Origin of the sequence: Streptomyces sp. NPDC060000 (assembly GCF_042737375.1) — a bacterium.
In the GTDB taxonomy this organism is placed as follows: domain Bacteria; phylum Actinomycetota; class Actinomycetes; order Streptomycetales; family Streptomycetaceae; genus Streptomyces.
This window is the reverse complement of the sequence record NZ_JBHWUU010000035.1, coordinates 1-83,078: the sequence shown is the minus strand read 5'-3', so window position 1 is coordinate 83,078 and position 83,078 is coordinate 1. Positions and strand designations below refer to the sequence as shown.

Annotated in this window: 71 protein-coding genes and 1 pseudogene; 28 read left to right on the top strand and 44 right to left on the bottom strand. The window is 71.1% G+C overall.

Annotation, left to right across the window (positions count from 1 at the left end):
* Positions 1-173: 173 nt before the first annotated feature.
* The 5 genes from ACFWBB_RS20090 to sigE all read right to left on the bottom strand — a co-directional run bounded on the left by ACFWBB_RS20090 (position 174) and on the right by sigE (position 5,959).
* A complete protein-coding gene (locus tag ACFWBB_RS20090) occupies positions 174-833 on the bottom strand; it encodes a hypothetical protein (RefSeq protein ID WP_385273883.1) in 660 nt (219 codons plus the stop codon).
* A 169-nt stretch (positions 834-1,002) separates the two neighbouring features.
* Positions 1,003-1,473: a sec-independent translocase gene (locus ACFWBB_RS20085; RefSeq protein WP_385273881.1), complete on the bottom strand. Its 471-nt coding sequence runs from the start codon at positions 1,471-1,473 to the stop codon at positions 1,003-1,005.
* 279 nt (positions 1,474-1,752) lie between these two features.
* A complete protein-coding gene (locus tag ACFWBB_RS20080; RefSeq protein ID WP_385273901.1) occupies positions 1,753-3,381 on the bottom strand; it encodes a trypsin-like peptidase domain-containing protein in 1,629 nt (542 codons plus the stop codon).
* A gap of 896 nt (positions 3,382-4,277) precedes the next feature.
* Complete coding sequence (locus tag ACFWBB_RS20075; RefSeq protein WP_385273878.1) at positions 4,278-5,246, bottom strand: zf-HC2 domain-containing protein; 969 nt, start codon at positions 5,244-5,246, stop codon at positions 4,278-4,280.
* Entirely contained in the window at positions 5,243-5,959 is a 717-nt protein-coding gene (gene sigE, locus ACFWBB_RS20070; RefSeq protein ID WP_385273898.1) for an RNA polymerase sigma factor SigE, read from the bottom strand. The genes ACFWBB_RS20075 and sigE overlap by 4 nt, the downstream gene beginning before the upstream one ends.
* A gap of 237 nt (positions 5,960-6,196) precedes the next feature.
* Here sigE and ACFWBB_RS20065 point away from each other — a divergent pair, with 237 nt between their 5' ends.
* A complete protein-coding gene (locus ACFWBB_RS20065; RefSeq protein ID WP_385273895.1) occupies positions 6,197-6,895 on the top strand; it encodes an O-methyltransferase in 699 nt (232 codons plus the stop codon).
* A gap of 191 nt (positions 6,896-7,086) precedes the next feature.
* On the opposite strand, the gene ACFWBB_RS20060 is transcribed toward ACFWBB_RS20065, so the two are convergent.
* Positions 7,087-7,254 carry a DUF3117 domain-containing protein gene (locus ACFWBB_RS20060; RefSeq protein WP_003966491.1) on the bottom strand — a complete coding sequence of 56 codons (168 nt, stop codon included), beginning with the start codon at positions 7,252-7,254 and terminating at the stop codon, positions 7,087-7,089.
* A 376-nt stretch (positions 7,255-7,630) separates the two neighbouring features.
* Between ACFWBB_RS20060 and ACFWBB_RS20055 the strand changes: the two genes are divergently transcribed.
* Positions 7,631-8,422 carry an enoyl-CoA hydratase/isomerase family protein gene (locus ACFWBB_RS20055; protein ID WP_385273875.1) on the top strand — a complete coding sequence of 264 codons (792 nt, stop codon included), beginning with the start codon at positions 7,631-7,633 and terminating at the stop codon, positions 8,420-8,422.
* Positions 8,423-8,643: 221 nt separating this feature from the next.
* Here the strand turns inward: ACFWBB_RS20055 and ACFWBB_RS20050 are convergent, their stop codons facing one another.
* Both ACFWBB_RS20050 and ACFWBB_RS20045 read right to left on the bottom strand, forming a co-directional pair.
* On the bottom strand, positions 8,644-9,228 hold the full coding sequence (locus tag ACFWBB_RS20050) for a DNA-3-methyladenine glycosylase I (RefSeq protein WP_385273873.1): 585 nt from the start codon (positions 9,226-9,228) through the stop codon (positions 8,644-8,646).
* Positions 9,225-9,581: a DivIVA domain-containing protein gene (locus ACFWBB_RS20045; protein WP_385273892.1), complete on the bottom strand. Its 357-nt coding sequence runs from the start codon at positions 9,579-9,581 to the stop codon at positions 9,225-9,227. The genes ACFWBB_RS20050 and ACFWBB_RS20045 overlap by 4 nt, the downstream gene beginning before the upstream one ends.
* A gap of 130 nt (positions 9,582-9,711) precedes the next feature.
* On the opposite strand from ACFWBB_RS20045, the gene folP reads away from it, so the two are divergent.
* A complete protein-coding gene (gene folP / locus ACFWBB_RS20040) occupies positions 9,712-10,572 on the top strand; it encodes a dihydropteroate synthase (RefSeq protein WP_385273870.1) in 861 nt (286 codons plus the stop codon).
* 128 nt (positions 10,573-10,700) lie between these two features.
* Here folP and ACFWBB_RS20035 read toward each other — a convergent pair whose 3' ends face one another.
* Together ACFWBB_RS20035 and dapE are read right to left on the bottom strand one after the other, a co-directional pair.
* A complete protein-coding gene (locus ACFWBB_RS20035; protein WP_385273867.1) occupies positions 10,701-11,459 on the bottom strand; it encodes a TIGR00730 family Rossman fold protein in 759 nt (252 codons plus the stop codon).
* Between the two features lie 149 nt (positions 11,460-11,608).
* On the bottom strand, positions 11,609-12,688 hold the full coding sequence (dapE, locus tag ACFWBB_RS20030; RefSeq protein ID WP_385273864.1) for a succinyl-diaminopimelate desuccinylase: 1,080 nt from the start codon (positions 12,686-12,688) through the stop codon (positions 11,609-11,611).
* A 94-nt stretch (positions 12,689-12,782) separates the two neighbouring features.
* Between dapE and ACFWBB_RS20025 the strand changes: the two genes are divergently transcribed.
* The 3 genes from ACFWBB_RS20025 to ACFWBB_RS20015 all read left to right on the top strand — a co-directional run bounded on the left by ACFWBB_RS20025 (position 12,783) and on the right by ACFWBB_RS20015 (position 17,250).
* The gene (locus tag ACFWBB_RS20025; RefSeq protein WP_385273861.1) at positions 12,783-13,829 is read left to right on the top strand and encodes a heavy metal transporter; all 1,047 of its coding nucleotides are present in this window, start codon (positions 12,783-12,785) and stop codon (positions 13,827-13,829) included.
* 389 nt (positions 13,830-14,218) lie between these two features.
* Complete coding sequence (locus ACFWBB_RS20020; protein WP_385273858.1) at positions 14,219-14,668, top strand: ATP-binding protein; 450 nt, start codon at positions 14,219-14,221, stop codon at positions 14,666-14,668.
* A gap of 941 nt (positions 14,669-15,609) precedes the next feature.
* Positions 15,610-17,250: a hypothetical protein gene (locus ACFWBB_RS20015; RefSeq protein WP_385273855.1), complete on the top strand. Its 1,641-nt coding sequence runs from the start codon at positions 15,610-15,612 to the stop codon at positions 17,248-17,250.
* A gap of 1,141 nt (positions 17,251-18,391) precedes the next feature.
* On the opposite strand, the gene ACFWBB_RS20010 is transcribed toward ACFWBB_RS20015, so the two are convergent.
* Positions 18,392-19,489, bottom strand: coding sequence for a bifunctional succinyldiaminopimelate transaminase/glutamate-prephenate aminotransferase (locus ACFWBB_RS20010; RefSeq protein WP_385273852.1), 1,098 nt, complete (start codon positions 19,487-19,489; stop codon positions 18,392-18,394).
* A gap of 116 nt (positions 19,490-19,605) precedes the next feature.
* Entirely contained in the window at positions 19,606-19,926 is a 321-nt protein-coding gene (gene fdxA, locus ACFWBB_RS20005; protein ID WP_003973842.1) for a ferredoxin, read from the bottom strand.
* Positions 19,927-20,064: 138 nt separating this feature from the next.
* On the opposite strand from fdxA, the gene ACFWBB_RS20000 reads away from it, so the two are divergent.
* Together ACFWBB_RS20000 and ACFWBB_RS19995 are read left to right on the top strand one after the other, a co-directional pair.
* A complete protein-coding gene (locus ACFWBB_RS20000) occupies positions 20,065-21,111 on the top strand; it encodes a GNAT family N-acetyltransferase (protein WP_385273848.1) in 1,047 nt (348 codons plus the stop codon).
* The gene (locus tag ACFWBB_RS19995) at positions 21,108-21,974 is read left to right on the top strand and encodes a tetratricopeptide repeat protein (RefSeq protein WP_385273845.1); all 867 of its coding nucleotides are present in this window, start codon (positions 21,108-21,110) and stop codon (positions 21,972-21,974) included. The genes ACFWBB_RS20000 and ACFWBB_RS19995 overlap by 4 nt, the downstream gene beginning before the upstream one ends.
* 466 nt (positions 21,975-22,440) lie before the next feature.
* Here the strand turns inward: ACFWBB_RS19995 and ACFWBB_RS19990 are convergent, their stop codons facing one another.
* From ACFWBB_RS19990 to ACFWBB_RS19950, 9 genes are all read right to left on the bottom strand, one after another.
* Positions 22,441-23,058, bottom strand: a complete 618-nt coding sequence (locus tag ACFWBB_RS19990; RefSeq protein ID WP_385273842.1) for a response regulator — start codon at positions 23,056-23,058, stop codon at positions 22,441-22,443.
* Positions 23,055-24,257, bottom strand: coding sequence for a sensor histidine kinase (locus ACFWBB_RS19985; protein ID WP_385273889.1), 1,203 nt, complete (start codon positions 24,255-24,257; stop codon positions 23,055-23,057). Before ACFWBB_RS19985 ends, ACFWBB_RS19990 begins: the two co-directional genes overlap by 4 nt.
* Before the next feature lie 5 nt (positions 24,258-24,262).
* Positions 24,263-25,003, bottom strand: a complete 741-nt coding sequence (locus ACFWBB_RS19980) for an ABC transporter permease (RefSeq protein WP_385273838.1) — start codon at positions 25,001-25,003, stop codon at positions 24,263-24,265.
* Complete coding sequence (locus ACFWBB_RS19975; RefSeq protein ID WP_385273835.1) at positions 25,000-25,935, bottom strand: ABC transporter ATP-binding protein; 936 nt, start codon at positions 25,933-25,935, stop codon at positions 25,000-25,002. The genes ACFWBB_RS19980 and ACFWBB_RS19975 overlap by 4 nt, the downstream gene beginning before the upstream one ends.
* Positions 25,936-26,026: 91 nt before the next feature.
* Positions 26,027-28,561: a hypothetical protein gene (locus tag ACFWBB_RS19970; RefSeq protein WP_385273832.1), complete on the bottom strand. Its 2,535-nt coding sequence runs from the start codon at positions 28,559-28,561 to the stop codon at positions 26,027-26,029.
* A 153-nt stretch (positions 28,562-28,714) separates the two neighbouring features.
* Positions 28,715-29,125, bottom strand: a complete 411-nt coding sequence (locus ACFWBB_RS19965; protein ID WP_385273829.1) for a DUF6113 family protein — start codon at positions 29,123-29,125, stop codon at positions 28,715-28,717.
* Positions 29,125-30,000 (bottom strand): N-acetyl-1-D-myo-inositol-2-amino-2-deoxy-alpha-D-glucopyranoside deacetylase, encoded by an 876-nt coding sequence (mshB, locus tag ACFWBB_RS19960; RefSeq protein ID WP_385273826.1) that lies wholly within the window; start codon positions 29,998-30,000, stop codon positions 29,125-29,127. The genes ACFWBB_RS19965 and mshB overlap by 1 nt, the downstream gene beginning before the upstream one ends.
* A gap of 151 nt (positions 30,001-30,151) precedes the next feature.
* Positions 30,152-31,036, bottom strand: coding sequence for a hypothetical protein (locus ACFWBB_RS19955; RefSeq protein ID WP_385273823.1), 885 nt, complete (start codon positions 31,034-31,036; stop codon positions 30,152-30,154).
* Between the two features lie 24 nt (positions 31,037-31,060).
* Positions 31,061-31,645, bottom strand: a complete 585-nt coding sequence (locus ACFWBB_RS19950; RefSeq protein ID WP_385273820.1) for an ATP-binding protein — start codon at positions 31,643-31,645, stop codon at positions 31,061-31,063.
* Between the two features lie 112 nt (positions 31,646-31,757).
* On the opposite strand from ACFWBB_RS19950, the gene ACFWBB_RS19945 reads away from it, so the two are divergent.
* Positions 31,758-32,636 (top strand): helix-turn-helix domain-containing protein, encoded by an 879-nt coding sequence (locus tag ACFWBB_RS19945; protein ID WP_385273817.1) that lies wholly within the window; start codon positions 31,758-31,760, stop codon positions 32,634-32,636.
* A complete protein-coding gene (locus ACFWBB_RS19940) occupies positions 32,633-32,845 on the top strand; it encodes a DUF397 domain-containing protein (protein WP_385273814.1) in 213 nt (70 codons plus the stop codon). Before ACFWBB_RS19945 ends, ACFWBB_RS19940 begins: the two co-directional genes overlap by 4 nt.
* Before the next feature lie 105 nt (positions 32,846-32,950).
* Here the strand turns inward: ACFWBB_RS19940 and ACFWBB_RS19935 are convergent, their stop codons facing one another.
* Positions 32,951-33,145, bottom strand: coding sequence for a hypothetical protein (locus ACFWBB_RS19935; protein WP_020127941.1), 195 nt, complete (start codon positions 33,143-33,145; stop codon positions 32,951-32,953).
* Positions 33,146-33,326: 181 nt separating this feature from the next.
* Between ACFWBB_RS19935 and ACFWBB_RS19930 the strand changes: the two genes are divergently transcribed.
* Complete coding sequence (locus tag ACFWBB_RS19930) at positions 33,327-35,453, top strand: prolyl oligopeptidase family serine peptidase (RefSeq protein ID WP_385273811.1); 2,127 nt, start codon at positions 33,327-33,329, stop codon at positions 35,451-35,453.
* A gap of 144 nt (positions 35,454-35,597) precedes the next feature.
* On the opposite strand, the gene ACFWBB_RS19925 is transcribed toward ACFWBB_RS19930, so the two are convergent.
* The 5 genes from ACFWBB_RS19925 to ACFWBB_RS19905 are packed head-to-tail and all read right to left on the bottom strand — an operon-like array spanning position 35,598 to position 41,282.
* The gene (locus tag ACFWBB_RS19925; protein WP_385273808.1) at positions 35,598-36,683 is read right to left on the bottom strand and encodes an ABC transporter ATP-binding protein; all 1,086 of its coding nucleotides are present in this window, start codon (positions 36,681-36,683) and stop codon (positions 35,598-35,600) included.
* Complete coding sequence (locus tag ACFWBB_RS19920; protein ID WP_385273805.1) at positions 36,676-37,704, bottom strand: ABC transporter ATP-binding protein; 1,029 nt, start codon at positions 37,702-37,704, stop codon at positions 36,676-36,678. The genes ACFWBB_RS19925 and ACFWBB_RS19920 overlap by 8 nt, the downstream gene beginning before the upstream one ends.
* 7 nt (positions 37,705-37,711) lie before the next feature.
* On the bottom strand, positions 37,712-38,725 hold the full coding sequence (locus tag ACFWBB_RS19915) for an ABC transporter permease (protein WP_385273802.1): 1,014 nt from the start codon (positions 38,723-38,725) through the stop codon (positions 37,712-37,714).
* Positions 38,718-39,641 (bottom strand): ABC transporter permease, encoded by a 924-nt coding sequence (locus ACFWBB_RS19910; protein ID WP_385273799.1) that lies wholly within the window; start codon positions 39,639-39,641, stop codon positions 38,718-38,720. Before ACFWBB_RS19910 ends, ACFWBB_RS19915 begins: the two co-directional genes overlap by 8 nt.
* Positions 39,642-39,647: 6 nt before the next feature.
* On the bottom strand, positions 39,648-41,282 hold the full coding sequence (locus ACFWBB_RS19905) for an ABC transporter substrate-binding protein (protein WP_385273796.1): 1,635 nt from the start codon (positions 41,280-41,282) through the stop codon (positions 39,648-39,650).
* 545 nt (positions 41,283-41,827) lie between these two features.
* Here ACFWBB_RS19905 and ACFWBB_RS19900 point away from each other — a divergent pair.
* From ACFWBB_RS19900 to ACFWBB_RS19875, 6 genes are all read left to right on the top strand, one after another.
* Positions 41,828-42,856 (top strand): ABC transporter permease, encoded by a 1,029-nt coding sequence (locus ACFWBB_RS19900; RefSeq protein WP_385273793.1) that lies wholly within the window; start codon positions 41,828-41,830, stop codon positions 42,854-42,856.
* An 82-nt stretch (positions 42,857-42,938) separates the two neighbouring features.
* Positions 42,939-44,723 (top strand): ABC transporter substrate-binding protein, encoded by a 1,785-nt coding sequence (locus tag ACFWBB_RS19895; RefSeq protein ID WP_385273790.1) that lies wholly within the window; start codon positions 42,939-42,941, stop codon positions 44,721-44,723.
* 228 nt (positions 44,724-44,951) lie between these two features.
* The gene (locus tag ACFWBB_RS19890) at positions 44,952-45,932 is read left to right on the top strand and encodes an ABC transporter permease (protein ID WP_385273786.1); all 981 of its coding nucleotides are present in this window, start codon (positions 44,952-44,954) and stop codon (positions 45,930-45,932) included.
* A 15-nt stretch (positions 45,933-45,947) separates the two neighbouring features.
* Positions 45,948-46,973, top strand: coding sequence for an ABC transporter ATP-binding protein (locus ACFWBB_RS19885; RefSeq protein ID WP_385273783.1), 1,026 nt, complete (start codon positions 45,948-45,950; stop codon positions 46,971-46,973).
* 26 nt (positions 46,974-46,999) lie between these two features.
* Entirely contained in the window at positions 47,000-48,061 is a 1,062-nt protein-coding gene (locus ACFWBB_RS19880; protein WP_385273780.1) for an ABC transporter ATP-binding protein, read from the top strand.
* Positions 48,062-48,402: 341 nt separating this feature from the next.
* Positions 48,403-49,188 (top strand): BTAD domain-containing putative transcriptional regulator, encoded by a 786-nt coding sequence (locus ACFWBB_RS19875; protein WP_385273777.1) that lies wholly within the window; start codon positions 48,403-48,405, stop codon positions 49,186-49,188.
* A 25-nt stretch (positions 49,189-49,213) separates the two neighbouring features.
* Here ACFWBB_RS19875 and ACFWBB_RS19870 read toward each other — a convergent pair whose 3' ends face one another.
* Positions 49,214-52,987 (bottom strand): BTAD domain-containing putative transcriptional regulator, encoded by a 3,774-nt coding sequence (locus ACFWBB_RS19870; RefSeq protein ID WP_385273774.1) that lies wholly within the window; start codon positions 52,985-52,987, stop codon positions 49,214-49,216.
* 331 nt (positions 52,988-53,318) lie between these two features.
* On the opposite strand from ACFWBB_RS19870, the gene ACFWBB_RS19865 reads away from it, so the two are divergent.
* Positions 53,319-54,119, top strand: coding sequence for a HEAT repeat domain-containing protein (locus ACFWBB_RS19865; protein WP_385273771.1), 801 nt, complete (start codon positions 53,319-53,321; stop codon positions 54,117-54,119).
* Between the two features lie 31 nt (positions 54,120-54,150).
* Here the strand turns inward: ACFWBB_RS19865 and ACFWBB_RS19860 are convergent, their stop codons facing one another.
* Positions 54,151-54,657, bottom strand: coding sequence for a DinB family protein (locus ACFWBB_RS19860; RefSeq protein WP_385273768.1), 507 nt, complete (start codon positions 54,655-54,657; stop codon positions 54,151-54,153).
* Between the two features lie 97 nt (positions 54,658-54,754).
* Between ACFWBB_RS19860 and ACFWBB_RS19855 the strand changes: the two genes are divergently transcribed.
* A complete protein-coding gene (locus ACFWBB_RS19855) occupies positions 54,755-55,495 on the top strand; it encodes a class I SAM-dependent methyltransferase (protein ID WP_385273765.1) in 741 nt (246 codons plus the stop codon).
* Positions 55,496-55,799: 304 nt separating this feature from the next.
* Here the strand turns inward: ACFWBB_RS19855 and typA are convergent, their stop codons facing one another.
* Both typA and ACFWBB_RS19845 read right to left on the bottom strand, forming a co-directional pair.
* Entirely contained in the window at positions 55,800-57,707 is a 1,908-nt protein-coding gene (typA, locus tag ACFWBB_RS19850) for a translational GTPase TypA (protein ID WP_385273762.1), read from the bottom strand.
* A 159-nt stretch (positions 57,708-57,866) separates the two neighbouring features.
* Entirely contained in the window at positions 57,867-60,122 is a 2,256-nt protein-coding gene (locus ACFWBB_RS19845; RefSeq protein WP_385273759.1) for an ABC transporter family substrate-binding protein, read from the bottom strand.
* 318 nt (positions 60,123-60,440) lie between these two features.
* Here ACFWBB_RS19845 and ACFWBB_RS19840 point away from each other — a divergent pair, with 318 nt between their 5' ends.
* Genes ACFWBB_RS19840 through ACFWBB_RS19825 form a run of 4 tightly spaced genes read left to right on the top strand, consistent with a single transcriptional unit; the run spans position 60,441 to position 64,341 of the window.
* Positions 60,441-60,731: a hypothetical protein gene (locus ACFWBB_RS19840; RefSeq protein ID WP_385273756.1), complete on the top strand. Its 291-nt coding sequence runs from the start codon at positions 60,441-60,443 to the stop codon at positions 60,729-60,731.
* Between the two features lie 18 nt (positions 60,732-60,749).
* Positions 60,750-61,583 (top strand): hypothetical protein, encoded by an 834-nt coding sequence (locus tag ACFWBB_RS19835; protein ID WP_385273753.1) that lies wholly within the window; start codon positions 60,750-60,752, stop codon positions 61,581-61,583.
* 17 nt (positions 61,584-61,600) lie between these two features.
* The gene (locus ACFWBB_RS19830; RefSeq protein WP_385273750.1) at positions 61,601-63,574 is read left to right on the top strand and encodes a fumarate reductase/succinate dehydrogenase flavoprotein subunit; all 1,974 of its coding nucleotides are present in this window, start codon (positions 61,601-61,603) and stop codon (positions 63,572-63,574) included.
* Complete coding sequence (locus tag ACFWBB_RS19825) at positions 63,571-64,341, top strand: succinate dehydrogenase/fumarate reductase iron-sulfur subunit (protein ID WP_385273747.1); 771 nt, start codon at positions 63,571-63,573, stop codon at positions 64,339-64,341. Before ACFWBB_RS19830 ends, ACFWBB_RS19825 begins: the two co-directional genes overlap by 4 nt.
* Here ACFWBB_RS19825 and ACFWBB_RS19820 read toward each other — a convergent pair.
* Both ACFWBB_RS19820 and ACFWBB_RS19815 read right to left on the bottom strand, forming a co-directional pair.
* Positions 64,322-64,654 carry a hypothetical protein gene (locus ACFWBB_RS19820; RefSeq protein ID WP_385273744.1) on the bottom strand — a complete coding sequence of 111 codons (333 nt, stop codon included), beginning with the start codon at positions 64,652-64,654 and terminating at the stop codon, positions 64,322-64,324. The two genes, ACFWBB_RS19825 and ACFWBB_RS19820, sit on opposite strands and share 20 nt — an antisense overlap.
* Before the next feature lie 128 nt (positions 64,655-64,782).
* Positions 64,783-65,931, bottom strand: a complete 1,149-nt coding sequence (locus tag ACFWBB_RS19815; protein ID WP_385273886.1) for a hypothetical protein — start codon at positions 65,929-65,931, stop codon at positions 64,783-64,785.
* 533 nt (positions 65,932-66,464) lie between these two features.
* On the opposite strand from ACFWBB_RS19815, the gene ACFWBB_RS19810 reads away from it, so the two are divergent.
* Positions 66,465-68,150 carry a hypothetical protein gene (locus tag ACFWBB_RS19810; RefSeq protein ID WP_385273741.1) on the top strand — a complete coding sequence of 562 codons (1,686 nt, stop codon included), beginning with the start codon at positions 66,465-66,467 and terminating at the stop codon, positions 68,148-68,150.
* A 214-nt stretch (positions 68,151-68,364) separates the two neighbouring features.
* Here the strand turns inward: ACFWBB_RS19810 and ACFWBB_RS19805 are convergent, their stop codons facing one another.
* From ACFWBB_RS19805 to ychF, 9 genes and pseudogenes are all read right to left on the bottom strand, one after another.
* The gene (locus ACFWBB_RS19805; protein ID WP_385273738.1) at positions 68,365-71,013 is read right to left on the bottom strand and encodes a SpoIIE family protein phosphatase; all 2,649 of its coding nucleotides are present in this window, start codon (positions 71,011-71,013) and stop codon (positions 68,365-68,367) included.
* A gap of 270 nt (positions 71,014-71,283) precedes the next feature.
* Positions 71,284-71,712 carry an ATP-binding protein gene (locus ACFWBB_RS19800; protein WP_385273735.1) on the bottom strand — a complete coding sequence of 143 codons (429 nt, stop codon included), beginning with the start codon at positions 71,710-71,712 and terminating at the stop codon, positions 71,284-71,286.
* 323 nt (positions 71,713-72,035) lie between these two features.
* Positions 72,036-72,446: a (deoxy)nucleoside triphosphate pyrophosphohydrolase gene (locus tag ACFWBB_RS19795; protein WP_385273732.1), complete on the bottom strand. Its 411-nt coding sequence runs from the start codon at positions 72,444-72,446 to the stop codon at positions 72,036-72,038.
* Between the two features lie 30 nt (positions 72,447-72,476).
* A complete protein-coding gene (locus ACFWBB_RS19790; protein ID WP_385273729.1) occupies positions 72,477-72,716 on the bottom strand; it encodes an SPOR domain-containing protein in 240 nt (79 codons plus the stop codon).
* 467 nt (positions 72,717-73,183) lie between these two features.
* On the bottom strand, positions 73,184-73,936 hold the full coding sequence (locus ACFWBB_RS19785; protein WP_385273726.1) for a GntR family transcriptional regulator: 753 nt from the start codon (positions 73,934-73,936) through the stop codon (positions 73,184-73,186).
* 147 nt (positions 73,937-74,083) lie between these two features.
* Positions 74,084-75,439: a DUF4190 domain-containing protein gene (locus ACFWBB_RS19780; protein ID WP_385273723.1), complete on the bottom strand. Its 1,356-nt coding sequence runs from the start codon at positions 75,437-75,439 to the stop codon at positions 74,084-74,086.
* A 315-nt stretch (positions 75,440-75,754) separates the two neighbouring features.
* The gene (locus ACFWBB_RS19775; protein WP_385273720.1) at positions 75,755-75,964 is read right to left on the bottom strand and encodes a hypothetical protein; all 210 of its coding nucleotides are present in this window, start codon (positions 75,962-75,964) and stop codon (positions 75,755-75,757) included.
* Positions 75,965-76,354: 390 nt separating this feature from the next.
* Positions 76,355-76,609 (bottom strand): annotated as a pseudogene (locus tag ACFWBB_RS19770) (Txe/YoeB family addiction module toxin).
* 110 nt (positions 76,610-76,719) lie between these two features.
* Complete coding sequence (ychF, locus tag ACFWBB_RS19765) at positions 76,720-77,808, bottom strand: redox-regulated ATPase YchF (protein ID WP_385273717.1); 1,089 nt, start codon at positions 77,806-77,808, stop codon at positions 76,720-76,722.
* A gap of 500 nt (positions 77,809-78,308) precedes the next feature.
* Between ychF and ACFWBB_RS19760 the strand changes: the two genes are divergently transcribed.
* Positions 78,309-78,698 (top strand): DUF6542 domain-containing protein, encoded by a 390-nt coding sequence (locus ACFWBB_RS19760; protein ID WP_385273714.1) that lies wholly within the window; start codon positions 78,309-78,311, stop codon positions 78,696-78,698.
* Here ACFWBB_RS19760 and ppgK read toward each other — a convergent pair.
* Both ppgK and ACFWBB_RS19750 read right to left on the bottom strand, forming a co-directional pair.
* Entirely contained in the window at positions 78,695-79,462 is a 768-nt protein-coding gene (gene ppgK, locus ACFWBB_RS19755; protein WP_385273711.1) for a polyphosphate--glucose phosphotransferase, read from the bottom strand. The genes ACFWBB_RS19760 and ppgK overlap by 4 nt on opposite strands.
* A gap of 48 nt (positions 79,463-79,510) precedes the next feature.
* Positions 79,511-80,575, bottom strand: coding sequence for a 4-hydroxy-3-methylbut-2-enyl diphosphate reductase (locus ACFWBB_RS19750; protein WP_385273708.1), 1,065 nt, complete (start codon positions 80,573-80,575; stop codon positions 79,511-79,513).
* A 196-nt stretch (positions 80,576-80,771) separates the two neighbouring features.
* Between ACFWBB_RS19750 and xseA the strand changes: the two genes are divergently transcribed.
* From xseA to ACFWBB_RS19735, 3 genes are all read left to right on the top strand, one after another.
* A complete protein-coding gene (xseA, locus tag ACFWBB_RS19745; protein WP_385273705.1) occupies positions 80,772-81,989 on the top strand; it encodes an exodeoxyribonuclease VII large subunit in 1,218 nt (405 codons plus the stop codon).
* A 25-nt stretch (positions 81,990-82,014) separates the two neighbouring features.
* Positions 82,015-82,239 (top strand): exodeoxyribonuclease VII small subunit, encoded by a 225-nt coding sequence (locus ACFWBB_RS19740; RefSeq protein WP_385273702.1) that lies wholly within the window; start codon positions 82,015-82,017, stop codon positions 82,237-82,239.
* A 218-nt stretch (positions 82,240-82,457) separates the two neighbouring features.
* On the top strand, positions 82,458-83,048 hold the full coding sequence (locus ACFWBB_RS19735; protein ID WP_385273699.1) for a malonic semialdehyde reductase: 591 nt from the start codon (positions 82,458-82,460) through the stop codon (positions 83,046-83,048).
* Positions 83,049-83,078: the final 30 nt, after the last annotated feature.

Genomic DNA, 83,078 nt, shown 5'->3' with positions numbered 1-83,078 from the left:
GGCCCCGGCCCCCCCGGGGGCCCCCGCCCCTATACCCCCGCACGACGGGGGGGCGGCCGTCTTTGGCCGGGCGGCCCCCCCCGCTGTCGTACGGATCCGGCGCACGGCCGACCAGGAGCACAGCCGGTCGGCGCGCGGCCGGTCAGGAGCACAGCCGGTCGGCGCGCGGCCGGTCAGGCGTACGTCTCGATGTCCTTGATCATGGCGAAACCGAGGCCGTACGCGCTCATGCCCCTCCCGTACGCCCCCACGTGCACTCCTTGCGAGGTCGAGCCGGCCAGCACCCAGCCGAATTCGGACTCGCGGTAGTGGAAGGGGGTCGGCACGCCGTCGACCGGCAGGGACAGCGTCGACCAGTCCTCCCCCGCGAGGTCGTCGGCGAGTACCCACGCCGTCTCGGTCTGCTGGTCCAGCCAGTCGTCGCGCAGGCTGTGGTCCATCTGGCCCGGCCAGGTGAAGGACAGCAGGCCCACCCCCGCGAGCCAGGCGGCCGAGGACACGGAGGTGGCCTCCAGCAGGCCCGTGCCGTCCGGGCTGCGCCGCACGGGGTTCGCGGCCACGGTCACGACGACCGCGAACTTCCCCCGGTCCTCACCGGCCGTCTCGTGCCGTACGGAGGGTTCGTCACCGTGTCCGATGGAACCGTGCTCGGCGACTCCGTCGGCCGCCGCACCCACCTGCATCAGCCAGCGGGGCCCCGTGAAGGCCTCGTCGAGGCCGTACCAGGGGAAGGGTGCCTCCAGGTAGCCGTCGACCGTACGCCGGGCGGAGGGGACCTGTTGTCCGTCCTCCGCGGCCGGCGTCTGCGCGACTGCGCGACTCGTCGTCTCCATGTGCCCGGACGCCTCCTCGTTCTCGACGGAACGACCGGCCCGCCCCCCTTCGGGCGTACTCGTCCGCTCCGCACAACAACCAGGCAGCATAGCCACCCCGCTCCGGGCTGCCGGGCAGCCGCCCGGCGCGTGCGGAGTGCGCCCCCTCACACCGGGCGGCGCGAGTGGCTCAGGTGGCGTCCGCGTCGAAGGGCGGACGGTCGTCCTTGCCGGGCTCCCCGGGCTTCTTGGTCATGTCGATACGGCCGTCCCCCGACGAACCCGACAGCGCCGACGGACCCGACGAGGAGGAGGGCCCCGAGGCGGAGGTGTCCGTGTCCCGGCTGTGGACCGCGTCCGTGACGTCGGCCATCTCCTTCTTCAGGTCGAAGCCGTTGCGGATCTCCTTCAGCCCCAGCTCGTCGTTGTCCAGCTGCTTGCGGATGAACGTCTTGGGGTTGAGGTCCTCGAACTCGAAGTCCTTGAACTCCGGACCCAGTTCGCTGCGGATGTCCGCCTTGGCGCTCTCCGAGAACTCGCGGATCTTCCGGACGGTGCGCATCACGTCCTGGATGACCTTCGGGAGCTTGTCCGGACCGAAGACGAGCACGGCCAGGACGACGATCGTCACCAGCTCGAGCGGTCCTATGTCATTGAACACCTGAAGCTCCTTGCGATGTCCGCGGTCCTCGGCCCTCGGCCCTCAGTGGTCAAGTTCGGGTCTTCCGTGGTCCGGGCCGGGTCCACGGTACCTGTCGCACCTGTCCGACCGGTACCGTCTCGGGGCCTCCGAGTACGTGTACGCGGCCGGTTTTTCGCGTTGTTTGCCTTGTGGGACCGGGTTCCGGGGCCCGACCTGTGACGTTTCTGTCAATGTCGGGAACGGACCGGGAGGGGGCGGGGACGGGCCGTTCCCGCCGCGGGGCGCGGGCGCGCCGTGTCAGCCACCGCCGGACGAACCGAGGACCAGGGTGAGAGTACGTTCCCGGCCGCCCCGTTCGACCGTCAGCGCCAGCCGGTCGCCGGGGCGGTGGGCGCGGGTCCTGACGATCAGTTCCTCGCCGGAGTGGACGGGCTTGCCGTCGACCTCCGTGATGACGTCACCCGCCCGGACGCCGGCCCGGTCGGCGGGCCCGCCCGCGGTGACCGGGGAGCCCGCGGCGCCTTCCTGCGTACCGACTCGGGCGCCGTCCCCCGCGTAGTCCATGTCGAGCGTGACACCGATGACCGGGTGGGTCGCCCTGCCGGTGTTGATCAGCTCCTCGGCGACGCGCTTGCCCTGGTTGATCGGGATGGCGAAACCCAGGCCGATCGAACCTGCCCCTGCGGTGTCCGAGTCGGTGCCGTCGTCGGCGGAACGGATCGCGGAGTTGATGCCGATGACGCGGCCCCGCGTGTCGAGGAGCGGCCCGCCGGAGTTCCCCGGGTTGATCGGCGCGTCGGTCTGCAGGGCGTCGACGTACGACACGTCGCTCCCGTCCCCGCTCCGGCCGCCGGCGGTGACGGGCCGTTCCCTGGCGCTGATGATGCCGGAGGTGACGGTGCCCTCGAGATCGAAGGGAGCGCCGATGGCGACGACCGGGTCACCGACCCGGACGTTGTCGGAGTTTCCGAGGGAGAGGGGTTTCAGGCCCTTCACCCCGCTCACCCTCACCACGGCGAGGTCGTAACCGCTGTCCCGGCCGACGACCTCGGCCGGGACGGTCTGGCCCCCGTTGAAGACGACCGATATCTTGCCGTCGCCCCCGGCGGGCTCCACGACGTGGTTGTTGGTGAGGATGTAGCCGAGCGCGTCGAGCACGAACCCGGTGCCGGTGCCGGACTCCGCGCTGCCGCTGACGTGCAGTGTGACGACGCCGGGCAGAGCCCGCGCGGCGATCCCGGCCACACTGTCCGCGGGCCGCCCGGTGGGCTCCGCGGAGGCCTGCGGCAGCCGTACGGGGTTGAGCCCGCCGTTGCGCTCCAGATAGGCGCCCACGGCTCCGCCGAGCCCGCCGGAGACCAGCGCGACGGCCAGCGCTCCCCCCAGCAGCCGCTTCCGCGTCCGGCGACGCCGCTCGCCCTCGGTGAGCGTTACCGCGTCGGGGTACTGGCCGAGCCCGCCCGCCCCGGTGTACTGGAGGGACCCGCCTCCGAGGGGAGCTCCGGAGCGTGAGGCCCCGGGGCCCGTGGCCCCGGCGGCGGGAATGGCGGACCAGGGGTCGTAGCGATGCCAGGGATCGACAGCAACCCCCGGCGCGGCGCCCGACCCGGCCAGCGGACCCGTCCCTGCGGCAGACGCGGAACCCGACGCCGGCACCGGACCTGTGCCGGCCCCAGGCGCGAGGCCCGACGCAGGCAGAGGATGCGTGCCGGTTCCAGGTACGGAACCCGGCACGGGCAGAGGACCCGAGCCAACGGCAGGCGCGGGACCTGACGCGGGCAGAGGACCGGTGCCGACCCCAGGCGCGAGGCCCGACGAGGGCACAGGACACGGGCCGACGGCAGGCGCGGGCGGCAGGCCCGGGCCGACGCCAGGTGCGGCGTCAGGGACGCTGCCGAGCGCGGGCGTCGTCGCCGCCGGGTGCAGGACAGGGGGTGCGGGCGCCCAGGGACCCGGTTCGCCGTAGGGCGGGGTGCTGTAGGGATCGGGGTCGTGCAGAGGCCTGGGCCGTTCGTCAGTCACCGGGCCCTCTGAGGGAGCCGCCCCGGCGGAGCGGACACCGCCGGCTCGGCTGCCCGGGTGGGCGGCGGGCCCAACAGCCTCCGGGCACTCCTGCCCTGCCTGGCCCACCCGGTCGGCCTCGGCCGCGTGGCCCGCCTGATCCACCTCGCCTGCGTAATCCGCCTGGCCCGCTTGGTCCACCTGGCCTGGGTACTCCGCCTGGCGCGCTTGATCCACCTGGCCCGGCTCGGCCGGGTGGGCCGCCCGGGCCACCCGGTCCGTCTTCGTCGGCGGGTCGGTCAGGTCGGCCGACGAAGCTCCGGCCGGTTGGAGTCCCGCCTGGCCCGTGGGGCGGCTCAGTTCGTAGTCGCCGTCGCCGTCGTCAGGAGCGGCGACGGGGTTGTCGGCGACGGCGTCGTCCGCGTCGAGGTCGGCCTTCGTGGCCGCAGTCGCATCGCTGGGGGCCGGTCCTGTGGGGCGGGCCAGTTCGAAGTCGCCGGGGTCTTCGGTCCTGGTCGACGGTGGGCGGCTCGTGGTCTCCTCGGGGGCCGGCTGCGCCGTCGGGTCCTCGACCGGGTCCGCGGGGCGTTGTCGCCCCACGGAGGCCTGCGGTCGAGGCCGGCTCCACCACTTCGCCCTCGTGGACTTCCCCTCGTCCATGCTCTCCCCCACTCGAGCCCCTCACCCCGGAGCCGCAGTACCGAACGGGCGGCACAGGCTCCGGCACCGGCCCGGCGAAATCCGCTTCGCGCCCGGCTGCCTGGCAGGACGCGGTCCTCCCAGGATTCAACCAGGTTCGCGCCGGGCGGCGCAGGGCCCCGTCAGCGGGTGTTCTGCGAGGAGGGCGAGGTGGTGCCGGCGGGAACGGGCGCGGCGAGCGGACCGGGCCCGGTTGCCCCGGGTGCGGTGGTGGTCAGGGCCGTCAGGGCGATCGGCGAGGTGGTGCCCAGCGGACGTATCAGCGGGGACATCACCGCGGCGCCGGCCACCATGGGCGAGGTGAGCCGGTGCAGGGCCTCTTCGACCGGACCACCGGCCGGAGAGGGCACGCCGGGCAGCAGCGGTGCGGACACCTCGGTCGGGGCGACCGGGGTGTCGCCGAGCTGGCCGCCCTGGGAGAGCAGGGGGCCGGCGGCTCGGCGGCGCAGGCTCTCCGAGGTCGTCGCGGAGCCCGTGCCCGGCGTGCGGGCCGGTGTCACATTGCTCCCGGAGCCCGCGCCCCCCCGGCTGTCGGCGGTGGTGTCGATCGGAGCGACGGTCGTCATACCGCCCAGTGCGATCGCGGCCAGCGACACCGCGCCGGCGGCGACGAACGCGAACCGCATACTGCGCGAACGCTCGGCGTCATGGCGGTCGCCACGGCCGACGGGATGGATACGGAAGCCCCGGTCCGAGGCAGGTGAGAGTACGGACCCGTGGTCGTGGGCGGGTACGTAGCCGAACTCGAACGACTCGTCCCGTCTCGTCCCTCTCACTCCGAAGGCTCCGTCGCCGAACCCTCCCCCGCCCAGCGGCGTACCACCGCTGTCCGGGTCACCTCCTGCGGGGAGTCCCTGAAGGCGGGCCAGGAAACTCTCGGAGGGAGCGGGCGGGGCGACTTCGGCGAAGACGTTCTTCAGCCGGCGCTGCGCGTCGACCTCCGACTTGCACCTGGGGCAGGTCGCCACGTGCGCGAGTACACGCTCACGGGTGTCATGTCCGAGCTCGCCGTCCACCAGGGCGGACAGCCGGTCTCCGAGATGCTGCTCCGCGAGGAGCCTCTCGGTGGCGTTGTGCCGGGATCCACTCACGCGGTCGCGCCCCTTCCTCCTCCCAGAGCGGGAACGCGGGGCACGAAGGAGCGGCGCTCGGCACGCGCTTCGGGTGAGCGGTGCGCGAGGGCCTTGCGCAGCTGCGAACGGCCGCGGTGGATACGCGAGCGGACCGTGCCCAGCTTGACGCCCAGGGTCGCGGCGATCTCCTCGTAGGACAGGCCTTCGATGTCGCAGAGGACGACCGCGGCGCGGAACTCCGGCGCCAGGGTGTCGAGGGCCTGCTGGACGTCCGCGTCGAAGTGGGCGTCGTTGAAGATCTGCTGCGGGTTGGGCTCCTTGCTGGGCAGCCGCTCGGCCGCGTCCTCGCCGAGCGCGTCGAAGCGGATGCGCTGCTTGCGACGGACCATGTCCAGGAAGAGGTTGGTGGTGATGCGGTGCAGCCAGCCCTCGAAGGTGCCCGGGGTGTACGTCGACAGGGAGCGGAAGACGCGCACGAAGACCTCCTGGGTGAGGTCCTCGGCGTCGTGCTGGTTGCCGGTCAGACGGTAGGCGAGCCGGTAGACCCGGCCGCTGTGCATGCTGACGATCTCCTCCCACGTGGGCGGAGTCCACGCCTGCCCGTCCGCGTCGGTGGAGAAGGTCGCGGTCTGGGCGGGGACGGCGGCGATGCCGGCGGCCTGGCTGTGGTCAGCAGCGGTGTCGTTCACGGATTCCGGCCTGCCCGCCGACCCGAGAAAGCGCCGCAGCACTCCTCCCCGATCCACATGCACGGCCGCACCTCCCCTGTCGGCTCTGGTGGTGATGTCCAGTGGAGCACCTACCATAGCCACCTCGCCCGTTAGCTCCGGATAAGCGGTTTTACGAGAAATTGATGTGCGCTGATACGGCTCATACGGCTGCGTCAGCACTTGCTCGGCACCCGGTCCTCCATCGTGATTCAACCGTGTCCCCCGTTGTCGTTCCCACCCCTTCAAACGTCCGGTCCCATCTGCGGGTTCCCGGCGCCAACGGATACAGTCACGCCGAGGCAACCACGGGGACAGGAGAGGGTCATTACCGGCAACCGGCAGGCAAGCTGGGCGTTCGCCGACGCCTATGCCGCCGAGGACGAAGCACTGCACTGGGCCCGTGACCGGGCACGTGAGGCAGGGCTGCGCTCGGTGTCGCCCAGCACGGGCGCCGCGCTGCGGATGCTCGCCGCCACCGTGGACGCGAAGGCGGTCGCGGAGATCGGTACCGGTACCGGCGTCTCCGGGATCCACCTGCTGCACGGGATGCGCCCGGACGGCGTCCTGACGACCGTCGACCCCGAGCCCGAGCACCAGCAGTTCGCCCGGCAGGCCTTCCGCGCCTGCGGCTTCGCCAGCAACCGGGCCCGGTTCATCCCCGGCCGCGCGCTCGACGTCCTGCCCCGCCTCGCGGACGTCGGCTACGACCTCGTCTTCTGCGACGGTGACCGGCTCGAACTCCTGGAGTATCTCGCCGAATCGTTGCGCCTGCTGAGACCGGGTGGCCTCGTCGTCTTCGAGGGCGTCTTCGCCAACGGCCGCACGGTCGATTCGGGGCCGCAGCCCACGGAGGTCATAAGAATCCGGGAGTTGCTGCGGTCGGTGCGCGAGAGCCAGGAGCTGGTGCCCTCCCTGCTGCCGGTGGGCGACGGACTGCTGTGCGCGGTCAAGCGCTGAGGCACTGAGGCGCGCGCTGAGGCGCTGAGCCCGGGGGTCCGCCGACGGCGTGCTCCACAGGCAATACTGCGGGCGGCCCTTGGGCCTTTCGGGCTAGGCGGACCCGGCGGACCGCGGGAAATCCGGCAAAACAACCGCTCCGGCACCCAGAAGGATGCCGGAGCGGTTGAAAGAGTAGGGTCGCTTGCGCGTCAGCCGACGACCTTCTTGAGGGCGTCGCCGAGCGCGTCGGCCTCGTCGGGGGTCAGCTCGACGACGAGTCGACCGCCGCCTTCGAGCGGAACGCGCATGACGATGCCCCGCCCCTCCTTGGTCACCTCGAGCGGGCCATCACCCGTTCGCGGCTTCATGGCCGCCATGCTCGTTCCCCTTCCTGAAACCAGCTCATCGCCAAAGCCGACGGCCCATGGAGGGCAGCCGCGACCCAGCGTGGGACTCGCGACACCGGCATCGAACACATTGCTTCCAGGCCATTATCCCGCATCTCAGGACCCGATGACCAACATCAGTCGGCATCGCTTGGGCAACGCGCGCGAGCAAAACCACTCAATTCGGCGATGTGACTGCGATACTGCACCGCCGCACGGACTTCCGCGCACCGGAAACCCTCCCGAATTCTTTGACGCAGGTCACACGTCGGGTCGGGCCCGCGGACGGTGATCTCCGCCATGCTGTCCTCGTACACCGGGTGTACTGACCAGTAGTACGCCCGAGCCGCGACGGAGGGGAAACGCCATGGCCGACACCGTGCTCTACGAAGTGAGCGACGGGCTCGCGACGATCACGCTGAACCGCCCGGAGGCGATGAACGCGCTGAACATCGCGACCAAGGCCGCCCTCCGGGAGGCGGTCCAGTCCGCGACCACCGACGACGCCGTACGGGCCGTACTGCTGACCGCCGCAGGCGAGCGGGCGTTCTGCGTGGGACAGGACCTCAAGGAGCACATCGCACTGCTGGCCGAGGGCTCGAAGGAGGTCATGAGCACGGTCGCGGAGCACTACAACCCGATCGTGCGGGCACTGACCGAGGCGCCGAAGCCGGTGATCGCCGCCGTGAACGGCGTCGCCGCCGGAGCCGGTTTCGGTTTCGCGCTGGCCGCGGACTACCGCCTGGTGGCCGACACGGCGTCCTTCAACACCTCGTTCGCGGGGGTCGCGCTCACCGCCGACTCAGGTGTCTCGTGGACCCTGCCCCGGGTGATCGGCCCGGGCCGCGCCGCCGACCTGCTGCTCTTCCCGCGCAGCATCACCGCCAAGGAGGCGTACGAGCTGGGCATCGCCAACCGGATCGTCCCGGCGGCCTCGCTGCGGACCGCGGCCGAGCAGCTGGCGCGGATGCTGGCCGAGGGGCCGACGGTGGCGTACGCGGCGATCAAGGAGTCCGTCGCGTACGGGTTCTCCCACTCGCTCGCCGAGACGCTGGTGAAGGAGGACGAGCTGCAGACCCGGGCGGGGGCGTCGGAGGACCACACGATCGCGGTGCGGGCGTTCGTCGAGAAGGGAACGCCGAAGTACCTGGGCCGCTGAGTCCGGGACGGCGAGCGGCGCCGCCGCGCGTCGGCGCTTACGCCGCGCCCCTCAGGCAGATCTGCCGGCCGGACGGTCCGCCCGGCCGGTTCCGCCCAGCCAAGTCCCCTCGGACAGCTCTGCTCGGACAGCTCTGCTCGGCCGGCACCGCTCGGCCGGCACCGCTCGGCCGGCACCGCTCAGGCAGCTCCGCTGGGACAGCCCTGCTCAGGCAGGTCCGCTCAGGCAGGTCTGCTCACGCAGGTTTCCAAATGGTCGTTCACCAGGCCGCACGCCTGCATCAGCGCGTACGCCGTCGTCGGGCCCACGAAGCGCAGGCCCCGCTTCTTCAGGGCCTTCGACAGGGCGGTCGACTCCTCCGTCACCGCCGGGACGTCGGCCAGGGTCTTGGGGACCGGACGGGCTGCCGGGTCGGGCGCGTGCGACCAGATCAGCTCGTCCAGGTCGCCGGGCGCCCAGTCGGCCAGCACGCGCGCGTTGGCGAGGGTGGCGTCGACCTTGGCACGGTTGCGGATGATGCCCGGGTCGGCGAGGAGGCGTTCGCGGTCCTCGTCGGTGAAGGCCGCGACCGAGGCGATCTTGAAGTCGGCGAAGGCCGTGCGGAAGCCGGGGCGGCGGCGCAGGATCGTGATCCAGGACAGGCCGGACTGGAAGGCCTCGAGGCTGAGGCGCTCGAACAGCGCGTCGTCGCCGTGGACCGGGCGGCCCCACTCCTCGTCGTGGTACGTCACGTAGTCCGGCGTGGACAGGGCCCAGGGGCAGCGCGGCGCGCCGTCCGCGCCGGCCAGGGCACTCCCGTCACTCACTGGTGGTCCTCCGGGGCCGGCTTCTCCATGGAGACCTGGCCGGCGCCGGCCGGGGTCCTGGCGCCGGCCAGGGCGGACTCCAGGTCGGCGATGCGGGCGTCGCGTTCGGCGAGTTCGGCGGCGACGCGGTTGAGGGCGTCGTCCACGTCGGCCATCCGGTAGCCGCGGACGGCCAGCGGGAAGCGGAGGTGGTCGAGGTCGGACCGGTCGACCGGGCGGTCCGCGGGCAACGGGTCGTGCAACCGCTCGGGGGCGACCTCCGGCAACGGGCCGGTGCCTTCGCCGCCGCCCACCACGGCGAGTGTCACCGCGGCGACCACGACGGCGAGCGCGATGACCAGGAACAAGAACATAACCATCGGTGGGTCCCCATGCTCGGAGTGCTCGAAGTGGATGTGCTTGGGTCCGATCGTGCCATGCGGGTCCGACGGTTAGGGTCGCAGGCGGTGGATGTGCGGGACGTACTAGGAGAGGTCACAGGGGATGCTCAGGCTGGGCAGGCGTGAATTCGGCGCGCACGAGCCGGTGATCATGGCGATCGTGAACCGGACTCCCGACTCCTTCTACGACCAGGGGGCGACCTTCCGTGACGAGCCGGCCCTCGCGCGCGTGGAGCAGGCGGTGGCGGAGGGCGCGGCCGTCATCGACGTCGGTGGCGTCAAGGCCGGTCCCGGTGAGGAGGTCACCGCGCAGGAGGAGGCCCGGCGGACCGTCGGCTTCGTGGCCGAGGTGCGACGGCGCTTCCCGGACGTGATCATCAGCGTGGACACCTGGCGGGCCGAGGTCGGGGAGGCGGTCTGCGAGGCGGGGGCCGACGTGCTCAACGACGCCTGGGGCGGCGTGGACCCACGGCTGGCGGAGGTCGCGGCGCGGTACGGGGCCGGGCTGGTGTGCACGCACGCGGGGGGCGCCGAGCCGCGGACGCGTCCGCATCGGGTGACGTACGACGACGTCATGGCCGACATCCTGCGGGTGACCGTGGGGCTCGCTGAGCGGGCGGCGGAGCTGGGGGTGCCGAGGGAGTCGATCATGATCGATCCCGGGCACGACTTCGGGAAGAACACCCGGCACAGTCTGGAGGCGACCCGGCGGCTCGGGGAGATGGTCGAGACGGGGTGGCCGGTGCTGGTGTCCCTGTCCAACAAGGACTTCGTGGGCGAGTCGCTGGACCGGCCGGTGAAGGAGCGGGTCGTCGGGACGCTGGCCACCACCGCCGTGTCGGCGTGGCTCGGGGCGCAGGTGTACCGGGTGCACGAGGTGGCGGAGACTCGGCAGGTGCTGGACATGGTCGGCGCCATCGCGGGGCATCGGGCGCCGGCGGTGGCGCGGCGGGGGCTCGCCTAGCTTTTCTCGCCCCCGCCGCCCCTTCCCGTCCCGGACCTGAGGGCTGCGCCCCCAGACCCCCGCTTCGGCCCCGAAAGGGCCTCGTCCTCAATCTCCCCCAGAGGGGGCCCCGTACGGGCTGAAGAGCGTCAGCGGCCCGCCTCCTTCGACACCAGGGCCACCGCCTCCTCCACGTCGTCCGTGACGTGGAAGAGGAGGAGGTCCTTCTCGGAGGCCTTGCCCTGGGCGATCAGGGTGTTCTTCAGCCAGTCGATCAGGCCGCCCCAGTACTCCGTGCCGAAGAGGACGATCGGGAAGCGGGTGACCTTCTGGGTCTGGACGAGGGTGAGGGCCTCGAAGAGTTCGTCCAGGGTGCCGAGGCCGCCGGGCAGGACCACGAAGCCCTGCGCGTACTTCACGAACATCATCTTCCGCACGAAGAAGTAGCGGAAGTTCAGGCCGATGTCGACGTACGGGTTGAGGCCCTGTTCGAAGGGGAGCTCGATGCCCAGCCCCACCGAGACGCCGCCCGCGTCGGACGCCCCCTTGTTGGCGGCCTCCATCGCGCCCGGGCCGCCGCCCGTGATGACGGCCCACCCGGCGTCTACGAGGGCGCTGCCGAGGCGTACGCCCGCCTCGTACTCCGGGGAGCCGACCGATGTGCGGGCGGATCCGAACACGCTGATCGCCGGGGGGAGTTCGGCGAGGGTGCCGAAGCCCTCGATGAACTCCGACTGGATGCGCAGCACCCGCCAGGGGTCCGTGTGCACCCAGTCCGAGGGCGCCCGTTCGTCCAGCAGCCGCTGGTCGGTCGTGCTCGCCTGCACCTGGTCCCGCCTGCGGAGGACCGGTCCCAGGCGCCGTTCGTCCGGTGGCTGCTTCTTGCCCTCGGGGTTCCCTGTAGCCATGGTGAGCTCCCTCCGCGATCGGGGTCTCCCCGGCTCGGGCGAAGCCGCGAGCCGGGGAGATTCGTTCCACCTCAGCGTAGATCCAGGCGGGTTACGGACGGGGGACGTCGGCGTGTCCGCCGTACAGCGGCGACGCGCCGGACGTCCCCTCAGGTGGTGAGCCAGGTCCTCAGACGCTCCTCGCCCGCCAGGATCTTGGCCGTTTCCACGCGTTCGTCCCGCTTGTGCGCCAAGTGCGGGTTGCCGGGGCCGTAGTTGACCGCGGGGACGCCCAGCGCGGAGAAGCGACTCACGTCCGTCCAGCCGTACTTGGGCATCGGGGTGCCGCCGACCGCCTTGATGAAGGCCGCCGCGGCCGGGTGGGAGAGGCCGGGGAGGGCGGCGGGACTGTGGTCGTCGACCACGAACTCCGCCACTCCGCAGTCGGCGAAGACCTCACGGACGTGGGCGACGGCCTCCTCCTCGCTGCGGTCCGGCGCGTAGCGGAAGTTGACGGTGACGACGCACTCGTCGGGGATGACGTTGCCGGCCACCCCGCCCGTGATGCCGACCGCGTTGAGCCCCTCGCGGTACTCCAGGCCGTCGATGACCGGGTAGCGCGGCTCGTAGGAGGCGAGGCGGGCGAGGATCGGGGCCGCCGCGTGGATGGCGTTGGAGCCCATCCAGCTGCGCGCCGAGTGGGACCGTTCACCCTTCGTCTTCAGCAGGACCCGCAGGGTGCCCTGGCAGCCGCCCTCCACCTGGCCGTCGGAGGGCTCGAGCAGCACGGCGAAGTCACCGGCCAGCCACTCCGGACGGTGCTCGGCCACGTGCTTGAGGCCGTTGAGGTCGGCGGCGACCTCCTCGTTGTCGTAGAAGACGAAGGTCAGGTCGCGGTTGGGCGCCGGGACCGTCGCCGCGATGCGCAGCTGGACCGCCACCCCCGACTTCATGTCACAGGTGCCGCAGCCCCACAGGACCCCGTCCTCGTCCAGCCGCGAGGGGACGTTGCCGGCGATCGGGACCGTGTCGATGTGGCCGGCGAGGACCACGCGCTCCGCGAGGCCCAGGCTCGTACGCGCGACCACGTTGTTGCCGTAGCGGTCCACCGTCAGGTGGGGCAGTGCGCGCAGGACGGTCTCGATCGCGTCCGCGAGCGGCTTCTCGGTGCCGCTCTCCGAACGGAAGTCGACGAGCCGCGCGGTGAGTGCGGCGGCGTCCAGAGTGAGGTCAAGCGGGGTGTCGGCCATGCCGTCGACCCTAACGCGCCGACTGACGGTCCCGGTTTTCCCCACTCTGCGCAGCGCCCTCCTGCTCCTCAGTACTCTCCAGTACCTTGTACCCGTGCCGAAGCCGCCCCCCTCCCCCAAGCGCCGCGGCCGCCTCCTCCGTTTCGGGGCGTCCTGCGTGGTCCTGTCCGCCGTCGCGGGTTATGTCGTGGTGCAGTACGTCACCGGCGGCACGGGAGATCCGGGCTGCAGAGTCGCCGCCGGCGGCGGGAGCGGGGCGGCCTACGAGTTCACGCCGGAGCAGGCGGTGAACGCGGCCACGATCGCCGCCGTCGGCACCGACCGGGCGATGCCCGAGCGGGCCGTGGCGATCGCGCTCGCGACCGCCCTCCAGGAGTCGGGACTGCGCAACCTCACCCATGGCGACCGGGATTCGCTCGGCCTGTTCCAGCAGCGGCCCTCCCAGGGCTGGGGCACCGCGAAGCAGGTCACGGACCCGGCGTACGCGGCGAACATCTTCTACGAGCACCTCGCCAAGGTCCCCGACTACACCGGGCTACCGCTCACTGTCGCCGCGCAGCGCGTGCAGCGCAGCGGCTATCCGGAGGCGTACGCCAAGCACGAGCCGGACGCCACGGTGCTGGCCGCCGCGTTGACCGGGACCTCGCCTGCCACGCTGACCTGCAACGGCCGCTCGGACAGCACGACGAAGGCCACGGGCCCCGACGCGGTGCGGGCGGCGCTGGTCCGCGACTTCGGGCGGGAGGCGCTCCAGCAGACGGGCGCGGAGGTGGCGGCGGAGGGTTCCTCACCCGCCGCCTCGCCCTCCCCGTCGTCTTCGGGCGGCACCGGCACAGACCCGGGTACGGACTCCGGTGCGCCGGCCGCCGAGAGCGGTGGGCGGACCGTGACGCTGCCCGTGGCCGGGGACACCGCCGCCGGTGGACGCAGCGCCGGCGAGCGCGGCTGGCAGCTGGCGCACTGGGCGGTGGCCAACTCCTCGGCGCTGCGCATCGAGCGCGTCTCGTACGCGGGCCGGGAGTGGGTCGCCGGGAACACCGACAGCCGGTGGCGGGCGACCGGCTCCACCACCGCGGAGGCCGCCGGGTCCGCGGGGGCGGGCGGCCGCACCGGCAGCGTACGGATAGTGACCGCTCAGTAGTACGGGTCCTCACTCGGTCGGGTCACGTGCGGGACGTCCCGGTGGCCACGTGTTCAGGTTTTCGCGCCGTCACCCCCGTAACCGGCGAATCCCTTGCGGACAAAGGGCTGCGAGGGTTGGACGGACTTTCACATCGGGCCGCTTTTGCCCGCTTTTATCCGCAGCCGATAATGCGACGCATTGCCAACTCTTTGCGTCGGCCGTGCGCAACCTTCGTGGGCTTCGAGCGGTAGTCACTGCGTCCGGGCCCGGACAGACAGGCAGTCACAGCAGTAACAGACAGCAGCCGCAGACAGCAGCCGCAGACAGCAGTCGCAACAGCCGTCACAGGCAGCAGTCACAGGCAGCAGTCACAGACAGTTCTTGTTCTCTCCCGTCGAAGGAGCATCATGTCCCTCCCCCTGACCCGCCGGATCGCCCGCGCCGCGCTGCTCGTCGCTGCAGGAGCGGCCGCCGGGGTCGGTGCGGCCGGCTCCGCCAGTGCGGCTCCCAGCCTTCCCGCCGCGCCGAACCTCGGCGGACTGACCGCCCTGGACGCGGCGGGCGTCGGCAACACCGTCGACGGCGCGACGCAGAACGTCACCGGGCTCGCGGGTGAGACCGGTGGCAAGGCCGTCAAGCAGGCGGTGCCGACCGCGGGCAAGGCCGGTGGCAAGGCCGTGAAGAAGGCGGCTCCGGCGGCGCAGAAAGCGGCCGGCGAGGCGGCGGGCTCCGCCGGGAACCTCCTCGGGGACACCGCCTCGACCGCCACGAAGGGCGGACTGCCGACGGACTCCCTCACGAAGGGCGGGCTGCCCGGCGCCAAGACCCTGCCGGTGAAGGGCCTGCCGCTCGGCTGACGCCCGCAGCACTCGAGCCGGTGACGGGGTCCAGGATTCTCCCTGGGCCCCGTCTCGGCGTCTTGGACCTGTCCGGGCGATCACGAGGCCCCTTGCGGTGGCCGTGGCGGAAGGACCTGATGAGTGCAGTGGAGATGAACCGCGCGGAGGCAGTCGCGCTCGCGCGGCGCGTCATGGACGCGGGCTGCGCCTCCGACGAGGTGGCCGGCTGGCTGGACAGCCTCGACAGAGCCCTGGCATGCCCGCCTGGGCACGTCAGCGACTGGATCCCCTGTCCGCCGGAGCGGGGGCTTTCGGCCCCTCCGCGCGGTCGGTGGACATCGCGGACGTGCAGGGCCTCGGACCCGGCCGCCCCGATCCAGGTCGAGAACCAGCCTGCCCTGCGGTCCTAGGCGCAGGCCCTGAAGACGACCGCCCACACCACGGGCGCGAGCGGCTACGGCACCACCGAGCCCCGCCGTCAGGCCGGCCTGCCGCAGTGGCTGTGGTGGCGGATGACGTTCATCGACAAGCCCGTCAACCAGAAGCCCAACCGGCTGTGAACGCTCGACGCCACCGATCAGCCCCGCGCCCAGGTCACCGTCCTCGCCTCCACCGCCCACACCCCGTCGGCACCAGCAAGTAGCAGCCACACCCCCCGGAGCGCCGCGCCCACCACCGTGCGGGCGCGGCGCTCCCCTGTTCGCCAGTGAGTTGCGGATGCCCTTCGCCTGCCCGTACCGGAAACGAACTCAGCAACTGCACGCGCAGCTCGAGCGGTGCGGATCCTCCGAGAACGGGCAGCTTGCCGTCAGCCCGTCACCGACAGGCTGAACCACGCCCGTTCGCTTCCCGCCACTCGCGGCGAGCACGCGAGTGAGGCCCAGTTGACGAGGCACGTCAATGCCCCAAAACGACCTCACCATCCAGCCATGATGTCCAAAAGGTCCACTGTGCCACCTATGTGGCTGCATGAGATTGGAGGTGCCGTGTTGGCGATCAGGCGAAGATACGGTCGGATTCTGCCCCTCACGGCCGCGTTGCTTGCGCTGGGCTTCATCCTGCCCGAGACGGCGACCAGTGCTCGGGCCAGCGACGGCGACACCATCGTGGCAACGGAGCAAATCCAAGCATCTGAGGCGACAGTAGTAACGCCTCGGGGGAACGACCAAAGCAAAGACACCAGGGAGGCCAGGGGAGCTCTCCGAACAGAAACCGCTCAAAAACTTGGCGATGCGCGAGACGTGCAGCCGCAGAAGCGCCCGAAGACCGGCGGTATGGAGACCTCATATGCCCGCCCGCCGGCCAGTCGGCAGAGCTTCGAAGGTCCCAACCAGGGAACACTGCCGGATCTCCCGCCAGACACTCACGGTGCAGTTGGTCTGAGGCATTTCGTGGAGGTCACGAACGGCACCGGTCTGGGGATCTTCAGGAAATCAGACGGTGCGAACGTGGCAACCGTGTCGCTCGCCAGCTTCTTCGGCTACACCACGACGAGGATCTTCGACCCACGGGTCGTCTACGACAAGCAGCGAGACCGGTGGGTTGTTGTTGCGGAGGCGTTCCCGGAGCCGAACACGACGGTTCAGAACGTCTTCCTCGCAGTGTCAACAACCTCGGACCCCACAGGCTCCTTCTTCGTCTACAGGATGGACGTACCGGAGGGAGCGGACTTCTTCGACTACCCGCAGCTCGGGCTGAACGAAGACGCCGTGATCATCACAGGCAGCATCTTCGACTCCGCCGACGTCTACCTCCGCACACGGGCGTTCGGAATCCCCAAGTCCGCCATCTACCGCGGGGCCGGCTTCTCGATCCCCTACTTCAATCTCGGCAGCCCGGGAACCGTGGCGCCGCCGATTGTCGAGGACGGCAGCCCGAACGCCTTCCTACTGTCGGCCAGTGTCACCGCACCCAATGCGCTGCGCCTGTTCCGGGCCAGGGGCCTGGGCACGCCCGACGCGACCATCGCTCCGGCCATCGACGTGCCGGTACCGACGTTTGCCGCACCGCCCGCCGCCCGTCAGCCCGGGGTGGCCGACCGGCTCGATGCACTCGACGGTCGATTCCAGAATGCCAGCACCCAGATCGGCAATCAGCTGCTCAACGTGCACTCGATCGCGACGGGTGGGGGCGGATTCCCGACCCCGAGGTGGTATCAGATCAACACCACCACTGCCACCGTGCCTGCTGGTCGTTCCGGCCTGGTCTTCGAGTCCAGTGACTCGGACGACTTCAACCCGGCGGTGGTCGGCTCGTCTGTGGGGGGAACCAGAGACAATCCGATCGGGCGAATGTTCTTCACCTGGTCGGCGACAGATGTTCTCGGCACTGATCTCCACCAGGCCAGAGTGAAGGGCGCGAGCCGCTTCGCGACCGATCCGGTGAATGTCACCGGAGGGACGACCTTCGCGGAGGCGACGGCCCCCTACAACCCCTCGCCACTTCCCATCGAACGCTGGGGAGACTACTCGGCAGTCACCATCGACCCCGTCCGCGATCGGTGCCGCAGCGGCAACGGGCAAAGCGCCTGGCTGGTCAACGAGCGGCACACGACTCCCACCCAGTGGGGATCACGCATCGGGCGTCTCGGCCTCTGCTAGTCAGCGCAGGCCCCTCTCCCCGCCCTGGAACTGGAGGGGTGCTCTCGCGCCCGTCCAGCTCCAGAGTCATTTTGTGCGCGGCGTCGCACGGCTTCCTAAAGTGGAAAGCGAAAGATTCGCTATCGGCTGGTGTGATGCTTTCCAGCGGCGAGGAGCGCAGACGTGCAAGCGCTTCGACCGAACCCTCTGTCCCGCCTCCCACGCGCCCTGGTGCCGCGGCGGCGGTACAGACGAGGGTTTCTTCTCGGCGCCGCGCTGCTGGTCACCGTGGCAGCGCTCGCCCTGGGATGCCAGAGTCCGGGCGGTCAGCATTCGAGTCAGTCTTCCGCGACTCCCAGTGGGGCCTCTGGAGTGAAGGGCGTGGTCATCACGTGGCCCGTTTGCCCGATCGAGAGGGTCTCCGGGAAAGAACGGGAGGGCGGCTGCCAGGGCACACCGACGGCGGCCACCCTCCAGGTCAGGGACCAATCGACACAAGTTGTCGTTTCAACCCTGTATAGCGGGCGGGACGGGCAGTTCGAGGAGTCACTCCAGCCTGGCGCATATGTCATGACGGCTCACGCCTCACATACCTACTTTTGTCACGCGGTGAACGTGGCTGTTCGCCCCGGCGAGTACACCGAGGTGACGGTCGTGTGCGACACCGGCCTGCGCTAAGCAGCTCTGTCGGCTTGGCTTCGTGCCGGAAAGCGCAATCGCCTGCGGGGCCCACAGCTTCCACCAATGGCCAGCCGGTGGCGCGGTCGTAGTGGGTGAGGCGGATTTCGGGGACGTGAGGCTGGCCTTTTCGTTCAGACGCGGGGCGTCGTCCTGAACACCCCCTGGCGTACGCGACTCATCACCAACTTCTCCGGCTTCGCCGGCCGCCCGCCGACCCCCGCCGCATCGCGATCGGATGCTCAGGCTGACGTCACAGTGCTTGTGGCCTCACCGAAATCCTTGCCGCCGGGTCGAACTCAGGCACCTTCACCTCGTGTCGAGGAGTTGGAGTGATTACGCCGTAATCACTCCAACAGAAGGGCCCACTGCTCGTCTCCCCCGGGCCTATGGCTACTGGTGCCTGTTAGCCCAGGCGCATCAGCGGTGATCGGCCGGACGGGCCCTGTCGTCGCGGCGAGCAGGGCGGGTGGTGGGAGCCGTCCTAGCGGGCGAGCCTTGCGACGGCCGCCGCGATCCGCTCGTCCGTCGCCGTCAGGGCCACACGGACGAAGTTCTCGCCCGCCTCGCCGTAGAAGTCACCCGGGGCCACCAGGATGCCCCGGTCCGCCAGGTGGGCGACGGTGGCCCAGCAGGACTCGTCGCGGGTGGCCCAGAGGTAGAGGCCGGCCTCGCTGTGTTCGATGCGGAAGCCGTGGGCGAGCAGCGCCTCGCGCAGCGCGGTACGGCGGGCCGCGTAGCGTTCGCGCTGCTCACGGACGTGGGCGTCGTCACCGAGGGCCGCCACCGCCGCCGCCTGCGTGGTCGCCGACGTCATCATGCCGCCGTGCTTGCGGATCTCCAGGAGCGGGGCCAGGACGGCCGGGTCGCCCGCCAGGAAGGCCGCCCGGTAGCCCGCCAGGTTCGATCGCTTCGACAGCGAGTGGACCGAGACGATGCCCTCGTACGAGCCGCCGTTGACGTCCGGGTGCAGAACCGAGACCGGGTCGGCGTCCCAGCCGAGCTCCAGGTAGCACTCGTCGGAGAAGAGCAGGACGCCGTGCTCGCGGGCCCAGGCCACGATCCGGGTCAGCTCGCCCTTGGAGAGCACCCGGCCGGTGGGGTTGGACGGCGAGTTGAGCCAGAGGAGCTTCAGCCCTTCGGGGTCCAGGTCCGTCGGGTCGTCGTAGACCTCGTACGCGGCGCGGGCCAGTCGGGCGCCGACCTCGTAGGTCGGGTAGGCCAGGCGCGGGAAGGCGACCCGGTCGCCGGGGCCGAGGCCCAGCTGGGTGGGGAGCCAGGCCACCAGTTCCTTGGAGCCGACGATCGGCAGCACGTGCCGGTGGGTCACACCACGGGCGCCGAGCCGCCGCTCCACCCAGCCGGTGATCGCGTCGCGCAGCTCGGACGTGCCCCAGACCGTCGGGTAGCCGGGCGAGTCGGCCGCGCCGATCAGGGCCTTCTGGATCAGCTCGGGGACCGGGTCGACCGGGGTGCCTACGGACAGGTCGACGATGCCGTCCGGGTGGGCGACGGCCGTCGCCTTGTACGGCGCCAGCTTGTCCCAGGGGAAGGTGGGGAGACGGTCGGAGACTGCGGACACGGCTTCTGGCTCACTTTCTGTACGACGCGTCCCCCTACGGCAAACGCCTCGGCCCCGCACGGCGATCTGAGGCGATCAGGCCGTACGGGACCGAGGCGGCACGAAGCGGGCCGCTCTTACTGGTTCTGCGGCGGCAGCGCGGCGACGAAGGGGTGGTCGCGCTCGATCAGACCCAGCTTGCTTGCGCCACCGGGCGAGCCGAGCTCGTCGAAGAACTCGACGTTCGCCTTGTAGTAGTCCTTCCACTCCTCCGGAGTGTCGTCCTCGTAGAAGATCGCCTCGACCGGGCAGACCGGCTCACAGGCACCGCAGTCGACGCATTCGTCCGGGTGGATGTACAAGGACCGCTGGCCCTCGTAGATGCAGTCGACCGGGCACTCCTCGATGCACGCCTTGTCCTTGACGTCGACACAAGGCTGCGCGATGACGTAGGTCACGCTGTCGTTCCTCCTCGATAGGGCTGGCGGGCCTCCTGAGGCTCCGCCGCCTGGCGCGCTGGAGCGCGGCGTCGTCGATGCCCGCCTCTAGTATCTCCGTTCCTGGGCATGATCCGAACAGGAGGGGTGAACTGACCTGTGGAAATCTCGGCCGCCGGACGTCTCGAGGTTCGCCTCACCGCTGCTGACGTGGGTAAACGTGTCTCCGTGCGACGCTTGATCGACGGTGGAGCCCCTGGGGGGAAATTCACCGACACGGTCGGTGTTCTCACATCATGGGACGACGATGTGCTGGTGATCACACGGAAGGGCGGGGAGAGCGTCCGCGTTGACGCGTCCTCGCTGGTCGCCGGCAAGGTCGTACCGGCCGCCCCGGCCCGCCGCCGGGGCCCGGCCGCCGACTACGAGGAGCTCGCGCGGGTCGCCTCCCGTGCCTGGCGCCCCCTGGAGACCGCGCGGCTCGGCGGGTGGGAGCTGCGGGCCGCCCAAGGGTTCACCCGCCGGGCCAACTCGGTGCTGCCGCTCGGCGCGCCGGGCGTCCCGCTCGACGAGGCCCTGGACGTCGTACGGCGCTGGTACGGCGAGCGCGGGCTGCCCGCCTACGTACAGACCGCGACGGGGGCCGAGGGCACCCAGGAGCCGCTGTGCGCGGAGCTGGAGCGGCGCGGGTGGGTGCGTGAGGTCACCGCCGGGTTGTGGGTCGGGGCGCTGGCGCCTCTCGCCGACCGGGCGGAGGCTGAGCATGTGGTCCTGGCCCGGGAGGCCGACGAGGCGTGGCTGGCCCGGTATCGGCGCAAGGGGGTGAACGAGGTGGCCCTGAAGGTGCTGAACGGGGGGTCGCCCCGCTCGGGCGAAGCCGAGAGCGGGGGAGGTCCCTCGGTGTGGTTCGCGGCCGTGCCCGGGGTGTCCGGCGCGGCTCCCGCCGCCATCGGGCGGTGTGTCGTGGACGGGCGCTGGGCGGGGTTCGCGGCGGTCGAGGTCGATCCGGCGCAGCGGCGGCGGGGGCTGGCCACCGTCGTGATGGCCGCGCTCGCCCGGCGGGCGCTGGAGGAGGGGGCGTCGGCCGCCTGGCTGCAGGTGGAGGAGGACAACGCGGCGGCACGGGCGCTGTACGCGGGCCTGGGCTTCGCGGCGCATCACGCGTACCACCACTACCGGGAACCCGCGCCGGGGACTCTTTCGTGAGCGGGTTCGACGCCGGGGAGGCGCGGGGGCGGTTCTCCGAGGAGGCGCGGGCGCGGTTCGCCGAGCAGGCGCGGGCCGAGCGGCCCGATCTGGCGCTGCTGTGCCTGCTGATCGGCGCCGGGCCGGACCCGGAGGTGGACGAGGCCGCGCTGGACGCCGCGCAGATCGAGCTGGACCGGCTGGCGGGTCAGCTGCCGTACCGGCCCGGCGGGCCGCGGGAGTGGGCGGAGGCCTCGCGGGAGCTGCTCGGCGAGCGGTACGGGTTCCACGGCTCGGCCGCGGACTACGAGCGGCTGGAGTCGTCGCTGCTGCATCGGGTGCTGGTACGGCGGCGAGGTCTGCCGATCCTGCTGTCCGTGGTGTGGGTGGAGGTGGCGCGGCGGGCCGGGGCGCCGGTGTACGGCGTCGCGCTGCCCGGACACTTCGTGGTGGGCTTCGGACCGCCCGCGGACCTCGAACGGCAGGTGCTCGTCGATCCCTTCCACGGGGGCCGCATCCTGTCGGAGGGCGACGCCGATTCGCTGGTCACCGGAGCGACGGGAGCGCCGCTCGAACCGTCGATGCTGACTCCTGCGGAGCCGATGGACGTCGTGGTGCGGATCCTGAACAACCTGCGCTCGTGGGCCACGGCCCGCCCCGAGCGGTCGGATGTCGCCCTGTGGGCCGTGGAGCTGGGGCTGGCCGTGCCCTCGCATCCGGCTCGGCTGCGGTACGAGAAGGGCCAGTTGCTGGTCCAGCGCGGGGACTTCATCGGCGGGGCGGCCGAAATGGAGGAGTACGCGGGGTTGGTGGAGGTCGTGGACGTGGGAGCCGCCGAGCGGGTACGCAAGGAGGCGTTCGCCGCGCGCTCCCTGCTGAACTGAGCGCCGCGGGAACGCCGTCGGCGCACCACCCCGCGCCCACGGTCCCCTGGCGGCGTCAGCGCGGCTCCAGCGGCGAACGGGCCGACGGCGAACTCCCGCGGCTGGTAAACCCGCGCCCACTGACCCGTGGCGGCTCCACCACGGCTTCGGCGGCGAACCCCGTCGGCGGCGAACTCCCCGCGGCCTGCCGACCCGCGCCTGCTGCCTCCTGGCGCGTCAGCGCGGCTCCAGCGGCGAACCGCGGCGGCGGCGTAATCCCGTGGCCTGCCACCCCGCGCCCAGTTTCTCCTGCGGCTCCAGCGCGGCTCCAGCGGCGAACCGGCGGCGGCGAACCCCCTCTGGCCGGCCACCCCGCGCCCACGGTCCCCTGGCGGCGTCAGCGCGGCTCCAGCGGCGAACGGGCGGTGGTGGGCGTCGGCGATGTGGCGTTTTCGGGCGGGCGGGCCTCACAGGTCGGCCTTGGCGCTCACAGCCAGCCCTTCTCCCGCGCGGTGCGCACCGCCTCCGCGCGGTTGCGGACCGCCAGTTTCTGTATCGCCGTCGAGAGGTAGTTGCGGACCGTGCCCTGGGACAGGTGCAGGGCCTTCGCCAGTTCCGCGTTGGTCGAACCGTCGGCCGCCGCGCGCAGCACCTCACGCTCGCGGTCGGTGAGGGGGTTGGCGCCGCCCGCCAGGGCGGCCGCCGCGAGCGTCGGGTCGATGACCCGCTCGCCCGCCAGGACCTTGCGGACCGCCTCCGCGAGTTGGGCCGCGGGGGCGTCCTTGACGAGGAAGGCGTCGGCGCCGGCCTCCATGGCGCTGCGCAGATACCCGGGGCGGCCGAAGGTCGTGAGGACGACCAGCTTCAACCGCGGCAGCTCCTTGTGGAGTTGCGCCGCGGCCTCGATACCGGTCGCGCCCGGCATCTCGATGTCGAGGAGAGCCACGTCGATGTCGTGCGCGTGGGCGGCCGCGAGGACCTCGTCGCCGCGCGCCACCTGGGCGACCACCTCGATGTCGTCCTCGAGCCCGAGCAGGGCCGCCAGGGCCTCACGGACCATCGACTGGTCCTCGGCCAGCAGGACCTTGATCGTGCCACCACTCATGAGCTGGATCCTATGTCCGGCACCGGGCCGGCCGGGACCCGGGCGGTCAGCCGGAAGCCGCGCTTGACGCGGCCCGCCTCCAGGGTGCCGCCGACCTTCTCCAGACGCTCGGTGAGGCCGGTGAGACCGTTGCCGGGTCCCTTGCCGGAGCCGCCGGAGCCGTCGTCCTCGACGGAGAGTTCGAGGAGGGGGCCGTCCAGGGTCTGGCGTCGCACCAGGTCCACCGTGCAGCGGGTGCCGCCGCTGTGCCGTACGACGTTGGTGATCGCCTCGCGCAGGGTCCAGGCGAGGGCGGCCTCGCTCTCCTCGGGGACGTCGTCCAGGTCCGGTTCGGCGGGGATCGCGGCGATGATGCCGGCTGCCGTCAACGCGACCTGTGTGCCTGCCAGTTCGGCAGCCAGACGGGGGCGCCGGTAGCCGGTGACGGCCTCGCGGACGTCCACCAGGGCCTGGCGGCTGACCTGTTCGATGTCGGCGACCTGCTGGGCGGCCTTGTCGGGGTGGGCGGGGAGCATCCGGCCGGCCAGCTCGCTCTTGAGGGTGATCAGCGAGAGCGAGTGGCCCAGCAGGTCGTGCAGATCCCTGGCCAGGCGCAGCCGTTCCTCGTTGGCGGCGAGCTGGGCGACCGTGGCGCGGGCCTTGCGCAACTCCACCGTGGTGCGGACGAGTTGGCTCACTCCCGTCATCGCGAAGCCGATGAGCAGGACCAGGAGGAGAAGGTTCAGCGCGTCCCCCTCGTCGGTACGCAGGCCGACGAGGAGCAGCACCGCGGCCGTGCCCGGGATCGTCCAGAACGCCGTCCGCAGCGGAAGAACCATCCCGCAGGCCACGGAGACGTAGCAGTACAGACCGAGCCAGGCGGAGCCGAGGGTGAGGCCGAGGACGGTGGCGAGCACCGCCATGGAGCCGATCAGGGCGGCGACGAGCCTGTCGGGGTAGGGCGTGGCCCCCAAGTCGCGCAGGAGCAGCGACAGATAGAGGGTGACGAAGACCGCCAGTCCCAGCCAGCCGGCCACCGTGCCGCCGGTGGTGTGGCCGCCCGAGACGAGGTCGTGCACCGGCGAACTGAGGAACACCAGCCAGACGCCGATCCACAGCAGCTTGCGCCGCCACAGCTCGTGTGGGGTGCGGGCCGTCTGGCCCAGCGCGATCGGCGGTCCCCGCCGGGCCGCCTTCTCCGACAGCAGGTCGTCCGTCATGGCGCTCACGCCTTCAGCGTGTCCTTCCGGTACAGCCAGGCCGCGCCGCCCGTGAACAGGGCGAAGGAGACGGCCAGGATGACGATGTCCTTGGCATGCGGGGCCTGACTCTGTTCGATGGACTGCCCCAGGGCAGCGTACGCGTGCGTCGGCACCCACTTGGCTATGTCCTGCAGCCAGGCCGGGAAGGTCGTCGTGGGCATCCACAGGCCGCCGAGGATCGACAGGCCGAAGTAGGTGATCATCGTGATGGGGCGGACCGCGTCCCCGTTCGCGAGGTAGCCGATCGCCACGCCCAGGGCGGCGAAGACGAGACTGCCGGCCCAGATCGCGCCGGTGAGGGCGCACCACTGCCAGGCGTCCAGCCGTACGTGCTTCACGACCGCGGCGACGGCGAAGACGACGACGATGGAGGGCAGGCTGACCACGGCCGCACTCGCCGTCTTCGCCAGGACGTATCCGCGGCCCGGGAGCGTGGTCAGGCGCAACTGCCGTACCCAGCCGCTCTGGCGCTCCTTGGCGATGCGTTCACTGTTGCCCATCAGGACTGCGGTGAGCGCGCCGAAGGAGGCCATCGAGACCATCATGTAGGTCGGCAGGGTCAGGCCCGTGCCGTCGACCTTCTGCGTGGCGTCGGCGCTGCCCGCGATGAGCAGGAACAGGACCGACGGGTAGATCACCGAGAAGAACAGGAACTTGCGGTTGCGCAGGGCGCGGGTGAGTTCCAGTTTGATCAGGCCGTTCACTTCGACTTCGCCTCCTCGGCGGTGGTGAGGGCGACGAAGGCCTGCTCCAGGCCGAGCCCGGCGACCTCGAGGTTGCGGGGGTAGAGCCCGAGGCCGTACACCGCGTGGACGCTTGCGTCGGCGTCGGTGGACTGGATGCGGACGGTGCGGCCGGACCCCGCGGCGGAGCCGCTGTTGGACACGGTCAGGGTGGTGACGAACGGCAGGGCGCGCAGTGCGGCCTCGTCGAACTCGCCCTCCAGGTCGAAGGCGATCCTGCGCGCCCCCGCCTTCGCCTTGATCTCGGCCGCCGTGCCGTCGGCCAGCAGCCGGCCCCGGTGCAGGACCAGCACGCGGTCGGCGATCGCGTCGGCCTCTTCGAGGTAGTGGGTGGCGAACAGGACCGTGCGGCCCTGGTCGGCCTGCTCGCGCATGGTGGCCCAGAACGCCTGCCGGGTGGTGACGTCCATGCCGGTGGTCGGCTCGTCCAGGACGATCAGGTCGCTGTCGCCTGCGGTCGCGAGGGCGAACCGGACCCGCTGGGCCTGGCCGCCGGAGAGCTTGTCGACCTTGCGGTCGGCGATCTGGGCGATGCCCGCGCGGGCCAGTACCTCTGCGGCCCGGTACGGCCTCGGGTGCAGTCCGCAGGCCAGCGAGACCAGTTCGGCGACCGTGACCTCGTCCATCAGCCCGCCGCTCTGCAGCATCGCGCCGACCCGGCCGGCGACGATCGCCTCGCGCGGGCCGGTGCCGAAGACGCGGACCGTGCCGCTGTCCGGCTGCTTGAGGCCGAGGAGCAGGTCGAGAGTGGTCGACTTGCCCGCCCCGTTGGGCCCCAGCAGTGCCACGGTCTCCCCCGGGCGCAACGCGAGCGTCAGGCCGTCCACCGCCTGTACGTCCCCGAACCTCTTGCTCACCTGGTCGAACCCGACCACCGGTGCTGTCGTCGTCATGACAGTAATCGTCGCCCCGGGGACCGGGTGCGCGGCAGTGTCTGCCGTCCTCGGTGCCGCATGACAGATGTCATGCGGCACCGCTGTCGGATCAGCTCGGGTCGATGTCGATGACCCCGATGCGGTTCGTCCCGCTCTTCAGGGCCGGGCGCAGGGCGCCGATGACGTCCTGGACCGTGACGGCGGTCTTCTGACCGGTTCCGCGGGTGATCAGCACCCCGTTGAAGGTGCCGCCGTAGAGCTCCGTCAGCGCGGCCTGGTCGTAGCTCTCGACGAGCTTGCCGTTGACCGCCTTGACCTGGAGGAACTTCCACAGGGAGTTCTTCGGGCTGAAGGAGACCGCGTGCGCCGCGTCGGTCATGACGGTGGCCTTGCCGGACATCGCCGGTTCGGCGAACTCCTTCATCATCCGGTCGACCTCGGCATTGGAGATCGTCGGCTGCTTGTCCGTGGTCGGGACCGTCACGGCGGTGGCCGTGCCGGTCTCCACCTGGGTGCGGTAGCCCTCGACGACGGCGTCCTGGGCCTTAGCCGCGTCGATGCCCTTGCCGGCCTTGCCGTAGACGGCGACGGCCTTGCCGGACTCGAACTTGATCGTGCCTTCGGTGGCCGACCCGGAGCCGCCCGCGGCGGTCTCCAGGGCCGCCTGGAGCTTCTCCTCGTCGACCGGCATCGCGGGCTCGACCTCGCGGTGCTGCCCGAACAGCGCGCCGATCACGGAGACCGGGTTGTAGTCGCTCTTGGCGGCGTCGTCGACCGTGGCCTGCATGTCGAACTGGAGGCCCGCCTGGTCGGGCTTGAGGGTGACGGTGTCGCCGTCGACGGACAGCTTCAGCGGCTGGGTGACCCGCTTGCCGAAGGCGTCGTCGAGCTTCTTGACGGCGTCGTCGCTGGTGCCGCCGCCGACGTCGACGCCGAGCACGGTGGTGCCCTTGGGCACGTCGGAGTGGTTCATCAGCAGGCCGGCGCCGTAGACGCCGATCCCCGCGACGACCACCAGACCGCCCAGCAGGGGCAGCTTGCTGCGGCGCTTCTTCTTTTTCTTCTTGGAGTTCCGGGAGTCGCCCGCAGGCGAGCTCTGCGAGGCCGGCTCCGACCCCTTCGGCGGGGTGTGCGGCAGCGGTCCGTCGGTGCGTGTGCCGCCCTGGCCGCCGGGCACGACGGGGATGCCGCTGGTGACGGTGTGCCCGGAGACGTTGTCGACGGGACGGCCGCCGTAGCCGCCCGCGCCCGGCCCGGGGGCGGGCTTCTGCGGGGTGAGGATCGCGGTGTCGTCGCTCAGGCCACCGCCGGGGAGTCGACCGGTATGGGGGCCGGGGCCGGCGGCACGCGGACCGCCGGGACCCGCCGGACCACCCGGGCCGCCACGGCCGTTCGGGCCGCCGGGACCGGAAGGCACACCGGGCACACCGGGCCCGCCGGGAACGCCGGGCGCGCGAGTCGCACCGGGAGCACCCGGAGCGCCGGGGGGCCGCGTCACGCCGGGAGCACCGGCCACGCCGAGCGCGCCGCCGCCCACCGGGGGCACCATCGGGCCGTCGCCCGTGACCGGACCGCCGGTCGGGCCCGCGGGGCCGGGCTGCGGGCCACCCCGGCCGCCGGGACCACCGGGTCCGCCGGGTCCGTCCGGACCGTTGAAGTCGTAGGAGCCGCCGGGACCGGCCGGGAGGCCGCCCTGACCGCCCTGAACACCTTGACCGCCCTGACCCGGGCCGCCGTTCGGGCTGCTGTAGCCGTTCTGGCCGTCGGAGAAGTACGGCAGGTTGTCGCGGCTCGGCTCGGCACCGCCGGGGCCCTGCGCCGGTCCCTGCCCCAGCGCCGGTCCCTGGCCCTGCCCTGGCCCCTGGCCCTGGCCGGGACGCGGGCCGTTGCCGAGCGGGCCGACGGCGAGCGCCTCGGTCACGTCGAAGGAACCCGTGCCGCCACCGTGTCCCGGAGCCACGGGACCGCCGGTGGCGCCACCGGGGATCCCGGCGCCGTTGGTGCCGCCGGGGCGGGCACCCCCCGGCACGCTCATGGAGCCGACCACACCGCCGGGACGCCCGTTGCCCGGCCGCGCGCCACCAGACGCACCGGCACCCGGTCCCGCCGCGCCGGCGGGGGGAGCGGGGAGACCCGCGGGCGCGCCGGTCCCGGCGGCCGAACCGCCCGGCAGAGCAGCGCCGTTGGGGACGCCACCGCCCTGACCACCCTTGGCCGGACCCGACTTGCGTGGCGCGAACCAGTTGCTCGTCTTCTCCTCCGCGGCGGGCGCGGGTTCGCCGGGCAGTTCGAACGAGCCCGTCTCGGACGAGGAGGGGCCGGCGCCGGCCGCGGGGGCCGCGGGCTGCGCCTCGGCACCGGCACGGGGGCCGCCGTCGGGGGTGTCGCGGCCCGGCGCCTCGGTGTCGGCGACGGGTGTGCGCACCACGACCGGCGGAATGGGCCGCGAACCGGGGATGTTGATGCGGATCCGGGTCGTCAGCGTGGTCTCGGTCTTGCGTTCCTCCGGCTGCGCGGACGAACGGCCCGCGTCCGCGCCGCCGTCGGACACCACGGGGGTGCCGTACGGCGGCGTGCCCGAGGGGTACGCGGCTCCGCCGCGCCCGTTGGGCCCGGAGGACGGACTGTCAGTTTCACGGCTCAAGGCAGGTTCTCCAGGTTGGCTCCGCCGCCCGCACGGCCTCACGGGCAGCTCGGCGGCGCGCACCACCATACTGGCCACCTCTGGCCCGTATCCCACGACCACCGGGGAAACCCACACGGGACTCCCACCGGCACGCCACGGTGAAGTGGTACGTCACTTGCCAAGTCGGACGTGGTCGCCGACCGGTTGCCGCCCCAAACCAATGGTGGCGCAGATCACAGCAAGTGCCATGCCGCCGAGCAGGAAGAGATAGGAACCGCCTCCCGCGCCGAACAGGAAGTCGCCCTCGGGACGGCCCGCGGTGCACAGCACGACGGAGATCATCCAGCCGGCGGCGGGCGCGACGGCCCCGGCGCGGCTGCCGAGGGCCCGTGCCCCGCCGAGGAACAGTCCGGCGGCGCCCACGAGCGCGAGGAGCAGTCCGCCCGGGAACCAGCCCGCCTGGACGAGCGCCCCGGCGAGACCGGTGACCGCCCCGAGCAGCAGAAGCCCCACACAGGCGGCGATCCGTCCGGCGGGGGGCATCCGCAGCGGCTGGGCGAGCATCGAACCACGGTCGGACATCACGCCACCTCCGCCGCGTCGCCCGTGCCGGCGAACAGGTCGGCCTCCCTCTTCCCGAGGGGCTCTCCGCGGACGAGTTCGTAGTACTCGGTCGTGAACAGGGGCTGCGCGAGCTCGTTAGAGAGGGCGAAGTAGCGCTCACCGGGAGCGACTTCGACCTGGGTGGCGTGCGCGCGCATCGCGGCGGCCTTGGCGGCGGCGTACACGGGACCGCCGTCGATCTCGGCGGTGACGCAGCCGTCGTCCACCACACCCGGTACGTCGGTGACGACGGCGCTCCTGGCGAAGGGCAGCCCCGGGAGCTCCTCCCGGAGCCGTACGAAGGCGGCCCCGACGACGGAGCGCGGGACGCGGTTGACGTACACCTTCGGGATGCGCCACCCGGCGCCCTCGGCGAGCTCCGCCGCCCGCACGGCGACGCGGTGGGCCTGGATGTGGTCGGGGTGGCCGTAGCCGCCGTCCTCGTCGTAGGTGACGAGGACCTGGGGGCGCACCTCGAGGATGACCTGGACGAGGTGCGCGGCGGCCTCGTCGACGTCGGCCTGCCAGAAGCAGGCGGGGTCGTCGTTGTCGGGGAGGCCCATCATCCCGGAGTCGCCGTAGCGGCCGGCGCCGCCGAGCAGGCGGAAGTCGTCGACGCCGAGTTCGGCCATGGCGGCCGCGAGTTCCCGCCGCCGGTGCTCCCCGAGGGCGGAGCCGGTCAGGTGGCGCAGCTCCGGCGGGATGACCTCACCGCGTTCACCGAGGGTGCAGGTGACAAGGGTCACCCGGGCGCCCTCGGCCGCGTACCTGGCCATGGTCGCGCCGTTGTTGATCGACTCGTCGTCCGGGTGCGCGTGCACCAGCAGCAGACGCCGGGCGGGGAGTTCCGTCATGGGACCAGCCTACGAGGCGGCCCCCCGTCCCCGGTCGCCCGCCCGGCCGTGCGCCACTCAGGCGTTTTCGTCCGCGAAGACCTCCTCGGCGGACAGCACGGCGAAGGCGCGGGTCAGCCAGGTGCGCAGCGGGCCGGATCCATGGCCACGCCTACTCGTCTCCGAAGATCTCTGCGGCAGACGCGGCAGTGGCGGCGCGGACGAGCCATGCGTGGAGGATCTCGAGGTCTCCGCACTCCGCGATCCGCTGACGCGCGTCGGCAGGAACATCGATGCCGCGCTGTTCCAGGACGGTCAGTACGGCCGTGCCGTAGGTGGTGACGCTCCCCTCGTCGCGGCCTTCATCGCGGAGTTCCTCCGCGAGGTCTGACTTGTAGAAGGAAAGATCCACGGCCACCAGGTTCCTCCAGAGCTCCTTGGCCGGGCGGCTGCCCAGGCCTTGTGCGACGAGTTCGATGATGGGGTCGACGACGTCTTCGTGTTCGTTCCGCAGCGCGGTGGACAGGGCTTTCAGTATGTCACCAATGGCCGGATCGCCCGCGTGTGTGATGGCGGCGAGGGTGGCCAGTACGAGGTCCTCGTGGGCCTCGGCAGGGTCTGTGATCACCGGCATGTTGTGGGGACCTGCCACGAGGGGCCTGATGGTGAGCGTGGGCAGTTGGGGAGGCCCGCTGGCCACCGGCAGCTGGGCCCATGCGGCGGTGGCATGGTCCTGGACCACGACCAGGAGGGCGGTGGGCAGCCGGTACTTCGTCCACAGATACGCGGTGTAATACGCCCAGCTCGCGGGCTTGGCAAGATCCTTCTTACCCTGAGCCTCGATGGCGAGGAGGAAGGCGCCGTGTTCCGTGCTGTCGAGACGCAGGAGGGTGTCCACCCGCCGTTCGACCGGGCTGGTCTCGGTGAGGTCTGTGGGCAGGATCGTGACGCTGTCCGGGACGGGGAGGTCGCATCCGAGGGCTTTCGAGACGCGGCTGAAGAGCTTGGTGTCACGCTGAAAGATGCGATGCATCGCTTCGTGCGGTGAGCTGACCATGCGGTTCCTTTGCCTGCGGGGTCTTCAGAGGGTCGTGGCCGCCGACCGCTCACGGCAGTCGTGGCAGCGGGCGTCCGGCTCGGGTGACCGGAGGCCTCGGTCGCAGCCGTCGCAGTTCTGCACCGGGTGCCGGACAGCCGGCGGGGAGTCGCGGTCCGGAACCTCGCCCGGCGGGAGGACGACCTCGGCCCACACGGTCTTGCGCGGGCTCAGCTCCGGAGCCCAGCCCCAGCGGTCGGCGAGCGCCTCGACCAGGAGCAGTCCACGGCCGGACTCGGTGTCGCCCTCCGGGCCCGCTGGGCGCAGACAGGGCGGCCGGTCCCCCGACGTGTCGGTCACTTCGATGCGGAGCGTGCGCGCGATGACGTACAGCGTGAGCCGGAAGTCCCGGCCGGGCACGCGCCCATGGGTCACCGCGTTCGCCGCCAGTTCGGCGACGATCTGGCCGGCCGGGTCCACCGGCAGCCCCCAGGAGCGCAGTTGCTCTGACGTCAGCAGACGGGCGAGGCGCGCTCCGCGAGGCGTGGGAGACAACCGCACGCTGAAGTTGCGGAAGTGCTGGCCGGGTTGGGTCCCGGCGGAGACGGATTCCTGGATCACGTCACTCACAGTGGCCACTCCCGCTTACCGTGAACAGTGATGGAGCGGTTGCGTACGGTGACTGTCCGGGCGTTGTCCGGTCGTGTCCGAACTGTCGGTCCGGGTGACGGAGGGGTGCGGAGTGACGCAGGTGAACGGCGAGGCGGTCCAGCTCAAGGAGGAGGCGGACGAACCGGGTTGGGAGGTCGATCCGGACGACGAGTGGGGCACCGCCGTCGTGGAGACGGTGGGTCGGCAGTTGAAGCTGCGGCGAGAGGCCGTGGGGATGCGGGCGGCCGACTTCGGGCTGGCGGTCGGGTACGGCGAGGACCTCGTCTACAAGATCGAGAGTGGGAAGCGGATCCCTCGTCCCGAGTACCTGGACAAGGCCGACAAGGTGTTGGGGGCGGGTGGGCTGCTCTCGGCAATGAAGGAGGACGTGAAGAAGGTCCGGTACCCGAAGAACGTCCGACATCTGGCGGCGATGGAAGCGAAGGCGGTCGAGATCGGGGTGTACGAGTGCAACAACATCCACGGGCTGTTGCAGACCCCCGAGCATGCCCACGCCCTGCTGGAATCGTGGCAGCCCGCCTACACGCAGGAAGACGTGGAACGGCTGGTGGCGGCACGCATGGCACGTCGATCCGTCTTCGAGCGGTCACCCGCGCCCGCCCTGGGCTTCGTCCTGGAAGAGTCGACCCTGCGCCGCAAGGTTGGGGGCACAATGGTGAGGCGACAGCAGTTCGAACGCCTGCTGGAGGTCGGGCGGTTGAACAATGTGACGCTTCAGGTGATGCCGATGGACAGCGGGGCTCACCCTGGCCTCAGCGGCAGGATCGAGTTGCTGAAGTTCGAGGACGGCACAGGCGTAGGCCGTTCCGACGGGGCGTTCAACGGCCGCCCGACGCCCGATCTGAGGCAGCTCCGCATCCTTGAGCTGCGGTACGGCACCATCCGGGCGCAGGCTCTCCGGCCAGGGGAGTCTCTGACCCTCATCGAGAAACTGCTGGGAGAGACATGATCCGCAAGCACTCTGCCGGGGACTCATCCGAACTGGCTTGGTTCAAGAGCAGCTACAGCAGCGGGCCCGACGGCGACTCCTGCGTAGAGATCGCTCCCACCCCCGCCACCATCCACGTCCGCGACTCCAAGCACGCCGACAGCGGCCCCCGCCTCGCGCTCTCGCCCAAGGCCTGGGCCGACTTCGTGCCGTACGCGTCCGAAGCCTGAAACTCCCCGGATCCACAGAGCTTACGGAGCCGGATGCGGGGCAGGCGCGGTACGAGGCGGCCGGCTCCGGTCGGTCGCCCGCCGGAGCCCACGCGTCGGCACGCGTCAGAACTTGATGCTGCCGATCATGCTCGCCACGCTCGTCGTCAGGTCGCTGATCGTCGGCGCGATCGTCGAGGACGCGAGGTAGAAGCCGAGCAGGATGCAGACGACCGCGTGACCGCCTTTCAGCCCCGACTTCTTGACCAGCAAGAAGACGATGATCGCCAGCAGCACCACCGCCGAAATCGAGAGTGCCACGGCGGTTCACCTCCAAGGACCCGGGAACGTGGGGGCAAAAGCAGAACAAGGGAACTTGTAAATCCATACCTCAGCCAGCAGGTTCATACCCACACAGCGCTAGTGATCATAACTATGTGTGGGCGCGCATCTCGCGGCGCACAGCCGCACAAGGGGGTCGCATGGCCAATATGGTCGGGGGATGACGACCGACTCCGGCTCCTTCCCCCGCAGGCACGCCCGCACCCAGCGTTTCACCCTCGGCGCGCCGCGTTCGTTCACGGTGGCCCCCGACGGCTCCCGGGTCGTGTTCCTGCGTTCCGCTTCCGGCACGGACCGCACGGGCGCGCTGTGGGTCCTCGATCCGGCGGACGGTACGGAGCGTCCGGCCGCCGACCCGCGGACCCTTCTCGGCGGCACCTCGGAGGACCTCTCGCCCGAGGAGCGCGCACGCCGTGAGCGCAGTCGTGAGGGCGGCGCCGGGATCGTCGGCTACGCCACCGACGCGGCCGTCGAGCTGGCGTCTTTCGCCTTGTCAGGACGGCTTTTCACGGCGGAGCTGCGGGCCGGGACGGCGACCGCACTCGCGGTCCCCGGGCCGGTGATCGACCCCCGGCCGTCCCCGGACGGACGGCTCGTCGCCTACGTCACCGGGGGCGCTCTGCGGGTGGTGGGGGCCGAGGGCGAGGGCGACCGGGCGGTGGCGGAACCGGAATCGGACACGGTTTCCTATGGATTGGCCGAGTTCATCGCGGCCGAGGAGATGGGCCGTTCGCGCGGGTTCTGGTGGTCTCCGGAATCGGATCGGCTGCTGGTCACACGCGTGGACGACACGCCGGTGGAGCGGTGGTGGATCTCCGATCCGGCCCAGCCGAAACGTGAGCCACGACACGTGCCCTATCCAGCTGCCGGGACGGCCAACGCGGATGTGCGGCTGTTCGTGTTCGGGCTCGACGGAGTGCGCACCGAGGTCGCCTGGGACCGGGCGCGCTACCCGTATCTGGCGCGAGTGCACTGGTCAGGGGCGGGAGCGCCGCTGCTGCTCGTACAGGCGCGCGACCAGCGCAGTCAGCTGTTCCTGGCGGTGGACACCGACTCCGGGGCGACCCGGATGGTGCACGCCGACGAAGATCGGATTTGGCTGGATCTTTTCCCCGGCGTGCCGTGCTGGAGTCCGTCGGGGCAGCTGGTCAGGATCGCCGACGAGGGCGGCGCCCGGGTCCTGGCGGTCGGTGAACGTCCGCTGACGGGCGCCCAGTTGCATGTGCGGGCGGTGCTGGACGTGACGGCCGACGACGTCCTGGTGGCCGCCTCGGCCGGGGCGGACGCGGCCGCGCCGGAAACCGGTGAGGTGCATGTCTACCGGGTCAACGAACTCGGTCTCGAGCGCATCTCGCAGGAACCCGGGGTGCACTCGGCGGTGCGCGCGGGCGACGTGACCGTCCTGGTGTCGGCGGTACCGGACCGGCCGGGCAGCGTGGCGCGGGTGCTGCGGGACGGGAAGCCCGCGGCGACTGTCCGTTCTTTTGCGGAAGATCCCGGTCTGTCACCCCGCGTACTCCTCACCGAGGGGGGCGCACGACGTATCCCGTGCGCCGTGCTTATGCCAACGGACTACGTCGGTGACACCCCCCTGCCCGTTCTCATGGATCCCTACGGCGGTCCGCACGGACAGCGGGTGCTGGCAGCGCACAACGCGCATCTGACCTCACAGTGGTTCGCCGACCAGGGGTTCGCGGTGATCGTCGCCGACGGGCGGGGCACGCCGGGCCGCTCACCCGCCTGGGAGAAGGCGATCAAGGACGAGGTGGCCGCGATCACCCTGGAGGACCAGGTGGACGCCCTGCACGCGCTCGCCGAACGCTTCCCGCTCGACCTGACCCGGGTGGCCATCCGCGGCTGGTCGTTCGGCGGCTACCTGGCCGGGCTCGCGGCGCTGCGCCGCCCCGACGTCTTCCACGCGGCGGTGGTCGGCGCCCCGGTCACGGATCTGCGTCTGTACGACACGCACTACCAGGAGCGCTATCTCGGCCACCCCGGGGAACAGCCGGAGGTCTACCGGCGCAACTCGCTGATCGACGACGAGGGCCTGGTGGACGCGGCCGAGCCGGCCCGCCCCATGCTGATCGTCCACGGCCTCGCGGACGACAACGTGGTGGTCGCCCACTCGCTGCGGCTGTCCTCGGCCCTGCTCGCCGCCGGCCGGCCGCACGAGGTGCTGCCCCTGTCCGGCGTGACCCACATGACCCCGCAGGAACAGGTCGCGGAGAACCTGCTCCTGCTCCAGCTGGACTTCCTCCGCCGCGCCCTGGGCCTCGGCCAGGCATAGAAAAACGGGCCGGGAGACATGGCGCTCCCGGCCCGTTTACGGCACCCGCACGGCCGTACGCTGTTCACCCTGACGCGTCCGTATATCGGAATCGGGTCGGTCAAGTTGCCTGTGTGTTAACGCGGTTGCTGCGCAAATACGACGCTATGCACCGCCGTCGACATGATCACCCGATGGTTCCTCCGGCGGGACCACCTGCTTCTCCTCCGCGAAGTGACACGCCGAGTCGTGTGCCGCCGGGCCGCTCGCGTGCCGGAACTCCGCCGGGACCGCCAGCACCGGCACCTCCAGCGCGCACCGCTCCCGCGCCTTCCAGCAGCGGGTGCGGAAGCGGCAGCCGGAGGGGATGTTCGTCGGGGACGGGACGTCACCCGCCAGGATGATCCGCTCCCGGTGCTCCCGCGCCTCCGGGTCCGGTACGGGGACCGCGGACAACAGGGCCTGGGTGTAGGGGTGCGTCGGATGCTCGTAGATCTCGGCGTCGCGGCCGATCTCCACGATCCGGCCGAGGTACATCACCCCCACCCGGTCCGAGATGTGGCGGACGATCGAGAGGTCGTGGGCGATGAAGAGGTAGGAGAGGTCGAACTCGCTCTGCAGCCGGTCGAGCAGGTTGATCACCTGCGCCTGGACCGACACGTCCAGCGCGGACACCGGTTCGTCGGCGACGATCACCTCCGGGCGCAGGGCGAGACCCCGCGCGATGCCGATGCGCTGCCGCTGACCGCCGGAGAACTGGTGCGGGTAGCGGTTGATGTACTCGGGGTTGAGCCCGACGACGTCCAGCAGGTCCTGGACCTTTCTGCGCCGGTCCCCCTTGGGCGCCACCTCGGGGTGGATCTCGTACGGCTCCCCGATGATGTCGCCGACCGTCATGCGCGGGTTGAGCGAGGTGTACGGGTCCTGGAAGACCATCTGGATGTTGCGCCGGACCGCCCGCATGGCCTTCCCCGACAGGCCGGTGATGTCCTCGCCCCGGTAGCGGATCTCACCCGCCGTCGGCTTCTCCAGGTTGACGAGCATCTTGGCGACCGTGGACTTGCCGCAGCCGGACTCGCCGACGATGCCCAGGGTCTCGCCGCGGTGGAGGGTGAAGTCGACGCCGTCGACGGCCTTCACCGCGCCGACCTGCTTCCTGAAGAGGATGCCCTGGGTGAGCGGGTAGTGCTTGACCAGCCCGTTCACCTCGAGGATCGGCTCGGCGGACGCGGCCGTCGCGGAACTAGCCATGCAGGCACTCCCTCCAGAAGTGGCACGCGCTCGTGCGGTCGGCGTGGGACTCGTCGACCGCACCGGCCGCACCGACCGCGTCGCCCCCGTCGACCCCGTCCACCGCGTACAGCGGGGGTACGTCCGTACGGCACACGTCCTGGGCCATCGGGCAGCGCGGGTTGAAGGCACAGCCGGGCGGGATGTTCATGAGGTTGGGCGGCAGGCCCTTGATGGCGTAGAGCTCCCGGCCCTTGTGGTCCAGGCGCGGGATGGAGTCGAGCAGGCCGCGGGTGTAGGGGTGGGCCGGGGCCTTGTAGATGTCGTGGACCGGGGCCGACTCGACGATCCGGCCCGCGTACATGACCGCGATCCGGTCGGCCACGTCCGCGACCACGCCCAGGTCGTGGGTGATGAGGATCAGGCCCATGCGGTACTCGCGCTGGAGCTCCGCGAGCAGGTCCATGACCTGGGCCTGGACGGTGACGTCGAGGGCGGTGGTGGGCTCGTCGGCGATGATGAGCGCCGGTTCCAGGGCCATCGCCATCGCGATCATGATGCGCTGGCGCATACCGCCGGAGAACTGGTGCGGGTAGTCCCTGACCCGTTCCCGGGCGCCGGGGATACGGACCCGGTCCATCAGCTCCACGGCCTTGTCCCGCGCCTCCTTCCTCGACATCCCGCGGTGCACGACGAACATCTCGCCGAGCTGGTCGCCGACCGGCAGCACGGGGTTCAGGGAGGACAGGGCGTCCTGGAAGATCATCGCCATCTCGGCGCCACGGACCTTCCTGCGCTCCTCCTCCTTGAGCCGCAGCAGGTCCTGGCCCCGGAAGAGGATCTCGCCGCCGGTGATCCGGCCGGGCGGCATGTCGAGGATGCCCATGATCGCCTGGGCGGTGACGGACTTGCCGGAGCCGGACTCACCGAGCACGGCGAGGGTCTCGCCCGCGTCCACGCCGTAGCTGACGCCGTTGACGGCTCTGGCGATTCCGTCCCGGGTGCGGAACTCCACGTGCAGGTCGCGTACTTCGAGCAGCATCCGGCCGTCACCTCAGCTTCGGGTCGAGGGCGTCGCGCACCGCGTCGCCGAGCATGATGAACGCCAGGACGGTGAGGGCCAGGGCGCCCGAGGGCCACAGCAGGGCGTGCGGGGCGTTGCGGATGTAGGGCGAGGCGGCGGAGATGTCGATGCCCCAGGAGACGGTCGGCGGCTTCAGTCCGACGCCGAGGTAGGACAGGGTCGCCTCCAGCGCGATGAAGGTGCCGAGCGCGATGGTCGCCACGACGATCACCGGGGCGACCGCGTTGGGCGCGATGTGCCGCAGCAGCAGCCGGGAGTGGGAGGCGCCCAGGGCGCGGGCCGCCTGGACGTAGTCGTTGTGTTTGGCGGTGATCACCGAGCCGCGGGCGATCCGGGAGATCTGCGGCCAGCCGAGCAGCACCATGAACCCGATGACGGGCCAGACCGTGTTGCTGGTCACCACGGAGAGGAGGACCAGGCCGCCGAGGACGACCGGGATGGCGAAGAAGATGTCGGTGATCCGGGACAGGACCGAGTCCCCCGCCCCGCCGAAGAACCCGGCGAGACCGCCGAGCACGCTGCCGAGCAGGGCGACGCCGAGCGTGGCCAGGACGCCGACCGTGACGGACGTACGGGCGCCGTAGACCACGCGCGTGTAGACGTCGCAGCCCTGGCCGTCGAAGCCGAAGGGGTGGCCCGGCTGGGAGCCTTCCTGGGCCTTGGAAAGGGTGCACTTGAGGGGGCTCATCCAGGTGATGGAGCCGGGCCACAGGGAGATGACGACCAGGAAGAGGATGACCAGGCCGGCGATGATGAAGACCGGGTTGCGGCGCAGGTCCCGCCAGGCGTCGGACCAGAGGGAGCGGGCCTTCTCGGTCGGCCCGGTGCCCTGCGTCCCGTCCGACGGCTTCTCCAGGGTCTCCCCCTCCGCCGTGGCCAGGTCCATCGCCCCGCCCATGCCGGTGTCGGCGATGGCGCCGTCCTCCGGGGTGCGGCCCGCGCCCGGCAGACGGTGCTCCGGTGGCGTCGGCTCAGGCATAGCGGATCCTCGGGTCGAGTACGGCGTAGAGGAGGTCGACGAGCAGGTTGGCCACCAGGAAGACCAGCACGAGGACGGTCACGAAGCCGACGACGGTCTGGGTGTTCTGGCGGAGGATCCCCTGGTAGAGCTGGAAGCCGACGCCGTGGATGTTGAAGATGCGCTCGGTGACGATCGCGCCGCCCATCAGCGCGCCGATGTCGGTGCCGATGAACGTGACCACGGGGATGAGGGAGTTGCGCAGCAGGTGCCGGGTGACGACCCGGCGGCGGGGCAGCCCCTTGGCGACGGCCGTCCTGACGTAGTCGGACCGCCGGTTCTCCGCGATGGAGGTACGGGTCAGCCGGGTGACGTACGCCAGCGAGACGGAGGCGAGCACCAGGCCCGGCACGATCAGTTCGCCGAAGGTGGCCTCCGAGGAGACCGACGGCTTGATCCAGCCCCATTCGACGCCGAGCAGGAGCTGGAGCAGCAGGCCGGTGACGAAGGTGGGGACGGAGATCACCACGAGGGTGAGGAGCAGGACCCCGGTGTCGACGGGCCGGCCCCGGCGCAGACCCGTCACGACGCCGAGGGTGATGCCGATGACGATCTCGAAGACGATCGCGACGATCGTCAGCCGGATGGTGACCGGGAACGCCGTCGCCATCAGCTCGGTGACCGGCTGGCCGTTGAACGCCGTACCGAAGTCTCCGGTGAAGACGTTCGCCATGTAGGTCAGGTACTGCTGCCAGACCGGCTTGTCGAGGCCGAACTCCTTCTTGAGCTGTGCGGCGGTGGCCGGGTCGCACTGCCGGTCACCGCAGAGACCCGCGATGGGGTCGCCCATCACGTTCACCATCAGGAAGATCAGCAGCGTGGCGCCGATGAACACCGGGATCATCTGCAGCAGACGACGGATCACATACCGGCCCATGGCGGGTCAGCTGACCTTGATCTCGTTGTAGACCGGGACGGAGAACGGATTGAGCTTGACGTTCGAGAGCCGCTCCGAGTAGCCGGCGCTGCCGTTCTGGTACCAGAGCGGGATGGCGGCCATGTTGTCGCGGACGACCCCCTCGGCCTGCTGGAAGATCTGCACGGCCTTGGCGGTGTCGGTCTCGGCGTTGGCCTGGTCGACGAGCTTGTCGAACTCCTTGTTCGACCACTTGCCGTCGTTGGAGGAGGCGTTGGTGTAGTACAGCGGCTGGAGGAAGTTCTGGATGAGGGGGTAGTCCATCTGCCACCCCGCCCGGAACGGGCCGCTCATCTTCCGGTCACCGATCTGGGTGCGGAAGTCCGCGAACGTGCCGACCGGGTTGCCGACGCAGGCCTTGTCGTTGCCGAGGGCGTTGTTGATCGAGTTGCAGACCGCGTCGACCCACTGTTTGTGCGATCCGGTGTCCGCGTTGTATGTGATCCTGACCTGGCCGCCGGGCAGGCCGCCGCCCTCCTTGATGAGCTTCTTCGCGGCGGCGGGGTCGTAGTCGCAGGCGTCCCCGCACAGGCCTTCCTTGAAGCCGCCCTCCTTGCCGAGCACCGGGGAGGTCCAGTCGGTGGCGGGGGTGCGGGTCTTCTGGAAGATGGTCTCGGTGATCTGCTTGCGGTCGATCGCCCGGGAGAGGCCGGTACGCACCTTGTCCGAGCCGGTGGTGTTCCACTTCTTGTCGTAGAAGGGGAAGGCCAGGGTCTGGAGGATGCCGGCGGGGGTGTTCAGGTAGCGGTCGCCGAGGTCGCTCTTGACGTTCTTGAGCTGGGCCGCGGGCACGTCGTCGACGAGGTCGAGGTTGCCGGCCAGCAGGTCGGTGTAGGCGGTGTTGCTGTCGGTGTAGACCTTCAGGGTCACGCCACCGTTCTGCGCCTTGTCGTCGCCGGGGTAGCCGTCCCACTTCTTCAGGGCCATCTGGGAGCCCTTGGTGTAGGAGTCGATCGTGTACGGCCCGTTTCCGATCGGTTTCTTCAGCCAGCCCGCGTGATCGGTGAAGAAGGCCTGGGGCAGCGGCGCGTAGGCGGGGTAGCCCAGGGTGTCGGGGAAGGTGGAGAACTTCTGCCTGAGCTTGACGGTGAAGGTCTTGTCGTCGACGACCTTGAGCCCGGCCAGGGCGCCGGCGGTCTGCTTGCCGCCCTCGCCGGGGTGCACCGCGGGGTAGCCGTCGATGTACTCGAAGAAGTACGCGTTCTTCTGGTTGTTCTTCAGACTCGCCCCGTAGTTCCAGGCGTCGACGAAGGATTTCGACGTCACTTTCTCGCCATTGCTGAACGTCCAGCCGTCCTTGACGGTGATGGTGAAGTTCTGCGAGTCCGTGGTGTCGATCTTCTCGGCCAGCATGTCCTCGGCCGCGCCCGTCTGCGGGTTGTACTTCTTCAGGCTCCGGAAGATCATGTCGAGGACCTTGCCGCCCTGCACCTCGTTGGTGTTGGCGGGCTCCAGCGGGTTCTGCGGGTCGCCCCAGGAGGAACTGAGCACCGCGCCGCCGTCGCCGCTGCCGCCGCCGCTCCCCCCGCCCCCGCACGCCGTCGCCGCGAGTGCTGCCGCCGCCGCGCATGCGGCCCACTTGGCGTGCGTGGCTCCACGCATGGATGCCTCCTCATTGACTTCGCTTTACCTGAGCGCCGGTCAGCACCGAAGCGCTGAACCAGTACCGGTAAATATCAACTTAAAAGGTGCATAGCGCACACGGGCCGCGCCCAACGGGAGGCCACAGGAGGGCTATCCGGGGGACGACGCAAGAGCGCCGGACGCGGGCAGCAGGTTCCTGCAGGGGGGTCGAAAAGGATCTTCTTCGCAGGTCACAATGGATCTCCCATGCGGTGCGCAACGAATCACCGGCATCCGTTGCCGAACCGTTGGATTACGAACCCGAGATGTACGCATTCCGACACCCTGGCGTCCGAATATCGAACTCCTTGCCCGTTTCGCCCATTTGGCCCGAATTCGAACACGGAACGATTACGGCGCGCTACACGCGTAGCTACGGTTCGGCCAAGTAGAAGCAAAGAAAGTAAAGAGAAGACCAAGGCGGACCAGAATTTATTGACCTTGAATGAATTACGTTGAAAAAGTCCGGCGTAGCCCGTAGGGAGAGCCCTGCGGGGTCCTTGACCCACAGGGCACGGAGCATCATGACCCCCCCAACTCCTTCCCCGGCCACCGCTCTCGAGGTGACCGACGAAGACAGTGCGACGCCGGCGAAGCCCTCGGCCCCCAAGGGCAACGAGAGCCGTTCGCCGGGACGGCTTGCCTGGAGCCGATTCAAGCGCGATCGCGCGGGCGTCATATCCGCCTATGTGGTGATCTTCTTCTTCGTCGTCTCGATCGGCGCGCCCCTCATCGCCAAGTTGTACGGAAAGGACCCGTACACCACTTATGGCATGAACATCCCGGGCCTGCTCAACGAGTTCAACTTCCCGATCAAGCCGAACGGGGGCATGAGCAGCGAGTTCTGGTTCGGCGTGGAGCCGCAGCTCGGCCGCGACGTCCTGACGTTCCTCCTGTACGGCATGCGCAACTCGCTGCTCATCGCCACGGCCGCCACCCTCATGACGACCCTGCTCGGCGTCGTCATCGGCATCACCGCCGGCTACCTGGGCGGCAAGACGGACTACCTGGTCGGCCGGGTCATCGACATCCTGCTCGCCTTCCCGCAGACCCTGTTCTTCATCGCGTTCTGGCCGGTCGTCCTGGCGATCTTCGTCGCCCCGGACGAGAACACCCCGATCTGGCTGACGGTCACCAGCCTCATCCTCGTGATGACGGCGTTCGGCTGGGCCTCCATCGCCCGTCTGCTGCGTGGCGAGGTGCTGGCCCTGCGCGAGCGGGAGTTCGTGGAGGCGGCCAAGGTCACCGGCGCCTCGCCGACCCGGATCATCTTCAAGGAACTGCTGCCCAACCTCTGGACGCCGATCCTCATCCAGTCGACCCTTCTGCTGCCCGCCTATGTCACGGCGGAGGCGGGTCTGGCGTTCCTCGGTGTCGGCCTCACGGACCCGACTCCGGACTGGGGCGTCATGCTCCAGTTCGGCGCCAAGTACTACCAGGACGACATCACCTTCATGCTCTTCCCGGGCCTGTCGATGGTGATCTTCGTAGTGGCCTTCAACCTGCTCGGCGACTCGGTCCGCGACGCTCTGGACCCGAAGACCAAGCGCTGAACCACCCCACTCCGCCCGGGCGACGGGGCCCGGACGGAGCGCACCACGTACCTTCGTCACTCCAGTAGAAATCGGGTCAGCCATGTCTCTATCCCGCAGAAACTTCGTCATAGCAACGACAGTCGCCGCCGCGGGGTCGACGCTCCTCTCGGCGTGCAGCAGCGGCGATGCGGGAGGCGGCAGCTCCACTCCGAGCGGGGGCGCCACCGAGTACACCGGCGCCACCGTCACCGTGGGCACCAAGGCCGACTCGACCGGTCCCGCCCCCGAGATCACGGGCGCCAAGAAGGGCGGGACGATCTACGGCATCGCGCCGGACGACTTCTCGCACCTCGACCCGCAGCGCATCTACTACGCGTACAACTCCACCGCCGCCCTGCTGCTGCACCGCTGCCTCACCGGTTACAAGATCGACTCCAGCGGCCACCAGAAGCTGGTCGGCGACCTGGCCGAGGACACCGGCACGATGTCCAACGGCGGCAAGACCTGGACCTTCACGCTGAAGGAGGGTCTGAAGTGGCAGGACGGCACCGAGCTGACCGTCGATGACGTGCGCCACGGCATCGAGCGCCTGTGGGCCCCGTTCATCATCGAGTCCGCCACCTACGTCCAGATCGCCCTCACCGGCAAGGGTGGCAAGTGGCGTGACGCGTACGAGGGCCCGTACAAGGGCAAGCACCTCGCCGAGCTGGTGACCGACAAGGCCAAGCGGACCATCACGTTCAACCTGGCCGAGGCCCGCCCGGACCTCAACTTCACGCTGGCCATGCACTCGTACGCCGCGGTGTCCCCGAAGCTGGACACCAAGGAGAAGTACGACAAGATGCCGGCCGCCTGCGGCCCGTACATGGTCAAGAACCACGTCACCGACAAGTCGATGACGCTGACCCGCAACAAGTTCTGGGACCCGAAGACCGACTCGATCCGCAACAACTACCCGGACGGCTTCGAGTTCACCTTCGGCATCGAGACCCTGGACGGCGTGGACCGCCTGATCGCCTCCCAGGGCAACGACGCCTACGCGGTGTCCATCTACAAGGGCGTGCCCGCCGAGCGCATCCAGAAGGTCCTCACCGACCCGGACATCAAGAAGCGCACGTTCAACGGCCTGCTCACCGGCACGTACTACTACGCGATCAACACCAAGCGCGTCACCGACCTGAAGGTCCGCCAGGCCCTGAACCACGCCTGGCCGCTCCAGCAGATCCGTCAGATCTACGGCGGCCCGTCCTCCGGCGACTTCGCGACCACGATCCTCAGCCCCGACATCCTGGGCCGCGAGAAGTTCGACGTCTACGGCAAGCTGAAGACGCCGCAGGGCGACCCGGCCGCCGCGAAGAAGCTGCTGAAGGAGGCCGGCAAGGAGGGCATGAAGGTCGTCTATGCCTTCCCGGCGGACCCGACGTACAACAAGACCAAGGTCGTCATCGAGAACGCGCTGAAGGCGGCGGGCTTCACCCCCATCATCAAGCCGGTCGACTCGACGACGTACTACGACCAGATCGCGAAGGTCGACAACACCTTCGACGTGATGTGGTACGGCTGGTCCCCGGACTGGCCGACCGCCTACACGATGATGCAGCCGCTGTTCGACAGCGCCAGCGTCGGTGACGGTCTCTACAACGTCTCGCAGACGAAGATCCCCTTCATCGACGAGGCGATCCAGAAGAACATGGTCATCACCGACCAGAAGAAGGCGGGCGCCGCCTGGGCCGCGCTCGACAAGAAGATCATGACCGAAGTCGCGCCGATCATCCCCGAGATGTACCAGCGCCGTTACTACGTCTACGGCAACAAGGTCGGCGGAGCGCAGTTCGACCCGAACTTCTCCGCGACCCTGCTCTACAAGACGTTCGTGAAGGCCTGACGACCGGCCCTCGTGGCGGGGGGGGGGGGGGGCGCCCCCCCCCCCCCCCCCCCCCCCCCCCCCCCCCCCACCCCCCCCCCCCCCCCCCCCCCCCCCCGACAGCCAGAAAAAACACCCCGCCCTACAAGCCGTTCGTGACGGCCTGACGACCGGCCCTGGTGGGGGGGCGGCCTCCGGCCGCCCCGCCTCCTTCCCCCCTTCGGCATCCGTCAGGAAACCCCAACTGCCATGCTCCGCTTCCTTGTCCGACGAATCCTCGGCGCCGCTGTGATCCTCGTGGTCATCAGCGCCATCGTGTTCGTCCTGTTCTACGCCGCCCCGCGCGACCCCGCCCGCATCGCCTGCGGCAAGGCCTGCACCCCCGAGACCCTGGAGCTGGTGCGGAAGAACCTGGGGATCGCCGATCCGCTGCCCGTGCAGTACTGGGACTGGCTCAAGGGCATCTTCGTCGGCCGTGACTACACGTCCTTCGGGCACTGCCCCGCGCCCTGCCTGGGCTTCTCGTTCCAGAACCGCGAGCCGGTCCTCGGGATCATCGCGGACCGCTTCCCGACCACCCTGTCGCTCTCCCTGGGCAGCTCGGTCATCTACCTGACCTTCGGCATCGGCGCGGGCATGCTGGCCGCCGTGAAGCAGGGCAAGGCGTTGGACAAGATCGCCAGCTCGGCATCGCTGATCGCTTCCTCGATGCAGATCTACGTCGTGGGCGTGCTCGCCACGTACCTGCTGGTCGACCAGTGGAAGGTCCTGAACCGCGCCAGCTACACGCCGTTCACCGACGACCCGGCCGCCTGGGCCCAGGGTCTGCTGGTGCCGTGGATCGTCCTGTCACTGATCTGGACGGCCAACTACACGCGTATGACGCGCTCGCAGATGGTGGAGGCGCTGAGCGAGGACTACGTCCGCACCGCCCGCGCCAAGGGCCTCTCCCGCCGGAAGGTGTTCTTCCGCTTCGCCTGGCGCGGCGCCATGGGCCCGATCGTCACCATCTTCGGCCTCGACCTCGGCGTGTTGCTCGGCGGTGCGATCATCACCGAGTCCACCTTCAGCCTCCAGGGGCTGGGCATGCTCTCTGTCAAGGCTGTCAGCACCAACGACCTGCCCATCCTGCTCGGCGTCGTCCTCGTCGCCGCGGGCGCGATCGTCGTCTTCAACATCGTCGTCGACGCTCTGTACGCCCTCATCGACCCGCGCGTGCGCCTCGCCTAGAGGAGAGAGAGAACCATGAGCACCCCCTTCCTCTCCATGCGCGATCTGCGTGTGCACTTCTCCACCGAGGACGGCGTCGTCAAGGCCGTCGACGGACTCTCCTTCGACCTGGAGAAGGGCAAGACCCTCGGCATCGTCGGCGAGTCGGGCTCCGGCAAGTCCGTCACCAACATGGCGATCCTGGGCCTGCACGACCCGCGCAACACCTCCCTCGACGGCGAGATCACCCTCGACGGCAAGGAACTGATCACCGCGACCGAGCGCGAGCTCGAGCAGCTGCGCGGCAACAAGATGTCCATGATCTTCCAGGACGCGCTGGCCTCGCTGTCGCCGTACCACACCATCGGCGCGCAGATCGGCGAGACGTACCGCAAGCACACGGGTGTCTCCAAGAAGGAGGCCCGGGCGCGGTCCGTCGAGATGCTGCGCCGGGTGGGCATCCCGCAGCCCGACGTGCGCATCGACGACTACCCGCACCAGTTCTCCGGCGGTATGCGCCAGCGCGCGATGATCGCCATGGCGCTGGTCTGCGACCCCGAGCTGCTGATCGCCGACGAGCCGACCACGGCCCTCGACGTGACCGTGCAGGCCCAGATCATGGACCTGCTCAAGGACCTCCAGCAGGAGTTCGGCACGGCCATCATCTTCATCACGCACGACCTCGGCGTCATCGCCGACATCGCGGACGACGTCCTCGTGATGTACGGCGGCCGGTGCGTGGAGCGGGGCACCAAGGAAGAGGTGCTGCGCAGCCCGCAGCACCCCTACACGCTGGGCCTGCTGGGCTCGATGCCGAGCCTGGACGGGCCGGTCGACGTGCCGCTCACCCCCATCCCCGGCTCGCCGCCCTCGCTGCTCAACCCGCCGTCCGGCTGCCGCTTCCACCCCCGCTGCACGTTCGCGGAGAAGGTGGAGGGCGATCTGTGCGCCACCGAGCAGCCGGCGCTGAAGATCGTGGACGGACGGGGCTCGGCGTGTCACCTGACCCCCGAGCAGAAGCGCGACCTCTTCGCCGACTTCGCCACGGCGCGGACCAACTGACGTAGAAGAGACGGGACTTCATTACCATGAGCAGCACCACCCCCCTCCTTGACGTCAGCGGTCTGACCAAGCACTTCCCGATCAAGGGCGGCTTCCCGATCCGGCGTACGGTCGGTGCCGTGCAGGCCGTCGACGGGCTGGACTTCCAGGTCGCCGAGGGCGAGAGCCTGGGTCTGGTCGGCGAGTCCGGCTGCGGCAAGTCGACGACCGGCCGGCTGATCACCCGACTGCTGGAGCCGACGAGCGGCAGGATCTCCTACCGCGGCGAGGACATCACGCACGCGGGCCGCAGGCAGCTGGCGCCGATCCGCTCCGAGATCCAGATGATCTTCCAGGACCCGTACGCGTCGCTGAACCCGCGCCAGACGGTCGGCAAGATCGTCTCCGGGCCGATGGAGATCAACGACATCCACCCGGCCGGCGGTCGCGAGGCACGTGTGCGCGAGCTGCTGGAGATCGTGGGTCTCAACCCCGAGCACTACAACCGCTTCCCGCACGAGTTCTCCGGCGGCCAGCGCCAGCGCATCGGGGTCGCCCGCGCGCTGGCGCTCGAGCCCAAGCTGATCGTGGCCGACGAGCCGGTCTCCGCGCTCGACGTGTCGATCCAGGCGCAGGTCGTCAACCTGCTCCAGCAGGTCCAGCGGGACCTGGGCATCGCGTTCGTCTTCATCGCCCACGACCTGGCCGTCGTCCGGCACTTCTCGCAGCGGGTGGCGGTCATGTACCTCGGCCGCATCGTCGAGATCGCCGACCGCGACGACCTGTACGGCAGTCCGCGCCACCCCTACACCCGGGCGCTGCTGTCCGCCGTACCCGAGGCCACCGTGCAGGACGACGACACCCGGGGTCGTGAGCGCATCCGCCTCGTCGGCGACGTGCCCTCGCCCATCAACCCGCCCTCCGGCTGCCGCTTCCGCACCCGCTGCTGGAAGGCGACGGAGAAGTGCGCGACGGAGGCGCCGCCGCTGGTGCAGGTCGAGGGCGACAGGCCCGGCCACCTGACGGCGTGCCACTACCCCGAGACCGCGGACGTCGTGGCCGACGTGCCGGCCCCGCGTCTGGCCAAGGACCCCGAGGCGGCGGCCTGACACACCCCTTTTCGTCAGCCGCCCCCTTCCGGAGCGGACTTTCCCGGCCCATTGACCCGAGCCCATGAACGTCCGGTCCGGGGGACGAAGGCCCGCGCTCACCCAGCGCGGGCTTTCACCTTTCCCGGGCCTGAGAGGCCTGACGGGCCCGCAGGGCCCGCAAAGGGCGCGGGGAACTGCGCGACCGGCCACGACGAAACCGCCCCCGCCGACGCACCGCATCCCGGCCCGCCCCCCGCCGCGCGTCCGCCGAGCCGGCGGCAGCCGTGCAGCATCCATGCGCCAGCCGAACACCACGCGCGCACAGTGGTCACTCGAGTGGTTCGAGGTACGGGGGGCACATGGAGATTCAGCTACTGGGATGCGTCGAGGCCCGCGCCCGCTCCGGCGACAAGCTGCCGCTTCCGCACGGCACCAAGCTGCTGCTGGCGGCACTGGCCTGGACCCCCGGCGCGTTCGTGGCCGACGAGACGCTGATCGAGCGGGTCTGGCAGGAGCGCCGGCCGCAGCACCCGCGTGACGCCCTGTACATCCAGGCCACCCGGCTGCGGAAGGCGCTGCGGGCAGACGGACAGCGGACCGAGGGATTCGAACTGATCCGCAAGCGCGGCGGGTACGTCCTCGCCATCGACGAGCGCCTCGTCGACACCGCGCGCTTCCGCGCCCTGGTCCGGCAGGCCCAGCACGACGCCCGCGCCGGGGAGACCGACGCGGCCCTCGGCCTGTACGGGCGGGCCCTGGAGCTGTGGCGGGGCGAGCCGCTGTCCGACGTGCGCACGGCCTGGGCCGAGTCGGCGCGGGTGGCGCTGCGGCGCGAGCACCGGGACGCGCTGATCGGCAGCACCGAGCTGTACCTGCGGGCGGGGCGGCACGAGGAGTGCCTGCCGCAACTGCACTGGCTGGCCGAGATGCACCCCTTCGACGAGAAGGTCACGGGCCTGCTGATGCTCGCCCTGCACCGCGGGGGACGGCAGGCGGACGCGCTGCACTGCTTCCAGGTGCTGCGCCTGCGGATGGTCGACCTGCTGGGCTGCGAACCCGGCCCGGACCTGCGGGCCCTGCACCAGCGCGTCCTCGCCCGCGACCCACGGCTGCGGCTCGGCAGCGCGTACGCCACGTCCGTCTGAGCGGGGGCGGACCGGGCCGGCCGGGTCAGCCGTCGAAGTGCTCGGTCAGGTACAGGGTGAGGCGGGACTCCGCGTCGGGAGGGAGTTCACGGTGCCGATGGCGGGGCGGCGCGCCGGGCGCACCGGGCGCGCCGGGAGGGGACTGGATGCCCAGCGTCGCGTACAGGGCGGCTGCCTCCGTCCTGGCCTCGTGCGCCGACTCGGTGTCACCGTCGGCCTCGTGGACGGAGGCCAGGGCCGCCGCGGCACGGGCGTGCAGGAGACGTTGGCCGGAGTCCCGGGCCAGAGTGGCCGCCCGGGCCGCCGCGGCACGGGCCCGGGTGCGGAGGGCGTCGGTTCCGGCGTCGGTTCCGCCGTCGGCGCCGATGGCGACAGGGGGCTCGGGATCGGCGGCGGTGGGCGGCCTGGCGCCGGCGCCGGTGTCCGGCTCGGCGCCGGAATCGACGGCGGGCTTGGTACCGGTGCCCGGCCCGGTGTCGGCCCTGGGCTCGGGCCCGGTGTCGGCCCTGGGCTCGGGCCCGGTGTCCGCCTTGGGCTCGGGCCCGGTGTCGGTCCCGGGGTCCGTCCCGGGCTCGAACCCGGTGTCCGGCCTGAGCTCGGGATCGGTGTCGGTCCTGGGCTCGGGCTCGGGCCCGGTGTCGGCCCTGGGCTCGGGCCCGGTGTCCGCCTTGGGCTCGGGCCCGGTGTCCCTCCTGGGCTCGAGCCCGGTGTCGGTCCCGGGGTCCGTCCCGGGCTCGAACCCGGTGTCCCTCCTGGGCTCGGGATCGGTGTCCAGGAGGGTCAGGGCGGTGGTGAGGTGGACGCGCGGGAGGGCGAGGGGGGTGCCGTCGGCCGCGAGGCGTTCCGCGCGCTCCAGGTGGTCCAGGGCATCGGCCGGACGGCCCTGGGCGCGGGCCAGATCGGCGCGGGCCAGCAGGACCTCGACGAGGCCCGCGCGGTGGCCGGTGCGCTCGGCGATCTCGAAGGCGTCGTCCAGGTGTTCGGCCGTCTCGTCGGCGCGACCCGCGCGCAGTTTCACCAAGGCGACCCCGACCAGGCTGTCGACCTGGCAGTTTCGGTTCTCCACCCGTCGCGAGACGGCGAGGGCGTCCTCGTAGGCGAGGAGCGCGCGGTCGTCCTGGCCGGCGTCGGCGCGGACCCGGCCCAGCGCCTCCAGGGCCACGGCTTCCGTGTAGGTGGACCCGGAGTCGCGGGAGACCAGGAAGCAGGTGCGCAGCGCGGCCGTCGCCTCGTCGAACCGGGCCTGCCGCTGCCGGACCAGGGCGAGGTTGACGAGGGCCATCGCGCGGTTGTGGTGGGCCGTGTCGCCGATCAGGTCGAGCGCCGCGCCGGCCGCCTCCTCCGCCTCGTCCAGGCGGCCCAGGGCGAGGTTCAGGGAGGCCGTGTTGATCAGCATGATCTCCACGTTCTTGACGTTGTCCAGGGTGCGGTAGAGCGCGAGGGCACGGTCGTAGCAGGGCAGCGCGCGGCGCAGCTCGCCCAGCAGCTTGAGGGTGACGCCCTTGCCCTGGAGGCTGCCGGCCTCGCCGTACGCCCAGCCCGCCCGGCGCGCCAGCTCCTCCGCCTCCTCGTACTCCGCCAGGGCGCCCCGCAGGTCCCCGTTGCGCCAGCGGGCGCTGCCCAGGGACAGGCACATGGAGGCCTGGCCGACCTCGTCCCCGCCGCGCGCGGCCACCTCCCGGGCGAGGGTGGCGAGCCGCATCCAGTCGGAGAGCGGACGGCGGTGGTGGAAGAGGTCCTGGAGCGCGTCCACCAGCCACCACACGTAGGGCGCCGGGCCGTGCTCGGCGGCGTGCCCGATCGCGGCCGCGATGTCGTCCCACTCACCGTCGAACCAGGCGTACGCCTCCTCGGTTGTGGCGAACTCCCTTTGCAGTGAGCCCTCGACGGCGGGCGGACGGGTCCGCATGACGTACAGACCGGCCGTGGCGGCCGCGTTGACGACGCTCTGGAGGTAGTGGTCCAGGACGCGGGTGACGGCGGCGGCCCGCTCCTCGGGCGTGTCCTCGACGGCCGTCCGGTCGCGGGCGTACTCGTGCACGAGGTCGTGCCAGGCCGGACGGCCGTGCTCGACGTCGCGCAGCAGATGGACCCGCTGGGCCAGCCGCAGCAGATCGGCCAGGCGGTGTTCGTCGGTCCCGGCGGCGGCGGCGGCCGCCGGGACCGACCGGCCGGTGCCCGGCAGTACGCCCAGCGACCGGAAGGCGTGGCGGGCCTCGCCGGGCAGCGCCCCGTACGACAGGTCGAGCGCGGCCCGTACCGCGACGGACTCCTCGCCCTCGACGTGCAGCCGGGCCAGTCGCCCCCGGTCCGCGAGGTCACGGACGTAGGCCCGGATACTGCCCGGCCGGTCACCGATCCAGGAGCCCGCGACGCACAGGGCGAGCGGCAGGTGGTCGCAGAGTTCGACGAGCCGTGCCGCGGCCTCCGGATCGGCGGCGACGGCCTCCGCGCCGACCGCGCCGCTGATCAGCTCCAGTGCGGCGGCGCTGTCGAGGACGTCGCAGGACACCCGGTAGGCGCCGTCCAGGGTGACCAGGCCGCTGAGCTTGTCGCGGCTCGTCACCAGCGTCAGCGAACCGGCCGAGGCGGGCAGCAACCGCCGTACGTACGAGGCGTCGGCCACGTCGTCGAGGACGACCAGCACCCTGCGGTCCGCGAGCAGCGTCCGGTACAGCGCGGTCTGTGCCTCGGCGCCCAGCGGGATGTCTCGCGGGGCGCAGCCCAGGCCCTGGAGGAGCAGCGGCAGCGCTTCGCCGGGCGTCATCGGCTCGGCGTTGTCGAAGCCGCGCATGTCGAGGAAGAGCTGGCCGTCGGGGAAGCGGTCGGCGACCCGGTGGGCCCAGTTCAGCGCCAGGGCGCTCTTGCCGACGCCCGCCGGTCCCACGATCAGGGCGAGCGGTTCGGCGGTGCGCAGACAGGAGTCGAGGCGGTCGAGTTCCCGTCCCCGGCCTACGAAACGGCGTGGGGTGGGCGGGAGTTGGCGCGGCACGGGGCGCTCGGGCGCGGACGCCGGTGCGGGCCGCTCGGGCGGGGCGCCGCCGAGGACACCGCCGCCTCTCAGCAGCCGCTGGTGCAGATCCCGGAGGTCGGCCGAGGGATCCATGCCGAGTTCGTCCACCATGCGCCGGCGCAGCGCGGTGTACAGCTCCAGGGCCTCCGCACTGCGGCCGTCCCGGTGCAGGGCGCGCATCAGCAGGCCGTGCGGGCGTTCACGCAGCGGGTGGGCGGCGGTCAGCCGGAGGAGTTCGGCGATGGCCTCCCGGTGCCGGCCGGTCTCGATCCCCGCCTCGGCGACGCCCTCCCTGGCCACCAGGTGCAGTTCGCCGAGGCGTTGGCGCTCGGCCTCACGCACCGCGACCTCCGACAGGTCGGGCAGCGGCTCGTCCCGCCACAGCGCGAGGGCCTGCTCACCGCAGCGCCGGGCGGTCCGCCAGTCCCCGTCGGCCGCGGCCCGCGAGGCCTGCCTGATGAGGTTCTCGAACGCCAGCAGGTCGAGTTCGTCCGGGCCCACGTGCAGGACGTAGCCGGGCCGCCGGGTGGTCAGTAGCTCCGTCCCCGCCGGGCCGAGCGCGCGCCGCACCTCGGCGACGAGGGCCCGTACCCGTGCCGCGCCCGCGCCGGGCGGGCGGTCGTCCCACAGGCACTGGATCAGCCGGTCGACGGAGACGACATGGTTGGCGTGGAGCAGGAGCACGGCGCACAGCGCGCGTTGCCGGCCGGTGAGTGCGACGGCCCGTCCGTCGATCTCGACGTCCAGGGGTCCGAGCAGGCGGAACCGGGGCCGTGGGGTGAGCATTCACAGAACGTAGTCCAGGGGGGACGGCCGGGCAACGCCGACCTGCACGAACGGGAACGGCCCACCGCCCGGACGTCGCGTTTCGGCCAACCTCGGGGTGGAGCAACGTAGTAGTGCGCCGCGGTGGAGCGGCGCGGCCGCGGTCGGCACCGTGCCGGGTACGGCATCCGTGTCTCAAGCCGAAGCGGGGCGGGCGCCGCGTGTCCCCCGTCGGTCGCCCGCCCCGCACCCGGAGTCTTGCCGAGCCGCCTTTCCGGGTCCCTTCAACGGTCTTTCATCCGCCCTTCATCCCCGCCCGACCAGCGAAGACACTCGTCTAACATGCACGGCCATGGCGATGTTCGTGCATCTGACGTCCGCGGCGAACGCGCCGCGCATCCGGCGGTCCGGTGTCCGCGCGGCCGGTGTGGGGCAAGGGGGTGCGCGCGGAGTCCACTGCTTCCCCGTGCTGGCGTCGTACACCCTCACCCACCAGTGGCTGCGTGAGCTGGCCCGGTTCGGCAGCCGGGGCGGGCTGGTCGCCGTCCAGGTGCGGCTGGACGACGCCGAGGAGGTGCTGGCCGGCCACTACCGGGACCGCGCGCGGGACGCGCAGGCGACCGTCACGGCCGCGGAGGCGGTACGGCGGATCGCGACGCTGGAGGACCCGCGGGGCTGGGAGGTGTTCGTGCCCCGGGCGATCCGGCCGCGCGAGATCCACCGCATCCGCAGCGCGCCGCAGGTGGTGGGCTGGAGGTATCTGCCGGACGCGCACGGGACCCGTCCCTGTACCTGTTTCGGGTGCCGGGTGCGCGGCGGACACGGGGCCCGGCGGCTGCTCGAGCGGCTGCCGCACCCACTGGACGGGCCGCCCCCGCCGCCCCGGGTGCTGCTCGCCCGGGTCGCGGCGGCCGGTGACCCCGGAGACCCGGCGGCCCTGCGGGAGGCGCTGCACTGGTTCGGGATGCGCGGGCGGGGCCCGCTCGCCGAACTGGCCCGGCTGTCCGGGCATCCCGACCCCTCGGTGCGGGAGGAACTGGTGTGGGCGGTGGCCCGCTGGTCCACCCCGGGCGTCGCGGACCTGCTGGACCGCCTCGCCGCCGACCCGGACCCGGACGTCCGCGATGCGGTGGAGGCGGTCCGCGAACCCTAGGGCCGACCGGCGGCCCGACCCGGGGAAGGCCCTAGACGCCGGTGCGGCCGTCGATCAGCTCGCGCAGGATGTCGAGGTGGCCGTTGTGCCGGGCCGTCTCCTCGATCAGGTGCAGGAGGATCCACCGCAGGTCCACCTGCCGGCCGTCACGTGTCGCCCGCCGGGCCCTGGTGTCGAGTTCCTGCCCTGCCACCAACTCCCGGTGGCGCTGGGCGTGTTCGGCGTACGCGTCGAGCACCTGCGCGAGCGGGAGGTCGACGGCGACGCGCATCTCGCGGTCGGGGTCCTCGTCGGTCCACGGCCCCTCGTCCTCCTCGCCGAGGAACACGACCCGGAACCAGTAGTACTCGACCCAGCGCAGATGGTTGACCAGACCGCTGGGCGTCATCAGGGGCGAACCCGGCAGGGGCGCCCTGCGGGCGTCAGCGTCGGAGAGGTCCTCGCACTTGGCGCGGGCGGTGTCGCGCGCGTAGTCGAGGTAGGTGGTGAGCTGGGTGCGCTCGTCCCACGCGGGGGGCATGTCGTCTGTTCTCGTCATCGCGGACGAGCATGTCGATTGCCGGTCCGCCTGTCGAGGCGAAATGGATGTTCTGGATCTTGGCCTGTGTCGCACCGGGGTGTGGAAGACTGCCGCGGTGGTCGATCATTCGTTCGCGGATCTGACACTCGCCGCACTGTACGACAGCATCAATCCGTGGGGGCCGGACGACGACTTCTACCTGAACCTGGTGAGATCCGCCGACTCGGTGCTCGACGTCGGCTGCGGCACGGGCCGGCTCCTCGCCCGGGCCGCGGCGGCCGGCCACCCGGGGCGGCTCCTTGGCCTCGACCCCGCGGCCGCGATGCTCGTACAGGCCCGGCACCGGGCACCCGGCGTGGAGTGGCTGCTGGGAGACCTCAACGCCCGCCTGTGGCAAGGGGACTTCGACCTCGCCGTCATGACGGGCCACGCCTTCCAGGTGCTCCTCGGCGACGAGGAACTGCGCACCGCGCTGCGGGCCGTACGGTCGGCCCTGGGCCACGGCGGGCGGTTCGTGTTCGAGACCCGCAATCCGGCCGCGCGGGCCTGGGAGAACTGGACCCCGGACCAGGTCCGCGAGGTCACCGACGCCGGCGGCCGGGCCGTACGGGTCTGGCACGAGCTCGAGGACGAACCGTACGACGACCGGGTCACGTTCACCGAGACCTTCGACTGCCCCGACTGGCCCCGGCGCCACACCAGCCGCGCCACCCTCCGCTTCCTCACCCCGGAGAACCTGACCGGTTTCCTGACGGAGGCGGGGCTCCGGGTGGAGGAGCAGTACGGGACCTGGGACCGGGGCCCGCTGACCCCCACCAGCCCGGAGATCATCACGGTGGCGACCCCGGCCACCTGACGCAGAAGCCGGCACCGGCCGATTCGGATCCACCCGCCCCATTGCCGGACGGCCGCCGTCGGCGGCCGGACATCAGATCAGTGACACACGCCGAGGACGGGGCGGGCGGGCCGGTGAGGGAAGACTTGGGCCGCTTGAGTGGCCTGGGGATCCTCCTTTCACATGACTGTCGAGCGCGGATCCCCGCATGGCGGACGGTCGGTACCGGGGAGCCCCGAAAAACGGGTCGCGAAAAGCCCGGGCGTCCCCATGACGAGGACACCCGGGCTTCCGGAGTGTGCTGCGGCGGTGAACTACCCGCGGATCAGCCGTGCTTGGCGCGGCTCGCGGAGCGGGCGCGGTCGCGCTGGTCGAGCACGACCTTGCGGATGCGGACCGCCTCCGGGGTCACCTCGACGCACTCGTCGTCACGGCAGAACTCCAGCGACTGCTCGAGCGACAGCTTGCGCGGCGGCACGATCGCCTCGAACGAGTCGGCCGAGGACGACCGCATGTTCGTGAGCTTCTTCTCCTTGGTGATGTTCACGTCCATGTCGTCGGAGCGCGAGTTCTCGCCGACGATCATGCCCTCGTACACCTCGGTGCCGGGGTCGGTGAACAGCACACCGCGCTCCTGGAGGTTCGTCATCGCGAACGCGGTGACGGCACCCGAGCGGTCGGCGACCAGCGAGCCGTTGTTACGGGTCGTCAGCGTGCCGAACCACGGCTCGTGACCCTCGTGGATGGAGTGGGCGATACCCGTGCCGCGCGTACCGGTCAGGAACTCGGTACGGAAGCCGATGAGGCCACGGGACGGAACGACGAACTCCATGCGGACCCAGCCCGAGCCGTGGTTGGACATGTTGTCCATCCGGCCCTTGCGGACGCCCATGAGCTGCGTGACGGCGCCCATGTGCTCCTCGGGCACGTCGATCGTCATGCGCTCGACGGGCTCGTAGACCTTGCCGTCGACGTCCTTCGTGACGACCTGCGGCTTGCCGATGGTCAGCTCGAAGCCCTCACGGCGCATCTGCTCGACCAGGATGGCCAGCGCCAGCTCACCGCGACCCTGCACCTCCCAGGCGTCGGGGCGCTCGGTGTCCAGGACACGCAGCGAGACGTTACCGACCAGCTCGCGGTCGAGGCGGTCCTTGACCTGACGGGCCGTGACCTTGCGGTCCTTGACCACGGCCTTGTTCTCCGCGCCCTTGCCGGTACCGCCACGGCCGACCAGCGGCGAGGTGTTGGTGCCGATGGTCATGGAGATGGCCGGCTCGTCCACCGTGATGAGCGGCAGCGCGATCGGGTTCTCGGGGTCGGCCAGGGTCTCGCCGATCATGATCTCCGGGATACCGGCGACGGCGCAGATGTCACCCGGGCCGGCCATCTCGGCGGGCTTGCGGGTGAGCGCCTCGGTCATCAGCAGCTCGGTGATGCGCACGTTGGACATGGTGCCGTCGCGCTTGATCCACGTGACGGTCTGGCCCTTGCGCAGCTCGCCCTGCTCGACGCGGAGCAGCGCGATACGGCCGAGGAAGTTGTCGGCGTCCAGGTTGGTGACGTGCGCCTGGAGCGGGGCGGCCTCGTCGTACTGCGGGGCCGGGACGTGCGAGAGGATCGTGGAGAAGAACGGCTCCAGGCTGTCGCTGTCCTGCGGGACCGTGCCGTCCTCCGGCTTGGTCAGCGAGGCGACGCCGTCCCGCGCACACGCGTAGACGATGGGGAACTCGATCTGCTCCTCGTCGGCGTCGAGGTCGAGGAAGAGGTCGTAGGCCTCGTTCACGACCTCGTCGATGCGCGAGTCCGGCCGGTCCGTCTTGTTGATGCACAGGATGACGGGCAGGCGGGCCTGCAGCGCCTTGCGCAGCACGAAGCGGGTCTGCGGCAGCGGACCCTCGGAGGCGTCCACCAGCAGCACGACGGCGTCGACCATCGACAGGCCGCGCTCCACCTCGCCGCCGAAGTCGGCGTGACCGGGGGTGTCGATGATGTTGATGGTGATGACGTCCCCCCCGTCCTTGGGGTGGTACTTCACCGCCGTGTTCTTGGCGAGGATCGTGATGCCCTTCTCACGCTCCAGGTCGTTCGAGTCCATCATGCGGTCGTCGAGCGACTCGGCGGCGTGCGCGGCGAAGGCGCCGGCCTGCTTGAGCATGGCGTCGACCAGAGTCGTCTTGCCGTGGTCGACGTGGGCGACGATGGCTACGTTGCGAATGTCGTGGCGCGTGGCCATAAAGCGGCGTTCTCCCGGAGTGTGAGGGGGACCCTGCTGCGTACGTCTGTGTTACGCGGGCCCTGCCGGGCTCACGCCACGGCCTCACCCCATGGTACGTGGCCCGGCGGGGGACGGCCTCCGCAGGGCCACTCGGCTCACTTCGCACGCCCCCCGCGCCTACTTCTCGGACGGGCTCGCGGAGGCTTTCGCGCCCTTCTTCGCGCCCTTCTTCAGGAAGCCCATGTCCTCGTAGACGGGGGTCTGGAAGCCGAAGGCACCCGCGTTGACCACGGTCTTCCGTACCGCCGTCAGCTGCGGGCGCTGGTAGAGAGGAATCGATCCGGCAGCCGCCCAGATACGGGAGTCCGCCTTGCGGATCAGGGACCGCTGTTCGTCCCGGTCCAGGGTCGAGACCGCCTGTTCGAACAGTTGATCGACCTGATCGGTGCCGACCCGGGTGTAGTTCTGCTCGACGCTCAGCGAGCCGTCGGCGGCCGGCACCGGCTTGGCGTAGATCGGCCGGGCGTCGGTGGCGGGGAAGGCGGACGCCGGCCAGGAGTACAGGGCGAGGTCGTACTGACCGGAGGCGACGTGGTCCTTGAAGTAGCTCTCGTCCGAGACCTTGGTGATCTCGGTGCCGATGCCGACCTTCGCCAGCATCCTGGTGATCCGCTCGGCGACCGCCGCCAGGGGCTCGGAGCCCGGGCCGGACGGCAGCACGAACCGCAGACTGAGCGCCTTGCCGTCCTTGGCCAGCGCCTTGGCCGGGGCGGCGCCGGCCGGCGCCGCGGTGCCCTTCGGGGCGGGGGTGCCCTTCGGGGCGTAGGCGCCGGGGACGCCGCCCTGGTGGATCTGCTTGTACTGCTTGCCGTCCTGGGCGAGCTGCTGTCCGTCCTCGCCGCTCCTGCGCGTGCTCTCGCCCTTCGCGGACCGCCGCTTCTCCGCGCGGCCCGTGCCGGCCCGCGCCTTGTCGTCCTCGCCCACGACGTAGGCGCCGTCGCCGTCGCCGTCCGTGGAGTCGTCGCCGGAGCCGGCCTTCTTCCCCGCCGACCCGGCCGCCTTCTCGCCCTTCTCCTGCTTCTTGACCGGGCCGCCCGGCACCCACCCCGCGTCGGCGAGCAGCGCCTGTGCCTCGGTGGTGTCCTGGCCGCCCAGCGCTCCGCTGCTGTCCGCGTACGCGTCCTGCCCGGCCAGGGCCAGGTGACTGCCCACGGGTTCCGCGGGCAGACCCAGCGGCTTGAGCACGACCTTGGCCAGTTCCCTGCGGTCCAGCGCCCGGGCGACGGCCCGCCGCACCCGCTCGTCCGCCAGCGGCCCGTCCGCGCCGTTCAGCGCCAGCTGGGTGTACGCGGGCTCCAGCGATCTGCGTACCTCGAAGTCGCGCAGCGCCTTCTGCTGCAGTTCCCACTTCGCGATCGCCTTGCGCAGCTTGCTGCGGGCCTCGACCTCGTCGTCCGCCGTGTCCTCGTCCGAGCCGTGGGCGAGGGCCCAGGAACGCAGCGCCTTCGCGGCGGTGCGCCCGGACCCGGGGCCGGCGAGCGGTCCGGCCGTGCCGTGCGCGGCGCCGTCGACGCGCTGCGCGGCGGCCGGGTCGATCTCGGCCAGGTCGACCTTTCCGGCGGCCAGCGCGGACGCCCGCTCGTTCCTCGGGACGGCCGTCAGCACGATCTCGGAGAGCTTGGCCGGCCGGCCCCACCAGCGTGCGTTGCGGGTCAGGCTCACCTGGTCGTTCTTGCGGTCGACCTTCTTCAGCACGAACGGCCCGGCCGTCACCTTCAGTTTGCGGCGCGCCCCGTCGTTGAAGGCGTCGGGCGTGCCCATGACGTCCTTCGGGTACAGCGGGGAGAACAGCGACCGCCAGTCGGCGTAGGTCCGCTTGAAGGTGACCCGGACCTCCAGGTCGTTGGCCCCGCGCTCGATCTTCTCGATGCGGTCGTAGCCGGCGTTGCGGGCGGTCCAGTAGGCGCTGTCCTTGCCCGCCAGGGCGCGCCACTGGGCGGCGAAGTCGGCGGCGCCGATCTCCCGGCCGTCGCTCCAGACGGCCTGCTGGTTCAGCTTGTACAGGACGACCTGCTTGGGCTCGGTGTCGACGACCTTCGCGGACTCCAGGTAGTCGGCGTCGCGCTGCGGCCGTCCGGTCGCGTCGAGCCGGTACATCGAGGGCAGGACGGCCTGGGCGACCCGGGTGGTCGTGGCGTCGGCGTCCGACTGGAAGGTGTTGAAGGTGTCCGGCACCGTGTCCACGGCCCAGCGCAGTGTGCCGCCCTCGGCGATCCGGGCGCGGCCTGCCGGGGCGATGTCCTGGTGTGCCAGGGGCTTGCCTGCCTCGTCCGCGGAGCCGCAGCCGGACAGCAGGGGCACCGCGAGCGCGCCCGCGGTGAGGAAGGCGACCGAGCGCATGACCGCGCTCGGGCCGACGCCGTCGTGGGACATCTCTGGTACCTCCGGTGAGCCGCTGCCGCCGGTGACCGGAACACCCCGGAAACATGGACGCGAATGCGTCGACGCGGGTGCGTTTTGATCACGTTTGGCGGTATTTTGGAGTTGATCAGATCTATTGCTCACTGAAGAGGAAAGGGTTCGCCTGCCGAGGGCGACACGGCGGCGGGGCCCGTCAAGGCCACTCGTGCGGAGCAACGCACCCGCCAATCGCTGCACACGCCTTCACATCGACCGGTGTGACGCGCAACACTCGCAGGCGCATGAACGTTGCCGTCCAGGGCCCAGCCCCCACGGAAGCGAGGACTTCTCATGTCCGTGCACGACGACCTGACCACCGCCCAGCGCTGCCTCGACGACCTCTCCCGGTCCGTCGGCCGCCTGGAGCAGCAGCTCGGCAGCTCAGGCCTGGAGATGCGCCGGGTCCGAACCGACGCCGACCACCTGAGGGAGAGCGTCGCGCTGCTGCGCGAGGCCGCGTCCCACCCGGGCTCGTCGCGCGGGCCCGAACTCGTCACCATCCCCGACACCCCGTACGACGACTCCCTGTGGATCGACACGGACGACGAGGGACTCGGCGCCCGGGGCCGGCACGCCCCCTGACCCGACCGGAGTCCCGACTTGGCCACTGGTACGGAACCCTCACCCACCGACCACCGTCCCCCGAGCGGCGTACGCGGCGCCGGACGCGCCGCGATCGCCGCGCCCCACCTGCGGACCGACCGCTGGTGGCTGGCCCCCGCGGCCACCGCCGCCGGCCTGCTGGCGTTCATCGCCTACTCGACCTGGCGCGCCTTCGCGAACGCCGACTACTACGCGGCGCCGTACGTCTCGCCGTTCTACTCACCCTGCCTGGCGGAGAACTGCCGCACCATGCGGGCCGGCCCCAACTGGGACCTGTTCGGCGGCTGGTGGGGGCTCTCCCCCGCGATCCTCATCCTGATCTTCCCGCTCGGCTTCCGCCTGACCTGCTACTACTACCGCAAGGCCTACTACCGGGGCTTCTGGGCCTCCCCGCCGGCCTGCGCGGTGGCCGAGCCGCACAGGAAGTACACCGGCGAGACCCGCTTCCCGCTGATCCTCCAGAACATCCACCGGTACTTCTTCTACGCGGCGATCCTCGTCGCCGGGGTCCTGACGTACGACACCGTGCTCACCTTCCGCGACGAGCACTACGCGTGGGGCCACATGGGCCTCGGCACCCTGGTCTTCCTGCTCAACGTGGCACTGATCTGGGCGTACACCATCTCCTGCCACTCCTGCCGGCACATCGTCGGCGGCCAGCTGAAGCACTTCTCCAAACACCCCGTGCGCTACCGGGCATGGCGGTTCGTGGGGAAGCTGAACGCCCGCCACATGCTGCTGGCGTGGTCGTCGCTGGTGAGCGTGGCGCTCGCCGACTTCTACGTCTATCTCGTCGCGTCCGGTGTCTTCGACGATCCGAGGTTCTTCTAGATGAGCGGGGTCTGCTGATGTCCGTGGTCGACCACCAGGAGTGGGACGTCGTCGTGGTCGGCGCGGGAGGCGCCGGGCTGCGTGCCGCCATCGAGGCCCGGGAACGCGGCGCCCGCACCGCCGTCATCTGCAAGTCGCTGTTCGGCAAGGCGCACACGGTGATGGCCGAGGGCGGCATCGCGGCGGCGATGGCCAACGCCAACGAGCACGACAACTGGCAGGTCCACTTCCGTGACACCCTGCGCGGCGGCAAGTTCCTCAACCAGTGGCGGATGGCCGAGCTGCACGCCCAGGAGGCCCCGGACCGGGTGTGGGAGCTGGAGACCTGGGGCGCCCTCTTCGACCGCACCAAGGACGGCCGGATCTCCCAGCGCAACTTCGGCGGTCACGAGTACCCGCGCCTCGCGCACGTCGGTGACCGTACCGGCCTGGAGCTGATCCGCACGCTCCAGCAGAAGATCGTCTCGCTCCAGCAGGAGGACCACCGCGAGACCGGCGACCACGAGTCCCGGCTGAAAATCTTCCAGGAGTGCACGGTCACCCGGGTCCTGAAAGACGGCGAGCGAAGCGAGATGGGGGTCCCCCCGGCCGAAGGCCGGGGGAGGGTCAGCGGGGTCTTCGCCTACGAGCGCGAGACCGGCCGGTTCTTCGTCCTCCAGGCGCCCTCCGTCGTCATCGCGACGGGCGGCATCGGCAAGTCCTTCAAGGTGACGTCGAACTCCTGGGAGTACACGGGCGACGGCCACGCGCTGGCCCTGCTCGCCGGTGCCCCGCTGCTCAACATGGAGTTCGTGCAGTTCCACCCGACGGGCATGGTCTGGCCGCCGTCGGTGAAGGGCATCCTCGTCACGGAGTCCGTCCGCGGCGACGGCGGGGTGCTCAGGAACTCCGAGGGAAAGCGCTTCATGTTCGACTACGTCCCCGACGTCTTCAAGGAGAAGTACGCCGAGTCGGAGGCGGAGGGCGACCGCTGGTACGAGGACCCGGACCACAACCGGCGACCACCGGAGCTGCTCCCGCGTGACGAGGTGGCCCGCGCGATCAACTCGGAGGTGAAGGCGGGCCGCGGCTCCCCGCACGGCGGGGTCTTCCTGGACGTGTCGACGCGGATGCCCGCCGAGGTCATCAAGCGCCGGCTGCCCTCCATGTACCACCAGTTCAAGGAGCTGGCCGACGTCGACATCACGGCGGAGGCCATGGAGGTCGGACCGACCTGTCACTACGTGATGGGCGGCATCGCGGTCGACTCCGACACGGCGGCCGCCCGTGGGGTGCCGGGGCTGTTCGCGGCCGGCGAGGTGGCCGGCGGCATGCACGGCTCCAACCGGCTCGGCGGCAACTCCCTCTCCGACCTCCTGGTGTTCGGCCGCCGGGCGGGACTGCACGCGGCGCGCCACACGGCGGACCTCGCCGGGGAGCGCCCGGCGGTGGACGACGAGCAGGTCGACGCGGCGGCCGCCGAGGCACTGCGGCCGTTCTCCGCGGAGGGCGCCGACGCCCCGGGCGGTCATCCGCCGGAGAACCCGTACACCCTCCACCAGGAACTCCAGCAGACCATGAACGACCTGGTCGGCATCATCCGCCGCGAGGGCGAGATGGAACACGCCCTGGAGAAGCTGGCCGAGCTGCGGGTACGGGCCTGGCGGGCCGGCGTCGAGGGGCACCGGCAGTTCAACCCCGGCTGGCACCTCGCGCTCGACCTGCGGAACATGCTGCTGGTCAGCGAATGCGTGGCCCGGGCGGCCCTGGAACGCACCGAGTCGCGCGGCGGGCACACCCGCGAGGACCACCCGGCGATGGACCGCGCGTGGCGCAACATCAACCTGCTGTGCGCACCGGCCGACCCCACCGGCGACCCGGCGGCGGATCCCGTCCGCGGCCGGATCGCCCTCACCCGCGAGACCACCGAGCCCATCCGTCCCGACCTGCTCGCCCTCTTCGAGAAAGAGGAGCTGGTCAAGTACCTCACCGAAGAGGAGCTTTACGAGTGAGCAGCTACGAGGCCCGCTTCCGGGTGTGGCGGGGCGACGTCGAGGGCGGCGGCCTGAAGGACTTCGAGGTCGAGGTGAACGACGGTGAGGTCGTCCTGGACATCATTCACCGGCTCCAGTCCACCCAGGCGCCCGATCTCGCCGTCCGCTGGAACTGCAAGGCGGGCAAGTGCGGTTCGTGTTCCGCTGAGATCAACGGGCGGCCCCGGCTGCTGTGCATGACCCGCATGTCGGTGTTCGGCCGCGAGGAGACGATCACCGTCACGCCGCTGCGCGCCTTCCCGGTGATCCGCGATCTCGTCACGGACGTCGGCTTCAACTACCGGAAGGCACGGGAGGTCCCGGCGTTCGTGCCGCCCGAGGGGGTCGGCCCCGGCGAGTACCGGATGTTCCAGGAGGACGTGGACCGGTCACAGGAGTTCCGCAAGTGCATCGAGTGCTTCCTGTGCCAGGACACCTGCCATGTCGTCCGCGACCACGAGGAGAACAAGACGGCGTTCGCGGGCCCGCGCTTCCTCATGCGGATCGCCGAACTGGACATGCACCCGCTGGACGCCGCCGAGGAGAGCGGCCTGGACCGCCGGCGCACGGCCCAGGACGAACACGGCCTCGGCTACTGCAACATCACCAAGTGCTGTACGGAGGTCTGCCCCGAGGGCATCAAGATCACGGACAACGCGCTGATCCCCCTGAAGGAACGCGCCGCCGACCGCAAGTACGACCCACTGGTGTGGCTGGGGTCGAAGATCAGGAGGCGGTCGTCGTAGACGCCGGGGGCAGCCGGGGCGTGCGGCCGGGTCGCCGGGCGAGCGACTGCACGCCCAGCCCGGCGAGGTTGACGGCCATCCCGGCGAGCGGGACGTAGAAGTTCACCGCCGTGCCGCCGGGGGCCAGCGGGCCCAGGAACACGAAGAGGCTCAGGCCGAGGGCGCTCATCAGGGCGCCGGCACCCCACAGTCTCGGCCGCAGTACCCGGCTGCGGCCGAACGGCGGCACCCACTCCAGGGTGACGGCCGCGATGCCGAGCACCGCCATGACCGTCACACAGACGGCGATCGTCCCCACCAGCGCCCAGTACATGCGCTCAGGATCCCAGCAACTCCCTTGAGCGCAAGGGATTTGACTCCGAGATGGCCCGCATTTCCGCCGGCCTCGGGAAGTCACCGTCCAGCAGCGTCGACGAGCCCGCGACGAGGGAGAGCGGGGGCCTACCGGACCCAGTCCTCCCGGTACGACCTCCAGTCCTGCTCGGTCGCCGCGAAGTCCACGTACGCCGCGACGCCGAAGTTCTCGCGGTCGGCGTCGGTACGGGACAGGCCCAGCCGGACGCCCCGGACGGCCGCGGCGACGGTCTCGGCGTGGTTCCAGTGGCCGAACCGGTTCTCGTGGTAGAAGGGCAGGCCCATCAGCAGGTCGGTGGAGGCCGGGGTGACCTCCAGGGCGAGCGAGGTCTGCTGGGCGACGTATCCGCCGTAGGTGCTCTGCAGCGGCTGGATGGTGTCGTACGACATCACGGCGATCTGGTCCACGCGGCGGGCGACCTGGCCGAAGAACCGCTGCGACCACCACTTGGGGTGACCGGTGGTCGCGCCCCAGAAGGAGTGGAAGCCGGGGACCGGATCGATCTGGTGGGCGGCGACGGAGAGTTGCGCGCCGCGGGCGCGGGTGACTGCGCGCAGGGAGTCCAGGAGGGTGAGGTAGTCGCCGTCGTCGGAGTGCAGGGGCTCGAGATCGAAGTGGGCGCCCTGGAAACCGGCGTCGAGTATGCCCCGGGTGGACCGCACGACCGCGGCGCGGGTCCCGGCCCGCTCCAGCCGCATGCCGTCCGGGCTCTCGCTGGCGAGGACGTCGCCGAGCCAGGCCTGCACGCGGAGCTTCGGCGCTTCCCGGTGGACGGCGGCTATGAACCGACGCGCGCCGGCGTACGCGGACGCGGGGAGCGTGCCGTCGTGCTCCAGGGGGCCGGCGTGGACGTACAGGTCGCGGATGCCGGTGTCCTCGAGGCGGCCGGCCAGTGCCTCGACGTCGGCGTCGGTCTTACGGCCGTCGACCCAGGCGTGGCCCAGCCAGATGGCGTCCTTGTCACGGGTGTACGTGCCGTCGGACGGGTCCCCCAGGTAGTTCACGCGGAGGGCGGCCTCGGCGGCGAGGACCGGGCCGAGGAGGAGCAGGACGAGGACGAGGGCGGAGCGGCGCACCAGCCGCCCACGACGCCTGCGCGGGCGCGCCCCCTCCGCGGCGCCGGGACCGCCACCCTCACTCCCGTCCCCACCGGCACCACTGCCGTCCCGACCGGCGCCCCTTCCGTCGACACCGGCACCGCTGCCGTCGGGACCGCCGGCATCGCTTCCGTCGATATTGGTACCGCTGCCGTCGACACCGTCGGCGCCACTTCCGTCCGCCCCGCCGGCGCCACTTTCATCGGCACCGTCGACGCCGCTTCCCTTTGCACCGGCACCGCCGGCCCGGCTTCCATCGGCTCCGCGGGCGCGGCTCCCGTCCCCGTCGGCGTCGTCGGCGCCATCGCCGCCGTCCTTACCGACAGCAGCCCCCGCGTCACCGTCGTCGTCCGCTGCGGGTGACCCGACCCGCTCGTCCGCCGTTGCCGCGGCCGTGCCCGTACGCGGCCCGGGGCCCGCCGCCGTCCCCGTCCCCGTCTCCGCAGGCGTCCCCGTCCCAGTCCTCGTCCTCCTCTCCACCACCGTCCCCGCCGCCTTCTCCGTCTCCGCGACCACCCCCGCCGTCTTCTCCGCCTTCTCTGTTTCCGTCTCCGTCTGCCCCGGTGGGCCTTCCATCGCGGTTCCCCCCTCGCGTGTTGTTCCGCCCCACCACCCCCAGGTCGGGTGCATCCCGGTCGCGTGGCCGTAATCGCGGCCATACGCTCCCGAATGTGACCTCTTCCTTGCTCCGGGGCCGGCCGCGGCGTGCCAAGTCGCACATATCCGTGCGGGTGGCGCATGCCGTGCTGGGCGGTGCCGTCGGGGTCGTGTGGCTGGTGTTGCCAGGGATGACGTCGGGTGGCGACGCTCCGGTTGCGATCAAGAACCCGGCGCCCGGCGCGAGCGCCGCCGCGGCCGCGGACGGCGGGAGGGCCACCGTCGATCTGGTGCTGCCGCTCGTGGCGGTCGGCGCGGCAGGCGCGGCCGCCGGGTACGGGTACGTACGACGCGTCCGGCGGGCCCGCGTGCGGACGACTCCCGGCGGGACCGGCGACGCACCGCCGCCGAAGCCGTCGTCGTCTCCCGCCGCCCTCGACGAACAGGCCCGCGAGGCGCTGGTCGAGGCCGACAACAGGGTCCGGGCCGCGCGCACCGAACTCGACTTCGTCGAAGCACTGCGCACGGCGGAGGCGCTGGAACCCTTCCGCCGGACGGTGCACGAGGCGGAGAGCGAACTCGCCGCCGCGTTCCGAATGCGGCAGCGGTACGACGAGGGAGTCCCGGCGGAGGAGGAGGCCCGGGGGCACGCGCTCGCCGGGATCGTCGGGCGGTGCGACGAGGCCGGACGGCGGCTGGACGCCGTGGCCGGTGAGTTCGGGCGGTTGCGGGCGCTGGACCAGGGGGTGGATGAGGCGTTGGGGGTCGCCGAGGGCCTGTTCCGGGAGCTCGCGGGGCGTACGGGGGCCTCGGAGGCCGTCCTCGCCGGTCTTCGGGCCCGGTACGCGCCGACCGCCACCGCGTCCGTCACCGGAAGCGTCGAACAGGCCAAGGACCGACTGGTGTTCGCCACCGTGCGGCTCAACCAGGCCCGGCAGTCCGCCGACTCGGGGCGACCGGAGCGGGCGGCCCGGCAACTGCGCGCCGCCGAGGGCGCGGTCGCCCAGGCCGCCGTCCTCGTCGAGGGTGTCGACCGGCTGGCCGAGGAACTGCGATCGGCCGAGCAGACCGTCCCGGCCGCCCTCACGGGCGCGGAGGCGGAACTGGCCCGCGCCCGGCGACAGACGCCCCCGCACACCGGCACCGCGCCGAGCGGTCCCCTCGGCGGCACGAAGGCGCAGCCCTCGGGCCCGCCCCGTCCGTCCCCGGGTCCGGACGGCCCACCGCCCACCGACGCGGCGGCGCGATCAGTGGCGCTGCTGCATGCCGATGCCGTGCTCGGGTCGGTACGGCAGGAGGTGACCGGGGGGCGGCCCTGGGATCCGGTCGAGGTGCTGCGCCGTATCGTGCGGGCGACCGCGCCGGTCGCCCCGGGGCGGGCCGGGGTGCTGCCGGCCGCCGCCCTGATCACCGCGCGTTCCGCCACCGCCGCCGCGGCCGATTTCGTCGCGACGCACCGGGGCGCGGTCGGCGCCGCGGCGCGTACCCGGCTGGCGGAGGCGGAACGGCTCCTCGCGACGGGGGACCCGGCGGACCGTCCGCCCGCCGAGATCCTCGCCCTGGAGGCCCGGGAGCTGGCCGAGCGCGACGTACGGGCGCACGGAAACCCGTACCCGGGGGACCCGGGGGCCGGAGGCACCGCGGAAGGTACGGCGGGCACCGGCGGGGCGGTGCTCGGTGGCATCGTCCCGGCCGAGGACCCCGAGAACGGAACACCCGCAGGCTTCGCCGGCCCGGCACAGCCCGCCGGGGCGCAGTGAGCCCAGGGGCCTCAGGGCCCGGCGCCAGGTCTCCCGCAGCAAGCCCAGGGGTCACAACCGGCCCTCGAGCCACGGCCCGTTCGTGTGGCGGGTGGTCAGGACGGCTCTGGCTGAGCGGGTCCCGTTCCGCGACGGCCGTGAAGGGGGAGGTCGCGTCCGTCGCGGTGAGGGAGGCCGGGTCGCCCGCGATCCGGGGCCGCCCGTCGGGGCGGGTTCAGAACAGGCTCAGCAACGCCTCCGCCGGGTCCGCCAGTCTCGTCTCGCCGTCCGGCAGGGGGAGTTCGAACCACACCGTCTTCCCGCGCGGGGTGCGGCGCGAGCCCCAGGCCGCCGACAGCAGGCCCACGAGCTGGAGGCCCCGGCCGCCCTCGTCGGTGTCCTGGGCGCGGCGGCGGCGCGGCTGGACGAGGCCCGCGTCCCAGACCTCGCACACCAGCGTCCGGTCGAGGAGCAGCCGTAGCCTGATCTCACCCTCGCCGTACCGCAGCGCGTTCGTGACCAGCTCACTGACCAGCAACTCCGTCGTGTCGACGAGGGGTTCGAGGCCCCAGGACACCAACTGGCCGCGGGCGTACTCCCTCGCCCGGCCCACGCTGCGCGGCTCGCGCGGCAGGGTCCAGTCGCCGACCGAGTCGGCGGGCAGGCCCTGCACCCGGGCCATCAGCAGCGCGATGTCGTCCTCGCCGTGGTGCGAGTCGAGGGTGTTGAGGACGTGGTCGCAAACGTCCTCCAGTGGGGCGGAGGGGTCGGTGAGAGCCCCTACGAACGCGTTGAGTCCCTCGTCCAGCGGATGGTCGCGCGATTCGACCAGTCCATCCGTGTAGAGCGCCAGCAGAGCACCCTCGGGAAGGTCGACCTCCACCTCCTCGAAGGGCTCGCCGCCCACGCCGAGCGGCATGCCCGGCGGCACGTCGAGCATCAGCGCCGGCTCACCGGGTTCGACGAGCACCGGGGGCAGATGCCCCGCGTTGGCGAACGTGCAGCGCCGGGTCACCGAGTCGTACACCGCGTACACGCAGGTCGCGAGATACACCTCGGACAGGTCGGCCTCACGGGGGCGGCGGGCGGCCCGGGTGGCCTGCTGGACGCCTCCCGGGGTGCCGAGGCCACGGGCGATCTCGTCCAGCGCGGAGAGCACCTCGGCCGGTTCCAGGTCCAGCAGCGCCAACGTTCTGACCGCCGTGCGGAGTTCACCCATCGCGACCGCCGCCCGCAGGCCGCGGCCCATCACGTCGCCCACCACAAGCGCCGTACGGTGGCCGGGGAGTTCGATGACGTCGAACCAGTCGCCGCCGACCTCGCTGGGGCGTCCGGTGGAGGCGCTGCCGGGAAGATAGCGGCAGGCGATGTCCAGGCCCGACGCCACCGGGTCCCCGGGCGGCAGCAGCGACCGTTGCAGTATCAACGCCCGTTCGTGCTCCCGGCGGTACAGGCGCGCGTTGTCGATACAGACCGCCGCCCGCGCGGCCAGTTCCACGGCCAGATCGCGGTCCCGGTCGCCGAACGGCTCGCTGCCCTTCGTCCGCGAGAACTGCGCGAGGCCGACGACGGTGTCGTGGGCCACCATCGGCACGGCGAGGGTGGACTGCACGAGGCCGCCGTCCTCGCCGGGGATGGCCTGCGGGCGGGCGGTGCGCAGCGCGTCCGCGCAGGGCGAGTTGAACGGGAAGTGGTGGACCGCGCCGACCGCGACGGGCGCGCCGGTGCCGGCGAAGGGGGCGTCGGAGACGGCGGAGGAGAAGGCGACCCGGCGCAGTTCGGCGCTGCCGTCGGCGAGGCCGGGCGGGGTCTCGTCGCCGGCCAGGAGCCCCTGGTAGAGGTCCACGGTGGCGAGATCGCAGAAGCCGGGCACGACGACGTCGAGGAGTTCGCGCGCGGTCGTCTCCAGGTCGAGGGAGTTCCCTATGCGGGCGCCCGCGTCGTTCAGCAGGGCGAGATTGCGCCGGGCCGCGGCGGCCTCGCGGGCGGCGGCGCGGCGGGCGGTGATGTCGGTGCCCAGCCAGGCGATACCGATGGGACGGCCGGTGCCGCCGTGCACCCGGTAGAGGTTGATCGACCAGTGCCGGCGCTCGTCGGAGCCCGGCACGAAGCCGGTGACGTGCATGTCCGTGATGGAGTCGCCGGTCTGCAGGACTCGGCGCAGGGTCGCGCTGACCCGGTCGGCCTCGGACCGGGGCAGGTAGTCGTGGACGCCCTTGCCGCGGTGGTCGTCGGGGGTGCCGCCGAAGATGGAGGCGAACCGCTGGTTGGCGCGGCGGACCCGCAGGTCGGGATCGATCAGCAGGAAGCCGAACGGGGATTGGCCGAAAATGGCCTGCGAGGCGGCGAGGTCGGTCTCGATGCTGCGGAGGGTGCGGACGTCCACGACGATGCACACGGCGGCCTTCTCGCCGTCCATGCTGCGCGTCGGCATGACGTACACCTCGGCGAGACCCTTCTCGCCGCGTCCGCCGCCGGGCACCGGGTCCGGCATCCGGAACGGGACCACGCCGGTCCACTCCCGCCCGTCGAGGATCTCGGCCATCTTGCGCTGACCGCGCTCGCGCAGGTCGGGGTCGATGAACGCGTCGATGGGATCCATGCCGACGGCCCGGTCGGCGGAGATGCCGAAGATCTGCTCGGCGCGCAGACTCCACTGGTCGACGAGGCCATCGGGGCCGATCGAGAACGAGGCGACCTTGATGTAGTCGTAGATCGAGCCGGGCGGACTGCTCTGCCACATGGCGTCACCGGGCGTCGCCAGTTCGCCCGGGCCGTCGGCGGGGCCGTGCGCGGCGTCGGCGGCGAGCGCACTCGCGGCCTTCACCCTCGCGCCGCCCGACGGGTCCTCGGACTCCGTGGCCTTCGCTGGTATCTCGCTCACGCGAACCGTCCCCTCCAGCTCACCGCGTCCGGCACCGGTCACCGGCGGCGGCTGCCCGCAGTATCCAGCACTACGGGGCCGCACGACACGGTGTTCACGATCACAGCACGGTCCAGGCGTTTTTTGGACCGTCCCGCGACAACACTTCCAGTCTTCTAACCAGCGGACACGTCCTCGAATCACCTCATCTGCGACGGGTCGGCGACCGGAACCGAACGGGCGACACCGCAAGCCCCGCTGTACACCGGCTCATCCCCGCGAGGCGCCCCGTCAATCCGGCACCGCCAGTTCGAACCAGACCGTCTTGCCGGTGCCTCCGGGCCGGGTACCCCAGCGGCGCGCGGAGGAGGCCACCAGTTGCAGTCCGCGCCCGCTCTCGTCCTCGGGCCGGGCGACCCGCTCGCGGGGCGGGTCCGGCAGCGGGTCGGAGACCTCGACCACCAGGACGCCGGTCAGGCCGGCGGGGCGGACCAGACGCACACCGATGGGGCCGGTCGCGTGCCGCAGGGCGTTGGTGACCAGCTCGCTGACCAGCAGCGCCGCGATGTCGCTCACGCTGTCCAGGCCCCAGCCCTGCAGCTGACCGCGGACGGCGCGACGGGCGGTACGCACCGCGCCCGGGTCCGCGGGGAACGTCCACTCGGCGCGGTCGCCGTCGGTGTCGATCACGCCGATCACTTCCCGGGCCAGCGAGTACACCCATGTCCGGTTTCGTGGGGTTAATGGGCCCATACCCGATATTGGGGAGGCAGTACCGCGCGGCAGGGCGCACTGTGGCACGAACGGCGTACGCGCCGACGCACTCCCCACCCCGAGCGCCCCGTTCGACCCGACCCGATCCCGACGCGCCCCGGATCGACACGACGGGGCCCGACGCGCCCGGTACAGCGGGCCCCGGCTCTGTGGACCCCGGCTCCATGGGCCCACAGCTCCATGGGCCCCGGCTCCGTGGACCCCGGTTCAGTCCCGGGGTCAACTGGACAGACCTCGGTCGAGCGGGCCCGGGTTCAACAGGCCTCGCTTCAGCGGGCTCCGGTGCCGAGCCTTGTGAGGGCTTCACGTACCGCGGGTACGTCCTGGTCGAGCCAGTCGACGTCCCAGATCTCGGCCGGGGTGAGCCAGCGCAGCGCGTCGTGGTCCTGGAGGGGTTCGGGGGCGGCGGAGCCGGGACGCAGCCGGGCGGTCCACACCTGCAGGACGTAGGGCGTCCGGAGCGGCCACTCCCCCGGGACGCGCTCCACGGTCTCGGCGTCGACGCCGAGTTCCTCGCGCAGTTCGCGCACGAGAGCCGCGTCGGGCGCCTCCCCCTCCTCGACCTTGCCACCGGGCAGTTCCCAGCGCCCGGCGAGTTCGGGGGGTGCGCTGCGGCGCGCGGCGAGCAGGCGGCCGGCGTCGAGCAGGGCGGCTCCCACCACCACGATCCGTTCCGTCATGCGCCGGAGCCTACGGGACCGGGCGGCACGTCAGTTCCGGGTGCCGTCCCCGTTGGGTCCCTGGGCCTGCGCCTGCTCCTGCGGCTGGTCCTGGCTCCGTCCCTGGCCGATGCGCTCGACCCAGTAGAGCTGTTTGTGGCCGCGGCTGTCGAGGCTGTCCGCGGTCTTCTGGGCCTCGGCCCGGCTCGCGTACCTGCCCACCCGGTAGCGGTTGCCGTTGTCGTCCTGCCGTATGACGTGCCAGGGCAGAGAGGTGGTGCTGTCGTTCATCGCGTCCCACGCCCCCTTCTCGCCCCGGCCCGCCCGGATCCCGTCCGCGGCACGCCTCGCGCCCCGCCTTCTGAGGAAACCGCAATCCGCATATGCCCGAGCGTACGCCTTACCTTTACGCACCGAACACGACTTTGCACAAAGAGGTACGCAACCAGCCAAGACGCAGGGGGCGCACGGGACCGAACGCGCCGTCCGCGCGCCGAGATGCGTCCGGTCGGCGGGGTTCCGGGCACCTACTGGACGACCTGCGGGAACATCCGGAAACGACCGGATTCCGACGGCGCTCGGCCGGGCCCACGGCGGGCCGATACCGGGGGCAACTGCCGGAAGGGTGTGCGCCGCCCGAGCGAATGCGCTACCGCCCCGGAGAGTACTGCCGCGTGCCGCCGCCTCCACGTCTTGCACGGCCTTCACCGGTGCGCCCGTGCCACCGGGCGGCGGCCCCGGCCCCGCGCGCCGGCGGGCTACCTCACCGGCAGGTGGTACGCGACCCGGTATCGGTCGGCCGGAATCACCACGTCGGCCGTCTCGACCGGGCGGCCCGAGGCGTAATACGTGCGCTGGACGACGAGCACGACATGCCCCGGGACGCCGCCCAGGGCGTGAAGCTCCTCGGCGAGCCCCGGCCGGGCGCCGACCTCCTCCGTCACGTTGTCGACGATCACGTCGATGGCGCGCATCCGCTCCACGACGCCCATGCCGCCGAGCGGGCCCTCCTCGGGCAGCATCACGGGCGTACGGCCGGTGACGGAGAGGGGCTCCCAGGAGGTGGAGAGCATCATCGTCTCCCCGGCCTCCCGGAAGACGTACCTCGTACACATCACGCGGTCGCCGGACGCGATGCCGAGCCGCTCGGCGACGCAGACGCTCGCCTCGGCCTGCTCACTGCGGGACTCCCACGTCCCCCGGATGTGCGCCTCGGCCTGCTCCTGCCGGAACGGCGTGGCCCCGCTCACGGGGCGGTAGCCGGAGCGGGCGATCCGGCGCGGCACCGGTCGCTCACGCACATACGTCCCCGAACCTGAGCGGCCCTCGACCAGCCCCTCGGCCATCAGCACCTTGCGCGCCTCGAGGGCGACGGTGTCGGAGACGCCGTACTCCTCGCGGATTCTCGCCTGGGAAGGGAGCCGGGTGTGCGGCGGCAGCGACCCGTCGGCGATCTTCTTGCGGAGATCACCCGCGACACGCAGATACGCCGGCTGCTCACCGAATGTCACTGGCCACTCCCATCAGGTTGTACAGACAGCTACAGCCTGGCAACCATGGGTTGTACCGTGCAAGCAAAGGCCAGAGAATCACTCGATGTGATGACATGTGCTGGTGAAACGCTTTACCCAGGCACTTTCTCCCCGTTGGGGACGCGATCACACATCCAGGCCGCTGTCGCTGTCGCCCCCGCCCGTGCCGCCGCTCCCGCTGTCGGAGTCCTCGTCGTAGGTGGGCACGGTGGTGGCGAGGCCCAGAGCCTTGCGGGCGGTGACCGTGGTGGCCCCGTCGACGTATTCGTAGGCCTTGTCGTAGTGCTCGTAGAAGCCGTCGGCGTCGGTGGCCTTCTCCGCCGCCGCCCACTCCTTGCCCGCGTCCCGCATGTCCTTCAGCAGGGCGGCCATGGGCTTTTTCCGGGCTTCCGTCTCCCAGAGGTGTGTGCCCAGCTGGTCCGCCTGATCGCCGGTCACATCACCGGTTTCACCGGCCCAGGTGCGGTTGCTCGCGAGGTCCTTCTCGGCGCGCTCCTCCGGCTCCTCGAAGAGGACCTCGTCGACGGCGGCCATCGCCTCGAGGAAGGCGAACTGGTCGGCGTCGAGCGTCGTCGCGTCGGCGCGCAGCGAGCCGGTCAGGGTGCCCTTCTCGTCCACGTTGGCGAAGACGCAGGTGATCTCGCGGTCGCCCCAGCTCCAGCTGTCGGCGGTGGGCGTGAGGTAGTAGATGTCGACCTCGTCGGTCAGCGCCCAGGGGTCCATCGCGTAGACGTCCCGCAGCGTGTAGCACTTGTCCTCGGCCACGTCCGTGACGTGGTCGTCGCCCGGGAAGTCGCTGCCGGACAGCGGGACCGAGGCGAACACCTCGGCGTCGTGCTCACCGGAGCAGGCCACCTCGTCGACGTCGTAGACGTCCTCCTCGAAGGTCTCGCCCGGCACGTCGAAACAGTCGCCCTTGACGAGCGAGAAGCTGGAGTTGCCGCTCGCGCCCTCCTTGAAGCCGTCCCAGAAGTCGGAGGCGCCGCTCGTGGACAGCGCGAGGATCCACACCGCGAGTCCGAGCGAGGACAGGACGGTGCCCGCGATCGCCATCGCCTTGCCGCGCTCCCCCTTCTTGCTGATCTGGACCAGCGCGATGATCCCGAGGAGCAGCCCGACGCCCGGCAGGAAGCAGAGGAGGCCGAGGACGAGGGATGCGATGGCCACGCCGTTGACCGGCGAGGGCCGGCCGTAGGGGCTGTAGCCCTGCCCCCAGACGGGATAGGGCACCGCACCGTAGGGGGCCTGCGGATACGGACCCGGACCCATCGGACCCGGACCCATCGGACCCGGACCCATCGGACCCGCGGGTCCCTGCGGGCCGTGGGGACCCTGACCGTAGGGGCCCTGCGGATGGGGGCCCTGCGGATGGGGGCCCGGCGGGGGCGGGGCGAACGGGTCCTGCGGATACGGGCTCTGCGGCTGCGGAGACTGGTACGGGTCCTGGGGCGGGTGCGGCCCGGGAGGCGGGGGTATGGACACGAGTACCGTGCTCCTGGTTCAGACGGATCAGGCAGTTGTACGACTGCGCGCATCGTAAGCGCCCCACCAGCGGGGACGGAACGGAGAATCCGTTGGGCCGCCGCCCCCGTCTCGCCGACGAGCACCTTCCGGGTGCAGTCCCGGACCAGGCCATGGAAGGACGACCGGGCCGGGGTGTCCTCCCTGGGGCGAACCGCTTCACGACCGTGCTGAGCGCGGCGGCATCCGGTTGAGGGAGTGACCTGGCGCCACCCCGAGAGCCCGGTCTCGCCACCTGTGGGGCGTGACCGGGCTCTCGGGAATCCGGCGACTCCCCTACCAGTAGGTGCGAGTGATCTCCTCAGGCAGCCGGCCCTGCCGCTGCCACTCCTGGAAAATCACGGATGCCGCGATCAGGAAAGAGCGCCGAATTTCCGGATCGGAATCGGGTTGCTCGACATTTCCCACGCTCGCCCTGAGGAGCATGTCGCCGACCACGATCCCCCGCACCGTACAGGGCCGGGCGACTGCTTCCTCGGCGTCCATGAGGATATTCCCGATGGCACCCTCTCCGGTTTCCCACGCATAGACAGATCCCGTTTCGACGGAACGGACTCTCCTGCACGTAAGTGTTGATGTCACAGGTCATTCCACCAGTTCGCTTACGCCAGGGATCGAGTCACCGAAACGATATCCCCGCGTCGAGCCCGTGCCTCGACGAGGCGGGGCGGGGCGGCCAGGGAGGCACTTGTCGACGAAGGCGCCCGCGCCGCCGTTCTCACCGGTGAACGCGTCGTGCGCGTCTCCCAGGAACACGAACGGTGACTCGAGGACGTCGACGAAGGCGTCACCGAAGATGCCGAGTGCTTCGCCGAGGCTGTCGACGCGGTCGTTGGGGTCGCCGGGGGTCGTGCCCCGCCACGGACAGCCCGGCGGTCAGTGGTGATAGCGGGCAGCGAGGATGACGATCTCCTTGTCCGTGACCAGGTACACAAGGCGGTGCTCGTCGTCGATCCGCCTCGACCACGCGCCGGGCAAGTGGTATTTGAGCGGCTCGGGCTTGCCGATCCCCGTGACGGGGTCACGCTTGACGTCCTCGATGAGCTTGTTGATCCGAGCGAGCATTTTGCGGTCGCTCTTGAGCCAGGACGTTTAGTCCTCCCGGCCCTGCTCCTCGAAGACAAGCCTCACGCAACACCCTCAGCACCGTACGGGAGCGACGAAGGGGCCGAGCCCACGAGCAGGCTCGGCCCCGAATCCACACGTCAAACCAATCGCATCAACGCACAGTAACGCCTCGATCACACATTGAAGCGGAACTCCACCACGTCGCCGTCCTGCATGACGTAGTCCTTGCCTTCCATGCGGGCCTTGCCCTTGGCGCGGGCCTCGGCCACCGAGCCGGTCTCCACCAGGTCGGCGAAGGAGATGACCTCCGCCTTGATGAAGCCCTTCTGGAAGTCGGTGTGGATGACGCCGGCGGCCTCGGGGGCGGTGGCGCCCTTCTTGATCGTCCAGGCGCGGGACTCCTTGGGGCCGGCCGTGAGGTACGTCTGGAGGCCGAGGGTGTTGAAGCCGACGCGGGCGAGGGTGGTGAGGCCGGGCTCCTCGGCGCCGACCGACTCCAGCAGCTCCATCGCGTCCTCCTCGTCCAGCTCGGCGAGGTCCTGCTCCAGCTTGGCGTTGAGGAAGATCGCCTCGGCGGGGGCGACCAGGGCGCGCTGCTCGGCCTTGAAGTCCTCGTCGACCAGTTCGTCCTCGTCGACGTTGAAGACGTAGAGGAAGGGTTTTGTAGTGAGCAGGTGCAGGTCGTGCAGGAGCTCCTCGTTGCCGGAGCCCTGGACGATGCCCGCGGAGAAGAGGGTGTCGCCCTTCTCCAGGATCTCCTTCGCCGACTCGACCGCCGTGACCTTCGCGGCCACTTCCTTCTTGATCCGCGACTCCTTCTGGAGGCGGGGCAGGACCTTCTCGATCGTCTGGAGGTCCGCGAGGATCAGTTCGGTGTTGATCGTCTCGATGTCGTCCTTGGGCGAGACCTTGCCGTCGACATGGACGACGTTCTCGTCCTTGAAGGCGCGGATGACCTGGCAGATCGCGTCGGACTCGCGGATGTTCGCGAGGAACTTGTTGCCGAGGCCCTCGCCCTCCGAAGCGCCCTTCACGATGCCGGCGATGTCGACGAAGTCCACCGTCGCCGGGAGGATCCGCTGCGAGGAGAAGATCTCGGCCAGCTTCGTGAGACGGGCGTCCGGGACGCCGACCACGCCGACGTTCGGCTCGATCGTGGCGAACGGGTAGTTGGCCGCCAGCACGTCGTTCTTGGTCAGGGCGTTGAACAGGGTCGACTTGCCGACATTCGGCAGACCGACGATTCCGATCGTGAGCGACACGTTGCGACTTCCCGTGGTGAGAGGGTCGGAGGGCCAGTTCCCGAAGTGAGAGGGCCAGGGGCCAGAGAGCTGACCGGTCCACCAGTTTACGGCGTGCCGGGCGCCGGCCCGGCGGACCTGTCGAACGCTCGGCCAAGCTCCGCCCCACGGCGTGTCCGACACCCGATTCGGCACATAAACCGACCTAAGTTGGTCCGGTGGAGCAACACAGGACGCGACCCAGGACCCGAGGCATCCGCCGCGACGCCCCACCCCTGCCGCCGTTGCCGCCGCAGCCGGGCCGGGATCCTGTCCACAGGCAGCCACGCCCCGCGGGCGGGGGCATCGGGGCGGGAGCCGGGGCCGGGGCCGACCGCGGGGGTGCCCGGTCCGCCGCCCCGCTCTCCAACGGGAATCGGCCCTCCCCCGCGGGGCGGGGCGGCTACCGGCCCTTTCCCGCAGGGCGACGGCCCGTGCCGCCCCCGGTGCGGAGCGCGCGAACGGTGCCGGCCCTGCGCCGGATGCCGAACCCCCGGCTCACCGGACTGGGCGGCGGACTGTTCAGCGGGGTGCTGATGTTCGCGGTCGGCTGCCTGGACCTGCTGCTGTTCGGTGCCTCACTGACGGTGTACGGCGTGCTGTTCCTGCCGGTGTGCCTGCTGACCGCCCTGTGGGTGCGCGGAAGCGACCTGCTGTCTGCGCCGGTGGTCGTCCCGATCGCCTTCGCCGTGGGGCTCCTGCCCGTGGCCGGGGGCGGGCACGGCACCGGGGCGCGGCTGATGGGGCTCGTGACGGCGCTGGCCACGCAGGTCGGCTGGCTGTACGGCGGGACGCTCGTGGCCGGAGCGGTCGTGCTGGCGCGCGGACTGCGGCGGTTCGCGGCCCGCCGGCAGGCCGCGAACCGCCGCTAGCCGGCCGCCACCGGAGACTGTTCCGCCTGCGCCGCCCGCATCGCCGCTCCCACGATTCCCGCGTTGTTCTGCAGCTCGGCCGGCACGATCTCCGCCCTGATGCCCTCGATGAGGTGCAGGAACTTGTCGGCCTTGCGGCTGACACCGCCGCCGATGATGAACAGCTCGGGCGAGAAGAGCATCTCGACGTGGGCGAGGTACTTGGTGACCCGGCGGGCCCAGTGCTCCCAGGTCAGTTCGCCGTCCTCCCTGGCCTTGCTGGACGCGCGCTTCTCGGCGTCGTGTCCGTGCAGCTCCAGGTGGCCGAGCTCGGTGTTGGGGACGAGCACGCCGTCGGCGAAGAGGGCGCTGCCGATGCCCGTGCCGAAGGTCAGCAGGATGACCGTGCCGCTGCGGTCGCGGCCGGCGCCGAAGGACATCTCCGCGACGCCCGCCGCGTCCGCGTCGTTGACCACCGTGACCGGCAGGCCGCCCAGCCGCTCGCTGAAGAGGGCACGCGCGTCCGTGTCGATCCAGCTCTTGTCGACGTTGGCCGCCGTACGGATCGTGGAGCCGCCGGTGACCACGCCCGGGAAGGTCAGGCCCACCGGTCCCGTCCACCCGAAGTGCTCGACGACCTGCCGCACGCCGTCGGCCACGCCCGAGGGCGTGGCCGGCTGCGGGGTGAGCACTTTGTGGCGCTCCTGAGCCAGGTCGCCCTTGTCCAGGTCCACAGGGGCGCCCTTGATCCCGGATCCGCCGATGTCCACGCCGAAGATCTGCATGGCCCTACGTTACGACGGTCGACGGCAGTCACTCCGCCGAGGTGTCCGTCAGCCGGCGTCCGCCGCCGTGTCGGACACCGCGCCGGACGCCGCCGCACCGGGCGCCGCGCCGCTGCCGCCGCGCCCGGCGGCCAGTGCCGCCGCCTCCTCGCGCAGGTCACGGCGGAGTTCCTTGGGCAGCGAGAAGGTGATGTGCTCCTCGGCGGCCTTGACGAGTTCGACGTCCCCGTAGCCGCGCTCGGTGAGCCAGGCCAGGACCTCCTCGACGAGGACCTCCGGGACGGAGGCGCCGGAGGTGACGCCCACCGTGGTCACGCCGTCCAGCCAGGCCTCGTCGATCTCGCTCGCGAAGTCCACCAGGTAGGCCTCGCGGGAGCCGGCCAGCTTGGCGACCTCGACGAGCCGCTTGGAGTTGGAGGAGTTGCGTGAGCCGACCACGATCACCAGCTCCGCCTCCGCGCCCATCTGCTTCACGGCGAGCTGCCGGTTCTGCGTGGCGTAGCAGATGTCGTCGCTGGGCGGGGAGATGAGCTGCGGGAACTTCTCCTTCAGGGCGTCGACCGTCTCCATGGTCTCGTCGACCGAGAGGGTCGTCTGGGAGAGCCACACGATCTTCGACGGGTCGCGGACCTCGACCTTGGCGACGTCCTCGGGGCCGTCGACGAGCTGGATGTGCTCGGGGGCCTCGCCGGAGGTGCCGATGACCTCCTCGTGGCCCTCGTGCCCGATCAGGAGGATGTCGTAGTCCTCGTTGGCGAAGCGGACGGCTTCCTTGTGGACCTTGGTGACCAGGGGGCAGGTCGCGTCGATGGTGGCCAGCCGCCCGCGCGCGGCCTCCTCGTGGACGACGGGGGCGACACCGTGCGCGGAGAACATGACGATGTTGCCCGGCGGGACCTCCTCCGTCCGTTCGACGAAGACGGCGCCCTTACGCTCCAGGGTCTGCACGACGTACTTGTTGTGGACGATCTCGTGCCGGACGTAGACCGGCGCCCCGTACTGCTCCAGGGCCTTCTCGACGGCGATCACGGCACGGTCGACGCCCGCGCAGTAGCCCCGGGGAGCGGCGAGCAGGACACGGCGGCGGCCAGGCGAAGCAGTCATGCGTCCCATCGTAAGGCCGTGTCCGGCCACGGTCGGCGTACCTGGGGGCCGCCGCCCCCACACCCCCGCACCGGCCCGGGGCCGGCCTCGTCCGCGAACGCCGGACGGGCTGGCTCGCCGTGACCTGTGTCTGAGAAGCGGGGGCTGACCGGCCTTCGGTGAACGCTCACCGGGGTTGTCAGTCGTGGCCGATAGTCTCGGGCGCATGGCTGTGAACACGTCCGCGGACGCGCCGTTGCCCGTCGGCGAGGTCTCGCGGCTCATCGGGAGCTGGATCGACCGGCTCGGCGCGGTGTGGGTCGAGGGGCAGATCACCCAGTTGTCGCGGCGCCCTGGTGCCGGCGTGGTCTTTCTGACGCTGCGGGACCCGTCGCACGACATCTCGGTGAGCGTGACCTGCTACCGCCAGGTCTTCGACGCGGTCGCGGACGTCGTCGGCGAGGGCGCGCGGGTCGTCGTCCACGCGAAGCCGGAGTGGTACGCGCCGCGCGGCCAGCTGTCGCTGCGGGCCGTCGAGATAAGGCCGGTGGGGGTCGGTGAGCTGCTGGCGCGGCTGGAGCAGCTGAAGAAGTCACTGGCGGCGGAGGGGCTCTTCGCACCCGCGCGGAAGAAGCCGCTGCCCTTCCTGCCGCAGCTCGTCGGGCTGGTGTGCGGGCGGGCGTCCGCCGCCGAGCGGGACGTCCTGGAGAACGCCCGGCACCGCTGGCCCGCCGTCCGCTTCGAGGTGCGCAACGTCGCCGTACAGGGTGTGCACGCGGTGACACAGGTCGTCCAGGCGGTGAAGGAGCTGGACGGCCTGCCCGAGGTGGACGTGATCATCGTCGCGCGTGGCGGTGGCAGCGTGGAGGATCTGCTGCCGTTCTCCGACGAGCAGCTGGTCCGGGCGGTCGCGGCCTGCCGTACGCCGGTCGTCTCGGCGATCGGGCACGAGCCGGACAATCCGCTGCTCGATCACGTGGCCGACCTGCGTGCCTCGACGCCGACCGACGCCGCGAAGAAGGTCGTACCGGACGTCGGCGAGGAACTGGAGCGGGTACGGATGCTGCGGGGGCGGGCGCGGCGCTGCGCGCAGGCGCTCCTGGAACGGGAGGAGCGCGGGCTCGCCCACGCCCTCGCGCGGCCCGCGATACAGGATCCGCACCGGATGATCGACGAGCGGGCCGATCACGTCTCCTCGCTCGTGGACCGCTCACGGCGCACGCTCGGGCATCTCCTGGACCGCGCCGACTCGGAGCTGACGCACACACACGCACGCGTGGTGGCGCTGTCGCCGGCCGCGACGCTGAAGCGGGGGTACGCGGTGCTGCAGAAGGCCGACGGGCACGTGGTCCGGGATCCGGCCGAGGTGACGGCCGACGAGACGCTGCGCGCACGGGTCGCCGAGGGCGAGTTCACCGTTCGGGTCGACGACGTCGACAACTAGCACAACGACGACTGGGAATGAGTGCATGACGAGCAAGACGGACGAGGCGCTCGGCTACGAGCAGGCCCGCGACGAGCTGATCGAGGTCGTACGGCGCCTGGAGGCGGGGGGCACGACGCTGGAGGAGTCCCTCGCCCTCTGGGAACGCGGTGAGGAGCTGGCCAAGGTGTGCCGACGCTGGCTGGAGGGCGCCCGGGCGCGGCTGGACGCCGCACTGGCCGGGGAGGAGGAAGCCGAAGAGGGGGAGTGACCCGGCACATCCGGGAAGCGGGGCTGCGAAGCGCCCGGGAAGCAGGGTCCGGAAAGCAGGGCTGCGAAGCAGGTCCGGGAAGCGGGACTGTGAAGCGGATCACCCCACCCCGGCCTTTGTTGAACTTTGAACCTTCCCCGCGTACTGTCGGTGCCGTCAGCCTATCCGGACCACGGTCCGGTACTGGATCCGGACGCCACCCCCGAGGAAGTCCCCGCATGTCTCTCGTTCTTGACGCCACCGCCCAGGACCTGCTGTTCCGCGAGGCCCGCACCGCGAACACCTTCACCGACGAGCCGGTGACCGACGAGCAGGTCCAGGCGATCTACGACCTCGTCAAGTACGGCCCGACGGCGTTCAACCAGAGCCCGGTGCGCATCACCCTGGTCCGCTCCGCCGAGGCCCGCGAGCGCCTCGTGCAGCACATGGCCGAGGGCAACCAGGCCAAGACCGCCACCGCCCCGCTGGTCGCGATCATCTCCGCGGACAACGAGTTCCACGAGGAGCTGCCGACCCTGTTCCCGGCCTTCCCGCAGGCCAAGGAGCTGTTCTTCAGCGAGCGTCCGGCCCGTGAGGGTGCCGCCGCGCTGAACGCCGCCCTCCAGGCCGCGTACTTCATCATCGGCGTCCGCGCCGCCGGTCTGGCCGCCGGCCCGATGACCGGCGTGGACCTCGAGGGTGTCCGCAAGGAGTTCCTGGACGACGACCACACCCCGCTGATGGTCATCAACATCGGCAAGCCGGGCGAGGGCGCCTCCTACCCGCGCTCCCCGCGCCTGGCGTACGACGAGGTCGTCACCACCGTCTGAGAGCGCTGACGCGCGAGGAGGCCCCGGCAC

What these genes read in the sequence shown, in the direction of transcription:
- ACFWBB_RS20055 (WP_385273875.1), top strand. Translation starts at nt 7,631, where the DNA reads ATGGCCGACACCGTGCTCTACGAAGTGAGCGACGGGCTCGCGACGATC.
- ACFWBB_RS19885 (WP_385273783.1), top strand. Translation starts at nt 45,948, where the DNA reads ATGAGCACCCCCTTCCTCTCCATGCGCGATCTGCGTGTGCACTTCTCC.
- ACFWBB_RS19900 (WP_385273793.1), top strand. Translation starts at nt 41,828, where the DNA reads ATGACCCCCCCAACTCCTTCCCCGGCCACCGCTCTCGAGGTGACCGAC.
- ACFWBB_RS19915 (WP_385273802.1), bottom strand. Translation starts at nt 38,725, where the DNA reads ATGCCTGAGCCGACGCCACCGGAGCACCGTCTGCCGGGCGCGGGCCGC.
- ACFWBB_RS19880 (WP_385273780.1), top strand. Translation starts at nt 47,000, where the DNA reads ATGAGCAGCACCACCCCCCTCCTTGACGTCAGCGGTCTGACCAAGCAC.
- ACFWBB_RS19860 (WP_385273768.1), bottom strand. Translation starts at nt 54,657, where the DNA reads ATGACGAGAACAGACGACATGCCCCCCGCGTGGGACGAGCGCACCCAG.
- ACFWBB_RS19830 (WP_385273750.1), top strand. Translation starts at nt 61,601, where the DNA reads ATGTCCGTGGTCGACCACCAGGAGTGGGACGTCGTCGTGGTCGGCGCG.
- ACFWBB_RS19845 (WP_385273759.1), bottom strand. Translation starts at nt 60,122, where the DNA reads ATGTCCCACGACGGCGTCGGCCCGAGCGCGGTCATGCGCTCGGTCGCC.
- ACFWBB_RS19890 (WP_385273786.1), top strand. Translation starts at nt 44,952, where the DNA reads ATGCTCCGCTTCCTTGTCCGACGAATCCTCGGCGCCGCTGTGATCCTC.
- ACFWBB_RS19930 (WP_385273811.1), top strand. Translation starts at nt 33,327, where the DNA reads ATGACGACCGACTCCGGCTCCTTCCCCCGCAGGCACGCCCGCACCCAG.
- ACFWBB_RS20015 (WP_385273855.1), top strand. Translation starts at nt 15,610, where the DNA reads ATGTGGCTGCATGAGATTGGAGGTGCCGTGTTGGCGATCAGGCGAAGA.
- ACFWBB_RS19940 (WP_385273814.1), top strand. Translation starts at nt 32,633, where the DNA reads ATGATCCGCAAGCACTCTGCCGGGGACTCATCCGAACTGGCTTGGTTC.
- ppgK (WP_385273711.1), bottom strand. Translation starts at nt 79,462, where the DNA reads ATGCAGATCTTCGGCGTGGACATCGGCGGATCCGGGATCAAGGGCGCC.
- xseA (WP_385273705.1), top strand. Translation starts at nt 80,772, where the DNA reads ATGGCTGTGAACACGTCCGCGGACGCGCCGTTGCCCGTCGGCGAGGTC.
- ACFWBB_RS19760 (WP_385273714.1), top strand. Translation starts at nt 78,309, where the DNA reads ATGCCGAACCCCCGGCTCACCGGACTGGGCGGCGGACTGTTCAGCGGG.
- ACFWBB_RS19905 (WP_385273796.1), bottom strand. Translation starts at nt 41,282, where the DNA reads ATGCGTGGAGCCACGCACGCCAAGTGGGCCGCATGCGCGGCGGCGGCA.
- ACFWBB_RS20060 (WP_003966491.1), bottom strand. Translation starts at nt 7,254, where the DNA reads ATGGCGGCCATGAAGCCGCGAACGGGTGATGGCCCGCTCGAGGTGACC.
- typA (WP_385273762.1), bottom strand. Translation starts at nt 57,707, where the DNA reads ATGGCCACGCGCCACGACATTCGCAACGTAGCCATCGTCGCCCACGTC.
- dapE (WP_385273864.1), bottom strand. Translation starts at nt 12,688, where the DNA reads ATGGCCGACACCCCGCTTGACCTCACTCTGGACGCCGCCGCACTCACC.
- ACFWBB_RS19775 (WP_385273720.1), bottom strand. Translation starts at nt 75,964, where the DNA reads ATGGACGCCGAGGAAGCAGTCGCCCGGCCCTGTACGGTGCGGGGGATC.
- ACFWBB_RS19840 (WP_385273756.1), top strand. Translation starts at nt 60,441, where the DNA reads ATGTCCGTGCACGACGACCTGACCACCGCCCAGCGCTGCCTCGACGAC.
- ACFWBB_RS19975 (WP_385273835.1), bottom strand. Translation starts at nt 25,935, where the DNA reads ATGACGACGACAGCACCGGTGGTCGGGTTCGACCAGGTGAGCAAGAGG.
- ACFWBB_RS19820 (WP_385273744.1), bottom strand. Translation starts at nt 64,654, where the DNA reads ATGTACTGGGCGCTGGTGGGGACGATCGCCGTCTGTGTGACGGTCATG.
- ACFWBB_RS19985 (WP_385273889.1), bottom strand. Translation starts at nt 24,257, where the DNA reads ATGACGGACGACCTGCTGTCGGAGAAGGCGGCCCGGCGGGGACCGCCG.
- ACFWBB_RS19865 (WP_385273771.1), top strand. Translation starts at nt 53,319, where the DNA reads ATGGCGATGTTCGTGCATCTGACGTCCGCGGCGAACGCGCCGCGCATC.
- ACFWBB_RS19920 (WP_385273805.1), bottom strand. Translation starts at nt 37,704, where the DNA reads ATGCTGCTCGAAGTACGCGACCTGCACGTGGAGTTCCGCACCCGGGAC.
- ACFWBB_RS20090 (WP_385273883.1), bottom strand. Translation starts at nt 833, where the DNA reads ATGGAGACGACGAGTCGCGCAGTCGCGCAGACGCCGGCCGCGGAGGAC.
- ACFWBB_RS19910 (WP_385273799.1), bottom strand. Translation starts at nt 39,641, where the DNA reads ATGGGCCGGTATGTGATCCGTCGTCTGCTGCAGATGATCCCGGTGTTC.
- ACFWBB_RS20035 (WP_385273867.1), bottom strand. Translation starts at nt 11,459, where the DNA reads ATGGCTACAGGGAACCCCGAGGGCAAGAAGCAGCCACCGGACGAACGG.
- ACFWBB_RS19740 (WP_385273702.1), top strand. Translation starts at nt 82,015, where the DNA reads ATGACGAGCAAGACGGACGAGGCGCTCGGCTACGAGCAGGCCCGCGAC.
- ACFWBB_RS19795 (WP_385273732.1), bottom strand. Translation starts at nt 72,446, where the DNA reads ATGACGGAACGGATCGTGGTGGTGGGAGCCGCCCTGCTCGACGCCGGC.
- ACFWBB_RS19895 (WP_385273790.1), top strand. Translation starts at nt 42,939, where the DNA reads ATGTCTCTATCCCGCAGAAACTTCGTCATAGCAACGACAGTCGCCGCC.
- ACFWBB_RS19925 (WP_385273808.1), bottom strand. Translation starts at nt 36,683, where the DNA reads ATGGCTAGTTCCGCGACGGCCGCGTCCGCCGAGCCGATCCTCGAGGTG.
- ACFWBB_RS19955 (WP_385273823.1), bottom strand. Translation starts at nt 31,036, where the DNA reads ATGGTCAGCTCACCGCACGAAGCGATGCATCGCATCTTTCAGCGTGAC.
- mshB (WP_385273826.1), bottom strand. Translation starts at nt 30,000, where the DNA reads ATGACGGAACTCCCCGCCCGGCGTCTGCTGCTGGTGCACGCGCACCCG.
- ACFWBB_RS20020 (WP_385273858.1), top strand. Translation starts at nt 14,219, where the DNA reads ATGTCCCTCCCCCTGACCCGCCGGATCGCCCGCGCCGCGCTGCTCGTC.
- ACFWBB_RS19750 (WP_385273708.1), bottom strand. Translation starts at nt 80,575, where the DNA reads ATGGGACGCATGACTGCTTCGCCTGGCCGCCGCCGTGTCCTGCTCGCC.
- ACFWBB_RS19965 (WP_385273829.1), bottom strand. Translation starts at nt 29,125, where the DNA reads ATGTCCGACCGTGGTTCGATGCTCGCCCAGCCGCTGCGGATGCCCCCC.
- ACFWBB_RS19990 (WP_385273842.1), bottom strand. Translation starts at nt 23,058, where the DNA reads ATGAGTGGTGGCACGATCAAGGTCCTGCTGGCCGAGGACCAGTCGATG.
- ACFWBB_RS19875 (WP_385273777.1), top strand. Translation starts at nt 48,403, where the DNA reads ATGGAGATTCAGCTACTGGGATGCGTCGAGGCCCGCGCCCGCTCCGGC.
- ACFWBB_RS19870 (WP_385273774.1), bottom strand. Translation starts at nt 52,987, where the DNA reads ATGCTCACCCCACGGCCCCGGTTCCGCCTGCTCGGACCCCTGGACGTC.
- folP (WP_385273870.1), top strand. Translation starts at nt 9,712, where the DNA reads ATGCTCAGGCTGGGCAGGCGTGAATTCGGCGCGCACGAGCCGGTGATC.
- ACFWBB_RS20045 (WP_385273892.1), bottom strand. Translation starts at nt 9,581, where the DNA reads ATGTTCTTGTTCCTGGTCATCGCGCTCGCCGTCGTGGTCGCCGCGGTG.
- ACFWBB_RS19735 (WP_385273699.1), top strand. Translation starts at nt 82,458, where the DNA reads ATGTCTCTCGTTCTTGACGCCACCGCCCAGGACCTGCTGTTCCGCGAG.
- ACFWBB_RS19790 (WP_385273729.1), bottom strand. Translation starts at nt 72,716, where the DNA reads ATGAACGACAGCACCACCTCTCTGCCCTGGCACGTCATACGGCAGGAC.